At 62.4% G+C, this 115,343-nt stretch carries 102 protein-coding genes (1 of these 102 running past the window's edge); 50 read left to right on the plus strand and 52 right to left on the minus strand.

The annotated features are described in order from the left end of the window. Positions 1-250 precede the first annotated feature (250 nt). Genes Q5Q88_RS03660 through Q5Q88_RS03670 form a run of 3 tightly spaced genes read right to left on the minus strand, consistent with a single transcriptional unit; the run spans position 251 to position 3,850 of the window. Positions 251-1,105, minus strand: a complete 855-nt coding sequence (locus Q5Q88_RS03660; protein WP_294159781.1) for a methyltransferase domain-containing protein — start codon at positions 1,103-1,105, stop codon at positions 251-253. A 3-nt stretch (positions 1,106-1,108) separates the two neighbouring features. Further along, the gene (locus Q5Q88_RS03665) at positions 1,109-1,645 is read right to left on the minus strand and encodes a GNAT family N-acetyltransferase (protein WP_118653085.1); all 537 of its coding nucleotides are present in this window, start codon (positions 1,643-1,645) and stop codon (positions 1,109-1,111) included. 48 nt (positions 1,646-1,693) lie between these two features. Beyond that, positions 1,694-3,850: a methionine--tRNA ligase gene (locus Q5Q88_RS03670; protein ID WP_302741843.1), complete on the minus strand. Its 2,157-nt coding sequence runs from the start codon at positions 3,848-3,850 to the stop codon at positions 1,694-1,696. Positions 3,851-4,000: 150 nt separating this feature from the next. Here Q5Q88_RS03670 and Q5Q88_RS03675 point away from each other — a divergent pair, with 150 nt between their 5' ends. The 5 genes from Q5Q88_RS03675 (at position 4,001) to Q5Q88_RS03695 (ending at position 10,464) form a co-directional block, all read left to right on the plus strand. Continuing rightward, a complete protein-coding gene (locus tag Q5Q88_RS03675; RefSeq protein ID WP_302741845.1) occupies positions 4,001-4,825 on the plus strand; it encodes a DUF3267 domain-containing protein in 825 nt (274 codons plus the stop codon). Beyond that, positions 4,822-5,418, plus strand: a complete 597-nt coding sequence (locus tag Q5Q88_RS03680; RefSeq protein ID WP_294159789.1) for an epoxyqueuosine reductase QueH — start codon at positions 4,822-4,824, stop codon at positions 5,416-5,418. The genes Q5Q88_RS03675 and Q5Q88_RS03680 overlap by 4 nt, the downstream gene beginning before the upstream one ends. 89 nt (positions 5,419-5,507) lie before the next feature. Then, the gene (queA, locus tag Q5Q88_RS03685; RefSeq protein WP_302741846.1) at positions 5,508-6,734 is read left to right on the plus strand and encodes a tRNA preQ1(34) S-adenosylmethionine ribosyltransferase-isomerase QueA; all 1,227 of its coding nucleotides are present in this window, start codon (positions 5,508-5,510) and stop codon (positions 6,732-6,734) included. Between the two features lie 639 nt (positions 6,735-7,373). After that, entirely contained in the window at positions 7,374-8,636 is a 1,263-nt protein-coding gene (glyA, locus tag Q5Q88_RS03690; protein WP_302741847.1) for a serine hydroxymethyltransferase, read from the plus strand. A 382-nt stretch (positions 8,637-9,018) separates the two neighbouring features. Further along, entirely contained in the window at positions 9,019-10,464 is a 1,446-nt protein-coding gene (locus Q5Q88_RS03695; protein ID WP_118653095.1) for an MDR family MFS transporter, read from the plus strand. Positions 10,465-10,589: 125 nt separating this feature from the next. On the opposite strand, the gene Q5Q88_RS03700 is transcribed toward Q5Q88_RS03695, so the two are convergent. The 3 genes from Q5Q88_RS03700 to Q5Q88_RS03710 form a co-directional block, all read right to left on the minus strand. Next, positions 10,590-12,494 carry a heavy metal translocating P-type ATPase gene (locus Q5Q88_RS03700; RefSeq protein WP_118653097.1) on the minus strand — a complete coding sequence of 635 codons (1,905 nt, stop codon included), beginning with the start codon at positions 12,492-12,494 and terminating at the stop codon, positions 10,590-10,592. Between the two features lie 128 nt (positions 12,495-12,622). Continuing rightward, complete coding sequence (locus tag Q5Q88_RS03705; RefSeq protein ID WP_118653099.1) at positions 12,623-12,841, minus strand: cation transporter; 219 nt, start codon at positions 12,839-12,841, stop codon at positions 12,623-12,625. Positions 12,842-12,948: 107 nt separating this feature from the next. After that, positions 12,949-13,308 carry a metalloregulator ArsR/SmtB family transcription factor gene (locus Q5Q88_RS03710; protein WP_199588854.1) on the minus strand — a complete coding sequence of 120 codons (360 nt, stop codon included), beginning with the start codon at positions 13,306-13,308 and terminating at the stop codon, positions 12,949-12,951. 220 nt (positions 13,309-13,528) lie between these two features. Here Q5Q88_RS03710 and Q5Q88_RS03715 point away from each other — a divergent pair, with 220 nt between their 5' ends. Both Q5Q88_RS03715 and Q5Q88_RS03720 read left to right on the plus strand, forming a co-directional pair. Continuing rightward, entirely contained in the window at positions 13,529-14,257 is a 729-nt protein-coding gene (locus tag Q5Q88_RS03715) for a hypothetical protein (RefSeq protein ID WP_118653103.1), read from the plus strand. A gap of 15 nt (positions 14,258-14,272) precedes the next feature. After that, a complete protein-coding gene (locus Q5Q88_RS03720) occupies positions 14,273-14,515 on the plus strand; it encodes a helix-turn-helix transcriptional regulator (RefSeq protein WP_118653105.1) in 243 nt (80 codons plus the stop codon). A 20-nt stretch (positions 14,516-14,535) separates the two neighbouring features. On the opposite strand, the gene larD is transcribed toward Q5Q88_RS03720, so the two are convergent. After that, a complete protein-coding gene (gene larD, locus Q5Q88_RS03725) occupies positions 14,536-15,267 on the minus strand; it encodes a D/L-lactic acid transporter LarD (protein WP_302741848.1) in 732 nt (243 codons plus the stop codon). A 99-nt stretch (positions 15,268-15,366) separates the two neighbouring features. After that, on the minus strand, positions 15,367-16,641 hold the full coding sequence (gene larA / locus Q5Q88_RS03730) for a nickel-dependent lactate racemase (RefSeq protein ID WP_302741849.1): 1,275 nt from the start codon (positions 16,639-16,641) through the stop codon (positions 15,367-15,369). Between the two features lie 161 nt (positions 16,642-16,802). On the opposite strand from larA, the gene Q5Q88_RS03735 reads away from it, so the two are divergent. Next, the gene (locus Q5Q88_RS03735; RefSeq protein WP_233546068.1) at positions 16,803-17,471 is read left to right on the plus strand and encodes a Crp/Fnr family transcriptional regulator; all 669 of its coding nucleotides are present in this window, start codon (positions 16,803-16,805) and stop codon (positions 17,469-17,471) included. 90 nt (positions 17,472-17,561) lie between these two features. On the opposite strand, the gene Q5Q88_RS03740 is transcribed toward Q5Q88_RS03735, so the two are convergent. The 3 genes from Q5Q88_RS03740 to Q5Q88_RS03750 all read right to left on the minus strand — a co-directional run bounded on the left by Q5Q88_RS03740 (position 17,562) and on the right by Q5Q88_RS03750 (position 19,485). After that, positions 17,562-17,813 carry a hypothetical protein gene (locus tag Q5Q88_RS03740; protein WP_199588856.1) on the minus strand — a complete coding sequence of 84 codons (252 nt, stop codon included), beginning with the start codon at positions 17,811-17,813 and terminating at the stop codon, positions 17,562-17,564. Further along, positions 17,810-18,295, minus strand: a complete 486-nt coding sequence (locus tag Q5Q88_RS09260) for a DUF5011 domain-containing protein (RefSeq protein WP_368076130.1) — start codon at positions 18,293-18,295, stop codon at positions 17,810-17,812. The genes Q5Q88_RS03740 and Q5Q88_RS09260 overlap by 4 nt, the downstream gene beginning before the upstream one ends. A gap of 224 nt (positions 18,296-18,519) precedes the next feature. Next, positions 18,520-19,485, minus strand: coding sequence for a 3'-5' exonuclease (locus Q5Q88_RS03750; RefSeq protein WP_118653111.1), 966 nt, complete (start codon positions 19,483-19,485; stop codon positions 18,520-18,522). 351 nt (positions 19,486-19,836) lie between these two features. Between Q5Q88_RS03750 and ucpA the strand changes: the two genes are divergently transcribed. After that, positions 19,837-20,634 carry an SDR family oxidoreductase UcpA gene (gene ucpA, locus Q5Q88_RS03755; protein ID WP_302741850.1) on the plus strand — a complete coding sequence of 266 codons (798 nt, stop codon included), beginning with the start codon at positions 19,837-19,839 and terminating at the stop codon, positions 20,632-20,634. 241 nt (positions 20,635-20,875) lie between these two features. Beyond that, positions 20,876-21,976 (plus strand): putative manganese transporter, encoded by a 1,101-nt coding sequence (locus Q5Q88_RS03760; RefSeq protein WP_302741851.1) that lies wholly within the window; start codon positions 20,876-20,878, stop codon positions 21,974-21,976. A gap of 6 nt (positions 21,977-21,982) precedes the next feature. Here Q5Q88_RS03760 and Q5Q88_RS03765 read toward each other — a convergent pair whose 3' ends face one another. Continuing rightward, the gene (locus Q5Q88_RS03765) at positions 21,983-22,495 is read right to left on the minus strand and encodes a DUF188 domain-containing protein (protein WP_302741852.1); all 513 of its coding nucleotides are present in this window, start codon (positions 22,493-22,495) and stop codon (positions 21,983-21,985) included. A gap of 153 nt (positions 22,496-22,648) precedes the next feature. Here Q5Q88_RS03765 and Q5Q88_RS03770 point away from each other — a divergent pair, with 153 nt between their 5' ends. The 6 genes from Q5Q88_RS03770 to Q5Q88_RS03795 all read left to right on the plus strand — a co-directional run bounded on the left by Q5Q88_RS03770 (position 22,649) and on the right by Q5Q88_RS03795 (position 31,626). Beyond that, a complete protein-coding gene (locus Q5Q88_RS03770; protein ID WP_302741853.1) occupies positions 22,649-23,098 on the plus strand; it encodes a type II toxin-antitoxin system HicB family antitoxin in 450 nt (149 codons plus the stop codon). Positions 23,099-23,266: 168 nt separating this feature from the next. Next, positions 23,267-24,805: an N-6 DNA methylase gene (locus Q5Q88_RS03775; RefSeq protein ID WP_302741929.1), complete on the plus strand. Its 1,539-nt coding sequence runs from the start codon at positions 23,267-23,269 to the stop codon at positions 24,803-24,805. Next, the gene (locus Q5Q88_RS03780) at positions 24,805-25,995 is read left to right on the plus strand and encodes a restriction endonuclease subunit S (RefSeq protein ID WP_302741854.1); all 1,191 of its coding nucleotides are present in this window, start codon (positions 24,805-24,807) and stop codon (positions 25,993-25,995) included. Before Q5Q88_RS03775 ends, Q5Q88_RS03780 begins: the two co-directional genes overlap by 1 nt. Positions 25,996-26,051: 56 nt before the next feature. Then, positions 26,052-27,041, plus strand: a complete 990-nt coding sequence (xerA, locus tag Q5Q88_RS03785) for a site-specific tyrosine recombinase/integron integrase (RefSeq protein ID WP_302741855.1) — start codon at positions 26,052-26,054, stop codon at positions 27,039-27,041. Between the two features lie 25 nt (positions 27,042-27,066). Next, a complete protein-coding gene (locus Q5Q88_RS03790) occupies positions 27,067-28,224 on the plus strand; it encodes a restriction endonuclease subunit S (protein ID WP_302741856.1) in 1,158 nt (385 codons plus the stop codon). Between the two features lie 18 nt (positions 28,225-28,242). Next, positions 28,243-31,626 carry a DEAD/DEAH box helicase family protein gene (locus Q5Q88_RS03795; RefSeq protein ID WP_294122803.1) on the plus strand — a complete coding sequence of 1,128 codons (3,384 nt, stop codon included), beginning with the start codon at positions 28,243-28,245 and terminating at the stop codon, positions 31,624-31,626. Between the two features lie 112 nt (positions 31,627-31,738). Here the strand turns inward: Q5Q88_RS03795 and Q5Q88_RS03800 are convergent, their stop codons facing one another. The 4 genes from Q5Q88_RS03800 to Q5Q88_RS03815 form a co-directional block, all read right to left on the minus strand. After that, on the minus strand, positions 31,739-33,193 hold the full coding sequence (locus Q5Q88_RS03800) for a family 1 glycosylhydrolase (RefSeq protein ID WP_302741857.1): 1,455 nt from the start codon (positions 33,191-33,193) through the stop codon (positions 31,739-31,741). 126 nt (positions 33,194-33,319) lie between these two features. Next, positions 33,320-34,699 (minus strand): PTS transporter subunit EIIC, encoded by a 1,380-nt coding sequence (locus Q5Q88_RS03805; protein WP_302741858.1) that lies wholly within the window; start codon positions 34,697-34,699, stop codon positions 33,320-33,322. A 175-nt stretch (positions 34,700-34,874) separates the two neighbouring features. Next, a complete protein-coding gene (locus Q5Q88_RS03810) occupies positions 34,875-35,702 on the minus strand; it encodes a PRD domain-containing protein (RefSeq protein ID WP_294122810.1) in 828 nt (275 codons plus the stop codon). 456 nt (positions 35,703-36,158) lie between these two features. Continuing rightward, a complete protein-coding gene (locus tag Q5Q88_RS03815) occupies positions 36,159-36,428 on the minus strand; it encodes a hypothetical protein (RefSeq protein WP_294122812.1) in 270 nt (89 codons plus the stop codon). A gap of 258 nt (positions 36,429-36,686) precedes the next feature. On the opposite strand from Q5Q88_RS03815, the gene Q5Q88_RS03820 reads away from it, so the two are divergent. Further along, positions 36,687-37,433, plus strand: coding sequence for a DUF1287 domain-containing protein (locus Q5Q88_RS03820; protein WP_294122814.1), 747 nt, complete (start codon positions 36,687-36,689; stop codon positions 37,431-37,433). A 135-nt stretch (positions 37,434-37,568) separates the two neighbouring features. Here the strand turns inward: Q5Q88_RS03820 and Q5Q88_RS03825 are convergent, their stop codons facing one another. Further along, a complete protein-coding gene (locus Q5Q88_RS03825; protein WP_294122815.1) occupies positions 37,569-38,336 on the minus strand; it encodes a MerR family transcriptional regulator in 768 nt (255 codons plus the stop codon). A 165-nt stretch (positions 38,337-38,501) separates the two neighbouring features. Between Q5Q88_RS03825 and Q5Q88_RS03830 the strand changes: the two genes are divergently transcribed. Continuing rightward, positions 38,502-39,092, plus strand: a complete 591-nt coding sequence (locus Q5Q88_RS03830; protein ID WP_118653145.1) for a histidine phosphatase family protein — start codon at positions 38,502-38,504, stop codon at positions 39,090-39,092. 446 nt (positions 39,093-39,538) lie between these two features. On the opposite strand, the gene Q5Q88_RS03835 is transcribed toward Q5Q88_RS03830, so the two are convergent. From Q5Q88_RS03835 to serC, 3 genes are all read right to left on the minus strand, one after another. After that, entirely contained in the window at positions 39,539-40,780 is a 1,242-nt protein-coding gene (locus Q5Q88_RS03835) for a DUF1015 domain-containing protein (RefSeq protein WP_302741859.1), read from the minus strand. Between the two features lie 95 nt (positions 40,781-40,875). Continuing rightward, positions 40,876-42,039, minus strand: coding sequence for a phosphoglycerate dehydrogenase (locus Q5Q88_RS03840; protein WP_118653149.1), 1,164 nt, complete (start codon positions 42,037-42,039; stop codon positions 40,876-40,878). A gap of 178 nt (positions 42,040-42,217) precedes the next feature. Next, complete coding sequence (gene serC, locus Q5Q88_RS03845) at positions 42,218-43,327, minus strand: 3-phosphoserine/phosphohydroxythreonine transaminase (RefSeq protein WP_294122935.1); 1,110 nt, start codon at positions 43,325-43,327, stop codon at positions 42,218-42,220. 182 nt (positions 43,328-43,509) lie between these two features. Here serC and Q5Q88_RS03850 point away from each other — a divergent pair, with 182 nt between their 5' ends. Next, positions 43,510-44,379, plus strand: a complete 870-nt coding sequence (locus tag Q5Q88_RS03850) for a metallophosphoesterase (RefSeq protein WP_294159833.1) — start codon at positions 43,510-43,512, stop codon at positions 44,377-44,379. A 26-nt stretch (positions 44,380-44,405) separates the two neighbouring features. On the opposite strand, the gene Q5Q88_RS03855 is transcribed toward Q5Q88_RS03850, so the two are convergent. Beyond that, entirely contained in the window at positions 44,406-45,893 is a 1,488-nt protein-coding gene (locus tag Q5Q88_RS03855; RefSeq protein ID WP_199588866.1) for a lipopolysaccharide biosynthesis protein, read from the minus strand. Positions 45,894-46,152: 259 nt separating this feature from the next. On the opposite strand from Q5Q88_RS03855, the gene Q5Q88_RS03860 reads away from it, so the two are divergent. Beyond that, positions 46,153-47,724 (plus strand): L-lactate permease, encoded by a 1,572-nt coding sequence (locus tag Q5Q88_RS03860; protein ID WP_302741860.1) that lies wholly within the window; start codon positions 46,153-46,155, stop codon positions 47,722-47,724. A gap of 285 nt (positions 47,725-48,009) precedes the next feature. Here the strand turns inward: Q5Q88_RS03860 and pckA are convergent, their stop codons facing one another. The 5 genes from pckA to Q5Q88_RS03885 form a co-directional block, all read right to left on the minus strand. Then, positions 48,010-49,611: a phosphoenolpyruvate carboxykinase (ATP) gene (gene pckA / locus Q5Q88_RS03865; protein ID WP_302741861.1), complete on the minus strand. Its 1,602-nt coding sequence runs from the start codon at positions 49,609-49,611 to the stop codon at positions 48,010-48,012. A gap of 236 nt (positions 49,612-49,847) precedes the next feature. Then, complete coding sequence (locus tag Q5Q88_RS03870) at positions 49,848-50,327, minus strand: hypothetical protein (RefSeq protein WP_118653159.1); 480 nt, start codon at positions 50,325-50,327, stop codon at positions 49,848-49,850. Between the two features lie 139 nt (positions 50,328-50,466). Continuing rightward, positions 50,467-50,739 (minus strand): metal-sensing transcriptional repressor, encoded by a 273-nt coding sequence (locus Q5Q88_RS03875; protein WP_294159046.1) that lies wholly within the window; start codon positions 50,737-50,739, stop codon positions 50,467-50,469. Positions 50,740-50,746: 7 nt separating this feature from the next. After that, entirely contained in the window at positions 50,747-50,968 is a 222-nt protein-coding gene (locus Q5Q88_RS03880; protein WP_118653163.1) for a heavy-metal-associated domain-containing protein, read from the minus strand. 200 nt (positions 50,969-51,168) lie between these two features. Beyond that, positions 51,169-53,508 carry a cation-translocating P-type ATPase gene (locus Q5Q88_RS03885; RefSeq protein WP_302741863.1) on the minus strand — a complete coding sequence of 780 codons (2,340 nt, stop codon included), beginning with the start codon at positions 53,506-53,508 and terminating at the stop codon, positions 51,169-51,171. 540 nt (positions 53,509-54,048) lie between these two features. Here Q5Q88_RS03885 and Q5Q88_RS03890 point away from each other — a divergent pair. The 15 genes from Q5Q88_RS03890 to Q5Q88_RS03960 all read left to right on the plus strand — a co-directional run bounded on the left by Q5Q88_RS03890 (position 54,049) and on the right by Q5Q88_RS03960 (position 69,694). Continuing rightward, on the plus strand, positions 54,049-55,836 hold the full coding sequence (locus Q5Q88_RS03890) for a DEAD/DEAH box helicase (protein WP_118653167.1): 1,788 nt from the start codon (positions 54,049-54,051) through the stop codon (positions 55,834-55,836). A 268-nt stretch (positions 55,837-56,104) separates the two neighbouring features. Continuing rightward, positions 56,105-56,806, plus strand: a complete 702-nt coding sequence (locus Q5Q88_RS03895) for a hypothetical protein (protein WP_118653169.1) — start codon at positions 56,105-56,107, stop codon at positions 56,804-56,806. 226 nt (positions 56,807-57,032) lie between these two features. Continuing rightward, on the plus strand, positions 57,033-57,890 hold the full coding sequence (locus Q5Q88_RS03900; RefSeq protein ID WP_302741866.1) for a DegV family protein: 858 nt from the start codon (positions 57,033-57,035) through the stop codon (positions 57,888-57,890). A gap of 72 nt (positions 57,891-57,962) precedes the next feature. Next, entirely contained in the window at positions 57,963-59,654 is a 1,692-nt protein-coding gene (gene pgi, locus Q5Q88_RS03905) for a glucose-6-phosphate isomerase (RefSeq protein ID WP_294122920.1), read from the plus strand. A gap of 192 nt (positions 59,655-59,846) precedes the next feature. Beyond that, on the plus strand, positions 59,847-60,683 hold the full coding sequence (locus tag Q5Q88_RS03910) for a Cof-type HAD-IIB family hydrolase (protein WP_118653175.1): 837 nt from the start codon (positions 59,847-59,849) through the stop codon (positions 60,681-60,683). 75 nt (positions 60,684-60,758) lie between these two features. After that, positions 60,759-61,517 carry a GntR family transcriptional regulator gene (locus Q5Q88_RS03915; RefSeq protein WP_302741869.1) on the plus strand — a complete coding sequence of 253 codons (759 nt, stop codon included), beginning with the start codon at positions 60,759-60,761 and terminating at the stop codon, positions 61,515-61,517. Between the two features lie 364 nt (positions 61,518-61,881). After that, a complete protein-coding gene (locus Q5Q88_RS03920; protein ID WP_302741871.1) occupies positions 61,882-62,301 on the plus strand; it encodes a PTS sugar transporter subunit IIA in 420 nt (139 codons plus the stop codon). 102 nt (positions 62,302-62,403) lie between these two features. Beyond that, positions 62,404-62,871, plus strand: a complete 468-nt coding sequence (locus Q5Q88_RS03925; protein WP_294122914.1) for a PTS sugar transporter subunit IIB — start codon at positions 62,404-62,406, stop codon at positions 62,869-62,871. A 212-nt stretch (positions 62,872-63,083) separates the two neighbouring features. Next, positions 63,084-63,869 carry a PTS sugar transporter subunit IIC gene (locus Q5Q88_RS03930; protein WP_294159044.1) on the plus strand — a complete coding sequence of 262 codons (786 nt, stop codon included), beginning with the start codon at positions 63,084-63,086 and terminating at the stop codon, positions 63,867-63,869. Further along, positions 63,853-64,704, plus strand: a complete 852-nt coding sequence (locus tag Q5Q88_RS03935; protein WP_118653185.1) for a PTS system mannose/fructose/sorbose family transporter subunit IID — start codon at positions 63,853-63,855, stop codon at positions 64,702-64,704. Before Q5Q88_RS03930 ends, Q5Q88_RS03935 begins: the two co-directional genes overlap by 17 nt. A 167-nt stretch (positions 64,705-64,871) precedes the next feature. Continuing rightward, the gene (locus Q5Q88_RS03940; RefSeq protein WP_302741874.1) at positions 64,872-65,993 is read left to right on the plus strand and encodes an SIS domain-containing protein; all 1,122 of its coding nucleotides are present in this window, start codon (positions 64,872-64,874) and stop codon (positions 65,991-65,993) included. Positions 65,994-66,121: 128 nt separating this feature from the next. After that, positions 66,122-66,799 carry an HAD family phosphatase gene (locus tag Q5Q88_RS03945; protein WP_302741876.1) on the plus strand — a complete coding sequence of 226 codons (678 nt, stop codon included), beginning with the start codon at positions 66,122-66,124 and terminating at the stop codon, positions 66,797-66,799. 50 nt (positions 66,800-66,849) lie between these two features. Further along, positions 66,850-67,620 carry a GntR family transcriptional regulator gene (locus tag Q5Q88_RS03950; RefSeq protein WP_302741878.1) on the plus strand — a complete coding sequence of 257 codons (771 nt, stop codon included), beginning with the start codon at positions 66,850-66,852 and terminating at the stop codon, positions 67,618-67,620. Next, positions 67,605-68,417: a GntR family transcriptional regulator gene (locus Q5Q88_RS03955; RefSeq protein ID WP_302741879.1), complete on the plus strand. Its 813-nt coding sequence runs from the start codon at positions 67,605-67,607 to the stop codon at positions 68,415-68,417. The genes Q5Q88_RS03950 and Q5Q88_RS03955 overlap by 16 nt, the downstream gene beginning before the upstream one ends. A gap of 215 nt (positions 68,418-68,632) precedes the next feature. After that, a complete protein-coding gene (locus tag Q5Q88_RS03960; RefSeq protein WP_118653195.1) occupies positions 68,633-69,694 on the plus strand; it encodes an SIS domain-containing protein in 1,062 nt (353 codons plus the stop codon). Between the two features lie 705 nt (positions 69,695-70,399). Here Q5Q88_RS03960 and Q5Q88_RS03965 read toward each other — a convergent pair. Both Q5Q88_RS03965 and Q5Q88_RS03970 read right to left on the minus strand, forming a co-directional pair. Further along, a complete protein-coding gene (locus Q5Q88_RS03965; protein WP_302741881.1) occupies positions 70,400-71,233 on the minus strand; it encodes a TatD family hydrolase in 834 nt (277 codons plus the stop codon). Between the two features lie 47 nt (positions 71,234-71,280). Beyond that, the gene (locus tag Q5Q88_RS03970) at positions 71,281-72,099 is read right to left on the minus strand and encodes a tRNA threonylcarbamoyladenosine dehydratase (protein WP_294122899.1); all 819 of its coding nucleotides are present in this window, start codon (positions 72,097-72,099) and stop codon (positions 71,281-71,283) included. A 420-nt stretch (positions 72,100-72,519) separates the two neighbouring features. Between Q5Q88_RS03970 and Q5Q88_RS03975 the strand changes: the two genes are divergently transcribed. Then, complete coding sequence (locus Q5Q88_RS03975) at positions 72,520-73,824, plus strand: O-acetylhomoserine aminocarboxypropyltransferase/cysteine synthase family protein (RefSeq protein ID WP_294122894.1); 1,305 nt, start codon at positions 72,520-72,522, stop codon at positions 73,822-73,824. Positions 73,825-73,981: 157 nt separating this feature from the next. Continuing rightward, positions 73,982-75,661: an energy-dependent translational throttle protein EttA gene (ettA, locus tag Q5Q88_RS03980; RefSeq protein WP_118653203.1), complete on the plus strand. Its 1,680-nt coding sequence runs from the start codon at positions 73,982-73,984 to the stop codon at positions 75,659-75,661. Between the two features lie 232 nt (positions 75,662-75,893). Here ettA and Q5Q88_RS03985 read toward each other — a convergent pair whose 3' ends face one another. From Q5Q88_RS03985 to Q5Q88_RS04030, 10 genes are all read right to left on the minus strand, one after another. Then, entirely contained in the window at positions 75,894-77,174 is a 1,281-nt protein-coding gene (locus tag Q5Q88_RS03985) for a hypothetical protein (protein ID WP_302741884.1), read from the minus strand. 39 nt (positions 77,175-77,213) lie between these two features. Next, positions 77,214-78,155, minus strand: coding sequence for a hypothetical protein (locus tag Q5Q88_RS03990; RefSeq protein ID WP_118653207.1), 942 nt, complete (start codon positions 78,153-78,155; stop codon positions 77,214-77,216). A 125-nt stretch (positions 78,156-78,280) separates the two neighbouring features. Beyond that, entirely contained in the window at positions 78,281-79,399 is a 1,119-nt protein-coding gene (locus tag Q5Q88_RS03995) for a glycosyltransferase (protein ID WP_302741887.1), read from the minus strand. A gap of 9 nt (positions 79,400-79,408) precedes the next feature. After that, positions 79,409-80,545, minus strand: a complete 1,137-nt coding sequence (locus Q5Q88_RS04000; RefSeq protein WP_158574801.1) for a glycosyltransferase — start codon at positions 80,543-80,545, stop codon at positions 79,409-79,411. 165 nt (positions 80,546-80,710) lie between these two features. Further along, the gene (locus tag Q5Q88_RS04005) at positions 80,711-82,102 is read right to left on the minus strand and encodes an aminopeptidase (protein WP_302741889.1); all 1,392 of its coding nucleotides are present in this window, start codon (positions 82,100-82,102) and stop codon (positions 80,711-80,713) included. A gap of 228 nt (positions 82,103-82,330) precedes the next feature. Beyond that, positions 82,331-83,413 carry a hypothetical protein gene (locus Q5Q88_RS04010; RefSeq protein ID WP_118653215.1) on the minus strand — a complete coding sequence of 361 codons (1,083 nt, stop codon included), beginning with the start codon at positions 83,411-83,413 and terminating at the stop codon, positions 82,331-82,333. Between the two features lie 193 nt (positions 83,414-83,606). After that, on the minus strand, positions 83,607-84,014 hold the full coding sequence (locus tag Q5Q88_RS04015; RefSeq protein WP_118653217.1) for a GtrA family protein: 408 nt from the start codon (positions 84,012-84,014) through the stop codon (positions 83,607-83,609). Between the two features lie 225 nt (positions 84,015-84,239). Continuing rightward, positions 84,240-84,632, minus strand: a complete 393-nt coding sequence (locus Q5Q88_RS04020; RefSeq protein ID WP_118653219.1) for a GtrA family protein — start codon at positions 84,630-84,632, stop codon at positions 84,240-84,242. A 61-nt stretch (positions 84,633-84,693) separates the two neighbouring features. Next, complete coding sequence (locus Q5Q88_RS04025) at positions 84,694-85,149, minus strand: YhcH/YjgK/YiaL family protein (protein WP_302741892.1); 456 nt, start codon at positions 85,147-85,149, stop codon at positions 84,694-84,696. Between the two features lie 190 nt (positions 85,150-85,339). After that, positions 85,340-86,428 carry a hypothetical protein gene (locus tag Q5Q88_RS04030; protein ID WP_118653223.1) on the minus strand — a complete coding sequence of 363 codons (1,089 nt, stop codon included), beginning with the start codon at positions 86,426-86,428 and terminating at the stop codon, positions 85,340-85,342. Positions 86,429-86,634: 206 nt separating this feature from the next. On the opposite strand from Q5Q88_RS04030, the gene Q5Q88_RS04035 reads away from it, so the two are divergent. Next, a complete protein-coding gene (locus Q5Q88_RS04035) occupies positions 86,635-86,790 on the plus strand; it encodes a hypothetical protein (protein WP_158574802.1) in 156 nt (51 codons plus the stop codon). A 26-nt stretch (positions 86,791-86,816) separates the two neighbouring features. Here Q5Q88_RS04035 and Q5Q88_RS04040 read toward each other — a convergent pair whose 3' ends face one another. The 5 genes from Q5Q88_RS04040 to Q5Q88_RS04060 form a co-directional block, all read right to left on the minus strand. Beyond that, positions 86,817-87,776, minus strand: a complete 960-nt coding sequence (locus tag Q5Q88_RS04040) for an RsmB/NOP family class I SAM-dependent RNA methyltransferase (protein ID WP_118653225.1) — start codon at positions 87,774-87,776, stop codon at positions 86,817-86,819. Positions 87,777-87,855: 79 nt separating this feature from the next. Further along, positions 87,856-88,602, minus strand: coding sequence for an energy-coupling factor transporter transmembrane protein EcfT (locus tag Q5Q88_RS04045; protein WP_118653227.1), 747 nt, complete (start codon positions 88,600-88,602; stop codon positions 87,856-87,858). Beyond that, the gene (locus tag Q5Q88_RS04050; protein WP_302741896.1) at positions 88,595-90,358 is read right to left on the minus strand and encodes an ABC transporter ATP-binding protein; all 1,764 of its coding nucleotides are present in this window, start codon (positions 90,356-90,358) and stop codon (positions 88,595-88,597) included. The genes Q5Q88_RS04045 and Q5Q88_RS04050 overlap by 8 nt, the downstream gene beginning before the upstream one ends. 106 nt (positions 90,359-90,464) lie before the next feature. Beyond that, a complete protein-coding gene (locus Q5Q88_RS04055) occupies positions 90,465-91,040 on the minus strand; it encodes a hypothetical protein (RefSeq protein WP_118653231.1) in 576 nt (191 codons plus the stop codon). Positions 91,041-91,510: 470 nt separating this feature from the next. Next, positions 91,511-92,422, minus strand: coding sequence for a diacylglycerol kinase family protein (locus Q5Q88_RS04060; protein WP_302741898.1), 912 nt, complete (start codon positions 92,420-92,422; stop codon positions 91,511-91,513). A 93-nt stretch (positions 92,423-92,515) separates the two neighbouring features. Here Q5Q88_RS04060 and rnd point away from each other — a divergent pair, with 93 nt between their 5' ends. Then, positions 92,516-93,649, plus strand: a complete 1,134-nt coding sequence (gene rnd, locus Q5Q88_RS04065) for a ribonuclease D (protein ID WP_294123264.1) — start codon at positions 92,516-92,518, stop codon at positions 93,647-93,649. A 28-nt stretch (positions 93,650-93,677) separates the two neighbouring features. Further along, complete coding sequence (locus Q5Q88_RS04070) at positions 93,678-94,445, plus strand: Cof-type HAD-IIB family hydrolase (RefSeq protein ID WP_199588872.1); 768 nt, start codon at positions 93,678-93,680, stop codon at positions 94,443-94,445. 128 nt (positions 94,446-94,573) lie between these two features. On the opposite strand, the gene Q5Q88_RS04075 is transcribed toward Q5Q88_RS04070, so the two are convergent. The 4 genes from Q5Q88_RS04075 to rnhA form a co-directional block, all read right to left on the minus strand. Continuing rightward, positions 94,574-94,993, minus strand: a complete 420-nt coding sequence (locus Q5Q88_RS04075) for a transcriptional repressor (protein WP_118653239.1) — start codon at positions 94,991-94,993, stop codon at positions 94,574-94,576. Positions 94,994-95,097: 104 nt separating this feature from the next. Further along, positions 95,098-95,529, minus strand: coding sequence for an acylphosphatase (locus Q5Q88_RS04080; protein WP_302741902.1), 432 nt, complete (start codon positions 95,527-95,529; stop codon positions 95,098-95,100). A 10-nt stretch (positions 95,530-95,539) separates the two neighbouring features. After that, positions 95,540-96,625: a Gfo/Idh/MocA family protein gene (locus tag Q5Q88_RS04085; RefSeq protein ID WP_118653243.1), complete on the minus strand. Its 1,086-nt coding sequence runs from the start codon at positions 96,623-96,625 to the stop codon at positions 95,540-95,542. A 77-nt stretch (positions 96,626-96,702) separates the two neighbouring features. Continuing rightward, positions 96,703-97,191 carry a ribonuclease HI gene (gene rnhA / locus Q5Q88_RS04090; RefSeq protein WP_199588880.1) on the minus strand — a complete coding sequence of 163 codons (489 nt, stop codon included), beginning with the start codon at positions 97,189-97,191 and terminating at the stop codon, positions 96,703-96,705. 179 nt (positions 97,192-97,370) lie between these two features. On the opposite strand from rnhA, the gene Q5Q88_RS04095 reads away from it, so the two are divergent. From Q5Q88_RS04095 to Q5Q88_RS04105, 3 genes are all read left to right on the plus strand, one after another. Continuing rightward, positions 97,371-98,537: a Gfo/Idh/MocA family protein gene (locus Q5Q88_RS04095; RefSeq protein ID WP_118653247.1), complete on the plus strand. Its 1,167-nt coding sequence runs from the start codon at positions 97,371-97,373 to the stop codon at positions 98,535-98,537. After that, a complete protein-coding gene (locus Q5Q88_RS04100; protein WP_294123276.1) occupies positions 98,534-99,208 on the plus strand; it encodes a pentapeptide repeat-containing protein in 675 nt (224 codons plus the stop codon). Before Q5Q88_RS04095 ends, Q5Q88_RS04100 begins: the two co-directional genes overlap by 4 nt. A 306-nt stretch (positions 99,209-99,514) precedes the next feature. After that, on the plus strand, positions 99,515-100,390 hold the full coding sequence (locus tag Q5Q88_RS04105) for a deoxyribonuclease IV (protein WP_302741906.1): 876 nt from the start codon (positions 99,515-99,517) through the stop codon (positions 100,388-100,390). A gap of 274 nt (positions 100,391-100,664) precedes the next feature. Here Q5Q88_RS04105 and Q5Q88_RS04110 read toward each other — a convergent pair whose 3' ends face one another. Beyond that, positions 100,665-102,470, minus strand: a complete 1,806-nt coding sequence (locus Q5Q88_RS04110; RefSeq protein ID WP_294123283.1) for an ABC transporter ATP-binding protein — start codon at positions 102,468-102,470, stop codon at positions 100,665-100,667. Between the two features lie 327 nt (positions 102,471-102,797). On the opposite strand from Q5Q88_RS04110, the gene Q5Q88_RS04115 reads away from it, so the two are divergent. From Q5Q88_RS04115 to Q5Q88_RS04135, 5 genes are all read left to right on the plus strand, one after another. Continuing rightward, complete coding sequence (locus tag Q5Q88_RS04115) at positions 102,798-104,771, plus strand: Tat pathway signal sequence (RefSeq protein WP_302741908.1); 1,974 nt, start codon at positions 102,798-102,800, stop codon at positions 104,769-104,771. A gap of 190 nt (positions 104,772-104,961) precedes the next feature. Beyond that, the gene (locus Q5Q88_RS04120) at positions 104,962-105,792 is read left to right on the plus strand and encodes an ABC transporter substrate-binding protein (RefSeq protein ID WP_294159002.1); all 831 of its coding nucleotides are present in this window, start codon (positions 104,962-104,964) and stop codon (positions 105,790-105,792) included. A 126-nt stretch (positions 105,793-105,918) separates the two neighbouring features. Next, a complete protein-coding gene (locus Q5Q88_RS04125; protein WP_294159000.1) occupies positions 105,919-107,307 on the plus strand; it encodes an amino acid ABC transporter permease in 1,389 nt (462 codons plus the stop codon). 12 nt (positions 107,308-107,319) lie between these two features. After that, positions 107,320-108,105, plus strand: a complete 786-nt coding sequence (locus Q5Q88_RS04130; RefSeq protein WP_302741911.1) for an amino acid ABC transporter ATP-binding protein — start codon at positions 107,320-107,322, stop codon at positions 108,103-108,105. A gap of 109 nt (positions 108,106-108,214) precedes the next feature. Next, a complete protein-coding gene (locus tag Q5Q88_RS04135; protein WP_118653259.1) occupies positions 108,215-109,063 on the plus strand; it encodes a YaaA family protein in 849 nt (282 codons plus the stop codon). A gap of 20 nt (positions 109,064-109,083) precedes the next feature. Here the strand turns inward: Q5Q88_RS04135 and Q5Q88_RS04140 are convergent, their stop codons facing one another. From Q5Q88_RS04140 to Q5Q88_RS04155, 4 genes are all read right to left on the minus strand, one after another. After that, entirely contained in the window at positions 109,084-110,325 is a 1,242-nt protein-coding gene (locus Q5Q88_RS04140) for an iron-containing alcohol dehydrogenase (RefSeq protein WP_118653261.1), read from the minus strand. Positions 110,326-110,391: 66 nt separating this feature from the next. Beyond that, positions 110,392-111,030 (minus strand): lactate utilization protein, encoded by a 639-nt coding sequence (locus Q5Q88_RS04145; RefSeq protein WP_118653263.1) that lies wholly within the window; start codon positions 111,028-111,030, stop codon positions 110,392-110,394. A 117-nt stretch (positions 111,031-111,147) separates the two neighbouring features. Beyond that, positions 111,148-111,501 carry a YolD-like family protein gene (locus Q5Q88_RS04150; RefSeq protein WP_302741915.1) on the minus strand — a complete coding sequence of 118 codons (354 nt, stop codon included), beginning with the start codon at positions 111,499-111,501 and terminating at the stop codon, positions 111,148-111,150. After that, a complete protein-coding gene (locus tag Q5Q88_RS04155; protein WP_302741917.1) occupies positions 111,494-112,984 on the minus strand; it encodes a DNA repair protein in 1,491 nt (496 codons plus the stop codon). Before Q5Q88_RS04155 ends, Q5Q88_RS04150 begins: the two co-directional genes overlap by 8 nt. A 186-nt stretch (positions 112,985-113,170) precedes the next feature. Here Q5Q88_RS04155 and Q5Q88_RS04160 point away from each other — a divergent pair, with 186 nt between their 5' ends. Both Q5Q88_RS04160 and Q5Q88_RS04165 read left to right on the plus strand, forming a co-directional pair. Next, complete coding sequence (locus tag Q5Q88_RS04160) at positions 113,171-113,908, plus strand: phosphatase PAP2 family protein (RefSeq protein WP_118653269.1); 738 nt, start codon at positions 113,171-113,173, stop codon at positions 113,906-113,908. Positions 113,909-114,011: 103 nt separating this feature from the next. Next, a protein-coding gene (locus Q5Q88_RS04165; RefSeq protein ID WP_302741919.1) for an NAD(+) synthase crosses the window boundary here: on the plus strand, positions 114,012-115,343 show its 5' portion. The gene runs 834 nt beyond the window's last position; the window shows 1,332 of its 2,166 coding nt (coding positions 1-1,332); its start codon is at positions 114,012-114,014; its stop codon lies beyond the right edge, outside the window.

A 115,343-nucleotide genomic window follows, 5' to 3' on the forward strand; every position in this document is an offset into this window, starting at 1 on the left:
TGGGCCGCGAGATTTGGCGCAACGGCCACGCCAAGAAGTGATGCGCGGGACTGCCGCCCGGGGTGGCGGGCATACAGTTCCCTGCTCGGACAGTCCTGCTCGCGCGAAGGCCCCACTGGGGCCTTCGGCTCGTGCGGAACTCGCATGGGACTGTATGCCCGCCACCCCGGGCGGCAGCAACCGACTTGACGGAAGGGGCGTTTGGGCTGCTAAACGCCTTTTGTATCCCCTAAGGTTGCGTTGTTGGGGCCTACCTCGTCTCCTGCCCATGTGGACGGGCGCAGAGGACTTCGGCATCGACGGTGATGTTCGTCAGCTTGTCGAGCTCGAGTTCATCGGGGTCCATGCCGAAGGTTACGGGGCTCATGCGAACGAGGTCACGCGCGAGTTCGGGTGAAACGTAGCTCGTTTGCGTTACGCGTGCGCGGGTTGTCAGTTCCATATGGCGGGACAGGTGCTCGGCGACACCATGGTCCTGCATTGCGGAGTGAGCAAGTCTATCGCAGGCGAGATCGCGCAGCTCGTGCATATGGTCTGGTCCGGGTATGACTTTTACGAGCATTCCGTCGTGTTTGAGAATGCGCTGGAATTCGGTGTAATTTGCCGGCGTGAACACATTCAGGACAACATCGACGGAATGATTTCGGATCGGCATGTTCGCCAGGTCTGCCACAAGCCAGCGCTCGGCACCACCGCCACGAGCGGCGCAGCGGATGGCGTCCTTGACGATATCAATGCCGATGCATGTGCCGCAGAATCTCGATGAGATGGCTTTAAGATACGAGCCCTCCCCGCACCCCGCATCGATGATAATCGGGTCGTCAGGCAGGTCGAGATTCTCAAGCGTCTGAATAAGCGCTTCGTTCAGGATGCGATAGACCTCGGCCTCCATGACGCGTTGACGACTGGTGAAGAACGCCTCGTCGTACCCCTTGAGGGGTCCTTGCTGGGGGATAAGGTTGAGAAATCCCTTGGATGAGATCGCAAAGTCGTGGCCACGCGCACAGCGCAGCGAACACGTTATTGCGTGCAGGCGCTCATGGCAGAGGGGGCATTGCAGGAGCGATGCGATATCGAGGTGCTTTTGGATGCCGGGGCGTGCCATGGGCTATAGCAGTTTCTCGAACGCGATGCGCAGCGGGTCGGCTTCGCCCTCATAGGGGAGTGTGATGACGCCGCAGCGCGTATATCCGCATTTGGTTGCAAGCCCCTGCAACGGGAGGTTCCTCTCGTGCGTGTCGATGCGCAGGCTTTTCATGCCGTGCTCGCGCGCGATGCATTCACCCTCGGCAAACATGGAGGTCATGACGCCGCAGTGCGCTGCCTGCGCGCGTACCGCACAGCGGTGGATGACGCCGTAGGTGGGGGAGTTGGAGGAGGATTCGGTCAGCCATGCGCCATCGATGGCGTCGTAGGTCTTCTCGCCGTCAAACGAGAGTGCCATGACGCCCAACACTGTGCCGCCCTCATCGACAGCGACATATGAGGCACCGTGAGCCATATCGTCTTCGATATCGATGCGATCCGGATACTCGCCCTGCCATTGTGGGATATCGAGCGCGGCCAGGGCAGCCTTGCCGTCCTCGAGGGCGCGCTCGGCCGCCTCGACGTCTTGCGGGAGCGTTTGGCGTATGGTGAATGCCATGGGGGTCCTTTCGAGTGTGGACACGGGCGCGGCGCGCACCTCGACGGTTTAATACTGGCTCGGGTGCTTCTCGAAGAAGTCGAAGCGCGGCGGCAGCACCTTGATGGCGTGCGTACCCGCCTGTTCGCCCAGCTCGGCTACGAGCTCGTCGCAGGTCTCGAAGATGTGCTCCCAGCTAAAGAAGACCTCTGGTGCGATGGCAAAGTGCTCGCAGATCTTCTCGCAGCCCGAGGGCACGATGCCGTGCATGAGGACGGTGGCGGCGCGCAGCTCGTGGAAGGCGTCAACGAGTGCTTGCGTCATGAGTTTATCGTCCTCGGCGTTCTTCGCCGCCTTGCTCGCGTCGCTCCAGCGCTTGTTCGCGGCGCGGAGGAACTCGTCGCACACGCCGAGGGCGTGGTGCAGCTCGAAGGTGTGCATGGCCTGCTCGAAGGCGAGGATGGCCTGCTCGGTTTCGGCGGAGACCTTCGCGCTGGGCGCTCCGGCGGGGATGCAGCCGGTGCGGTAGGGGGATTCGTCGCCCTCCTTGACGGCGACGCCGTAGAAGGCGGACCGTGCCAATCGGTTGAAGACGCCCGTGAGCATCGCGCCTTCCTTGAGGACGGGGTCGATCACGCGCTTGTCGTTGCAGGCGAGGATCTCGGTGCCGTCTTTATCCTTGCCGCTCACGCGCGCGTCGAAGGCCTTGGGGCTAAAGCTGACGGGCTTTTCTCCTAGGCCAAGTGACAGCCAGTGGGCGCGGAGCTGCTCGGGCGTGTAGTGCTCGAGCATCTCGTGGGCCAGCGGGGGCGGGGTCTGGGAGCTCGAGCTCGCCTTCTTGCCCATGTAGAGGATGTGGTAGTTGGCCGCGACGCAGGACTGCTGCATGTTCCAGTCGAGCGCCTCCCACATGCCGGATTGTGCGATGCAGTAGAAGTAGATGTTGTCCTGGCCGATGAACTGGTACGCGCGCGCGTCCTCGCTCGCCCACCAATCGCGCCAGTCGAGGCTGGCATGCGTGTACTCGGGCTCCGCCATGATCATCGCGGGGGCATCACCAACGAGCTCGGCATCGGAGACGGCGCATTCGGCGAGGCCGGAGGGGTCCGCGCCCGCGGCCTCGAGTTTGGCGGCGTCGCGCGCGAGCACCGCGCGGGTGAAGCTGATGGGCGCCCATAGGCTCTCTGGCCAGACCCAGCAGGTGAGGTCGGTGCAGCCGCAATCGTTGGGGACGGGCACGCCCCACTCGACGTTTCCCGTGATGCGGAAGGGGACGAGCGCCTTGCCGGAGCGGAAGCGCACGCCGCCGGCGTTGAGCATCTCATGGGCCTCATCTCGCTCGCGCCAGCTGGGAAACGCGACGGTGAAGGAGCTCTTGTTGCCCTCGGGCTCGATGACGGTGTGGGCGGGCAGCCCTCCCTCGATGGCGTCGAATGCCTCGCGGAACTTGTTCTGGATGTAGAGCTGCGCCGGGTTGAGCCACTCCTCCATGGTCTTAGAGACCACCGAGCGCACCGTGGGGTCGTGCTCGAGCTGTTTGGTGTACGTCTTCAGGTACTCAAGGTGCTCGGGAAGATCGAAATAGAGGTTGTCGACGGGGACGAGTTCAGGCGTCTCGCCGGTGAGCGCGCTCTTGGGGGCGATGAGCTCCTCGGGCTCGAACTGGTGGCCGAGGTCGCACTCGTCCGCATAGGCCTTTTCGGACTTGCATCCCTGGATGGGGCAGCGGCCGAGCACTTGGCGGCCGTTGAGGAACTGGCCCGCCTTCCTGTCGTAGAACTGCTTGGTCGAGCGCTTCTCCAGCGCGCCTTTCTCATGTAGGCGACGGATGATCTCGCTGGTCACGCGCTCGTGGATGTGCACGGCGGGCTCCAGCGCGCTGCCGGCGTACAGGTCGCAAGACACGCCAAAGCTGGCAAGGTCGGCTTCCTGGCTGTCATGGTTCTCGCGCACGTAGTCTGAGATGTGCTTCTTGTAGTCGTCGGCCTCTTGGCGTTTGCGGAAGCCCTCCATGATGGGGGAGCCGTAGCAGTCGGTGCCCGAGACGAAGATCACGTTCTCGCGACCCAGGCGGTCGCGAAGGAACCGGGCGTAGAAGTCGGCGGGCACGAACACGCCGCCCACGTGGCCGAAGTGCAGGCCCTTGTTGCCGTAGGGCATGCCGGCAGTGACGACGGCGCGCTTGGGCCAGGCGGGACGATCGGCGCGGGTGAGCTGTGTAGTCATGGCTATCCTTCTTTCGGCTGTGTTCTCAGTCGTTGGCGTGCGTCTGCGTTCGGGCGAGGCGAGGACGTAGACGTGGAGTCAAGTAGTCGCCACCCGGTGTAACCTCACATTATCGCACAGGTGTCCGCACGAGGCGTTACACTTAGGAACATGAGAAGAATTGGAGACATACACGTATTTGAGGACGATGCGTTTCTTCGCTTCATGCGCAGGGCGTCGGGCTTTACGGTGCTGGCGGGTATCGCCGCTGCTGTGGTCTGGGGCCTCGGCATGAGCGCCCTGCACCGCGTCCTGGGTGCTCCCGTGGTGCCTTTCGAGCTCGGTGCCATGTTCGGTGCCTGGGGCAATGGCGTCTTGGGGGTGGAAGGCGGGCAGAAGTTCCAGTTGTGGTGGTGGATCCTGCTCGTATTGGTTCCCCTTGCCTCCCTTGGTCTGCACGAGCTTGTGCACGCGTTCTTTTTCAGCCAATTTGCTCCACCCGGTTCTCGGGTGACCTTTGGGTCCAACTGGGAGATTGGCATGATTTACGCGAGTGCCGAAGGGATTATGTATACGCGAGACCAATACCTGGTGATCGCGCTTGCCCCGAGCATCGTCGTTTCTCTGCTGCTTATGGTCTTGGGCATGGGGCTCAGATGGCCCTTGTGGACCGTCATTGTGGTGACGGTACATTTGACAGGCTGCTCAGGCGACTGGGGCTATGTGCGTGCAATCAGGAACGATCCCGCCATCGCGTATTGCGAGGATACCTCGTACGGCGTCGCGTTCTATGGGATCGATCACGTTATTTCGCGCCCTACCTTGCACACGCGCGCGGAGGGCAGCGCCGGAGCAAGAGGAGTGGCCAGGGCAGACGAAGCTGCCGGGGTGGCCGGAGCTGCCGGAGCGGATGGGGTAGAGGCTGGCCGTTGTCCCGCTTCGCTTTCGGGAGATGACAGGGGCTTTACCGTTGTCGAGGGAGGACGCCGTTCATGACCGCCCTGCTATTGCATGCCTGCTGCGCCCCGTGCTCACTCGAGCCGGTTCGTTTGCTTGTGGAAGAGGGCTTTGAGCCCACCATCTGCTGGACGAACCCGAACATCCAGCCGCTGACCGAGCATGAGAAGCGGCTTGAGGAGCTGCGCCGCTGGGCTGCTGAGAACGGGTTGCCGCTTATCGAGGCCGGTGACGACCGCGCTCGCTGGGATGCATCGGTCGCGCGCCTGGGCGCCGATCGCGAGCGGCGCTGTCGCGCGTGCTACGCCCTGCGTCTCGCGGAGGCATGTCGGGTGGCCGAGCGCGAGGGCTTCTCGCATATCGCCACCACGCTCGCGGTGTCGCCGTACCAGCTATTCGACACCTGTAATGACGTGTTGGAGAAACTGTCGGCGGCACACGGCCTCACGCCGGTGATCCGCGATTTCCGCCCCTGGTACCCCCAGGCCACGCGGCGCTCCCGCGAATTGGGTATGTATCGGCAGAACTACTGCGGTTGCAGGTTCTCGGCAGCCGAGGCCGCCCTCGACCGCGCGCGCATGCGCGATGAACGAAAAGCGCAGAAGGCGAGGCGCGTCGCATCCCAGGGATAAGGCCCACTGAGCTGCGCTATCATGGACGGCTGTTCGACAACCCGACTGCTCGGCCTTGGCCACGCGGCTCTCATGCGAAAGGCGACTCCATGCGCACCGATGATTTCGATTACAACCTTCCCGACGAGCTGATCGCCCAGGCACCCGCCGAGCCGCGCGACTCCTGCCGTCTGCTGGTGCTCAACCGCGAGCTCGAGGGCGGCGCGCCCCGCGCGGGCGATGCCGTGGCGCTCGAGCACGGCGGCTCCGTGGAACATCGTCACTTCTACGACATCCTCGATTACCTGGAACCCGGGGACCTACTGGTGGCCAATCAGACGCGCGTCATGCCGGCGCGCCTGATCGGCAAGAAGCCCACGGGCGGTGTGGCCGAGACGCTGCTGCTTCGTCGCCGCGAGGACATCGACCCGCTCGGTCATGTGTGGGAGTGCCTGGTGAACCCCGGCAAGCGCCTCAAGCCCGGCAACGTGGTCGAGTATCGCGAGGGCGGCCTCCTCGCGCCGGAGGGCGCGCCCGTCGTGCTCACCGCCGAGATCATCGATTTCGTTGACGATTCCAAGGGCGGGCGCCTAGTGCGCTTTGAGCCCGCAGGCGAGAACGGGGACGGCTCGCCGCGCACGCTCGACGAGGCCATCCACGCGGCGGGACATGTCCCGCTGCCGCCCTATATCACGAGCTACGAGGGCGACCCCGAGAAGTACCAGACCGTGTACGCCATGAGCGAGGAGCACTCCGCCGCCGCGCCCACCGCGGGCCTGCACTTCACGCCCGAGCTCATCCAGCGCATCAAGGACAAGGGCTGCGGCTGGGCTGCGGTCGAGCTCGAGGTGGGCATCGACACCTTCCGCCTAGTCGAGGAGGACGACCCCACCGAGCACGTCATGCATACCGAGCGCTACCACGTGCCCGCCGAGGTCGTGGAGGCGGTGCACGCCGCCAAGGCCGCCGGTCACCGCGTGATCGCCGTGGGGACCACCGCCGTGCGCTCGCTCGAGAGCGCATGGGACGCCGAGGCGCCCGCGAGCCGTCCCGCGTGCACGGCGCGCGGCTTCGAGGGCCGCGCGGACGGCGCCGATGTGTGCGGCAAGGGCGACATCACGGTGCGTGAGGACGCCACCACCAATCTCTACCTCATGCCGGGGTCGACGTTCCATGTGGTCGATGCGCTCATCACGAATTTCCACGTGCCGCGCTCCACGCTCATGATGCTCGTCTCGGCCCTCGCCACGCGCGATCAGGTCATAGATGCCTACGAGGAGGCCGTGCGGGAGGAGTACCGCTTCTTCAGCTTCGGCGATGCGATGCTCATCGAGTAATCTGCTTGAGGCACAGTTCTGTATGCCGTCTACGGATAAAAAGCTACCGTTTGCGGTTGAGTGGCCTCATTCATGAAAGACCAATGGTCGTCGGGGCATAAGCAGGTTGTACTAAAAGAGTCGCAACGTTACCGCGACCGAGACGGGAGGTGTGTCCGATGGGTTTTGAAGATATAGCAGCTTTCGGGCCCGCCGCTTGCGATACCGAGATCGGTTAGATGTGAAAAGCGAGTGTTCGCGCCGTTCTTTAGTTCCACCGGTTGGTTGGTAAGACGATCGAAGAGGGAACGCACCGGCAGGCTCGATGAATTGGATAGCCCCATCCCAGCGGTAAGAGATAGCGGGTGAGTCCACCGTAGGATTTGTAGAGGCGGCGGCATCGCGAGGAGCGGTGCCGCCGCCTTTTGTCATATGCGGATGCAACCGGGACGGGCTCTGCTCCGTGTTGGGAGCTCTTGTCCAAGGCGGTCATTTGGCATCGGCCTCCCACGGACCCGTGGCGCGGCGGTCGCCTGATTGCCAGTTTGTTGCGGCTTCGCCGCCTGCCGTTGCGGAGGTATCCATCCGGGGGCTTTTGGGTACGGTAGGTCATGTGCATAAACAGTGCCATTGAAGTGTCATTTAAAGATTGGAGCCCCCATGACCGAGTTCCGCATGACGCACCTCGCAGATTCCGACCCGGCCATCGCCCAGGCGATAACCGACGAGCTCTCCCGCCAGCGGGGGACCATCGAGCTCATCGCATCGGAGAACTTCACGAGCCCCGCAGTGCTCGAGGCGGTGGGCAGCGTGCTCACCAACAAATATGCCGAGGGCTATCCCGCGCATCGCTACTACGGTGGGTGCGAGCAGGTCGACGTGGTCGAGGACCTCGCCCGCGAACGCGCCTGCGCCCTGTTCGGCTGCAGGTTCGCCAACGTGCAGCCCCACTGCGGCGCCAACGCGAACCTCGCCGCGTACGCCGCCCTCGTCGAACCGGGCGACACGATCCTGGGCATGAGCCTCGACCAGGGCGGGCATCTTACGCACGGCAGCCCGGTCAACTTCTCGGGCAAGCTGTACAACTTCGTGCCGTACGGCCTGGACCTTAAGACGGAGACCATCGATTACGAGGAGCTGGAGCGCTTGGCCGAGCGCGAGCGCCCCGCGCTCATCGTCGCGGGCGCCTCGGCGTATCCGCGCGTGATCGATTTCGAGCGCATGGCCGCGATCGCCCATGGCGTGGGCGCGCGCCTCATGGTGGACATGGCCCATATCGCCGGCCTGGTGGCGACCGGCGCCCATCCCTCGCCGTTCCCGCATGCGGACGTCGTGACCTCCACGAGTCATAAGACCCTGCGCGGTCCGCGCGGCGGGTTCATCCTCACCAACGACGAGAAGCTCGCCCGCGCCATCGACAAGGCGGTGTTCCCCGGCACGCAGGGAGGCCCACTCATGCATGTCATCGCGGGAAAGGCCGTGGCGTTTGGCGAGGCGCTGCGCCCCGAGTTCTCAGCCTACATCGATCATGTGGTGGAGAATGCCGCCGCGCTGGGCGAGGGCATGGTCGAGGGCGGCCTGCGCCTCGTGTCCGGAGGAACCGACAATCATCTGTGCCTGGTTGACCTCACGCCTGCGGGCATCTCGGGCAAGGAGGCCGAGACGCTGCTCGATGCGGTCGGCCTCACGGTGAACAAGAACTCGATCCCGGGGGAGACGCGCTCGCCGTTCGTGACGAGCGGAATTCGCGTGGGCTCCGCCGCCGCAACCACCCGCGGCTTCACGGCCGAGGAGTTTCGCGAGATCGGCGGCCTGGTCGCGCGCGTGGTGTTCTCCCCGCAGGATGCGCGCGAGCGCATGTGCGTGCGTAAGCGCGTTGAGACCCTGCTGGAGGTGCACCCGCTGTATCCGGGAATGGCGTAGCGCGAGTATGACGATTCTCGTCTGTCAAGGAAAAATCTGTTGACGTTGTCATTTTGCCGGCTGTATGGTTGATTGCATGTTCAATCACTGCCGACATATCTTCTGGCTCGTCGTTCGCCGCGACCTCCACGCGTTCAGTGGGGAGCGGACGTTGGCGGGTGCCAGCCGCACTATGAGGTCGTGCTCGCTGATCTGATGGGCGCGCCGGTGATTCCGGCTGGCGGGGGCACAGCGCCCCGTCGCAGGGAGGGCGCATCGCCCTCCCGATCTCTATAGCTTCACTGCAATCGAATACCGGCATCGACCCCGTTTCCAGCATGTATGGCACGGGTGCGATGCCATGTGTCCCGCATGCACATGCGGGGGAGAGGAGTGCGCGCATATGTCACATGCCGCATCCAAGCCGCGCGTCGATAAAGACGCGGTTGTCATCGTCGGGGTCATCACGCTCGGCGCGTTCGTCTCGCTGTTCAACCAGACCGTCATGGCGCCCGCGCTGCCGGCGCTCATGCGCGAGTTCGGGGTGACCGCCGGTGCCGCCCAGTGGGTCACGACCATCTACATGCTCGTCTCGGGCATCATGGTGCCGATCTCGGGCTACTTCATGGACAAGTACCCCACCCGCAAGCTCTTCTTCCTCTCGATGGGGCTGTTCGTGGCGGGTACGGTGATGTGCGCCCTGTGCCCCAGCTACCTGCTGCTCATCGCCGGCCGCGTCCTGCAGGCCGCCGGCGCCGGCATCCTCATGCCGCTCGTGGGCACCGTGCCCCTGCTCGTGTTCCCCGTCGAGCTGCGCGGCACCGCCATGGGTGTCGCCGGCATCGTGATGGCGGCCGGCCCGGCCGTGGGCCCGGTGCTGGGAGGCCTGGTCATCGACGCCTGGGGCTGGAGGCCCATGTTCCTCATCATCGCCGCCCTCGCCGGCGCGATCCTGCTGCTCGGCATCCCGCTCATGAGGAACGTCGGCGCCCTCAAGAACCCGCGCCTCGACATCGCCTCCGTCGTGATGTCCACGATCGCCTTCGGCGGCCTACTCCTCGGCTTCTCCAGCGCCTCCGATGCCGGCTGGATGAGCCCCATGGTGATCGTTCCCGCCGTCATCGGCCTGATCGCCCTCGTCCTGTTCATTCGCAGGCAGCTGTCCCTCGAGGTGCCCATGCTCGAGTTGCGCTGCCTCAAGACGCGCAACTTCCTCGTCGCCGCGCTCATGGTCACGCTCATCAATGCCGCGGTCGCCGGCACCAACGTGATCTTGCCGCTGCTTGTCCAAAACGGCATGGGCGCCTCCGCGACCACGACGGGCATGGTCATGCTTCCCGCCTCGATCGCGGGCATCATCCTGTCGCCCATCTCGGGCATGCTGTTCGACCGCATGGGGCCGCGCCTGGTCACGGTGGGCGGTATGGCGGTCATCGTCGGCTCTCTGCTCGGGTTCGGCGTGATGGGCACCGGCCTGACGGTCGTCATGGCCGCCACCTTGTGCGCCCTGCAGGCGTGTGGCCAGGGCCTCGCCAACATGCCGGTGAACACCTGGGGCGTCAACGCGCTGCCCGATGAGCTCATCGCGCACGGCAACGCCATCGCCAACACGGGGCGCCAGGTCTTCGGCGCGATCTCGACCGCGCTGCTGGTCACCGTGATGTCGTCCGTTCAGGCCAATGCCCTGGCCGGTGGCGCGAGCACAGCGGCGGCGACGGTCGCCGGCGCGGGCGCGGCGTACTTCGGCTGCGCGGCGATCGCCCTCGTGGGCCTGGTCATAGCCGTGCTCTTCGTGCGCGAGAATAAGCGCGGGACCGCTGCCCCGGCGCGCGTGAACAAGGTCAAGTAGGGCTGAATCGGCCAGGCTTGTCGCAAAGAATAAGGGCCCGTTCCTGCGAACGGGCCCTTTCTCATGCCGATCGGCGCTTTGGTTTGCGCGCTTCGATGGTGGGTCGGCGGCCATCGGGGACCGCGCTAATCCCGTTTGACGCTCATCGCGCGCATGGCGTTGAGGATGGCGATCACCGCGACGCCCACGTCGCCGAAGACCGCGAGCCACATGTTCGCGATGCCGACGGCAGCCAACGCGAGGATGAGCACCTTGACGCCGATGGCGAACACGATGTTCTGATGCACGATGCGCATGGTCTTGCGCGCCACGCGGATGGCGCGGGCGATGTTGCTCGGCTTGTCGTCCATGAGGACGATGTCCGCGGCCTCGATGGCGGCGTCCGAGCCCATGGCGCCCATGGCGATGCCCACGTCGGCACGGGTGAGCACCGGGGCGTCGTTGATGCCGTCGCCCACGAAGGCGAGGTTGCCGCGAGCGGTTTCGAGGATGCGCTCGACCTGCTCGACCTTGTCGCCGGGGAGCAGCTGGGCGTGATACTCGTCAAGGCCGAGCTGCTTCGCCACGGCGTGCGCCACCTCGTCGCGGTCGCCGGTGAGCATGATGCAGCGCTCGACGCCCGCAGCGTGCAGGTCGGAGATGGCCTGCTCGGCGTCATCCTTCACGACGTCGGCGATGACGATGTGCCCGGCGTACGAGCCGTCGATGGCGACATGCAGGATGGTGCCGGTGATCTTGCAGTCGTTCCAGCTCACATCATGGGCGGCCATGAGCTTGTCGTTGCCCACGAGCACCTCGCGACCATCGATGGTGGCCGCGACGCCGTGGCCCGATTCCTCGGCCGCCTGCTCGACGCGCCCCTGTTCGATGACGCCGTCATAGGCTTCCTTGATGGAAACGGCGATGGGGTGGTCGGAGAACGCCTCTGCGTGCGCCGCCATGGACAGCATGTAGTCGGGGTCGACCCCGCCCTCGGCGTGGATCGCGACCACGTTGAAGGTGCCGTTGGTGAGGGTGCCGGTCTTGTCGAACACGACGGTGTCGACCTCGGACAGCGCCTCGAGGTAGTTGGAGCCCTTGACGAGGATGCCGAGTTTGGATGCCCCGCCGATGCCGCCGAAGAACGACAGCGGCACCGAGATCACGAGTGCGCACGGGCAGCTCACCACGAGGAAGGTGAGACCGCGCAGGATCCAATCGGGCCATGCGCCCATGCCCAGCAGCGGCGGGATCACGGCGATGCCGAGCGCCGCGAAGGTGACGATGGGCGTGTAGACGCGTGCGAAGCGCGTGATGAAGTTCTCGGTGTGCGCCTTCTTCTCGCTCGCGTTCTCCACGAGCTCGAGGATGCGGCTCACGGTCGAAGCGCCGAAGAGCTTGGTGGTGCGGACGCGCAGGACACCCGTCATGTTGATGCAGCCGGAGATGACCTCATCCCCCTCATCTGCCCGGCGCGGCACCGATTCGCCGGTGAGGGCGGCGGTGTCGAGTTGCGAGGCGCCGTCGACGACGATGCCGTCGATGGGCACGCGCTCGCCGGGCTTGATGACGATGATGTCGCCAATCTGAACCTCGTCGGGATCGACCTGCACGAGGGCGCCGTCGCGCTCGATGTTGGCGTAGTCGGGGGCGATGTCCATCATGGCGGCGATGGACTTGCGGCTCTTGCCCACGGCATAACTCTGGAACAGCTCGCCGACCTGGTAGAAGAGCATGACGGCCGCACCCTCCGCCATATGCGGCTCGGTGTCGGGGAAGAAGATCATGGCGAACGCGCCGATGGTCGCGACGGCCATGAGGAAGCTCTCGTCGAAGGCCTCGCCGCGGCGGATGTTGCGCCACGCCTTGAGAAGTACGTCGTGCCCGGCGATGAGGTAGGGGATGAGGTAGAGCGCGAAGCTCGCATACAGCGCGCCGGGCTCCCCGAAGATGCCCGCTAGCACGCCGAACTCGTCGAGCGCCATGACGGTGAAGAAGATGGCGAGCGCGAGGAGGATGCGCTTGAGCCACTTCTTTTGCTTCTTGTTCATGAATGGTCCAATCGATAGGGAGCGCCGGTCGTCGGCGGTCCACGGGTAGCTATGCGGGCTTGGCGGGGCGGTCGGCGACCGCGCGGTTCGCACGGTGCCGGCGGTGGGCGTCGCGCAGCGTGCGCGTCTTAGCGCAGGATCTCGCAGTCGGGCTCGACCTCCGCGGTGAGCTTGACCACGGACTCGAGGACGGCGTCGAAGTCCTCGTCGGCGGCCTCGAGCGTGAGCTTCTGGGTGAGGAAGTTGATCTTGGCGTCCTGCACGCCGTCGAGCTTCTTGATGGCCTCCTCGAGCTTGCCGGCGCACACGGCGCAGTCGATCTCGTCGAGCTTGAATACCTTACGCATGATGGGTTCCTTTCCGTTGGTTTGGAAAACTATCGAGAGCGCCCGGATGGGCGTTTACTCGCGGCTCCTCAATTGAGGGACTGCCCCCCCCCAATTGAGATGAGGGGCTACTCGCAGATGTGGGTGAGGCCCTGATCGAGGATGGTCAGGACGTGGTCGTCGGCGAGCGAGTAGTGGATGTTGCGGCCGTCGCGACGGAATTTGACCAGATGCGCCTGCTTGAGGATGCGCAGCTGATGTGAGACGGCCGATTGCGAGGCGCCGAGGCTCTCGGCGATCTCGTTGACGCTCTTCTCATCGTTCATGAGGGCGTAGAGGATCTTGATGCGCGTGGTGTCGCTGAAGACCTTGAAGAGGTCGGCGAGGTCGTAGAGCAGCTCTTCCTCGGGAAGGGACTCCGCGGCGTCGTCCAGAGCGCGCTCCGGGGTGCCGGCGTTCGGGCCGTGCTGGTTCTCGTGTGTATCCATGGCTCCTCCTTTCATATGAACACATGCTCATACATCAACTACAAATGATTATATGAACGTATGCTCATATGTCAAGGAAAAGTCTTGGAGCGGATGGCAGGTTTGCCGTTTGCCGGCAATTCGCTTCCCTTCGCCCTGTCACTTGCAAATAATTAATGACAAACATTAATAGTGGGGAATAACGTGGGCAGAACGCAAGGGTGTTCGAGATGGTTGGGAGATGGTGACGATGAAGGTTCCCGTCATGTTCGCGCAAGAAGTGCCGATCCATCGCGATGAGGCAGTTGGCGCGCTATCGACGTTCGCCCATCGGGCCGCATATGTGTGCGCGGGAGCGGCGGCGCTGTGCCTGGTGGCCGCCGTGCTCCTTGCCGTCTCCGCGCTGAACCGCTTTCCCGCCGCTGTGCCCGAGGTGTTGAGCTGGGTGTCCGTCGGGGAGGGGGCATCGTTCAACGGAGAGGTCGACCATCCCGTGTACGGGTATCTCGCCAAGGACCCGTATCGGGATGTCGCGGACGACGGCTCTGTGTCGACGGAATCGGATGACCGCTATCTTCTTTTTGACTGGGATAAATCGGTGCCCGCCGCCCAAGAGGCGGCTGACGTCCTTACGACGCTGATGGGGGCGTTCCTGCTGCTTCAGGGTGTGCGCTTCTTCCGTGATATCGAGCGCGAGGGAACCCCGTTCACCGCCGCGGCGGCGTGCCGCCTGAAGTCCGCAGGCCTTATCGCCGTTTTCGCCGTCGTGCTCTCCAATGGTGTGGGGTGGCTCATCTCGTCTTTGGCGCAGACGTTTTACCTGACCCCCGTAGGGATGTGGAAGATGGGTGTATGGGAGATCGGCGCGGAGGCGGGATGGATGCTCGCACTGGGCATGCTGCTCATCGCCGTGGGCATCGCTTTCGATTACGGTGCCGTCTTGCAGCGTCAAGACGACGAGCTCCTGTAAACGGATGGTGTGCGCATGATCGTGCTGCGATTGGACCGCATGCTCGCGGAACGCAAGGTGAGTGGAAAGGAGCTTGCCGAGCGCATCGGATTGTCACCGGTTAACTTGTCGCGAATCAAGACGGGCAAGGTCAGCGCGGTGCGCTTCTCGACGCTCGAAGCCATGTGCCGCGCCCTTGATTGCCAGCCCGGCGATCTGCTGGAGTACATCCCCGATGACGAGGTTGAGGACCATTTGGGGCTACGCGGGCATGATTGACGGGCGCGGCGGCGCTTCTTCTAGAACGAGATGCCCAGCACGGAGGTGACGAACAGCGCGGCGGCGATGGCGCCGGCGAACGGCGCGATGCCGGGCACCACCAGGCCGTAGAGCCAGTTGTTATCGACCTTGCCGCGAATGGGGAGCAACTGGTAGGCGATGCGGGGGCCGAGGTCGCGCGCCTGGTTCATGGCGAAGCCCGTCACGCCTCCGAGCCCCATGCCCACGGCCCAAACAAGCAGGCCCACGCCGATGCCCAGGCCGAGCAGGTCGTCGCCCGCATGGGCCGCGATGCACAGGATGCCGGTGAGGAACACGAAGGTGTCGAACGCCTCGATGCAGAAATTACGCACCAGGTTGTAGGACTCGGGCGTGGGGTTGGTCGAGAAGATGTTGCGGATGGCGACGCCATCGACCTCGCCTTCGGAGGCGCGGAAGTTATCTGCGTAGATAAGCCATGCGATGCATGCGCCTGCAACGCCGCCCAGCATCTCGGCGATGGCGAAAGGCACCACGCTGTTCCAGGGGATGAGGCCAACGATCGCCTGGCAAAGGGCCATGGCGGGGTTCATGCACACGCCGCCAAAGATGAACAGGCACACGCTGATGCCAAACGACCAAGTGGTGATCGCGAACATGTGGCCGGAGTCGCGGTACTTACTGCCCTTGAGCGTGATGTCGCAATGGACGCCGACGCCGAAGACGATCATGAGGGCGGTTGAGGCGAACTCGGCGAGGATGGGGGTGATCATGTGGTTCCTTTCGATGGTCGTTTCGTCTGAGGCGATCGTTGCCGCCGTGTGTCGTGCTGGTCTGTCGGCGGCGGCGATCTTATTTGGCGGGCCGAGACGTCAGCGCTGAACGACGACGCCGAGCCCATCGGGGATGACGGCGAAGCGTGCGTTCGGCCCCTTGAGCTCGCGGGCCAGCTGCACGGCCTCGTCGACGGTGCTTGCGGGCGTCATGTGCATGGCTCGAATCATGTCGTGGTCGCATAGGTCGCTCACGAGGATGACCGGATGATGGGCGAGGATGCGCGCGAAGATTTGGGCGGTCCACTGGTCGGGCAGCGTCTGGTCCTTGGGACGGTCGATGCAGGAGCGTTCGAACGCAGCGGGGTCGTTTTCCGCGATGTTCTTGAAGAAGCCCTCTCCGCCGTGGCCGTCGGCGCATCCCGCGACCGCGATGATGACGCCGCCTTCGTCGAGTGTCGCCTCGGCGGCGGTCATACCCTTGACGGCCTGGTAGATGTTCTGGTCGAGCGGGTAGCCGCCGTTGGTGGTGATGGCAACGTCGCAGTCCACGGCGCGCACGCCGGCGAGCCCGCGTACAAAGTCGCAGCCCGCCTCGTGCGCCGCATGGATGTCACCCGCGAACGCCCCGATGACACGGTGCTCTCCGTCCAGAACGACGTTCAGGATGAAAGCGAGGCCCGCCATTTCGGCGGCGGCCATCATGTCGTCGTGCACGCGGTTGCCCTCGATGATGCCCGCTCGCGACCGCGGGTCGTGCACGAACTGCCCGTTGTGGTTGTACATGATGGTCTTGTAGGACGCCACGCCCGGCAGCACCGACTTGCGAGACCCCGAGAAGCCGGCGAAGAAATGTGGCTCGATGAAGCCCTCGGCGAGTAGCAGGTCGGCTTCGGCTGCGATACGGTTGATGATGCACTCGCCGCCGGAGGGCAGGGTCCCGATTGCGACCATCGCCTCGTCGTCGGTGGCGACGTGCATCACGATCTCCTCTTCGGCGACGATGCGTTCGCCATACTTGTCCACGAGCTCCTCATGTGTGGATGCCCGGTGCATGCCGGTCGCCACGAGGATGCGCACGTGCGCCTCGGGTGCCGCCGCGTGGATGCGACGCAGCAGGATGGGCATCGTCACGCGTGAGGGAACCGGGCGCGTGTGATCGGAGCTGATGATCACGATGTCGCGTTTGCCCTGGCAGAGCTGCTCGAGTGTGGGCGAGTCGTAAGGGGTGTCGAGCGCCCGCTCGACGAGCTCCTCCTGCCCAGCGTCGGGCGTGAAGTCTCCCTGTTTGCCCGCGAGCACGCCGACGACGCTTTCATCCGGCAGGCTCAGATGCATCCGTCCTCGGTCATATGGCAAATCTATATCAAACATGTGTGCCCCTCTCTTGGTTGATTGCCGGTACGGACGAGGGGTAACTATGGTGGTGATGGCATCGGGGCGGTCTGACCTATGTTGTTACCATTTGGTACAGCTTCGGCTTCACAGTCCGATAGAGTTGCGATTTCCGGAGGTCAGGTATGGGAGGGGTGCGCGTGATCGAGAGATCTGACTATCTCGTCGACTTTTTGCGCGAGCGGGGATTTCACGAGATGCGCAAAGCTCGCCATGAGTATCTCTCGTACTACGGCTTCGATCAGGAGTACGTGTTCGTTCTTGTGGAGGGCGTGGTCAAGGCGAGTGTCACGCTGCGCGAGGGTACCCGGTTCAACATCTCCTACATCAAGGGTCCGAGCCCCGTTTCGCTTCTCCGCGACGAGGTGAGCAGCCATGCGAAATCCCCCTACAGCGTGCGCGTGGAATCTCCCGAGGCGACCTACATGGCGGTTCCCCGCGTGAGGTTCTGGGAGTTCGTGAATGAGGATTCTCGCCTGCTGGGCTATGTGAAGGACTATTACCGCGCGAGCCTGGAGGAGAGCCTCTATCGCATGCGTTATCTGACGATGAATGGGAAGGTCGGCGCCGTGGGAGGGTTCTTGTACGACCTGAACGAGCGCTTCGGCGTGCCCTGCGACGAGGGGAGCGTGATCGCCCTCGATGTCACAAACGAGGACATCGCGCAGTTCTGCGGGGCCTCGTCGCGCACGAGCGTGAACCGCATCCTGCGCGGTTTCAGGGAGCAGGGCGTCATTTCGACGAGCGGGCACGATGGCCGCATCGTCATCCACGACGCGTCCATGCTGGAGCGTTATGTGATGGACTGACCCAGGTCGGGTGTACATGGGTTCGCCGGGCGCCTGCGAGTCGGCCCGCGCGAGGGCGAATTCATTTCTGCTGGCTGTCGCCAGCGCGTTCTATCCGTTCGCCAGGGCGATAAACGAATCGAGCGAATACTCTCCGGAGATGCGCACGCGCGGCAGCGCGGTGATGTCGTCGCCCACGTGAGCCCACGAGTTTTGCATGGTGAAGGCGCAGAGGATGCCGGCGTCTCGCACGGCCGCGCGGCCGTCGTCGGTGACGTCGCCGAAGGGATAGGCGAAGGCCTGGGTCCCGCCCGCGATTTCCTGGGCGTGCTTGAGATCCGCCGCGATGTCAGCGCGGCTCATGGCGCTGATGATGCCGCCGTGCCCCACGTTGCCGCCGGGCTTGTGCATCCCAAAGGAGTGGGACTCGAAGGCGATGTAGGGGCTGCGATGAAGTCGCCGTTGAGGTCCGCCGGCGGGTTTGCGGGGTCATAGACGTAGTGGTACATGAGGATAGGCGCGCCGCCCTGCATGGTTTCCATCGACTCGACAACATGTACGGTGCGCACTGCCTTTGCGGTATGACCAGACGAGTCCGACACGCGATAGCTCACTTTGTACGTGCCGGGTTTGGAGGTGTCGACCTTGCCCGAGTTTTTAATCTTGGCGTTGAGCAGGCCGTCGGCGGGCTCGGCGGCATGGGCATCCGCCTCGAGGTATTCTTCTCCCTTGAGCACATAGGTTTCTTTGGATCCGTTGAGGCCGATGACAATCTCGCCGCCGCCAGCCGTGCTGTCTTCTATGATGGGCGTCATGGCGTCGAGTGTAACGCGAAAACGCTCCAAGAATAGGAGCGTTTTCTGAGAGTCGTCTTATGAAATTGTCATGCATCCGTTGGTGGCGGAGCTTTTTCGTACTGACTTTGAGAAACCCGGAGTTTGGAAGGTCTTGAGAGCAGCAAAACCGCAGGTTGCGGCAAGGCGCAAAGAGCGCGTACTCGGCAAATCGGGAAAACAGTACGAAAAAGCTCGACCCTTCAGCGGGGTCACCGCCCCGACGCAGTACGACCCTACTTGAGGAACATGTTCTTGAGGTTAAATTCCGCCTGCACAGTGCGCAGCATGAGGTCGGTGTCGTCGAGGCCCAGGTGCAGCTCGTTCTCGTCCGCGGCGAGCGTCCCGCGGCGACGCGCCCAGTTCTGAAGGCTCGCCGGGGCGCTCTCGCGGGGCAGGGTGCGGACCTCGCCGTCGATGGAGCGGCAGATGTGGCGCGAGTCGATGACGATGATCTTGCCCGCGCGCCGGGCCTCGGCGTACCCGGGGAGGTGCAGCATGAACCAGCTATCCTCGAAGGCCGCGTTATGGGCCATGATGGGATAGCGCTTCATGAGGCGGAGCAGCTCCTTCTGCAGCTTCGTATCGGAGCGGAACGGGGTCTTGCCCTCGAGGTCGCTCCACTGGATGTGGTGGATGTCGGCCAGCGGCACGCCGGTCTCGCGGTACATCTCGGGGATGCCGCAGTAGAAGGCCTGCGGGTCGTGCGGGACCGCGTCGCTCTTCAGGTCCATGAGCTCCCAGCCCACGTTGATGATGTAGCCGCGCTCCGGCGCGCGGCCGGTGGTTTCGATGTCGATGCCCAGCACGGTGCCCTTGATGGGCTTGCGGACGTAGGCGACGGAGTAGGCGTCGCGGTCGCCGCGGACCTCGCGGGCGACGCCGGCGGCGGTGCGGCCCTGCATCTTGGCGATGCCGGCGCACAGGTCTGCGTCAGTGAGGTTGCGGGCGAGCAGGGGGCTGGAGAGGTTGCGCAGGCGCGTCTCGCCGATCTGGTCGCACAGCTCGCGGTTCTGGTCGGCGAGGGTGAGGATGACGTCGAAGCCGAATCCGGGCTCGTCGTTCGCGCGCCACTCGTCGAGCAGCGCCTTCATGGCCTCCTCGCCGCGCTGGCGCTCGGACTCCATGGCATCGTAGTCGCCGTAGATGAACATGGGGATGAAGGGCTGCATCGAGTACTCGAGGGCTTGCTGGACGTTCATATGGTTCGTGCTCCTATCGTGGTGCGCCGCGCTCCGTGCGCGAGGCCGTGACGCCTGCGGCGGGCCCGCGGGGAATGCGCGGCGGTCGAAGTTTCCGCTCAAGAGTATAGAGGGTCATCGAAGGGTCGAAGTGTTTAGGGTGTGAAACTTTTAAGCCGGCGGATTGCCGGTGCCAAGCCGGCGGATTGCCGGTGCCGCGCGTGCCCGGTTGCCCGCGGCGCCTTGTCGCTCGCCCGCCGATCTCACGGGGCCGCGTGGTCGGGTCTTCGGAGGGGCTCAGCGGCGTCCGTGCGCCGGCGGTACAATCGAGGGGTAGGCACCCACAAGCTGTCGAAGAAAAGGAGGCTGCAGATGGTTAAGTTGGATGGTAAGGTCGCTCTCATCACCGGCGCCGCCGCCGGCCTGGGCGAGGGAATCGCCATGGCCTATGCCAAGTACGGCGCAAAGCTCATCATGGTCGACCTGTCCCCCTCGGTGGAGGAGACCGCCGCGAAGCTCCGCGAGGAGTACGGCTCCGAGATCATTACCGTGGTGGCAAACGTGGCCGACCGAGCCCAGATGGACGAGGCCGCCGCGAAGGGCATCGAGACCTTCGGCGAGATCAACGTCGCCTGCTGCAACGCGGGCGTGTGCCGCCTCGCCCCGTTCGAGGAGATGGACGACGCCACGCGCGACTTCCACATCGACGTGAACATCAAGGGCGTGTGGAACACCTGCAAGGCCGTGGTGCCCTACATGCTCAAGCAGGGCGGAGGCAACATCGTGATCGCGTCCTCCGTCACGGGCGACATCGTGGCGGACGCCGGCGAGGCCGCCTACGCTATGACCAAGGCCGCGCTCGTGGGTCTCACCAAGTGCCTGGCGGTGGAGTACGCCGATCGCAATATCCGCGTGAACTGCTCCCAGCTGGGCTACGCCCGCACCCCGATGGTCGAGAAGATGGCGCTCGAGTCCAACCCCGACGACCCCGAGTCCGCCATCGCCGACATCGCCGTGGGCGTGCCTATGAAGCGCCTGGCCAACCCCATCGAGGTGGGCGAGCTCTTCGCGTTCCTCGGCAGCGATGAATCCAGCTACCTCACCGGCTCGCAGATCGTCATCGACGGCGGCAGCACCCTGCCCGAGACGATGTCCATCGGCACCAACTAGTGCCTAGCGGCTGAGCGGCGAACCACCGAGTGCAACTGTCGCCCGACTGCGCGGCGCTGCGGTCGGGCAGATTTTTTATGGTTGTGAAATGCTGTCTGTCGTCATGAGTTATCCAAGGGAAACTATTAGTATACTGGTTCACTCGCGTATCGCGTGTTTGCCAGGTGGCGCACGGGGTATGTAAACAGCTACCCTCGGGGCGTCGGGTCCCGTTGGATGTTCCCGTTGAGGAGAGTCGTTCGTGGATCTGCTGCTGCATTTCTTTGAGCATGCGCTCGAGGACACCCTCGCGCTCGTGCCGTTCCTGTTTGTGACCTACATCGCGCTCGAAGCGCTCGAACATGCCGCGGGTGCCCGCGCGAACGCGGTTGTGCGCCGAGCGGGCGCTGCCGGACCGGTTGTCGGCGCACTGCTGGGCGTGGTCCCGCAGTGTGGCTTCTCGGCCATGGCGGCTACACTCTACGCTGGACGCGTGGTGACGCTCGGTACGCTCGTGGCGGTGTTTCTCTCCACGTCCGACGAGATGCTGCCCATGTTGGTTGCCGAGCAGGTCGAGGCGGGTTTGCTGTTTCGCGTGCTGGGGCTGAAGGTTCTGGTCGCGCTCATCACGGGCGTGGTGGCGGACCTCGCCATCCGCGCGCTGCGCAGGAATGCTCGCGTGCACGCGTTCTTGCGTCGCACGGTGCTCTCCGTTCGCCGCGATGGCATGGAGGCCGATGTGGTGGATCAGATGGCCGAGGGCGGGGAGACCGCCGAGCACATCTGCTGTCTGTGCGAACAGGACCATTGTGGCTGCGGGCATCGTCACGTGCATGCGCATGGGGGCGAGCACGGCCACGAGCACGGTCATGACCACGGTCACGAGCACGCCGACGGACATGTTTCGGGTTGTGACCATGATCACGGCCACGGTCATGACCATGGTCATGCCGGTGGACGCTTCGGAATCGTCGGGTCAATCGTGATGAGCGCCGTCTCGCACACCGTGCAGGTGAGCCTCTTCATCTTCCTGGTAACGTTCGCGCTGGTGCTCGTCCTGGAAACGATGGGTGAGGACGCTTTGGCCGCGTTCCTTTCGGGCAATCGGCTGCTCGCGGTATTCGCCTCCGCGCTGGTGGGCCTGGTGCCCAACTGCTCGGCGAGCGTGGTGATCACGCAGCTCTACCTGGAGGGCGTGCTGGGCTTCGCGCCCCTCATGGCCGGCCTGCTCGCGTCCGCCGGCGTCGGGTACCTCGTGCTGTTCCGCACCAATCGCCATCCGCGCGAGAATACCGTGATCGTGGCCGGGCTGTTCTTGGTCGCATGCGTTTGGGGCCTGGTGTTCGCAGCGCTGGGGCTGTAGCGCGATTTAGTTGTCGAGCGCCTCGCGCAGGAGTTGGGCGAGGTTGCGCTGGAAGCGCTCACGGTCGTCGTCGGTGAAGGCGGCCGGCCCCTGTGTGCGTCCGCCCGCGCGGCGGACCTTCTTCTCTTCGTGACGGATGAACAGCTGCATGTCGATGGTCGCCTTGTTGTAGACATGGCCACGCACCCCGATGGCCGCGGCTCCGCGGCCGAGCACCATGCTCGCGAGGCCGATGTCTTGGGTGACCACCACGTCGCCGGGCTGAAGGCGCTCGATGATGGCAAAGTCCGCGCTGTCGGCGCCGCAGGAGACGTCAAGCGTCTCCGCCCAAAAGCCAGGGTGCGTGGCGTCGCGCCCGCGGGCGTGCTCGGCGTCGCGCGGGTCGTCACGGCGGATGCGGCGGGCGAGGTTTTGCGTGGAGTTGCCGGCGATCAGCACGGGGATGCGTGCAGAGCGCGCACAGGCGAGCGCCTCACGGGTGACCGGGCACGCGTCAGCGTCGATGATGAGGGTGGGCATGGGGTCCTTTCTTACGTGGAGATGTCTATAGACAGTCTACCGTTGGGATCGATGATGCCCTGCCGTTAAGGGATAGTTCAATTGGGATATATGGGGCATAGTCAAGGAAGCAGGCTAGATATAGCTCTGTGTTCATAAGGGGGGTTGATCTTTGTGGGTCAGTCTATGTATCAGGTTGTACTCACACCCGATGAGGAAGGCGGTTTCGATGCTGTGGTTCCGGACCTGCCGGGCTGCTTCAGCTTCGGAGATACGCGGGAAGAGGCCATAGCCATGGCTGCCGATTCGGCGAAAACGTATGTGGCATCGCTTATGCCTCATGGAGATCCGATACCGGCTTCCAGCACCTATGAGGTTGATGGAGCAGCATTTATGGTCTTTTTTGAGGTTGATGCGGACTACATCGTTGAAGGAGAGACGGTATCTGCTGCCGAGGCCTCACGTCTTCTCGGAGTGAGCCCCGGACGAGTGACGCACATGCTCGACTCTGGCATTCTCAAGGGTTATAGGCGTGGGCGTAGGACCTACGTGACGATTGATTCGATTAACGACCGCATTGCGTCCAATCCGGGTTCCGACAGGCCTCGCGCTGCATTGGGATAGGGGATGGCACGCTCCGCAGACCAATGAAGCAATGGCGATGCGTGCAACAGTGAGCTGGCTATAGTGATTTGCAGAAATGGGCTGATGGGGTTGTCGACCTCCTCATCAGCCCACTCTTTATTTGATGTGGGGTAGAGGGTAACCTTAATCATGTGAGATTAGCCCTTGATGGGAAGGACCGGCAAGGTGATTACCGGAGCAGCCAAAAATAAGGTTGATGCTATCTGGCAGAAGATGTGGGAGGGTGGCATCACCAACCCGCTCGACGTTATCAGTAATCTGACGTACCTCATGTTCATGCGCTCTCTTGATGAGAAAGAACTCGAGATGGAGCGCTTGGAGAACATGCTTGGAGTGGAGCAGCCTCATATTTTCCCCGAGGCCTTCGTGAACGATCGCAGTGAAAAAATCGAGGGCAGGGAGATTCGCTGGAGCTCTTTCAAGGACAAGCGTGCCGAGGATATGTACCACATCGTCGATCGCTTCGCTTTTCCGTTCATCAAAACGCTGGGTGGGAAGACTGCGTTTTCCAAGACTATGGAGAATGCTACGTTTGGATTCCCGGCGGGTAAGCCCGCGCTTTTGGAAAAGGCGGTTACCGGCGTTGAAGAACTGTTGGCTGACTTCGACGAGCATATTGGCGACCTGGGCGACTTGTACGAATACATGCTTTCCAAGCTCAGCACTGCTGGTACGAACGGACAGTTTCGCACGCCAAAGCATATTCGCGATTTGATGGTGCAGCTTATCGATCCCAAGGCGGGGGAGCTTATATGCGATCCGGCATGCGGAACGGCCGGCTTCTTGATTTCTGCCGCCGAGCATATTCGCAAGCGTTATGGGAATGATATGGCTGCTGAGCAGTGGGATACGTTTGCTGGAACAAATGGGGCTGCGCCGCAGTTTAACGGTTTTGAAATCGACCAGACGATGCTGCGCATCAGCGCTATGAACCTTATGCTCCATGGCGTCGATGCGCCCGATGTGCGTTACCTTGATAGTATTTCCCAGAAGAACACGATTGGTTCAAAGTACGATGTCATTTTGGCCAATCCACCGTTTACGGGCTCTGTTGACGTTGAGGATATCGATAAGGGGCTACGCGCTATCGTCGAGACCAAGCAGACCGAGCTTTTGTTCGTTGCTCTGTTCTTGCGCATGCTTAAGCTCGGTGGTCGCTGCGCGTGCATTGTTCCCAATGGAGTTTTGTTCCGTTCGAACTCAAAGGCGTATCGTCAGCTGCGTCAGCAACTCGTGGAGGACCATAAACTCGAGGCAATCATCTATCTGCCGAGTGGCGTGTTCAAGCCGTATTCAGGCGTGAGTACGGCAATTCTGATATTCACCAAGACAAACGCCGGTGGCACGGATAACGTGTGGCTCTACAACATGGAGTCGGACGGCTACACGCTTGATGATAAGCGTGATCTGGATGAGAAGAACAACGATATCCCCGATATTCTTGCACGCTGGGCGAACCTTGGTTCCGAGTCTGAGCGCGAGCGTACTGAGAAGAGCTTCCTTGTTCCCAAGCAGGAAATAATCGATAACGAGTACGACTTCAGCTTTAACAAGTACACCAAAACCGAGTACGAGCGTATTGAGTACCCACCTACAAGCGAGATTCTCGCCGAGCTGGATGAGTTGAATGCTCAGTTTGCTGCCGGACTGGCTGAGCTTCACAAGATGCTTGAAGGTGATCTCTGATGCCCGCGAACAAACCCCCGTTTGACGGGGAGCGGGTGAAGCTCGGAGAGCTTATATCAAAGGCTCCGATTGAGCGCTGCGGCGATGGGAAATATCCCGTCTACTCGATGACCATGCGTGACGGAATCGTTGAGCAGGCTGGACGTTTTAAGAAAACAATTGCGTCGAAGGATACTAGTTCATATAAGGTGGTGAAGAAGAATCAGCTCGTTGTTGGATTCCCGATTGATGAGGGTGTGATTTACGTTCAGCATCATGATGTTCCGGGGATTATGAGTCCCGCGTATAACGTTTGGAATATCAATCTCGGTCGGGTCGATCCGTCATACCTTGAATTTGCGCTGCATAGTCCAAGAAGCATGGCTTACTACGCAGACAAGATGCGAGGAACCACGGCGAGAAGGAGGACATTGACCGCCGATGGACTTCGCGAGATGGAAATTCTCCTGCCCTCTGTCGATGAGCAGGTTAGGGTTGTGAACACGCTTGACGAAGTCAGATCGCTAATCAAGGAGGCAAACGGCCAGATTGCCATGCTCGACACCCTCGTCAAATCCCGGTTTGTCGAGATGTTCGGGAGTTTAAGTTCCGGTTACAAGTATGAAACTCGGAAACTGGGGACCCTTTTGTCCGTTAATCCTCAGAATGGACTATATAAGCCTCAGAAGTTTTACATTGGCGAGGGCGGTGTCCCTATCGTGCGCGTGGATGCCTTCCAAGCAGGCTATATTGAGAGCTATGATAATCTTAGACGCCTGGAATGCTCCGAATCTGAAATTGAGATTTACAGCCTGCGCGAAAACGACATTGTGATAAACAGGGTGAATGGGAGTATCGAGCGAGTTGGCAAGATTGCCTGGATATATGGACTGGTTGAACCTACTGTATTTGAATCGAACATGATGCGCTTCCATGTAGACGAAAGCAGGCTCGATCTTGCCTATATCACTGCGTTCTTGAACTCTAGCGATATCAGAGAACAAATCAAATCTCGTGCTCGGATAGCAAATCAGTGCAGTATCAATCAAGGGAACGTTGCGGATCTTGACATTCCTCTGCCCCCACTCGCCCTCCAGCAAGAATTCGCCGCCTTTGTCGCCGAGGTCGACAAATCGAGGTTTGTCGTTCAACAGAAGATCGAAAAGCTGCAGATGCTCTATAACAGTCTTGCTCAGGAGTATTTTGGCTAAGCAGTTCGTTGCTGCATCCTTACCGCATGTGTTCACGTGCGGTAAGGAGTGTCCTCATGAATGAGAAGGTGCTTGTCATCAAGGAGATCGAGCGACTTATGGCGCCGATTCTTAGCAACGATCAGCTGGGAAAACTACATTCCGTGCTCGATCATTGCCTGCTCGACGCGGGCGACTTTCCTCTGAGGAACACCCAATTTTCCACTAACGGTGAGACGATAGATGCGTTTTTGTCTGCAAAGTCTGTCGAGGGCTGTTCCACTAGAACCATTCGGTATTACTCGCAGGCGCTTGAACGTTTCTCCAGCGCCATTGACAAATCCTTTATCGAAGTTACGACCGATGATGTGCGTGGGTATTTGACGGCGTGTCAGCAGGGCGGTCGGGTGAGTAATGTTACGGTGGACAATATCCGGCGGATAATATCGAGCTTCTTTTCATGGCTTGAGATCGAGGACATTGTTTACAAGAGCCCCGTCAGACGAATCAAGAAAATTCGATCGCTCAAAGCGGTCAAGCCCATTATTACCGATGAGTCGATGGAAGTCTTAAGGGACGGATGCAAAACAGCTAGAGACCTTGCAATCGTCGACCTTTTGACATCAACGGGAATGCGCGTTGGCGAGCTCGTGAAGCTCAACAGGCGGGATATCGACCTGACAAATCGAGAGTGCGTGGTTAAGGGCAAGGGCAATAAAGAGCGGAAAGTTTATTTCGATGCACGAGCAAAGATTCATCTAAGCGCTTACCTCGAGCAGCGAATTGACGAAAATGAGGCGCTATTCGTTTCGCTCAACTATCCCTATAAACGACTTGAAATCAGCGGTGTCGAGACGCGGTTGCGCGAACTTGGGAGGTCGGCGATTGGAGAGCGCGTGCATCCGCACAAGTTCCGGCGGACCCTTGCGACGAAAGCGATTGATAAGGGGATGCCGATCGAGCAGGTGCAGGTGCTGTTGGGACACAGTAAGATTGAGACAACGCTCTGCTACGCCATGGTCGATCAGCAAAATGTGAAGCGATCACATCACAAGTACATCGGCTGACGAACCCCCGTTTGACGGGGAGTGGGTGAAGCTTAAGGGGCGCGTCGAATACGTGCGAGGAGTGACATATAAGGCTGCCGTCGATCTTCATGAGGAACTGGACCGTGGTAGTTACATCCTGCTTCGAGCAAACAATATCCAGGACGGCAGGCTGTCGTTCGATGATGTTCAATACGTTGATAAATCGAAGGTCAAGCCAAAGCAGCTCTTGCGAAAGGGCGATATTTTAATCTGCGCTTCGAGTGGCAGTAAGAGCCTGGTTGGAAAAGCCGCTCTTGTAGAAAATGATATGCCTATTACATTTGGTGCTTTTTGTTGCGTGCTTCGTCCAAAAACCGGTGAGCCGGAATACCTCGGCCATTATTTCCAGAGCTGGCAGTACCGAAAAGCAATTGAAAGGGTTTGCTCTGGTTCGAATATCAATAATTTGAAGGCTGCAAGTTTCGAATCTCTTATTGTTCCGTTGTATTCGAAAAGCGACATGCTATCGGTTGTCGGTGTGCTCGATGCTTTGGTTGCCCAGAAGAGGGGGACGGAGTCTCAGCTAGAATTGCTCGACACCCTCGTCAAATCCCGGTTTGTCGAGATGTTCGGGGATCCTGCCGAAAACACAATGAGCTGGGATTCAGCCAGCCTTACGTCACTCGGTAGATGCAAGAATGGAATGAACTTCAAATCCAAAGAAAGCGGAATCGAGTTGCCCTGCTTGGGTGTTGGAGATTTCAAAGACCGCACATTTATCAACGGCGTTTCTGAGATGGGGCGCGTCAATCTAGATACCATGCCCTCGGAGGGATATTTTCTCAAAGATAGGGACATTGTTTTCGTTCGTTCGAACGGAAACAAGAGGCTTGTGGGTCGATGCTTGGCGGTTTTTCCAAATGGTGAGAAAGCTGTCTACAGTGGATTTTGCATTCGTTTGCGGATCGAATCTGATCGGGTGAGGATTCCCTACCTGGTATGGGCGCTAAGGCATCCGTCAATGCGTCAGCAAATGTTTGGCAGGGGTGCCAACGTCCAGAATCTCAATCAAAAGCTGATGTCGAATGTAGAGGTGCCGATACCTCCGCTGCCGGAACAGGATTGTTTCTTAGATTTCGTCGCCGAGGTCGACAAATCGAGGTTTAACTTGCTAAAGGCATATGGGTCTATAATTGCGTTGTTTCGCGTGTTATTCCCCTGAACAGCGAGTGAGAACGCCATGAACTTCGGATTCCTAAAGCGTGCCGACGGGTATTACGACCTCTTTGCCGATGCTTGCATCGAGGCCGAGAAGATCTACGCGACTTCTCCCGCGCTCTGTGCGGTTGGTTGTCGCAAGGCACTCGAGCTGTCTGTTAAATGGGTCTATGCAATCGATAATTCCATTAGCATGCCGTACCGCGACAATCTCTCGTCGCTTTTGCATGAGCAGTCGTTTAGGGAGTGTGTTGATGAGCGTGTTTGGCGCAGGCTCATCGGCATAAACAAACTCGGAAATCTCTCTGTTCACACGGAGCGCCGTGTCGCCGCCGAGGATGCAGTCCTGTCGCTGAGGTCCCTCTTTGATTTCGTCGACTGGATCGATTATTGCTACGGCCCGGAATATGAGAATCGTCGCTTCGATGAGGCGAAGATTCCAAAGAAGGGCGTTCAGCTCACCCTTCAGCAGGTTAAAGCCATCAAGGCGCGCGAAGAGTTGATTTCTCAAAAGGAGGAAGAGATCAAGCGTCTTGAGGCTCAGCTAAAGGCGATGAGTGCCCAAGCCGCCGTCGATAAAGCTTCTCACATCGAGATGCGATCTTTCAATCCGGAGGAAATCAGCGAGTATAAGACGCGCAAGCATTACATCGATTGGGATCTTGCCCTCGCCGGCTGGAAGATTGACGAGAACGCGCTCGAAGAGCGTGAGGTTACAGGGATGCCTCGAGAGAAGGATTCCGATTCCGGTACGGGTTATATCGATTATCTGCTCTTGGGAAAGGACAATCGCCCCCTTGCCATTGTCGAGGCAAAGAGGACTATGTACTCCCCGCAGAAGGGCATCCAGCAGGCGCGCCTGTATGCTCGATGCTTGGAAAACGAGTATGGCTACAGGCCCCCAATCTTCCTTACGAATGGATTCGAGACTTTTTTCTTGGACGACGATTCCGCTCCGATGCGAAAGGTGAGCGGTTTCTTCTCTCAAGATGAGCTTCAGAGGATAATCAATCGTCGGAATGGCACCGTCAAGCCGAGTACATTGCGGGTGAATGAGGCCATTGCCGGCGGTGGCAAACGCTACTACCAGGTAGAGGCCATCGAGCGCGTGTGTGCCAATATCGAATCAGGCCATCGAAAGAGTCTGCTTGTCATGGCAACCGGAACGGGGAAGACCCGTGTCTCGGCTGCCTTGACGGACGTCCTCATGCGTTCCGGGCTCGTTAAGAACGTCTTGTTCCTTGCGGACCGCGTGGCACTTGTTCGTCAGGCCAAAAGCGGCTACCAGGATTATCTGCCAAATGAGACGCTGTGCAATCTTGTGTCTAACAAGGATGACCGCAACGCTCGCATCGTATTCTCTACGTACCCGACCATTCTCAATGCGATTGACAGGGAGCACAATGAGGCCGGCAACCTCATGTTTACCCCTGCGCACTTCGACCTCATCATCGTTGATGAGGCACATCGCTCCATTTTCAAAAAGTACCGAGCGATCTTCGACTACTTTGATTCACTTGTTGTTGGCCTTACTGCTACGCCGGCGAACGAGGTCGATCGCAACACGTACGACTTTTTTGAGGTCGAGCGCGGAGTGCCCACCTACGTGTATGAGTACAACACCGCCACAGAGGTCGATCATGTTCTCGTGCCGTATTTCGGCATCGAGACCCATACGAGCTTCATGGACGACGGCATAACGTACGACGATTTGTCCGAGGAGGATCGCGAGACGCTTGAGGAAGACTTCGGGGAGACGGGGCAAGATGTGCCCGAAAAGATCGAGTCGTGCGAGATCAACCAATGGGTGTTTAACGAGTCTACGGTGGATGGTGTGTTGGAAACCCTCATGGAGAAGGGCATCAAGGTAAACGGCGGTCAAACGCTCGGAAAGACCGTTATCTTTGCGCAGAGCCAAAAACACGCTCGGTTCATCGTTGAGCGTTTTGGAAAACTATATCCAAATCTCCCAGGGGATTATATAAAGACGGTGCTACATTCGGATGATTATTCGCACACTGTAATCGATGATTTCGAGGTCAAACCGTTGCCAGTTATCGCCGTGTCGGTCGATATGATGGACACTGGCGTTGACGTACCCGAAATCGTCAACCTCGTCTTTTTCAAGAAAGTGCGCTCGAAGATAAAGTTTTGGCAGATGATTGGCCGCGGAACTCGTCTGTGTGAGGGCCTTGAAGTCGTTGATCCTCTGGACGGCCCACATGTGGACAAAGAGCGCTTCTTCATTTTTGATTGGTGCAAGAACTTCGAGTTTTTCCGAGAGCGGCTGAATGTTTCAGAGGGTAAGATCGCCTTGTCTTTGACGGAGCAGGTTTTTCAGCGTCAAGCTGAACTGGCCATGCTGATGCAGGAGAGCGCATTTGCCGCCGATGACTATCAGAGCCTGCGCCAAGAGCTCGTGGATACCATGCGAAGCCAAGTTGTGGCGTTGAATGACGAGCTTTTTTCTGTTCGTAGGCATCGCCGCGAGGTGGAGAAGTATCGCCGCGTCGAGTCATTTCAGTTGCTAACCCCAACATCATTTGCCGAGCTCAAGTCACCGATCTCAATGCTTGTGGTAAATGACGAGGCAGATGTTGACGCCTTGAGATTCGATGCGCTTATGTACGGCTACATGATTGCCGCCTGCCAGGGCGGGAAAACCGCTGGCTATAAGTCTCGGCTGATTTCGATTGCTGCTTGCTTGCAAAAGGCGGCAACCATTCCCCAGGTCAAGGACAAGTTGCCCTTGATTGACGAGGTCTTTGATGGGCAGATTCTCGACGATGCGAATCTTCTGGATATGGAGGGTATCCGCAAGGAGCTGCGTGGTCTCATTCGTTTTATCGTGGTTGGCAAGGGCAGACGTGACGTCATTACGCATCTTGATGATCCGGTTACGCAGGTCGTTTATGGCGTTGAGGCGGATATCGGCGAGGACTTTGAGGACTATAGGCTGAAGGTCGAGCGTTATCTCAAGGACTATGCCGATACATTGGTGATTCATAAGCTGCGCAACAACCAGCCCATGACGGAATTTGAGTTCGAGCAGCTCGAGCGGATCTTCACGCATGATCTTGGTAACGCCGAGGATTACGCCAAGGCTTACGGCGATACGCCGTTTGGGTTATTGGTTCGCAGACTGGTTCATCTCGATCATGATGCTGCCATGGCTGCTTTTGCGAACTTCCTGAACGACCAGAGCCTCAATGAGCAGCAGATTTCCTTCGTGAAGCGTGTGGTGGATTACGTGGTAGAGAACGGCTATATGGAGCCGGTTGCCTTGACGCAGCCCCCGTTTGATCGGCCGCAATCCTTTATTCGCATGTTCAATTCGCAGCAACAGCTTGATTTGATGGCGGTCATCAAGGGGATTAAGCGGAATGCGGAACAGCCCGCCGCGTAAGGCATTTTGTTCGATGCCGATTTAGACGGTCATGGGAATGGGTGGGGTCCGGGCATTCCGGACCCCACCCATTCGTGTTGCATTTTCGGGTGCAGTGAGGACGTCGATGGGTTTAATCCAGGTCTTCGCCGTTGGATGCGATGACCTTCTTGTACCAATAGAAGCTGTCCTTGCGGTAACGGTCATAGGTTCCGTTGCCGTAGTCATCTGCATCGACGTACACGAATCCATAGCGCTTGACCATCTCGGCGAGCGAGGCGGACGGAAGGTCGATGCAGCCCCATGTGGTGTAGCCCATGAGATCGACGCCGTCTGCAACCGCCTCGCGCATGGCGCGGATGTGCTCTCGGAGATAGTCGATGCGGTAGGCGTCGTGGACCGTTCCATCCGACTCCAGGGTGTCTGCCGCTCCCAGACCGTTCTCAACGATGAAGATCGGCATCTGGTACCGGTCGTAAATGCGGTTGAGCGTGATGCGCAGTCCCTCGGGATCGATGCCCCAGCCCCAGTCGTTCGTCTTGATATACGGGTTGCGCAGGTTCTTGATCAGGCCTCCGGGGTTCTCCCGTTTATCCTCATCTCCGCTTACCACATAGGTCATGTAATAGCTGAAGGCAAGGAAATCGACCGTGCTTGACCTCAGGATATCCTCGTAACCGTCGACGAAGTCGATATCGATGCCCGCCTCGTTGAAATAGCGCAGCACGCGCTTGGAGTAGGCACCGCGCGCCATGACGTCGTAGGGATTCAGGTTGAGCTGGTCTTCGAGCACCGTGGCAGCAACATCAGTCGGCTTGCAAGTGTACGGGTAGCACTCGAGTCGGGCGATCATGCAGCCGATTTTGCACTGCGGGGCGACGTCGTGCGCGTAGGCGATGGTTTTGGCCGAGGCGAGGAACTGATGGTGCATGATCTGGTGGGCTAAAGAGAGGCGGTCTTTCTTAGAGCGGTACACCAGCGAGCCGCCGCCCATGTACGGAGAGCACAGGGCCATGTTAATCTCGTTGAAGGTGATCCAATACGTGACCTCGTCTTTATATTCATCGATCAGCGTTCGCGAGAACTTGACGAACAGGTCGATGAGCTCTGGCGACTCCCAGCCGTTGTATTCGTCGGTGAGCGCAATGGGCACCTCGTAGTGGATCATGGTCACCAGGGGCTCAATGCCGTACTTATGGCATTCGGCAAACACATCGTGGTAGAACTGGATGCCCTCAGGGCTGGGGCGCTCCTCCTTGCCCGTGGGGAACAGGCGCGTCCACGAGATGGACATACGGAATGTCTTGAAGCCCATTTCGGCCAAGAGCGCGATGTCCTCTTTGTAATGGCTGACGAACTCGCTGCCGCGCCGATACGGGAAGTTCATCGCGCCATCGTCTTTGCGGGCGTTCTCAAAGCGTCCCTGGGTGATCTCCATGGTCATGCGGCCGTCGGGACGCTCGTCTTTGGGGACGAAGTCGATGAAGTCCAGATGGGACAGGCCGCGGCCATGGAGGTTGTAGCCGCCCTCAAATTGAGCGGAGCTGGTGGCGCCGCCCCAGAGGAATGTGCTGGGAAATACGTTCATATGTGCTCTCCTTTTGATAAAACCGGTTTGCGGGTGCAGCCGTGCGGTGCGTTTTGGCCGAACAGCTGCGGGGTGGCGCGCTGCAGCAGGGCGGCGCGCCGCGACTGTGCGGAAACGGGCGGTGCGCTACAGCTGAGTCGAAGCGGTGTCGCTAGATCCGTCGGTGTCCTTGGTCATGACGAACGAGTACGCAAAGGCGGTTACAAAGGCGATGAGCAGGGAGATCCCCATGAACATCAGGTTACTCGTGCCGTCGATGTAGCCCGGGATGCTGAACAGACCGGGCTGTGCAAAGACAAAGCATTTCACGCCGAACAGCATGTAGGCGGCACCTCCGGCGGCACCGCCGAGGATGGCACCGATGAGCGGCTGCTTGTACTTGACATCGATGCCGTACAGGGCGGGTTCGGTGATGCCGAGCAGGCCGATGGCGCCGTTGGAGAACGCGGCGGAGCGCATCTTGCCCTTGAGTTTGAAGGATGCGCCGATGGTTGCGCCGGCGACGGCGATGTTGTTCACAAAGAAGCCTGGCATAAGCACGTCGAATCCAGTGGTGGCGAGATTCTGGAGAATGACGGGGAAGGTGGCGGAGTGCATGCCTGCCATGATGATGAAGGGCAGCAGGCCGCCGAACAGCGCGCCGGCGATCGGGCCCATGGTGGCAAACCCGGCGTTGATGCCCTGGCTCAGCAGGATGCCCGCGTAGTTACCGAGCGGAGCTACCACGGCGAGCAAGACGGGCATGAAGATTGCAAAGGAGATCGTTCCCGAGAGGACGATCTTGAGATTTGCGGGGATACAACGATCGACGGCCTTGTACAGGTACGAGAACGCGATGACACATAGGATGGTGGGCAGAACCGAAGAGGCGTAGCTATATGCCGGAACCTGGAAGAACAGGAATTGGATGGAGGCTCCAGCGGTCTGGTTCAGGAATGTGGGATACAGCAGGCAACCGGCGATCATGAGTCCGAAGACCTGATTGAGCCCAAAGCGCTTGGCCGTCGTCATGCCCACGAGGAACGGGAGGAAGTAGAACGGGGCGTCGCCGACGGCGTTCAGCACGGTGGCGACTCCGCTGTCACCAGCGATGAGCCCAAAGGTCGTGAGGATGAGGACGAGGCTCTTGATCATGCCGCCCGTGCAGAACGCGGGAAGAACGGGGAGGAAAATCGAGGATAGCGTCTCAAGGATCATCGAGGAGATGGGGGCCTTCTCGCCCGTAGGCTGCTCGTCGTCATCATCGATGACGTCTTTTTCCTTAAAACCTGTGATGCTGCAGAACTCACGGTAGACGTCGGGCACGTGGGTGCCAATGACGAGCTGGATTTGATTGCCCATCTCTTTGACTTGCAGGACGCCCTCGATAGCCTCGAGCTGCTCGCGGTCGATGATGCTTTTGTCTTTCACGATGAGACGCAGGCGCGTGATGCAGCAAAAGACGTCTTGGATATTATCGGTCGAGATGATCTGCAAAATATCATTGCAGAGTTGTTCGTATTTCATGTCGAACTCCTTGCAGTTCAGTGACCTAATTGGTCGTGCTGGTGATGCTGCAAAGGTTATGCCTGGGACGGTCGACTGCGCGAACACCCAGTAACAGTCCTTCGACATGCGCCGTGTTGGCGCGTGGTTCCTTGATCGGGTTCGTGGTGCGGCGCGATGCGGATTGCATGGGTCGCTACGAGCAGATCCTGCTGATGTGGATGATGATGTACAGCGTCTCATCATCGGAGAGCTTGCGCCCCCATGAGCTGAATATGTGGCGGGCGATCGCGTCTGCACATGATGCGCCCTGGGGGAATTGCTCGCGCATGCTCGTGAGCATGCTGGCATCCAAGCCCGCGGCTTCCAAGTTGTCGCCGATGCGCAGCCGCTTGAATAGATACAGCATGTGCGTTGCGTAGCGAGAAAAGGCGAATGACGTGCGGTCGACGGCGATTCCGAAAGAGCCCTCGATGATCTCTGTCACATCTTCGAGCATGCGGTCGTCTGCGGTGGTTTCGGATGCGCGTATCTCCTCGGTTGACATCTGCGCGTTCACGAGATTGAGGGCGATGCCGGCTGCTTCTTCGCGGGGAAGCCCAACGCCGAACTCCTTTTCGATGCGACGGACGGCGAAAGAGCCAAGTCTGTATTCGTCTGGATAGCTCTGTTGGACGTCATACGCCATGGGCATTCGAATGTACATCTGCTTTCGAGCTCGTTCCACCGCATAGGCGATGTGGTCGGCGAGAATGAACGTGAGGTTCGGGGACAGTTCATAGGGAAGCTGGTTCCGTACGACGTCGACTATTTTTGCCGCGAACTCGAGAACTTCTTCTGGTAGGTCGCCAGCTGCGGAAAGATAGCGACTTCCGACATCGTAGAAGGTTCGAGATATCTCCGACAGCTTGAGATCACGAGGCAACTCGCCAAAGCCCAAGCCTCGACCCATGGCGATGAGCTCATTACCGTCGTCATCTATGCAGGTGACGACATTATTGTTGATCTTCTTGATCGCTCGCATTATTACACCTCCTTTCTGTCTGCCCGTGATGACGGGCGCGAATCAGTGAGCTGGAACCACGCTCATAAAGAAAAACTCTTCGACGCAACCGTAAGAAGACCCTTGGCCTCCACGGTTATGCCTCGAAGAGTAACAGCCCGTGCATCTTTGAATTGTCAGCTGCCTGGTTATGCTCCTCACGGATTACAGCCCAAGAACAACCGTATTGTAAGGGATTGAAAATGGAAGATTTCAAGTGAATTCATTTTAATCAGTGAGTGGAAGTTATCTATCGATGGGCGGCGTTGGCGATTTGACGGAGATGCTCCGTGGGCAGCAAGATGGTCAAGTTGCCGCTGCGTGTGACGTTTCTCTATGGTTGTAGCTGCACCAGCTTTTCCATCGCCCGCCGATGCCTCTCCGCCCGCTCTGCGATGGACCGCGCGATAGCTTCCTGGCTCTGCATATACGACACCTTCATCGGCGACGTGGCGCCGGATTCTCCTTAAGGGCGAGCCAAGAGACGGCGATGAAGAGCCCCGCAACGAGGAGAATCGCGAATTTGATCAAATTGAGGGCGCCGTGCCCCAATGCGATGAGGAGTCTCTTGCGAAGGATCCGCCGTTCCGCTGCGGGGTGCTTTCGATATTCGATGTACACCCAGGCGAAGAATAGCGATATGTCGACCCCGAATGCGATGAGCCCGAAGGTCATCTGCTCCACCAACACCTGTACGCTCTCGTCCATAAGCGACCCTCTAGCGATGCCCTGAGCGGCGTGCACGCCAGATGCGATTCGCCGTGAACGTGACAATGAAAGATATCAGGAAGATTCTCATCATGTACCTCCCGCGCAAAATGGTCCCTTGGGATAATGGTACTGGTTCGCCCGGACGCAATTCGATGCTGGCTGCTAAGGGCGGGCGACTCTTGGTTGTCCGCAGCTCGTGGGTTTGCTCGCTACGCGAGCCTGTCGTCGGTCGTGGAGATGGGACGGAGGGTAGAAATGGGTAAGAGACGTGGCGGAACCCGCAAGGCCTGTGTCCTGGTTGCCGTGATGGCCTGCGTGCTTGCCGTGGTGGGATTGGGCCTCATCGCTACGGGGCGCCTGTGCATCACGTCGGCCCGACGTCCCGCGGATCGGTATGGGCAAGATTGCTGTTCAGACGGGGGAGGCGCCGCGGGCATCGCTCTTAGCGGCGCCGTGGACTCTCCCGACGTCGATTTCGATGGCATTCCGGACGACGAGGATATTCTCGCCGCCGCCCTCTCGTACATCGGGACGCGACCGCATTACAAGAGCGCCTATTACGCTTCCGGATATCCCGATGACGAGTTCGGCGTCTGCACCGACGTCGTCGCCATTGCATGTCGGGATGCCGGCTATGACCTGCAACGGCTGGTGGCTGCCGACATCGTCCACCGTCCGGACGCCTACGGCATCGCCGCCCCGGATCCGGCGATCGATTTTCGCCGCACCCCGAACCTCGAGGTGTTCTTGGGTGCCCATGCCCTGAGTCTTACCAATGATGTGCGGGAGATCGACCAGTGGTGCGGTGGCGATATCGTACTGTACGAAGGGCATGTCGGTATCGTGTCCGATCGCCGCAACGTGCAGGGGATCCCGTATCTCATCCACCATGCGAGCCCGTTCCAGCTGTGCTATGAGGAGGACGGGCTGGAGCGCTATGGACGCATCATCGGGCATTACCGCATGAAGCCCGCATGCCTCGACCTGCTCGAGCGGGCGTGACGGAACGTGTTCAGCTTGAGCGCGCGTTCCGTCCGGGCCACAGCGGCGCATCGATGTTCTGTCGGCGGGGCGCCCCGCACAGGGGGAACTTCGCCGTAACGCGTCGAGCTGCCGCACACCGGGCCGCCCCCGCTCCTACCTCGCGTGCGCGGTGATCGCACCGTGCAGCCAGGTGGCGCACCCGGCGACGTTCCCGTCGTAGTATGCGGTGAAGCGCTCGTCGGCGACGTACATCTCGGCCAGGCCGCGATGCGCTTCGGGCGTGTAGAAGTTCCAGGTGAATCCGAGCCACTCGCGGTGCATGGAGCAGATGCGCTCGCCTTCTTGGCCCGTCGGGTCGGCGCCCGCGGTCACGGCGGCCTCGAGCGCCTCGTTGATGGCCCGTCCCAACTCCTGGAAGCGCTCGAATTCCCCCTCGCTCAGATTGAGCATCTTGCGGTTCGCCTCGTCTGCCGCGGCGTCTCCCCAGCGCTCGCGAACCTCCTTGCCGTACTCGTGCTCGTTGTCCTCGATGAGGCCCCGCTTCATGCCCTCGAATTTGGCCTTGTCGCTCATGGGCGTTCCTTTCTCGATGTGTGCGATGGTGGTTTCGACGGTGCGGATGAGCGCCTCGAGGCGCGCATGCTCCGTCTTGAGCGTTTCGAGATGATGGGCGAGCGCGCGGCGGCGCTCATCTTCGGTGGCGCTCAGGGCGCGTGGGATCTCGGCCGTGCCTACGCCCATGTGGCGCAAGAGCAGGATCTCCTGCAGGCGGTCGATGTCCGCCGGCGTGTAGCGGCGGTACCCGTTGGGGCCCCTCGTGGGCTTCAGCAGCCCCTCTTCCTCGTAGAAACGCAAGGTGCGGGTCGATACTCCCGCGATCTTGGAGACCTCTCCGATGCCGTATGTTTCCCGTAAGTCCATGTCGGCCTCCTCGACGTCGATCGTCCGTAGAATAAACCTTTCCGCAACGTTAAGGTCAAGGACGGGCTTGGTCGGCATTTCGCCGTCGATTGATACAATCGGAACACATAGATGTAAACAAATGCGACGCCCGCCCGCGCGACGGGGCGCCAAAGGGGGGTATTGATGCACGGCGACCTGTATCTTGTCCGACACGGCAAGACCATGTTCAACGAGAAGCGAGTGATCCAAGGTTGGTGCGATGCGCCTCTCACGCTCGAGGGCGAGGAGCAGGCGGAGCGCATCGGCAGGTATTTCGAGCGCGAGGGAATCACGTTTGACCATGCGTACACTTCCACGCTGACCCGCACGCAGCAGACTATCGAGCGCATCGTGGATATGAGCTATGAGCGCGTCGAGGACCTGCGTGAATGGGGGTTCGGCGCGTTCGAGGGGGAGCGCGTGAGCCTTATGCCGCCGTTCCCGTGGGGCGATTTCTATGTCCCCTTCGGTGGTGAGGCGCAGGTGGACGTGCGCCGTCGTGTGAGCGATGCGCTTGCGCAAATCATGGCGCGTCCCGGCCATGAGCGCGTGTTGGCGGTGAGCCACGGGTCGGCATGTCGCGAGTTCCTGACCCGATGGGTGCCCGACGGCGGGTTCGATCATGGGAAGGTGCCCGGCAACTGCAGCATCATGCATTTTGCGTTCAGCGAGGGGATGTTCGAGCTGATTGAGGTCATCGAGCAGGATCGGTTGAGGGTGCTGCTCGGGGAGTAGGCGCTTCGCGTCTCGGATGCGTCTTTTCGGCAGCACCGGTTGCGCGCTTTGCGCATGGGCTTTCAAGTGGCGCGCGGCAAGACCGCCCGGCTTCCATGGAACCGGGCGGTCTTGCATAAAATGGCATGAATCGCAGTGGTGAATGAATAAGATCTAAGGCCGAGGGCTTGGCGCCCCATACGATTCCGGTCAAGTGGTCAAAATATCCTGTTTGTGCGCTGAACCTCAAGAAGCCTCAAGACAAAACCCCAGGATTGCGCGATCTCCGGGTCGTGCTCGCGCACGCAAGTGCCGGTCTGGTTCATTAGATGAGAGCAAAGCCCCAGGATTCACATGTGCGGCCGAGTATGCATCGCTGGAAACGAGGTCATGTTGGCGCACAACTAGGGTATTTTGACCATCATCGTGAAAATGCACGGAACCAAGGGCCGGAAAGCGGCTTTGAGCTACTTCGCGATGCGGTGGATGAACAGGCCGCTGCGCAGTTTGGGTTCGAACCAGGTCGATTTGGGCGGCATGACCTCGCCGGCGTCCGCGATGGTGAGCAGCTGGTCGATGCCGGTGGCGCACAGCGTGAACGCTATGCCGTTCTTGCCCGCCCGGGCCTCAAGCTCATCGGTTCCGCGAATGCCGCCCACGAATGAGATGCGGGGGTCGGTACGAGGATCGTCGATGCCCAAAATGGGCGCGAGGATGTGGTCCTGCAGGATGGAGACGTCGAGGGAGGCGACGGCGCTCACGGCGTCGCGCATGTCCCCGTGCAGCTCATACCAGGTGCCGTCGGTGAACATGCCGAACACCCCGCGCTCGCTCGGCTCGACCGGCCCCGTTGCCTCGATGATTCCAAAGCCCGTGCCGCTCAGAGCCTCGAGCAACTCGTGTGTATCGAGACCGTTGCGGTCGGCGACCACGCGATTGTACGGCAGGATGGTGAGCTGGCTCGCCGGGAACAGGACGGAGAGGAAGTAATTGAAGGGTTCTTTACCGGTGTACATGCCCTCCGCCTTGGCCTGCTCGCGCATGCGCTGGGCAACTTTCACCGCGCTTGCGGCGCGATGGTGGCCGTCGGCGATGTAGGCGCATGGAATCTGGCCGAGCATGGCGTGGAGCGCATCCACGGCGTCGCGACGCGCGACCTCCCACACGGTCTGGCGCACCCCGGCCTCGTCGGTGAAATCGTACAGGGGCGTTGAGGTTTTGGCGGCGCCCACGATCATGTCCAGCACGGGCTGGTCGCGGTAGGTGAGGAAGATGGGCCCAGTTTGGCAGCCGAGGGCCTCGATGTGCTCGATACGATCGCGCTCCTTGTCTTCGCGCGTGAGCTCGTGGCGCTTGATGACGCCCTGCTCGTAATCGTCGACGGCGCAAACGCATGCGATGCCGGTTTGGACGCGGCCCTCCCAGGCGAGTTGGTAGATGTAGTACGCGAGGTTCTTGTCCTCGACGAACGTCCCGTCCTCGATGCGCTCGCGCAGCAGCTCCGCCCCGCGCGCGTAGACCTCGGGGGCGTACATGTCGTGTTCAGGGTCGAATTGCGTTTCGGGGCGGTCGATGTTCAGGAACGACAGGGGGTGTCCCGCCACATACGCCGCCGCCTCGGCGCGGTCGAACACGTCATACGGCAGCGCGGCGACCTCCGCCGCATGCTCGGGAACGGGGCGGATGCAGGGAAATGGGAGGGCCTTCATGGGGCCTCCTTTCAGATGACGAGGCGTGACTGCCCACTATTGTACGCGCCCGGCGGGCTCGACGGCGGCCGCTCTAAGCGGGGGCGCCGTCGAGCCTACTTGATCACGCGGACGCGGTACATGCCGGAGATGTCCTTGAGGGCATCGATGGTTACGCTGTCGAGGTGCTCATCGGTGTCGAACATCGTGTAGGCGTTCTCGCCGGCACTCTCGTTGACCATGCGCTGCACGTTGGCGTTGTCCTTCGCGAGAATGGCGGTGATTTGGCCGATCATGTTCGGGACGTTGGCGTGCAGGCATGCGATGCGGCTCGCCGCGCGGGCCTTTCCCATGGAGCAGGACGGGTAGTTCACCGAATGCGCGATGTTGCCGTTTTCCAGGTAGTCCTTGAGCTCCGAAATCGCCATGTCGGCGCAATTTGCCTCCGCCTCGGCGGTGCCGGCGCCGGAGTGCGTGGTAATGAAGGTGCGGGGCATCTTCACCGTTTTGGGCGTGGCGAAGTCGCAGGCGAACCAGGCGAGCTTCCCGGATTCGAGCGCCGCGGCGACTGCGTCCTCGTCGATAATGGTCTCGCGGGCGAAGTTGATGAGCACGGCGCCTGGGGCGAGCAGGGCGAGTTGCTCGGTGGAGATCATGCCAATGGTGTCTGCCTTGGACGGCACGTGCAAGGTGAGATAGTCGCAGCCGCGACAGAGGTCCTCGAGCGTGCCCACGCGCTGGACTTCGCGGTTTAAGGCCCACGCGTGCTCGACGGAGATGAACGGGTCGTAGCCGTAGACGTCCATGCCGAGCTCGACGCAGGCATTGGCGACCTTGGACCCCACGTTGCCGAGGCCCACGACGCCGATGCGCTTGCCGCGTACCTCGCGCCCGACAAACGCCTTTTTCGCCTTTTCGGCATCGACCATGATGTTGGGATCCTCGGCGTTGTCACGCACCCACTGCATGGCCTGCACGATGCCGCGACTCGACATGATCATCATGGCAATGACGATTTCCTTGACGGCGTTTGAGTTGGCACCAGGGGAGTTGAACACCACTACGCCGCGGCGCGCGTACTCCTCGACGGGGATGTTGTTCACGCCCGCGCCGCAGCGACCGATGGCACGGATACCCTCGGGCAGCTCGTAGCCATGCAGGTCGGTGGAACGCATGAGGATCGCGTCGGCGTCCTTGGCGTCCTCGACGAATTCGTATCCCGCGCCGAAGTCGACGCTGCCGTCCTTGGTGATGTCGTCGATGGTTTTGATGTATCTCATGAATGCCTCACATTCCCGCTGACCGGTCCTTGCGAGGCCCGGTGCTCGGACAGTCTTGCTGGTGCGCATGACGCGTTTCGCGGCCTTCGGCTCGTGCGGAACTCGCGGCGGACCTCACGGGAGCCGGCCTGACGTTCCACACGCGATGCGGTGGCGCAATGGGAGAGGGGCGGTGCCCCTAGATAGATCGCGACGGCAATTTCCTCTCGAATTCCTTCATGCACGTCACGAGGGCCCCCACGGAGTCCATGGTCACCGCGTTGTAGATGCTGGCGCGCATGCCGCCCACCAGGCGGTGTCCCTTCACGCCCTCGATGCCCCGTTCGCGCGCGAAGGAGATGAAGGCGGCGTCGAGGTCTACGTCGTTGGTGCGGAAGGTGACGTTGCAGATGGAGCGGCTGTCGCGTTGGGCCGTGCCGTGGAAGAGCTCGCTTTCATCGAGCGTGTGGTAGAGGAGCTCTGCCTTGGCGCGGTTGCGCTGTGCCATGGCGACGAGCCCGTCGGTCTCCTCGATCCAGCGGAAGACCTTGCCGCATAGGTAGATGCCGAAGGTGTTGGGCGTGTTATACATGGAGCCTTTACTCGCCTGCAGCTTGTAACCCATGTAGGTGGGGCAGATGTCGGTGCGCGCGGGGCCGCCCTCGATGAGGTCCTCGCGAACGATCACCACGGTCACGCCGGAGGGGCCGGCGTTCTTTTGGGCACCGGCGTAGATGAGGCCGTAGCGCTCGATGTCGAGCGGCATGGACAGGAAGCAGCTCGAGACGTCAGCCACGAGGGGCGTCGACCCGCAGTCGGGCAGCTCGTGGAACTGCGTGCCGAAGATCGTGTTGTTCTGGCAGATGTGGACGTAGTCGAGGTCGCCCGCGGCGGCGCGTTCCTTTACGGGTGTGAGGTCGGGGATGCGGTCGAAGTTCGTGTCCTCGCTGCTGGCGAGAACCTCTGCCTGGCCGTACTTGCATCCTTCCTTCCAGGCGAGTTTGGAGAAGTTACCGCTCACGACGTAGCCCGCATGGCCACGGCGCATGAGGTTCAGCGGTACGCCCGCGAACTGCAGGGTCGCGCCGCCCTGCAGGAACAGCACACGGTAGTTCGAGGGGATGACGAGCAGTCGGCGCAGGGTCGCCTCGGCTTCGTCGATGACGGCCTGATAGACGGGGGAGCGGTGGCTCATCTCGAGCACAGACATGCCGCTGCCCGCGAAGTCGAGCAGCTCGGATTGAGCTTCGCGCAGCACGCGCTCGGGGAGCGCGGCGGGACCGGCGGAGAAGTTGTGCACGCGTGCCATGGCTGTCCTTTGGGGAGTCGTTTGGATAATGCGATGTACTTTATCACTCTAAAGCATGCGGCGCATGGGGGCGCTTTCCATATTCAATTGTTTACACGGCCGCGACACGGGAGTTTGAGATGTGCGCCTGAGGGGAATACAATAACCCTAACGTTCAAGTTGACCTTGAAGGGAAGACTGCATTGGCGACGTATGTGACATCGGACGCGCACGGACATGCGCGGGCACTCGACCGCGCTTTGGAATTGGCGCAGCCTGGATCGAATGATGCCGTCTTCGTCCTGGGGGACATGGTCGATCGTGGCCCCGATCCCCTGGGCGTGGTGCGCATCGTGCGCTCTCTGCCCAATACGCACGTGCTTATGGGCAACCACGAAGCGATGCTTCTTGAGACGATTCTCACGGGTGACGAGTCGGACATGATGGCGTGGCACATGAATGGCGGTTTCGTCACATCTGAGCAGCTCGACGCGCTTGCGCGCGACGCGTACGTCGATGTCATGGATTGGTTCGCGGCATTGCCGACGTTCGCGGTCGTGGAGGTTGACGATGCACGGCGCTCCGTGGCTCCCGGTGCCCGTCGCTCGCACGTGTTGTGTCACGCGGGCATCGACGCTTCACGGTTGAGGGAGTCGCTTGCCGCGATGGGCGTGGCGGCCGATACGCAGGGAGGCTATGGCGGAGCCACGCCACGCAACCTACTCGATGCTATGGTTCAACAACGGGTTGACGACCTTCTGTGGATACGCCGTGAGTTCTGGTCGGAACCCACGGGACTGGTCGGTTGCGACGGACGGGGCCCCGTGGTCATTGCCGGACACACGCCCTCGGTGCTTTTGGGTCGATACGCGACGCTCATGTGCGGTGATGGCGTGGATGAAGCCCTGCGCGGCGTGATGGTGGAGGTTGGGCCCTCGCGCGACACGGGTGGTGTGGCCGATCGCATCTGCATCGACTGTTCTGCCGCCACCGGGTATCCGAGCGGCCGCGTGGGCATTATGCGCCTCGAGGACCGCCGCGTGTGGCTCGCGGACATCGAAGAAGGGGAGTAACCCCTGCCGCATCGCAGCGCCGTGCATCAAGAGCGGAACGGCGAACGGTTGCGCTGCGAGAGGTTTTGCCTGATGCGGTAGTACTTGATGCCGAGGAGCGTCAATAGGAGTGTCATCGACGCGAGGTAGCCTATGACCGCGCCGTCGAGGCCTATGATCCAGATGAGCGCCGTGGGTACGACAAGGGCGAACGCGAAGGTGATGAGATAGGGTTTGGTCGCCGAGCTCTGATGACGCAGGACGGTGATGATGGCGTAGAGAAAGTCGATCGACGCGCTCACGCCTCCCGCGATGATCATGAGGTTCGCCGCCACACGGTATCGCTCGAAATCGATGCCGTACATGAAACTCATGACCGATATGCCTATCCAGCCCATGAACACGAGGGTCCCCAGGGTGAGCAGGGTGATGACGCCCAACATGGCGAGCACGATGAGGTCAAAGCGCTTGCGACGGCGTGGGTTGGACCAGATGTTCGCCAGCCTGAGCAGCTGGGGTTTATACATAAACCCGGAGGCGAGCAGAATGCCCTGCGCGGGAAAGAAGAGCGCGTTGAAGTAGAGCTGGTTATCGTAAGAGAGCATGCCCTCCATGGCGAACTTGGGCAGGCTCTCGATGAGGTTGAAAAGGAAAACCGCGGAGAACAGCGGGAAGCAGTGGCGGAAGAGGGAACCCACCTCTCCCATATTCCACGGGCGCGACCCTTCCGTTTCGAGCAGCGCGAGGGGAATGGAGACGAGGATGAGCGAGGCGACGGCGGCGATGGCCATTCCTGCCGCCGCGACGGCGCAGCTCCTGGTGAGGAACAGCAGGATGCAGAATGCCGCCATGGAGGCAAGGGAGCGCAGTGCCTGGCTGATGCCGGCGAGATAGAGTTTGTCCGCCTGCTGGAGACGACCCTCGTATACGTCGGCGAGGCCGTCGACGATCTTGTAGACGTAGACGCCCATGGACAACATGAGCATGCCGGGGCCGTAATCGCGAATGGTGCAGTACAGGAGTCCCATCACGAGTGCGATGATCGAGGTGATCCAGCGATTGAGCTGATAAGAGGCGAAGGAGTTCTTCTCGTCGATGTCAGATACTTGGAACGTCCGCACGCCGTAGTTCGACAGGAACATGAGCAGGGTGCCGGCGGCGAACGCCATGGAGAAGCGTCCTGCCTGTTCGGTGCCGGCGAGTTGGGTGGCGACGACGGTGAGCACGGGAAAGACCATGCCCCATACGCCGATGCCGATGGTGTTCCACACGTAGTCGCGCCGTGTTTCGCCGCTTTCGTACTCTGCCTCCTGTGCGGAGAGCCCACCGTCGTAAATCGATTCGATAAGCCGCGTCCACCAGGCATTCGCCAGGCGTGCGAGTGGACCAGGTTCGCGCGGGGAGGGTTGTTCCGCGGCTTCCGTGCGCGAGCTGCTGGGTCGTCCGCCTGCGATATACGCGCGGTTGCCATCTCCGTGACGCGTGTGGAGATCGCGGATTTTGACACGGAGGTTGTCGAGCGGATGTGAAGGCACGGGCATTCCAATCGGTTGGGTTGCTCGGAAGTATAGCCCCTTTGTTTTCCGAAGGGCGGCGTGGACGATTTGGAAGCGGCCCGATACGGACGGAGTCGACCGGAGCGTACGGCGGTGCGTCCCGACGGGGCGTCGGTTGGGGTGAGCGGGTGAGTGGTACTATGGTCCGGCGCGCGGCGGTGCGGTTGTTCAGCACGAGGCGTATGGCTCGTCGCGCATTGGACTCATTGTCGGATATCGGATGTCGTTAGGAGCCGTTTTGTCAATTGCCGACCTTGCCATCCCCTTCATATTGGCCCTTTTGCCCATCGTCTGGTTGATCGTCGCGCTCGTGGCGCTTCGCCTTCCCGCGTGGAAGGCGGCGTCGGGATCGTTCGTCATTTCCTGTGTGCTCGCGCTTGCATGGTGGGGCATGCCCATCCCCGAGGTCGCCACGGCGAGTCTCGAGGGCTTTCTCATGGCGCTGTGGCCTATCGTGCTCGTGATCATCGCGGCGGTCTTTACCTATAACCTGTGCGTCCGCACGGGGGCCATGGACGTGATCGGGTCGATGATCACCTCGCTCTCGACCGATCGCCGCGTTCTCGCATTGCTGGTCGCTTGGTGCTTTGGTGGCTTCATGGAGGGCATGAGCGGATTCGGGACCGCCGTGGCGATTCCGGCGGGCATGCTCGCGGCACTCGGTTTCCCAGCGTTGCAGGCAGTTCTCATCTGCCTGGTCGCCAATGGCGTTCCCACCTGCTTCGGTTCCGTGGGCGTTCCCACCGTGTCGCTCGCGGGCCTCACGGGGCTCGACCCGGTTTGCCTTGCCTTTACCGAGATGGTTCAGCTTGCGCCATTTTTCGTCATCGTTCCGTTCATCGTCGTGTTCCTCGCCGCCGAGACCGGTGAGGAGTGCGCGCCGGGTGCCGGCGTGGGTACGCGTCTCGGCGGCGTTTGGCATATCGCCCTGGCGTCGGGTGTCGCCTACGCGCTGCCGTCCTTGGCGGTCGCGGCGTTCGTGGGGCCTGAGCTCACGGTTGTGGTCGGCTCCCTGTGCTCGCTTATCGTCACGGCGTTGTTGGCGCGCCGTCCGGGCGCGGCACGCGACGAGTATCGCATGGAGATCGCATCGACCGAGAAGGCGACCTTGGCAGGTGCCCTGCGTGCATGGTCGTGCTTTATCTTGATCTTCGTGCTGCTGCTCGCGACCTCGAAGCTCGTGCCGTCCCTGAACGCGTGGCTCGCCCAGTTCTCGAGCTCGGTCACGATCTTCTCTGGTTCCGATCCCTCGACCGTCACGTTCACGTGGATCAACACACCCGGCGTTTGGATCTTCATCGCCGCGTTCATTGGCGGCCTCATCCAAGGTGCGGCTCCGCGCGTGATGGGCGAAGTGCTTGCCGCCACCGTCAAGCAGATGATGCCCACGGTCATCACCATGCTCGCCGTACTCGGCTGCGCGAAGGTCATGGGATACGCCGGCATGATTTCGGCCGTGTCGTCGTTTTGCATCGCGGTCACCGGCTCGTTGTTCCCGTTGATGGCGCCGGTCATCGGCGCGGTAGGCGCGTTCGTCACGGGGTCTGGCACGAGCTCGGGGCTGTTGTTCGGCTCGGTGCAACAGCAGGCTGCGGAGGCACTCGGCATGGACTCCTACTGGATGGTGGCGCTCAACTCGCTCGGCGTGGGCGCGGGCAAGATGATCTCGCCGCAGACGCTCGCCATTGGCCTGGCTGCCGTCAAGACCGTGGGTGTGGAGGGAAAGCTCCTTGCCCGCGTGATGCCCATCGCCATCGTGTTCATGGTGTTGATGGCCGCCCTCGGCCTGGGTGGGGCGCTGCTGCTCTAAGTGCGGCTGATCCCGTCGCCGCGAGGCCCTGCGGGTTTTCCCTTCGCGCGTGGTTCCGCTTCGCTCCACAAAAACGCGCTGCGGGGAAACCCTCCGGCGCCTCGCGGCTGCGTTGCCGTAGCTCAGGCTCCGGGGCATTCTCCCGTAGACCGTTTTGTGGAGCGCAGCGGAACCACGGTCGAAGGGAGTATGCCCCGGAGCCTGAGCGGTGAGGTCGCCGGCGAAGAAGGAGCCCCGTGCAGGTGGGTGCACGGGGCTCCTTTTCGCTTGCTATGACGTGGGACCTTAGGCGCGCGGGCCTGCGTTCTTCACGTTCTCGGGCAGGTGGGCGTACTTCTTCTCGAAGTTCTCCTGGAACATGCCGGCGAGCTTCTTGGCGGTCGCGTCGTACTCCTCCTTGCTCGCCCAGCACTTCCACGGGACCATGACGTCGTCCGGCACGCCGGGGCAGGTGGTGGGGATGTCCAGGTTGAAGACCTCGTCGTGGATGAACTCGGCATCCTCGAGCGAGCCGTCGAGCGCGGCGTTGACGTTGATGCGGTTGTAGATGAGCGGGATGCGGTGACCCACGCCGTAGGAGCCCTCGACCCAGCCGGTGTTGACCAGGTAGACGCGGGTCTTGCCTTCGGCGATGCGCTCGCCGAGCATGTCGGCGTAGACCATCGGGTCAAGCGGCATGAAGGGCTCGCCGAACAGGGCGGAGAAGGTGGGCACGGGCTCCTTGATGCCGAGCTCGGTGCCGGCGACCTTGGAGGTGAAGCCGCTCACGAAGTGGTACATGGCCGCATCGGCGGACAGGCGGGCGATGGGGGGCAGCACGCCGAAGGCGTCGCAGGTGAGGAAGATCACCGCGGTGGGCTCGCCGCCCACGCCCTCGAGGCAGCTGTTGGGAATGTGCTCGACGGGGTAGCCCACGCGGGTGTTCTGCGTGAGGGAGACGTCGTCGTAGTCGGGGTCGCGGTGCTCGTCGAGGATGACGTTCTCGCACAGGGCGCCGAACTTGACGGCGCGGAAGATCTCGGGCTCGCGCTCCTCGGTGAGGCCGTCGCACTTGGCGTAGCAGCCGCCCTCGATGTTGAAGATGCCCTCGCCCATGGCCCAGCCGTGCTCGTCGTCACCGATGAGCAGGCGCTTGGGGTCGGCGGACAGGGTGGTCTTGCCGGTGCCGGACAGGCCGAAGAAGACGGCGGTGTCGTGCGTGGCGGGGTCCATGGAGGCCGAGCAGTGCATGGGCAGCACGTGGTCCTCGACGGGCAGGAGGTAGTTCATGACGGAGAAGACGGACTTCTTGATTTCGCCGGAGTACTCGGTGCCGGCGACGACCACGGTGCGCTCGGAGAAGTTGACGAGCACGGCGGCCTCGGAGTTCAGGCCCTCGATGGCAGGATCGCACTTGTAGCCGGGGGCGGCGAGGATGGTGAAGTCGGGCTCGCCGTAGGCGGCGCGCTCCTCATCGGTGGGGCGGACGAGCAGTTGGGTGATGAACAGGGCCTGGCTGGCGCGCTCGCAGGCGACCATGAACTTGCGGGCGTGGCCGCGGTCGGCGCCGGCGAGGCCGCGCACCACGTAGAGGTCGCGCTCGGAGAGGTAGGCGGCGACGCCGTCGCGTACCTTCTCGTAGCTTTTCTGGGAGATGGGAACGTTGACGTTGCCCCAGGCAATGGTGTCGTGGACGTCGGGGGTGTCTACCACGAAACGGTCCTTGGGGCTGCGACCGGTGTACTTGCCGGTTTCGACCACAAGGGATCCGTTGGAGGCGAGCTTGCCCTCGTGATGGGCGAGGGCCTGCTCGACGAGTTCGGCGGGGACCATGTCCACATGGACAGAGCCCTCGGCAGCGTTGACGCCGTAGCGGTCCAGCACCTGGGTGACGGAATCAATAGACATGTCGATCCTCCTAAAGGACGAGCGGGGCAGCGGTCATTCGATGTGCCGTCTCGATGCCGCGCGCTCAAGCGCGTGCGCCACCTGTCGTTTGCGAGAATCTGCGCACCGAAAAACGTTTTACCGTTCCAACGCTCCTATTGATACCCCATGCGCCGTGCGGACATGTGATGGAGTCGGCAAGGGTTGCGCGTCATTCGGCGAGCGGTAGTTTATTCAGTAAGCCGGCCATGGGCGCCTTAGGACTTGGTTTCCATCTTGGAGTGGCAGCGCGGGCAAGTGACGCGGATCTTGCCCTTACCCTTGGGGACGGAGAGGATCTGACCGCAGGTGGGACATTTGAGGAAGTGCGAGGTCTTGCGCTCTTTCCACATCTTTTGGGCGGTGCGCTTGGCACGGTTGAAGTCGGTTCCGGCGGGTTTTGCGGCATTGCGTGCGGATGTCCTGGCACCCGCACGACTTGCCCCGACGCTCTTCACGTAATCGCCGAGGACGGGCACACGCGAGGCGAGGGAGAGAAAACCGTCGTTTTCCTTGCGGCGGGCCGCCTCGTTCTTTGAGAACGCGCGGGCGAGCGCGACGAGGATGCTCGCGAGCGCCAGCCACGTGAGCGGGTCGAACTTGGCGATGGTGCCGATGAGGGCGAGCAGTAGCCCCAGCGCGCCCAGGACCCCGGTGAGCTCGTCGACGCCGTAGCGGTCTTTCATGAAGTCGTTCATCTGTGCCTTCCGTTCCTACGTGTGCGCCTGGTTGCGGGCTGCCTTGGCGGTGCTGCGCTCCTCGGTGCGGCGGTGTGTCGTCGGCGTGTCCATTGCCGTTACCGTACCCGATAATAGCCCGCTCGTGCCGCTCAATATCCTATTTCGCGAGCTTTTCGATAATCCTCTCGACTTCGGCGAGTTTCTCGGCCTGCTCCGCCTCGCTTCCGCATGTCGCCGCGCGGCGCACGCAACCTTCGATATGGGCCTTGAGGACGTCGGCATTGATGCGCCCGATGAGCGACTGGGTCGCCATGAGTTGCGTGGAGATGTCAACGCAGTAGCGGTCGTCCTCGACCATCTTGATGATGCCGTCGATTTGCCCCCGCGCTGTTTTGAGGAGTCTCAGCGTGCGCTCGTGGTCGGCCATCATGGCGCGCTTACACCTCCTCTACGGTCAGGGCGTGGAATTTCTCACCGGCAGCCTCGACGGCGGCGGTAAGCTGATCGGGCGAGACGGCATCGGAGCATTCGACGGTGACGGTCTGCGTCTCGTGATCGGCCTCGGCGTCCGTCACGCCCGCAACGTTGAGCAGGGCGGTCTCGACGGAGGCATCGCAATGGCCGCACATGAGGCCTTCGGTCTTGATGATGTAGTTCATGTTCGTTCCTTTCCTTGTTGGAAGCCGCGAATCGGGCGATTTTGTAACGAAAAACGGAATGCATCGAGTATAGGGCGGTTTCGCCACCATGTGACCAGCGGTTATTCCGATGAACAGACCTCTCTACTCGGAGCGTCTCGATATTCGTTACATAATCGTCCGATTTGCGGCAAGTTGACGGTCTGGAATCCGCTTGCGCGTCAAGTTCGGGGCTTGAAGCCGCGCAGGCGCAGGGCATTCCCCACCACGCACAAGCTCGACAGGCTCATCGCCGCTGCGCCGAACATCGGTGAGAGCTGCCAGCCGAGCATGGGATAGAACACACCCGCAGCCAGCGGGATGCCCAGGGAATTGTAGAACAGCGCCCAGAACAGGTCCTGCTTGATGTTGCGGATGACGGCGCGGGAGAGCTCGATGGCGCGAGCGACGTCGAGGAGGTCACTTCTCATGAGCACGACGTCCGCCCCCTCCTTGGCGACGTCGGTGCCAGCTCCGATGGCGAGGCCCACATCGGCGCGGGCGAGGGCAGGGGAGTCGTTGATGCCGTCGCCCACCATGGCGACCGTCTGGCCGGCAGCCTGCAGCTCGCGTACCACACGCTCCTTGTCGGCGGGTAGGACGTCGGCGATGACGTTGGCAACGCCCACGCGCTCGGCGATGGCGCGCGCGGTGAGTTCGTTGTCGCCGGTGAGCATGATGGACTGGATTCCCAAACGCCTCAATGCCGCGATGGCGTCCGTGCTGGTTGGTTTGACCTCGTCGGCGACGGCGATGATGCCCATGATCTCACCGTTCTTGGCGAAGAAAAGGGGCGTCTTTCCCTGAAGGGCGAATCGTTCGAGTTCGTCGTGGTCGATGTCGATGCCCTCATCTGCCATAAGCGTGGCGTTGCCCGCAGCAATGCGGTTGGTCCCCTCGAATGCAGTCACGCCACGGCCGGGGATGGCTTGGAATGCTTTTACCGAACGCGCGACGATGCCGCGCTCCTCCGCGCACGCCATGATCGCCTCGGCGAGCGGATGCTCACTGCTGCGCTCGAGGGCGGCGGCGAGTTTGAGGAGCCCCTTCTCGGTTATGGCGGCGGTGCCGTCCGCACGTTGTGCGGGAAGGATGTCGGTTACGACGGGCTTGCCCCGCGTGATGGTGCCGGTCTTGTCGAGCACCACCGTTTTCACGCCACGCAGCGTCTCGAGGGCCTCGGCGCTTTTGAACAAGATGCCCATCTCGGCACCCTTGCCGGTGCCCACCATGATGGCGACGGGCGTGGCGAGTCCCAACGCACAGGGGCAGCTGATTACCACTACGGCGACTGCCGCGGTGAGTGCCTCATTGACGTTTCCGCCGGTGGTGACGAGCCATATCGCGAAGGTGGCTGCGGAGATGATGAGCACTGTCGGCACGAAGACGGCGGCGACCTTGTCTGCCAGGCGCGCGATGGGGGGCTTCGTGGCGTTGGCTTCCTCGACGAGGCGGATGATGCGGGCGAGGTTCGTATCGGCTCCGACGCGCGTTGCGCGGAAGGCGAAGGATCCCGTGCGATTGACTGTGGCGGCGCTCACGGTGTCGCCGGGTGTCTTTTCCGCCGGGATGGACTCGCCCGTGAGGGCGCTCTCGTCTATGGAGGACGAGCCCTCGAGAACCACGCCGTCCACGGGGACGGTTTCACCCGGACGCACTAAGATCACCTGGCCGGGCTTGATGTCGTCCGCGTTCACCACCGTCTCGACACCTTGCTCGTCCACGATGGTTGCGGTCTTAGGTGCGAGGTCGATGAGCGCCTCGATGGCCCCACCCGTCTTTGACTTGCTGCGGGCCTCGAGGTACTTGCCAATGGTTACCAGCGAGAGGATGGTTCCCGCGCTTTCCAGGTAGAGATTGTCCATGCCGATGGTGTGGGCACTCATGGGGTCGCCCGCCGCGAGTTCCGCCGCGATGCGGTAGATTCCGTAGATGGACCAGCCTACGCTGGCGGTGGCGCCGATGGCGATGAGTGCGTCCATGGTGGGAGCACCATGAACGAGCGACTTGAAACCGTTGATGAAGTAGGCATCGTTGACGTAGAGGATGGGTGCGAGTAGCAGCAGTTCGGTGAGCGCGAGGTTCATGACGTTCTCATGCGCGCCGAAAAATGCCGGCAGCGGCCAGCCGAGCATGTGCCCCATGCCCAGGTAGAACAGGGGGATGAGGAACACGATCGAGGTGATGAGGCGCCCGCGCATGGCACGCGCGGCGGCCTCAAGCTTCTTGGTGGGGGAGACGAGGGGTGCTGAGACGGCGTTCGCGTTGACACCGGGCATGGTTGCCCCTGCCGCGCCGGCGCCAGCTCCGCCTACGGGCGCCGCCGAGTAGCCCGCACGGTCGACGGCGTCGCAGATGTCGTCGTCGCTGAGGAGCGTTTCGTCGAAGGTGACCTGCATGCTGCCCGAGAGCAAGTTGACGGCGACGTCGGTCACGCCGTGCAACTTGCAGACGGCCTTCTCGACGTGTGCCTGGCATGCCGCGCACGTCATGCCGCCGACGTCGAATTTCTCCTGAGCCATGTGTAGCTCCTTTCGTAGCAATGTCACGGTTGAGTATACCCCACCCCCCGGGGGTATTTGATTAGAATGTCGATTTGCTTCCAAGGCGAACCCCGGGCGAGCCCGGGGCCGATCGCGACCGACCCTTGTGTCTGCGGGAACTTGGAGTGGGGTGCTCCGCGAAAGTGAACTCTCGCGGAGCATTTTGCTCGAAAGGGCGGGGAAATCGACGCGAGAGTTAACTTTCGCGATGCCTGTGCGCGGGGGGGGGATGGGTAGCGTAACGTGGGGTTGTGTAATTTAGGGACAGTCCCCTTTTTGCACATCGGGTGCCCGTATACTTGCCTGCGGTGGAATCTGCTCCATGCGTTACGCATGCGCCCGCAATAGCCTGAGAGGCTGCAGGGATATGCCGGTTGCGAACGTGCTCCACCGCGCGGACCGGCCCGCGCAATTGCTTGTTATATGAACCTCCTTGCGCGGACGGTTTGACGAGCGCGCCCCGTTGCCGGGCGCCGCTGTGTTGAGGCCCACCGCGCGGAAACGGAAATTCACACCCCCATGCCGCTGTTTATTAAGAAGAACACGAAAAAGGACGACGCCATCGAGACCGTCGAGGTACGCGAAACCAATCTCGCCTCCTCGTCCGATCAAGACGCCGGCCCCGAGACCACGTTCGCCGACCTTGGCCTGTCCGAGCAGGTCCTCTCCGCCGTTGCCGATATGGGCTATACCGCCCCGACGCCCGTGCAGGCTGCCTCGATCCCGCACGCACTCGATGGCGAGGACGTGCTTGCCGCTGCCCAGACGGGCACCGGCAAGACCGCGGCGTTTTTGCTGCCCACCATGAACAATCTGCCCCATGTGCCCCGTTCCCGCGCGCGTGGTAAGGTCGCTCCCCAGGGTCCGCTCATGCTCGTGGTCACGCCCACGCGTGAACTTGCCCAGCAGATCGAGGACGTGTGCCGCTCCATTGCGCACCACACCGGGCATACCAGCGTGACCGTTGTGGGCGGAGTGAGCTACAACCCGCAGCGTGACAAGCTCAAGCGCGGGTGCGACATCCTCATCGCCACGCCGGGCCGTCTACAGGACCTCATCGATCAGGGCGCGTGCATGCTCGACCAGGTGCAGGTACTCGTGCTCGACGAGGCGGACCGCATGCTCGACATGGGCTTTCTGCCCGCCGTTCGCCGCATCGTGGGCTACACGCGCGATGATCGCCAGACCCTGTTGTTCTCCGCAACGCTTGACGATGCGGCAGTTGGCTCGATCACCGACCTTGTGCACGATCCCGCCCGCGTCGAGATCGCCCCGGTGACCTCGACGGCGGAAACGGTTGAGCAGTACGTGCTCCCGGTTTCCCTCGAAGCGAAGAACGCCTTGCTCGCCCGTGTACTCAAGCGCGAGGGGGCGAGCCGCGTCATCGTGTTCTGCCGCACCAAGCACCGCGCCGATGCTTGCAGCCGCCGTCTTGCGCGTGCGGGCATCACCTGCGCTGCCATTCACGGCGACCGCAGTCAGGCCCAGCGCGAGCGGGCCCTCAAGGCGTTCCGCGCCGGGGAGTGCGACGTGCTCGTGGCCACCGACGTCCTCGCCCGTGGCATCGACATCTCAGATGTGCGCTACGTGGTGAACTTCGACGTCCCCACCGACCCGGTGGATTACATCCATCGCATCGGCCGCACGGGCCGCGCGGGTGAGGAGGGCTGGTCCCTGACATTCGTGACCCCCGATGATGTCGCCGAGTTCTACGACATCGAGGCAGTCATGGGCAAGACCGCCGCGCTCTTCGATGCGGACGGCTTCGAACTCGGAGCGTCCGCGCCCGAGGTCGACCCCAACCGCGTGCCCGCCAAGGCACCCGCGGGCAAGAAGGAGAAGAAACGCCGCCGCAAAGCGAAGGCCAAGGCGGGCGCCGGTTCGCGAGCCGAGTCCCGAGGCGGTTCCCGCTCTGGCTCGAATGGGGAGGCCCATGGCAAGGTGTCTTCCGATACCCGCGCGGGTGCATCTCGACGTGCTGAGGACGAGGCCAAGGCCAAGCCCTCCCGGAGGAAGCGCAGCGGTAAGACCCGGGTGCGTGCGGACGAGGGCGACGCTTCCGTCGAGCTGTTGACCGCTTCCGAGGCGCGTACCGCCTCCCGCCCCTCGCGCACTGGCGCGAATCGTCGTTCCACCTCATCAGGCGGGCGCGAGGCGTGGCGCAATTACGATGAGCCCAGCGAGCGTCGTGGTCGCGGCGGCCGAGGCGCCCGCAAGGCATCCAATCCCCACGGCGGCCGCGTCGACCGCGGGGGCTCGGCTTCGCGCACCGGTCGCCGCCCGGGGGACCGCGGTGGTCGCCGATAACCCTATTGCGCGATTTCACACGTCCTTCACGGGCGTGATACGCAAGTTCTGTGGAGGGGCGCGCCGGCTTCGTTATCGAGCTGGTGCGCCCCTCGCGCTGCAACAGGGCGTTGTCGGACTCTGGTCGGATTCGTGTCGGGACATGGTCTGGGAGCGTGCCCAATCTGTACAGGCGGCATGCCTCCGATTTGCCGCTGCACGCCGGTGACGCCCTCTCGCGCCATAGCCTAGGGGTGTACGGGCATCGCCGAGCCGTAAGGGGGGCACCATGTATCAACTATCCGCCGTCGACCGGGACATCCTTGATTTTGCCGAGTACTGGGGCGCGCGCAAGGCGCGCTGGATCGACGCCGCCTCGTCGGAGTTCGAGGAATACGTGCATCCCTTTGCGATGCGCATGAGGAGCCCCTTGCCCCGATACCTCGCCATGACGAACATCTACTTCACCGAATGGGCCTTGTTCGAGCGCCCCCTCATTGACGGGCGCACGCCGCTGCAGCTCTATATCGAGCAGTCCGCCCGCACCCTTCCCGAGGATTCGCTCGATCGTATGAGACAGGTCGAGCGCACCCAGTTCTTCTCGCGTTTCTCGATTGTCGAAAAGGATGTGGCGGCGTCTCGCGTACGGCTGGTGGATGTTTGGACGGGAAGTGCCTACGAGGTCCTCGATCCGGTGATCTGCTCGACCGAGCGTTGGCGCGAGGGCACCATCGCCGAGCGCATCGCGTGCGTGGACGGCATCTGGTGCCCTGTGGGGCAGGCGCGCCTGTACGACTGCGCCCCTGTCGGCCAGTCGATCCAAGATGACTTGGGGGAGCCTCGGGACGTTGGTGCGCAGGGCGAGGAAGCGGGCAGTTACTATCTGCACCTCCTGCGTGACGTGATTGGCGTTGATGGTCGCTTTTCCAATACGCTTAAGTTGGTGGAGGTAGATCCCGAGGCCGATCTCGAACCGGCTTCCGCCGTCTAGCACTCTGCCGCTAGGATGCCGCTCGCATACGTCTCGGCGATGGCCGGGGCGGTGGGTGAATCACTGTCTGTGGGGCCGGGAGGTATCGCGGTCGCGTTCTTCGCGCGGGAGTAGCGGGGGTCTATCCACAAGGGGCTGTTTCGAACATGTGATGACCTGATGATGGCTCGATTTAGCAGTACACTACTGCGGGTTATGTCCATTATCTAATCTGAAGGGGTCCATTATGTCCGTTCGCATCATCACCGACTCCGGTTCCGATTGCCTTCAGGGCGATCATCCCCAGCTCGACGTCCTGCCTCTTTCCGTGGGGTTCGGTACCACCACGTACCAGGCCGATGTCGAGCTCTCGCGCGAGCGTTTCTACGAACTCCTCGTCGAGGGCGATGAGTTTCCCACTACCGGCCAAGTCAACCCTTACGCGTTCTCCCAGGCCATTGAGCGTGCCCAGGCCGCAGGGGAGGACGTCGTGATCCTTGCCCTGTCCGCCAAGCTCTCCGGTACACACCAGTCCGCCTGCACCGCCGCCGCCGAGGCGAGCGACGTCACCGAGGTCTACGTGGTCGATACCAAGAGCGTCACCGTGGGCGAGCACATCCTCGTCGACTACGCTCTGCGCTTGTTGGACGAGGGCAAGTCGGCTGCCGAGATCGCCGGCGCCGTCGAGGCCGTCGTCGATCGCGTGGTCGTGGTCGGCCTGCTCGACACCCTCGAGTACCTCAAGCGCGGTGGCCGCATCTCGGCGGCGGCGGGCACGGTGGGCGAGCTGCTCTCCATCAAGCCGGTTATCACCATCGACAACGGAGAGGTGGCGGTGCTCGGTAAGGCGCGCGGGTCCAAGAACGGGCGCAACCTGCTGCGCCAACAGGTCAAGGCCGCCGGTGGCATCGATTTCTCCATGCCCGTGATGCTCGGCTATTCGGGCCTTTCCGACAAGCTTCTGCGCAAGTACCTCGACGACTGTCGCTCGGTGTGGGAGGACAGGATCGCCGAGGAGGACATCCCTGTCCTTATGGTGGGTGCCACCATTGGCACGCATGTCGGGCCGGGTGCCATTGCCTTGGCCTTCTTTAAGAGCGCATAGCTCAAGTCCCCGCCGATGCTCGGGGTGCTAAGATAGGACTATCCGTGCATACGACCACCGAGGAGGAAGCACATGACCGTTTCGGCTCCTATCGACGCCACGCAGACCCCCGCTTGGAAGGCGCTTCAAGCTCACTACGACGAGCTCCAGGCCAAGGGCATCAGCCTGAAGGACTGGTTCGCCGCGGACCCCGAGCGCGTTGGTAAGCTTACGTTCAAGGCCGGTGACCTGCACTTTGACCTGTCCAAGAACTTGATCACCGATGAGACGGTCAAGCTCCTCGCCGATCTTGGACGCGCGTGCGGGGTGGAAGAGCGTCGCGACGCCATGTTCTCCGGCGTGCACATCAACACCACCGAGGACCGCGCCGTGCTCCACACCGCCCTGCGTCGTCCCGCCGAGCAGAAGGGCGAGCTCATCGTCGACGGCCAAGACGTCGTGGCCGACGTGCACGAGGTGCTGGACCGCATGTACGCCTTCGCCGAGCGCGTCCGCTCCGGCGAGTGGACCGGTGTCTCCGGCAAGAAGATCGAGCATCTGGTCTCCATCGGCATCGGCGGTTCGGACCTTGGCCCCGTCATGGCCTATGAGGCCCTGCGCCCCTACGCCGACGCTGGGATCGACTGCCGCTACATCTCCAACATCGACCCCAACGACATGTCCGAGAAAGTGAAGGGCCTCGATCCCGAGACCACGCTCGTCATCATCGTCTCCAAGACGTTCACCACGCTCGAGACCCTCACCAACGCCCGTGAGGTCAAGGCCTGGATGCTCGAGCAGCTCCGCGCGGCCGGTGCCATCGACGGCACGCCCGAGCAGGACGCCGAGGCCATCGCGAAGCACTTCGTGGCCGTCTCCACCGCCCTCGACCTCGTCGCCGACTTCGGCATCGACCCCGAGAACGCCTTCGGCTTCTGGAACTGGGTCGGTGGCCGCTACTCCGTCGACTCCGCCGTGGGCCTGTCCCTCATCGTCGTCCTCGGTCCCGAGCGCTTCCAGCAGTTCCTCACCGGCTTCCGCGCCATCGACGAGTACTTTGAGAACACGCCGCTCGAGGAGAACGTCGTCGCGCTCATGGGTCTCATGAACGTGTGGTACGTCAACTTCTTCGGCGCCGACACGCATGCCGTGCTGCCCTACACCCAGTACCTGCATCGTTTCCCGGCATACCTGCAGCAGCTCACCATGGAGTCCAACGGCAAGCAGGTCCGTTGGGACGGCAGCGCAGTCACCTGCCACACCGGTGAGGTCTTCTGGGGCGAGCCCGGCACCAACGGCCAGCACGCGTTCTATCAGCTGATCCATCAGGGCAACGTGATGGTCCCCGCCGACTTCATCGCATTCGCCAACACGCATAACCCGGCCCAGGACAACGGCCAGGACGTCCATGAGCTGTTCTTGGGCAACTTCCTCGCCCAGACCAAGGCGCTCGCCTTCGGCAAGACCGCCGACGAGGTCCGTGCCGAGGGCACGCCCGAGGAGATCGTCCCCGCTCGCGTGTTCACCGGTAACCGTCCGACGACCTCGATCTTCGGCGACACCCTCACTCCGTTCGCACTCGGCGAGCTCATCGCGCTGTACGAGCACATCACCTTTGTCGAGGGCACTGTGTGGGGCATCGACTCCTACGACCAGTGGGGCGTCGAGCTGGGCAAGCAGCTGGCCAAGCAGATCACGCCCGCCTTCCACGACGACGAGGCGCTGGCGGCTCAGGACGCCTCCACGAAGGCCCTCATCGAGTTCTACCGCGCCACGCGCAAGTAACGGAGTCTTTGCCGATTCAAGAATTCGGTGTCGCCTCGCATAGGTTGATATGGCTACACCTATAGAGGGCGAGTCCATCCGGGCTCGCCCTCTTTGCGTTTCGAGGAGTGTTCCTCGTGGAGTCAACATCCCCTGTCTCTCACACAGGGGTATCATGTTCGCTTGGAAAACCTCCACTCGAAAGGATCTTGAATGTCCATTAAGGCAATTGCGCTCGACATCGACGGCACGCTCACCAACGATGCGAAGGTTGTCACCCCCCGTACCAAGGAGGCGCTGCTCGCCGCTCAACGTTCGGGTATCCGGCTCATCCTTTCTTCTGGGCGTCCGGTGCAGGGCCTCCGCGCCATTGCCGCCGAGCTCGAGCTTCAAGACAATGGCGGCCTGCTCGTCGCCTTCAACGGTGCGCGCGTGATCGACGCCCAGACCGACGAGGTGCTCTTCGATCAGCCCATGGAGGAACGCGCTCTGCGCGCGCTCGTTGGGCACATGCGCGACTTCGACGTCATCCCCTGGATCACCGAAGGTAAATACCTGTACGTGGAGCGCGGTTGCAGGCACACCATCACGTATCGGGACGCTCCCTTTGACATCGTCGACTACGAGCGCAGGATGTGTGACCTCGAACTCGTCGAGGTCGACGACCTGCTCGAAGTGTGCTCTCGCCCCCAGGACAAGCTCCTGTGCGCTTCCGAGCCGGAGTACCTGCAGGCGCATTGGCGCGCGATGCACGAGCCCTTCACTGACACACTTTCCGGTATGTTCACGGCCGACTTCTACTTCGAGTTCATGGCCCCTGGCATCAACAAGGGCAATGCGTTGGCCGGCTCGCTGCCCAAGATCGGCATCGACGCGTCCGAGGTGATCGCGTTCGGAGACGCCCAGAACGACATCTCCATGCTCGAATGGGCGGGCATCGGCGTGGCGATGGGCAATGCGACCGATGCCGCCAAGGCTGCGGCCGATGAAGTCACCGCCTCCAACAACGAGGACGGCATCGCGCTCGCGCTCGACAAGTTTTTGGGCTAAGGACGTCTCGCCGGGGCGATTGTGGTACCGTCTCATATGATGGCTTAAGACGTATCAATACAGGAGGAGATCGATATGGCGAAGATGCTTGACGATGGTTCTTCGACGCCTCTCTATGCTCAGCTGCGCGAGCTCTTCAAAGGCCAGATTGTGGATGGCGCTTTCGTTCCCGGAGAGAGGATTCCCTCCGAGGACAAGCTCAACGGCCTGTATGGCGTGAGCCGCATTACCATTCGCCGCGCCCTGCAAGAACTCGTTAACGAGGGATATCTCGTCAAGTGTCCGGGCAAGGGCACCTATGTGAGCGAGCGTCTCCCGGGTACATCCGTCTCGTCCAAGGTCCGCGCCAAGTTCACCCAGAACAATGACGTCCAAAGCTTCACCGAGGCGTGCGAGAGCAACAACCAACGCGCCGGCGCGCATTTGATATCGATCGAGCAGGTAGAGGGCCTCGACGATGCCCGGGCCTTCTTTGGCTTTGGCAACGAGGGACGCCTGCTGAGGGTTGTGCGCATCCGGACGGCGGATCGCACACCCATCATGGTTGAGGAGAATTACTTCCCCGCCGAAGCTTATGCGTTCCTGCGTAGTGCGGATTTTGAAGACACTTCGCTTTACGACATCATTTTGTCCAACGGTCATGGCGAGCCGATGCTCACCGAGCCGTGCGATCTTGATCTTGAGAAGGCGTCCGCCGAGCTTGCGCCGTATCTCGATGTTCCCGTCGGCGAGCCGCTCTTCTGCCTTGAGGGCCGCTATTACGATACCGACGGGTCGCCCATGTACCTTGGCAGACAGCACATTGTGGGCACACGGTATACCTTCCGCATTTAATGTGCGCTAAGAGTGCTCCTGATTGGGGCCGGCGGGGCACCGCGTCCGTACAGTCGAATTTCGATCGGCCCCCGGTCTCTATGAGAAGTAACGTCCCGATGGTGTCTCCATGGGGGCGTTACGTGTATGTGAACACCTTTGATTCCAACGGGCAATTTCCGCGTTGCCGGTGAAAATGGTCTTTCCTAACGGAAGAAGGTAATGCTGTACTAACCTGTCATATACAACTTAGAACTAAGAAAAACCACTCACCGCGAAAAACAGGCCGTTTACAGAACGCTTCCTATAACAGGATATGACAGGTTATGCCCTGCCTATAATAGGTCTTGCATCGACGAGATAAGTTGGATGAGGGGAATGCATAATGGCTCAAATCATCATCGCAACGCACGGCGGGCTCTCCCGCGGCATGCTCGATTCACTCCACATGGTCGCCGGCGGTGCAGCCGACGGCATCGAGACCTACAGCCTCGAGTTCGGCCAGCATCCCAATGACTACTACGAGCAGCTCCGCGAGCGCATCTCTGCATCCGACGAGCAGTTCATCATCATGTGCGACATTAAGGGTGGTAGCGTCCACAACGCCCTGTTCCGCCTCACCGAGTTCCCCAACGTCGTGATCTTCTCCGGCCTCACCATGGGCATGGCGCTCGAGATCGCCCTTACCGCCCGCGACGGCCTCGATGCCGCCGCCGCCGAGCGTGTGCTCGAGGCTGCGCGCGAGGGCGTCACCGTCTGCATGGGCGGGGAGGTCGTCGACGAGGACGAGGACGAGGACTTCTAGCGAGGACCTCCGGGATCGCGGGATGCCCGCACGGCGCCGGCGCCCGCACGCTTCCATACACCGGCAACGCCGCGTGAGCGGCTGAGATGAAAGGAAAACGACATGATCAAGATGCTCCGCGTCGATCACCGTCTGCTCCATGGCCAGGTGGCCGTTTCCTGGAAGAGCGCCCTGGATGTCGATTGCATCCTCGTCGCCAACGACTCCGTGCCCGGCGACGCCCTGCGCAAGAGCGCCATCAAGCTCGCCAAGCCCGCCGACACCAAGCTCGTCATCAAGACCATCGAGGACTCCATTACCGCCATCAACAGCGGCAAGACCGACAAGTACAAGCTCTTCATCGTCGTCGAGTCCATCGCCGATGCCGCTCGCCTCTGCCGTGAGTGCGGCATCAAGCACCTCAACCTGGGCGGCACGAAGGCTACCGCCGAGACCCGCGCGATCTCCAAGGCCATGAACGTCACGCCGGCGGAGGAGGAGACGCTGCGTGCGCTCGTCTCCGAGGGCGTTGACGTCGAGATCCAGATGGTTCCCGACGACTCGGCCGTCAAGGTGGAGCGCGCCCTGTAGGGTATCCCCCACGGTGCCGCCCGGGCTCAGCGAGCCAACACGCCCGGGCGGTCCGCAAACGCGGCGCATGACCGCGAGACGTCCCCGAAAACCAGACATGAGGGGCCCATCGGAGCATGGGCGGGGGATGTCTGCGCCTCAGGCACCGGGCTTGCTTATGCACAAAGGGGTGGCGAGGGGCCGCCTCTTGAGATATGCAGAAAGGAGCACAGATGATCGTCCAAGCCATCCTGCTGGGCCTCGTCGCCATGCTCGGCAACGCTGAGTACCTGCTCGGTACCAGTTGCCTGTCCCGTCCGCTGGTGATGGGAGCACTCACCGGCATCATCATGGGTGACATCCCCACGGGTGTCACGCTCGGTGCCACCCTGGAGCTCGCCTTCATGGGCTCGTTCTCCATCGGCGCGAGCATCCCGCCCGAGATGATCTCCGGTACCGTCCTCGGCACTGCGTTCACCATCTCGACCGGCTCCGGCCTCGAGACCGCGCTCACCATCGGCATCCCCGTGGCCTCCCTCGTCCTCATCGTGAAGAACGTCGGCATGGTCTTCATCCTCCCGCCGTTCGTCCACAAGGCCGACGACTACGCCGCCAAGGGTGATATGGCCGGCGTCGCCCGCATGCACTTCCTGGGCGGCTTCTTCGGCGTCAACCTCATCATCGGCCTGTGCGTCGCCATCGGCTTCTACGCCGGCGGCCCCGCGGTCCAGGCGCTGCTCGACACGATCCCCGAGTGGGTCTCCAACGGCCTGCAGATCACCATGGGCCTGCTGCCCGCCATCGGTTTCGCGCTGCTGCTCAAGATGATCATGAACAAGACGGTCGTCTGCTTCTTCATCGCCGGCTTCGCGCTGTCCACCTACCTTGGCATCCCGACCACCGGCATCGCCATCTTCGGCGCGGTCGTGGCCGTCGTGCTCGCCCAGATCCAGCAGAAGCTGAACGCCCGTCCCGCTCTCGCCACCGAAGGAGGTATGGACGATGACGACGACTTCTAACGACGCCGCGGTCCAGACCGCAGACGAGCGCAAGCTCACCAAAAAGGACCTCAACAGGGTCGCCATCCGCTCGCTCGGCATGGAGTGGGACTGGAACTACGAGCGGCAGATGAACATGGCGTTCTGCTACTCGATGCTCCCGATCATCAAGAAGCTGTATCCCAACAAGGATGATCAGACCGAGGCCATGCAGCGTCACCTCGAGTTCTTCAACACGACGCCGCACATGTCCACGCTCATCCTGGGCATCACCGCCGCCATGGAGGAGCAAAACGCCAACGACCCCGAGTTCGAGACCGAGTCCATCAACAACGTCAAGGTCTCCCTCATGGGCCCCTTGGCGGGCATCGGCGACTCCTTCATCTGGGGTACGCTGCGCATCATCGCCACCGGCGTCGGCGTGAGCCTCGCCGCCCAGGGCAACATCCTGGGACCCATCCTGTTCCTGCTGCTCTTCAACATCCCCGCTCAGGGCCTGCGCTTCTACCTCATGCACGCCGGCTACAAGCTGGGAAGCGGCTTCCTCGCCAAGGTGCAGGAGAGCGGCCTCATGGAGGTCCTCACCTACGGCGCCTCCGTCCTGGGCCTCATGGTCATCGGAGGCATGACCGCCGAGAACGTTGGTATCAACGTGCCGCTCGTGATCGGCTCCGGCGAGACCGCGACCACGCTGGGCGACATCTGCAACACGATCATGCCCGGCCTGCTCCCGCTCGCCTTCACGCTGCTGATGTACTGGCTTGTGAGCAAGAAGAACGTCAAGACCACCACCCTGCTCGTGGCGCTCGTGGTCGTCGGCCTCGTCGGCTCGTTCTTCGGCATCTTGGGCGTGTAGGCCGCGACCGGCCGAGGTATCGCCTGAACGGGGTGCCACGTTGTGACGGAAAGGCGGCTCGCACGGACGGGGAGCCGCGCCCCATCAACATTTGGAGCGGGGCGTCGCACCGTGGGCGTTGCGCCTGCGTGCGGCGCCCCGCTTCCCTAATTTCAAGGAGGGGACATATGGACACGTTGGAAGAGCGCGTATGGACGATGGGGGATTACGTCGACGAGTCCCCGCGCGTGGCGCACGAGAACCTCGACCGCGTCGATGAGCTCACGGATCCGCTCGTCGTCTGCTGCGGCGGCCGCGTCCCTGCAAGGATCCGCCTGGTGGCATCTGGCTCGTCGTTCAACGCCTGCCAGTGCGCACTGCCGTTCATGGCGTCGTGCCTTCCTGGCGTCCAGATCGATGTCGTGACGCCGCACCGGTTCACCTATTACGAGCCCGAGGTCCGCGAGGGCGAGCTCGTGGCGGTCGTGACCCAAAGCGGCCTGTCGACCAACGCGCTGGAGGCACTCGACGTCATCCGTGCCCAGGGGGCCCGCGCCGTGTGTCTGACCGGCAACGTGGGGGCTGACGCCCGCGACCATGCCGACGTCATGGTCGATTGGGGGGCGGGCACCGAGCTCGTGGGCTACGTGACGAAGGGCGTGACGACGCTCGCGCTGTTTCTCATGATGTTCGCCGCCCGCCTGGGCGGGCGCCCCGAGCGTATGGCCGACCTCGCGGCGGCGGTGGAGGTCCTGGACGCGGTGCGCGCCTCGACCTACGAGTTCTACCGCGCCCACGAGAAGGCGCTGACATCGATGCGTCTGAGCTACAGCATCGCCGCCGACGGAGCCCGCGGCGTCGCCCTCGAGGGGGCGCTCAAAATCGGCGAGACGGTGCACGTCCCGAGCCCCGCCTACGAGGTGGAGGAGTTCATCCATGGGCCCAACCTGCAGATCACGCCCGCGTATACCATGTTCTTCTTCGATGCGCCGGATGCCGCTCGTGAGCGCTGCCGCTTGATCTACCGCGCGGCCCGCGAGGTGAGCGACGCCGCGTTCCTGGTGACGAGTGCACAGGCAGCCGAGCCCGCCTCGACTGCGGAGCTCGCCGGCGACCCGAACGTCCTTGTGGCCCCCGAACTTCCCGCTGCCGACCTCGCCTCCTTCGCCTACCTGCCGTTCGTGCAGCTGGTGAGCCATCTGACGAGCAGCGCGCTCGGCAGCTCGAAGCAGCATCCCCTGCTCAAGCGGTTCAAGGCGATCGCCGCGGCGAAAACCGAGAACTTCGTGAACTACGACGGCGATGACTGATTTTCGGCGGAGAGCCGAAATAACCCCTACAATCATGCAGAGCGGCACGCGCGCATCCACCTGCGCCCCGGGCGGGGAGGATGCTTGGGCGCGTGCCGATTTCACTAACCGGACAGGAGACCCCGCTCATGACCCAGCCCGCCTTTCCCTTCAAGGCCGTCATCTTCGACATGGACGGCGTGATCGTCGATACCGAGAAGTTCTATTTCGACACGCTCGCCGGGATGTTCGACGCCGCCGGCATCGATGTGCCCCGCGAGTCGTTGTGCTCCGCGGTGGGCGCGTCCTTCAAGGACTTCAAGCGCAACCTGGTAGCGTGGTACGCGCTGGGCGGCGAGCAGATCACGGAGGACGAGGGGCTCGAGCGCTATAACGCCTGGGAATCCGCGCATTATCCGGATTTCGCGTCCCTGCTCAACCCCGGGGTGGTCGAGACCGTCGACGAGCTCAAGCGCCGCGGCGTCCGCGTCGCGCTCGCCTCATCCTCGCCCATGGGCAACATCCGCGAGGTCCTCGCCGCATGTGGCCTCGCCGATGCGTTCGAGCTGGTCACGAGTGGCGAACAGTTCCACCAAAGCAAGCCCAATCCCGAGATCTACCTGCACACGCTCGAGAGCCTTGGCCTCATTGCGGACGAGTGCTGTTGCGTGGAGGATTCCGTCCCCGGCATCACCGCGGGCAAGGCGGCCGGCCTCACCGTGGTCGCCAAGCGCGAGGACCGCTTCGGCTTCTCCCAGGAGGCGGCCGACTATACTATCGATTCGATTCCCGACCTGTTCGAGGTCGTTATGCCGCTCGGTCGATAGAGGCTGCGGTTGCCCCGCGCGCGTGGTCGTGTTTGAGAGGAAGTGACGGCGTGGCAGATGAGCCTATGGGCATCCCGCCCAAAGACCGAGCCCAGGAGGGCATCCGGTGGTATATCCACAACGCCGGCCTGACCGGAGGGGACAAGTTGCCCTCTGAGCGTGTGCTTTCCGAGCGCCTCGGTGTCTCGCGCACGGCGCTTCGTGCGGCAATCACCCAACTCATCTCGATGCACGTGCTCGAGAGCAGGCAGGGGTCGGGCACGTACGTGTTGCCGCCTAAGCCCATCAACATCTTCCAGGAAACCCGGAACTTTTCCGATGCCGTCCGCCGCGTGGGTCGTGAGCCCGGCGCCCGCCTTCTCGACGCCCGCGTTGTGGATGCCGATGAGGTGCTTGCGGCCAAGTTCGATCTTGCCGTCGGTTCGCGCGTGTTCGAGGTCCGCCGCGTCCGCTTCGCCGACGACGTTCCCGTCGCCGTGGAGACCTCTTATATCAACTACGCGCTGTGCCCCGGTATCGAGGGGCACGACTTCTCGCGCGAGAGCCTCTACGACGTGCTGGCCCATGAGCACGGGATCCGCGTCGGGCACGGTACGGAGCGCGTCTCCATCGCCCGCGCGACTTCCCAGGAGGCGGAGAGCCTGCTGATCGACGAAGGTGAGCCGGTCTTTTTCGTGCAGGCGCTCGAGCGAACTGCCGCCGGCGTGCCCATGGAGTATCTGAAGGCCGTCTACGTACCGAGCAGGTATCGGTTTGCGAGCAACGGCTGCAAGAACGGCGTGGTTCCCGAGGGGGTGTCGAGCACATGGCTCACGTGGTAGGTCACAACGCGGTGGTGCGAGACGAAGCCGGCGTACGAGACTTCCGCCGCCATGACCTGGAGGTGACCGCCCTCGGGGCTCCATGTGTTTCGCGTCATGCCGGCGAACCCCGATACGTGCAGATTCGCCATGCCATCGAGCACCGCATCGCCGAGGGCGTTTATGCGCCGGGGTCGGCCATCCCCTCGGAGCACGAGCTCGCCGCTGCGTTCTCGACCACGCGCCTGACCGTGCGCAATGCCATCGACGGTCTCGTTGAGCGGGGGCTCATCCGCCGCGTGCAGGGTAAGGGGGCATTCGTTGCCCAGGGCGGCGCGGACTCCGGCTCGCGGGTGAGCGGATTTAGGTCCGCTGCGGGGGCGGCCCGCGAGGTCGCCTCGGTGCGTCAGCTCTCCAAATCGCTGCGTGCCGCCGGGCCGCTATACGCCCATCTCTTCGATATCGATGAGGGCGATGAACTCTACTCCATCCGCCGTCTCAACAGCACTGACGGAACGCCCGTGTCGCTCGAGCAGACGCTCGTCCCCGTCAAGCTGTTTCCGGGCATTGAAGATGTCGATGTATCGGTGTTCAGCCTTTATGAGACGTATGAAATGTGCGGTAGACCCGTTGCCCTTGCACAGGAGAAGCTCGACGTGGTCGCTTTGTCCGCGCGCGATGCGGGCTTGCTTCAGGTTGAGCCGGGAAGCCTCGCCCTTTCCCTCGAGTGCGTCAGTTTCGATGTCGATGGCAGGCCCATCGAGCACGCCTATTCATTGACGCCTGCAAACCAGGGTGGATACACCTATCAGTACTAATAGACATCGAATGACGGCGGACAGGTGCTCACGCAACCTGTTCGTCGTTGTCTGATTCAGGGGAAATAACCGCTTACGGAGAAGATGTGACCGTTCGCGGGAAACCTTCTGGCATCACCAAAATGGTATGAAAAAGCGTTAAGATGTACTCAACAAGTGGTATTAAAAACTCTCAACTTGGATATGAGAGGCCACGGCGGCGAAGGGAGCCAGCAATGAAGGAGACCGAGAAGATCGAGATCATGCACTTCGACCAGGAGGGCTACCTCGAGGACGGCAGGAACGTCTACGAGGCCGGCAAGAAGATGACCGCCCTGGCCGACCGCGTGCACGAGGAGGGCTACGACGCCGTGTTCCTCATGGGCGTCGGCGGCACCTGGGACGAGTTCATGCAGCTCGAGTACCTCATGAACAAGTTCGGCGACAAGGACCTCGAGGTCTACCTCATCCACGCCGCCGAGTGGAACGTCATGGGCCACAAGCGCATGACCGAGCGTTCCATCGTGCTGACCGCCTCCGAGTCCGGTACTACCCCCGAGGTCCTCGAGGCCATCGGCAAGATGAAGGAGATGGGCGTTCGCGTCTACGCCATGACCAACCCCGAGGGCAAGATCGGCCAGGCCGTGGGTGCCGAGAACTGCGTCATGATGGCCTCCGACCACGGTGCCGGCGGCTGCGAGAAGGGTTACTACCTCGCCGACTGCTTCGGCCTGCGCCTCCTCAACCGTCGCGGCTGCTTCCCCAAGTTCGACCTGTTCATCGAGCAGACCAAGGACATCTGGAAGGACATGCTCGACATCCGCAAGCGCTTCGAGCCCCGCGCCGAGGAGCTCGCCCGCAAGTACGCCCTGGCCGACTACACCATGTTCATCGGCTCCGGCGCGCTGTGGGGCGAGACCATCCTCTACTCCATGTGCCTGCTCGAGGAGATGCAGTGGAAGCGCATCCGCCACATCACCTCGCATGACTTCTTCCATGGTACCCTCGAGCTCCTCGAGCCCGGCGTACCCGTGTTCCTGTTCATGGGCGAGGACGAGTGCCGCGCCCTCGACGAGCGCGTCCGCGCCTTCCTCACCAGCGGCGTGACCGGTGACGAGGATTACGTCATCATCGACACCGCCGAGTACGCGATTCCCGGCCTGGACGACGACTTCCGCGTCATCGTGTCCCCCTGGATCCTCTCCGTGCTCACCACCGACCGCCTTGCCCGCAACTACGAGCTGGTTACCAAGCATAACCTCAAGTACCGTCGTTACTATCACCAGTTCGACTACTAAGAGATCAGTTGCCAAGGACCTGGTTGCTCATGCCTTAGCTGCCGCGGGTTCATCTGCTGCGAGTCCGGCTCTCAGCAGATTGGGAAATGCGGCTGTCATATGGTCAATTCTGGGGTGCCCGCCATGCTGCGGGTGCCCCATTTTCGCTATCTGCTCGGTGTGCTTGTTGAATGAGAGCGTGCGCGGAAATGCGTCGCATGCGGAGGGTTGGAGGGCTGGTAGCCTCTCGTCGTTTCGATATGTATAAAACAAGCAATTATCGCGATATTATCGCATAGAAAAAGAGTGCTCCGCGGCTGGCCATCGTGTGGGTTTCCGCAATTGGTCAAAATACCTAAATAATGCGCCCGCACCGTGCGGACGGATTATCAAAAGTGCAGGTCATAAAAATCAGATCGCTGGCATAGCGGGTGGCGACGGCGGTATTGTTCGGTTCGCTCGGAAAAACCGCAGGAATTGCGAACGAGGGTCGTTATGCATGGCTAGAGATTCATTCTGATTTGCGCACTATTTGGGTATTTTGACCACAATCGCAAAATCACACGGCTCAGCTCCTGCTCGATATCGAACTTGTCGAATGCTCCCTCGCTTCGCGCGTCGAAGTATGGCAAGCACCGAGAGCCAGATCCCGTTGACGTCATTTGGATCGCTTACGCGAGTATGCGCGGGCAAACGAGTGCCGTGCGTCAAATCTTGGTGGCGTTATTATCCGAGAATCGCCGCGCTCGTTTGTGCCATGTACGCGGCGAGTTCGCCCTGCTCGATGCCTCGAATGCGCGCGAGGGCGTTAAGCGTACGGTTCAGCGAGGACTCGAGCTCCTCGGCGGAGTAGGGGGATCCAGGCTGCGCCGGGGCGTCCGTCTCCAGGTGCAGCCGACCGAGGGGCATCTGCCGGGCGTATTCCCGTCCGCGCTTGGTGGCGAGCATGCGTTCGTTGACGGAGATGTGGCAACCGAGCTTGCGGAGGCGCATGAAGTCCTCAGAGGTTCCCGAGAACCAATGGAAGATGCAGGTGGCAAGGCGGGGAAAGCTGTGACGTTCAAGGACGTCGAGGGCTTCGGAGGCCGCTCGTACGGCATGAATGGACACGACGCGCCCTGCAAGCGGGCTTTCGCCGCATGCATCTAGGATGCGTTCGAAGGCGGCGAGCTGGGCTGCGCGCGTGCCTATATGGGAAGGGGAGAAGTCAAGGCCGATCTCTCCGATGAATGTATCGCCCGCGACAAGAGTTGCGGCCTGCTCGACCATCAAGGGGTCTTCGTCGATCCACCAGGGGTGCAGACCTGCGCCAACGCGGATATTGTGGCGCGGCGCGAACTGTTCTCGGGCGGCGAGCGTATCTGCGGGCGTTACGGTCGTGCAGAACGCGGCGATGCCCATGCTTTCGAGCTCGGATGCTACCTCGGCGCCGTTTGCCATGCGGTCCAAGTGGCAGTGCATGTCCACGAGGTTCCAAGGGCGATGTTCACGGCCGTTCGAGCTTGCGTGAAAGGTAGTTTTATCGAAAAAACGCTCCGAATCGGGCTCAGTTTTCGACATTTCTACCCTTTTCGAGCACGGTGTACACTCAGTCGGTACGCGCGCACTCATGCGCGTCCGCCCCGTTTGCCAGCAAGTCGGCCCTTTTGCGCAGCGTCATGCATGGCGAGTGCGGCGGAGACGTCGTCGCCCGTGCCAAGACCCGAAATATGTCGTAGGACCTCGCCGGCGATCATTTGACCCATGATGGGTGGCATGAAGCTCGCGGTGCCCAAGTCGGTGCGCTCCGAGCGCGCGGCGCCGGGCGCGGCGGCGATGCGCACCGGCTCTTCGCAGGAATAGAGCACGCGCAGGTGGCGGATGCCGCGCTTGCGGCACTCCTTGCGCATGATGCGCGCCAGCGAGCAGTTGACCGTCTTGTGCACGTCGGCGATGCGCAGGCATTCGGGGTGAATCTTCTTGGCGCCCCCCATGGAGCTGATGAGTTCAAAGCCTCGCGTTTGCGCGAGAGCGGCGAGGGCGAGCTTGGTGGACACCGTGTCGATGGCATCGACCACGTAGTCAATATGCCCATCTGCCTCTGTAAGGCAGATGTCGTAGAGGTCTTCGAGGTTCTCCGCAAGGACGAAAGCGTCATGGGCAAAGACGCGGCAGGACGGGCTGATATCTGCGATCATGGCGGCCATGACGTCGACCTTGCGCTGACCAACCGTACTCTCGAAGGCAATGGCTTGACGGTTGATGTTGGAGGGCGCGACCACATCCTTGTCGACGATGAGGAGGGTACCCACACCTCCGCGCGCGAGCGCCTCAACGCAGCTCGACCCAACGCCACCGCAGCCGAACACGAGGACGCAGGCGCCTTCAAGGCGAGCGAGGCGTTCATCGCCGAGTATAATACGCAGGCGGTCCTTCATGGTTTCCATCGGGGCTCCTTGGGAGATTGCAGGCATGCGTGGTGACCTCATATTGTAGCGTGACGCGCACGGCTTGGTGCAATGTCGAAGCGAGGAGATGGCGGGTCGTATATGAGGCGCTCGCACGCAGCGAGGCGCCGGAGCGCGTGCGGGCTGCGGCTCCAAGGCCGCCGTTGCTCTTTGATGCGGCGACGCACGCAACCTGCCGTTCGAGGCCCATGCGCTTGAACGACCACAGCTTGAAACCATGGTGAAGCGAAACGGAAATGCGACCGAAACGAACGCTTGGTCAGGTTGACGGCCGTCCTGCACCTCACTAGGATGCATTCAGCAACCCATCCATTAGATAGGAAAAAACGGGAAGCAATGTCGCACCTGTGAGTGGGATTGCGAGGAGTAGTTTTTCGCCGAGAACCCAAGGAGCACGTTATGAGTCGTTTTACTAAGAACCCCGACCACGAGTTTGGCTTCGACACCCTGCAATTGCATGTCGGACAGGAGAGTCCCGACCCCGCGACCGACGCCCGCGCCGTCCCAATTTATCAAACGACGAGTTACGTGTTCCGCAATTCCCAGCATGCCGCCGATCGCTTTGGGCTGGCCGACGCCGGCAACATCTACGGGCGCCTGACCAACTCCACCCAGGGTGTACTGGAGGATCGCATCGCCGCACTCGAAGGTGGAGTGGCGGCGCTTGCGGTTGCGTCGGGCGCGGCAGCGATCACCCTCACCGTCCAGGCGCTTGCTCGCGCCGGGGCTCACGTGGTTGCCCAGAAGACCATCTACGGCGGCACATACAACCTGTTGGCCCACACCCTCGCCGATTTTGGGGTCGAGACCACGTTCGTGAATATCCACGATCTGGCCGAGGTCGAGGCGGCGATCCGTCCTGAGACTACGCTCGTCTATCTCGAGACCCTTGGCAACCCCAACTCTGATATCCCCGACATCGATGCCGTCTCCGCGCTTGCCCATGCCCATGGGTTGCCCGTGGTGGTGGACAACACGTTCGGCACGCCTTATCTCATCCGTCCGCTCGAGCACGGCGCCGATATCGTGGTGCATTCGGCGACTAAGTTCCTGGGCGGTCACGGGACGAGCCTGGGTGGCATCATCGTCGACGGCGGGTCTTTCGACTGGACCGTGGGCGGTAAGTTCCCGCAGATTGCCGCCGCCAACCCGAGCTATCACGGGGTTGCGTTCGCCGATGCGGCGGGCCCTGCTGCCTTTGCCACGTACGTACGCGCCGTCCTCTTGCGCGATGAGGGCCCCTGCATCTCACCCTTCAACGCGTGGATTCTGCTGCAGGGTGTCGAGACACTTTCGTTGCGCCTCGACCGTCACGTTGAGAACACGAAGCGCGTGGTTGAATACCTCGCCTCCAGCCCGTACGTGGCCAAGGTGAATCACCCGAGCCTGCCCGATCACTCTGACCACGAGCTCTACAAGCGCTATTTCCCGCGCGGGGGCGCATCGATCTTCACCTTCGAGATCAAGGGCGGCCAAGACGCCGCGTGGAAGTTCATTGACCATCTGCAGGTGTTCAGTCTGCTGGCCAATGTCGCCGACGTGAAGAGCCTGGTCATTCACCCTGCCACCACCACGCACTCTCAGCTCACCGAGGCGGAGCTCGCCGACCAGGGCATCACGCCCGCGACCATTCGCCTTTCCATCGGTACGGAGGACATCGAAGACATCATCTGGGACTTGGATCAAGCCTTTACTGCACTGTAGGCGTGTGCTAACACCTCAATTAACTGCCTGTCCCTAAATCGAGGTAATGTGTCGGGGTGGATTGGTTGCGCAATTCGTCGAGAATTCCTGCAGTTCTCGGTTTCATGCGACAATGGGGAACGTTAGACCACGTAAACCCTTGGAAACGGAGCCGTCCATGGCAGAGTTCATCTACCAGATGTATCAGGCGCGCAAGGCGCATGGCGACAAGGTCATCCTCGACGATGTGACCCTGTCCTTCTATCCGGGCGCCAAGATCGGCGTCGTGGGTCCCAACGGCATGGGCAAGTCCACGTTGCTCAAGATCATGGCGGGCATCGAGGAGGTTTCCAACGGCGACGCCAAGCTCACGCCCGGTTACACCGTGGGCATCCTCCAGCAGGAGCCCCCGCTGGACGAGGACAAGACCGTGATCGAGAACGTCCGCCTCGCCTTCGCCGACATGGTCGCCAAGGTCGAGCGCTTCAACCAGATCTCGGTCGAGATGTGCGACCCGGATTGCGATATGGACGCCCTGATGGCCGAGATGGGCCGCCTGCAGGACGAGATCGACGCCGCGGACGGCTGGGACATCGACTCCAAGCTCGGCCAGGCCATGGACGCGCTGCAGCTGCCCGATTCCGACATGCCGGTGAACATCCTCTCCGGTGGCGAGCGTCGCCGCGTGGCCCTGTGCAAGCTCCTGCTCGAGGCACCCGACCTGCTGCTGCTCGACGAGCCCACCAACCACCTCGACGCCGAGTCCATCCTGTGGCTCGAGCACTTCCTCAAGAACTACCCCGGCGCCGTGCTCGCCGTCACGCATGACCGCTACTTCCTCGACCACGTGGCCGAGTGGATCTGCGAGGTCGACCGCGGGCACCTCTACCCCTACAAGGGCAACTACTCCACCTACCTGGAGACCAAGGCAGCTCGCGCCGCGGCGCAGGGCCAGCGCGAGGAGCGCCTCGCCAAGCGCATCGCGGCAGAGCTCGACTGGGTCCGCTCGTCCCCGAAGGCCCGTCAGGCAAAGAACAAGGCGCGTCTGGCTCGCTACGAGGAGATGGAGGCCGAAGCCCGCGCCAGCCAGAAGGTCGACTACACCGACATTCGCATCCCCGTGGGCCCGCGCCTGGGCTCCAAGGTCCTGGTGGCCGAGCACCTGCATAAGGAATTCGACGGCCGCGTCCTCATCGACGATCTTTCCTTCACCCTGCCGCGCAACGGCATCGTGGGCGTGATCGGCCCCAACGGCGTCGGCAAGACCACGCTGTTCAAGACCATCGTGGGCCTGGAGCCGCTCACGAGCGGCAGCCTCGAGATCGGCGAGACCGTCAAGATCTCCTACGTCGACCAGATGCGCGGTGGCATCGACCCCGATAAGACCCTGTGGGAGGTCGTGTCCGACGGTCTGGACATCATGCAGGTGGCCGAGAACGAGGTCCCGAGCCGCGCCTATGTGGCGAGCTTCGGCTTCAAGGGCCAAGATCAGCAGAAGCGCGCCGGTGTGCTTTCCGGCGGCGAGCGCAACCGCCTGAACCTCGCGCTCACCCTCAAGCAGGGCGGCAACCTGCTGCTTCTCGACGAGCCCACCAACGACCTCGACGTGGAGACCCTCTCCGCGCTCGAGTCGGCGCTGCTGGAGTTCCCCGGCTGCTCCGTGGTCATTTCCCACGACCGTATGTTCCTCGACCGCGTGGCCACCCACATCCTCGCGTGGGAGGGCACCGACGAGAACCCGGGCAACTGGTATTGGTTCGAGGGCAACTTCGAGCAGTATCAGGAGAACCGCGTCGCCCGCCTGGGCGAGGACGCCGCCAAGCCGCACCGCGTCCACCGCAAGCTCACGCGCGACTAAACTGACTTGCATCGCCGCGTGCCAAAAGGGGGCGTACCCCTTTTGGCGCACCCTTTGGCACGCGGCGATCTTTTGACAAAGCGGGCAGAATGTCGAAATTGACGCGTTTCAATCGCGTTTTTTTCGACATTCTGCCCGCAGTGCGTTGGGAGCGGGGTCGTGTCGCCGTACCGTCTCCTGGCACCCCCCGATTTTTCGGAGGGGGTGCATGCGCGTCTCTGCGTTGCTTGGCCTACTTGACGACGAATAGCTCCCACTGCAAGCCAGGGCCCGAGCGTTTTTTGAGCGTGACCTCGATGGGTTCGATGCTGTTCGCATGTTGAACGCGCAAGGGGAAGACGACTCGGGCTCGCGTGCCCGTTATGAGTTCGAGCGTGCGGGCGCGGGCATAGTCCTCTGCGAGAAGTGTGAAGACATCGGTGCCGTAGGGGAGCAACTCGCAAAGGTCCGCGATGCGTTCGCTGGGAAAATACACCTCGCTGGAGAGGTTGGTGGGGTAGCTTGCGAGGACCTCAGGCGAGGGCGCGGGATTTCTCGTCTCCGGAGTCGCCTCAAGCACTATCTCGGGCTCTGCTGGGGCGGCGACGCTTGATTGTGCGGAAGAGGAGGACGGCAGCTGCGTCGGAGCTTCGACGACATCGGGCAACGCCTCGAATTGCGCAGGGTCCTCGGCAGGTGCGGGAACGGTGCTTTCGGGCGTCTCAGTGCGCACCGGGGAAGGTGCGGGCGCGATGGGGTGTGACTGGATGGTCGTCTCGCGGTCAATCCCGTTGTAGGGGTCGTAGACCACGGTGAGCGATATCGCGGGCCTTGGGCCATCGGGGGACGTATCGTCGACACCCGGCGCTGCCGCCTCCCGGGCTGCTGGCTGTTCAGGCTCTGTGTCCGCATCGGGTGCGCTGGACGGCTCGTCGGCGCCGGATGGCGCACCGGAGTCGGATGGCGCGCTCGAGCCGCTTGACGTGTCATGGAAAGACGGCGCGGTGCGTCCGGGAGCGGCAACGCTCTCCGGTGCTGAAGCGGGTTCAGGCTGAAGACCGGATGGCAGCTCGCCATCCGCCTGCGCCGATTCGCACTCGAGCTCCGGCTCCTGTGCGGGCACGGGCTTCGGTTCGGGCTCCGGGCGCTTTGCGCGTTTGGGGCGCACCGGCTTGAGCGTCTTGTCGGCCTTCTTGCGTTTCCACGGTTTGCCGGAAGATTCTCCCGCAGTCTTTTTGCCATCCGTCGCCTCAAATGCGGCGAGCGCCTCGTCCCATGTGGGCTGGGCAATGATGGTCGCGTAGATTCTGCCACCCTTGAAAATGGTCAACTTGACGAACACCTCAAGCGCTTCGAGTAAGTCGCGCGTCGAATCAAATCCCAAGTCATCAGCGGTCATCTGATCGGATGCGAGGGCCTCCTCCACGGCGGGGAGAAACGTCTGCCTCCCACACCCGAGTTCTTGGGACAGAAGGCGATACAGGTATATAAGGTTGTTCGCAGTTAGGTTTGCGGAGGATTTCGCTCGTGCCATGGTGGCCTCTTTCAATCGATTGCGCTCACCATGGTAGCATCATGCGCCGGCGTTCACCTCGGTGCCGTTATCGGTTGACTGCGTCCCTGCTCCATTTGAGCTATCAGATGAGGACCCGTCTGTGTTGCCGTCACTGGAGTCCGAGCTCGTTGAGCCACCGGAGTTTGTATTGGAGTTCGACGAATCGCCAGTGCCTGTGCTTCCCGTGCCCGACGTGGAGCCCGATCCCGATGTGGCATCGGTGCTGGACGTGGCGCTGCCATTTGTCGTGTCGTTGCCGTCTTGCGTTGCTTGCGGGGCTGACGTCGAAGGCGTCGTCGGGGCAACTTCATCCGCGGGATTTGTCGGCGGCTGATCGGTGGACGTTGAGGCACCGAACACGGATGGCGTCTTCGTGCCCAGGCCCTCTCCCGCGGTGGCGAGCATGACGGCGCCTGCGCTGATCACGACGGCCAGAACGGCAATGAGAATTGATGCAAAGGTCACCTTTCGCTTGGACGCGCTTCGCTCTGCGGCTGCCCTTGCCTGCAGCTTGGTAGGCGCGATGCGGATATGCGGGGTGCGGGTGTCTTCGTGCGCCGCTTCGGGGCTCATGTTCGTCGTTGACGAGGCGGCGCTGGTCCCGTAGGCGTCGAGCGTATCGAGGACGCGCTCTTGCGCTTGGTAGGCTCGCATCGCTTGTTTTGCCTTGAGCTTTCGCGCACTCGTGTCGAGTGCGTTGCGATAGAGCTGGGAGCACACGACGGTCACCACGGAACTCACGGCTGCGCCGATGACGGACCCCGCGATGCCGATTTTTGATGAGAGGAGCATGGAGGTCACGGCGGCCGCCGCCGCGGCGATGATTTGCGCGACAGAGATGCCGTCGAGGAGCCCCTTGCGCAGCGCGATGGGCTGCGTCGCCCCGATGTGCGTGTCGGGTGAGCCCAGGTACGCGCTATACGGACTGCGGGTGGTCTGTTCTGTATCGTTTGAAGTCATAGGGTACACCTCTCGTGATCGCTCACGAGATTCTCGTACCCACGCGCGCGCAATACCACCCCGTCACGCAAAGCAACGCAAAGTCCTAACAGACGAGGAAACCCTGTGAAGGTTGCCGAGTGAGGCTAGCGGTTGGCCTTGAGCTTGGCGAACAGCGTGGGAGCTGTTCCGCGAACCCATTCGATGAACATGCCGGAAACCAGGCAGAGCGTCGCGCTGTTCATGCGATAGGGGATGAGCATGAGGCGCATCTTCGCGCTGCGGGGCCGAGCCGCCTTGAGCGAGGGGCGCACCGCCGGCGAGCTCAGCATCTCCTTGACCTTCGCGCGCTTTTGGGAGAACGACTTGGGGTTCTTGGGGGAACATTCGTTGGCCACGCAGCCGACGAGGCGCTCGATGTACCGGCGGCTCACCATCTCGTTGGCGCTGGCGTCGTCTTCCATGTTCCAGTGGCGGTACAGCTCGCGCATCCAGTCGTTTTCCGTCTCGCGCTTCTCGAACACGCCGTCGCGATACCGGGCGGTTTCCGAGTCGGCGCGCCGGCGGAAGAAGCGGTACAGGGGCTCGCTCGTCATACTGACACTCTGGACGTCCCTGATGTAATCGAGCACAAAGGGGAAATCGTCCCAAAAAACATCGCGATACCGGATGCCGAGCTCATTGAGGCGGCTGGCGAGGAACATCTTATTCCAGGGCGGATAGAACATGTTGTTGTCGAACAGCGCGGGCGAAGCGTGATGGAAGTCCTCTGCCGTCGCATATGTCGCATCCGGAACCTGCTTGACCTCAACGTAGGTATCGTCTCCGGAATCATCGCCATTGCCGTATCCCGTGGTGGTGACGATCTCGAAGCCACAGACCGCGAGCTCGCAGTGATCCCGCTCCATGATGGAGGCAAGGTGCTCGAGCATGGTGGGGGCGCACTCGTCGTCGGCGTCCACGAAAACGAGGTAGCGTCCGCGCGCCCGGTCGATCGCGAGGTTGCGCGCCGTAGGGGCCCCGCCGTTTGGGACATGGAGGGCGGTGAGGCGCGGGTCCTGCAGGGCCATGCGATCGAGAATCGCCCCCGTTTCGTCGTGCGATCCGTCGTCAACGACGATGACCTCAATGTCTGTGAGGGTCTGGTCCAGGACGGAGCGAACGGCCGCCTCGACGTACGCCTCGACGTTGTAGGCGGGAATGATGACAGATACCAGGGGAGTCGCCTCGTTCGTGGCGATGGCGGGGGATGAATCGGCGGTCACGGATGCTCCTTAGGAGATGTGCTGGGTCTTGGCTGGATGACGATGGAGGCCGGCGCGCTCGCAGGCGAAGAACATGCCGTTCTCCCGCCAGGAATACAAGAGTTCGCGGATCATGGCCATGCGATACGTCATCGCTTTGCCAATGTCTCCGTTTTGATGTGTGGCATCGAGATAGCGTTGCTTTGCCGCTGGCGACACATCGTCGAGTGAGAGCGCGATGTCGAGGGGTATGGCGCCGAGCACGCACTCGAGGAGCTTGGTAACCTCGGGATCGCGCGCCTCGGGAGTATTCCACAGATGCGACGCGTAGCGAAAACCGATGCTCGCAAGTGAGGTGAGGACACCTTCGTCCGTCGCCCAGCGGCTCTGAGCGACCTCCTCCGCCATTTGCAGCCAGCGTGTGAGCGAGAGGGTGGGCGCCTTGGTGACGCTGCTCGACCCCGGCCGATCCTCGCGATAGCAATACCACGCATCGTCGGTGAACGCTATGCGGTCCGCCTGGCACATGGCTCGCATTACGAAGGGGTTGTCCACCCATCCCGCGCCCGGCGCCTCGATGAATCGCGTGCCCGTCGACGTGAGGAAGTCACGACGGTAGATCGCCGACCACACCGAAGGGTGCCAGCGGACAAGCAGGGGAGATTCTCCCAGGTTGGTGCAGCCCCGCCTCCAGGTGCGCACGCCGCGGTGACGCAGCAGGGAGCCCCATATGCGCTGCTGCGGGGTATCGGGCATCCAGACGCGCTTATAGGTTGATTTGACGATGTCGGGCATATCGCTCGCCTCGGCAATGGCGTAGAGCTCGCCGAAGAGGTCTCCGGCAAGGTAGTCGTCGGGCTCGACGATGCCGACGTACATGCCATCGGACTCATCGAAGCCCCTGTTGACTGCAGCGCCGTACCCGCCATTGGGCTTGGTCACGATGGAGACATCGGGCAGGTGCGGATCGCTTTCGGCGCGTTGCGCGAAGGCCTCGGCAATGGCGAGGCTCCCATCGGTGGAGCCATCGTTGACGATGACGACTTGCAGCTGCTTTCCGAGCGAAGAGCGTATGGAATCGAGGCACTGTGCGAGGTAGTGCTCCACGTTGTACACCGGCACCGCAACCGATACCAAGTGGCCTGTAGTGCCTTGTGCGCTGCTCACGAGGGTGTGCCGTCCTTTAACGCGTAGGGGCATGAACGCCTTATATCCTACCGCAAGGAGGCCGACTTCCCAAAGCGCGCGGTCGGCCTGCGCATGGACGCGGACGAAAAAGCCGCGGGTCGGAGAAAGCCCGGCCCGCGGCGAAGAGGGTGGAGGTTATGGGGTCTACGCGCGCGTGATGAACGCCTTGTAGCCCTTGTAGGCCTCGAAGATGTCGGCCTTGTTGGTGGCCTCCCACAGGGCGTGCATGGACAGGACGGCAACGCCGGAGTCGATGACGTCCATACCGTACTCGGCGAGGATGTAGGCGATCGTGCCGCCGCCGCCGGCACCGATGCGCCCGAGCTCGCAGGTCTGGTAGTCGACGCCCGCCTCGTCCATGATGTCGCGGATGAGGGCGAAGTACTCGGCGTCCGCATCGTTGGAGCCACCCTTGCCGCGGCTTCCGGTGTACTTGTTGAAGCACAGGCCGTGGCCCATGATGGCGGCGTTCTTCTTCTCGAAGCGGTCGGCGTAGAGGTGGTCGAAGCCCGCGGAGACGTCGGAGCTGAGCATGCGGGAGTTCGCGAGCGCGCGGCGCAGGGCCAACGGTCCGTCCTCGCCGGCGAGCGCCATGATCTCGGCGATGGCGTTCTCGAAGAAGCGGCTGGTCATACCGGAAGCGCCCACGCTCCCGATCTCCTCCTTGTCAACGAGCAGGGTGACGCTCGTGGTTTCGACCTGGGGCACGTCGAGCTGGGCAGCAAGGGACGTGTAGGCGCACACGCGGTCGTCCTGGCCGTGGCCGAGGATCATCGAACGGTCGAAGCCCATCTCGCGGGCGGGACCGGCGGGAACGACCTCGATCTCGGCGGAGAGGAAGTCCTCCTCGTCGATGTCGTACTTCTCCTTGATGATGTCGAGGAACATCTGCTTGACGGGCTCCTTGGCCTCCTCGTCGCCCTCGATCACCACGGGGCGGCCGCCCACGATGACATCGAGGTTCTCGTGGTCGACCGCCTTGCCCGCGGGCTTCTCCATCTGCTCGCTCGCGAGGTGGATGAGCAGGTCGGAGATGCAGAACACGGGGTCGTCGGCATCTTCGCCCACGGCGATCTCGACGGTCATGCCGTCCTTCTTGCAGATGACGCCATGCAGGGCGAGCGGGGTCGCCACCCAGTGATAGGCCTTGACGCCGCCATAGTAGTGCGTGTCGAGGTAGGCCATGTCGCCGGCCTCGTACAGGGGGTTCTGCTTGAGGTCGAGGCGCGGGGAGTCGATGTGGGCACCGAGGATGTTCAAGCCCTGCTCCATGGGACGGGTGCCCAAGTTGACGAGCATGAGCGTTTTGTTGTGACTGACGGCGTAGACCTTGTCCCCCGCCTTGAGCTCGCGGCCCTCGGCGACGCAGGCGGCGAGGTCGACGTAACCTGCAGCCTCGGCGAGCTGGATGGAGGCGGTCACGCACTCGCGCTCGGTCTTGTTCTCGCTGATGAAGGCGCGGTACTTGCCGCAGAGGTCCTCGAGCTCGGCGAGGGCCACATCATCATATTTCTTCCAAGCGTTCGGTCGCTCCATGAAGAGTTCCTTTCGATCGTCCAGATATATCCTCAGTTATGGTAGCACGGAGGGAACGGGCAAGCGGCGTTGCGCGCGTTCAGCGGTGCGCATTTGAATCAGCGGTTGCCATGTGCGTGATAAAAACAAAAACACGGGCGGAACCGATTGGGTTCCGCCCGTGGGCTTACACGCTCTGCAGCGATGCATTGAAAGATGTGGGAACGTTGAAGTTCGTCGAGTCGCTCGCTAGATGCGGTTCATCTCGGAAAGCGTGTTGTTGTACCAGTTGAACCAATTGGGCGGGCAGTACTTCTTGGCACCCGCGACGCTGATCGTGTAGCCGTACCCACGGGCGAGGCCGGCGACATGCGCATCAATGGCCTCCTCCCAGCTGCCCCAGCTGGAGCTGCCCCAACCCCAAGCGTTGTAGGGAAGGAAGCAGTGACGCCCCTTGGAGCTTTCCGTGTTGGAGATGGCAGGGGAGAAGCGCGGGTCGACGCCATACTTCCACGCGGCGTTGGCAAACGTCGTTCCCTGGCCTTCGAGCGGCGATCCGGCAAGATACGCGTCGATGCGGGGGGCCCACTCTGCAATGAAGGACGCCTGATCGGTGTCCCAGCTCACGGCACCGTTGTCGGGGGTCGTGACATTTCCGGGAGTCGTGTTGGAACCGGCTTCGTTTTGAGCGGCCTCTGCGGCGGCCTGCTGGAGCGCGGCGAGCTCGGCGGCAGCCTCGGCGTCCGCCTTCGCCTGTGCAGCCTCGCGCAGGCTCTGCGCCTCGGAGAGGGCCTCCTCGGCGGACTGCTTCTCGGTCTCAGCTTGGGCCTTGGCGGTGCTCAGCTTGGTCTTCTCTGCCTCAAGCTCTGCCTGCATGTCGTTGAGCTCCTGCAGGGCCTCGATGTTGGCGTCCTTGACCTGATCCAGGTACTTCATGCCGGAGATGAATTCATCAAGGCTCTGCGTGTTGAGGACAAAACTCATCAGCGGATTGGAGCCCTTGCTGTGCTTGTACATCTCGCGCATGGCGCGACTCGCCTTCGCTTGGGCGTCGGGGAGTTTTTCCTCGAGCTCGGCGATACGCGCCTCGTTGTCGGTGATCTTCGCCTGCAGCTCTTCGAGGTTCTTGTTGGCCTCGTCGAAAGCTGCTGCGGTCTCTTCGACTTTCTTTTGGGTCTCGGTGAGCGTGGCTGCGGTTTCGGTGGTGATTGCTCTTGCCGGGACGGGGAGGAGCACGCTTGCGGCGAGCGCAGCCGTGATGCCGGCGCCGGTGATGAGGCGGCGGGTGCGGCTGGTGCGCCACGTGGCGTGCAGGCTAGGAGTTGCGTCCATGTGCTTCCTCGTCTTGTCTGCTTACCATTTGACAAAAAGCATAGTAGCACTAGGTTCGAGTTCAACTTGAACGTTAGAGAATGTTTAAGGTTCAAGTTGAAGGTTGAGGCTTCAGCTACCTGCGGCAATGATGAAATATGGAGCAACTTTGGAGTTTCAAGTTCACCTTTAAGGTGAGGGTTCACGCCAGGTTTTAGCCGCGTCCGCCGTCGAGGAACTTGCGGCGGCTGAAGTAGTTGTACCAGGTGACGAAGAAGGTCGAGATGAGCTTCATCGCCATGGTTCCCATGTTGAGCAGGCCGACGCCGATGAACATGTACAGGTCATTGAGGCCCAGGCCGATGGCTGAGAGGATCGCGAAGATCGTGAACTCACGCTTTCGGCTCATGTCCTCCTTGTGGGAGAACACGAATTTCATGGACAAGATGTAGTTCACCACGATCGAGATGGCGAACGAGAGGGTCGTCGCCAGGAGGTAGCCCATTTCCAAGATGTTGAGGAAGTAGCCGAGGAACAGGTACTCCACCGCTAGAGAGGCGAACCCCACGACGGCGAACTTCATGAATTGGCGGGTCTGCGGATGTGCGAAGGCTGCGCGCAAAACATCACTTCCTGAGAGCGACGGTTAAAGCACCATGAGTACGGTGAGCGCGGGAAACTATACGTCTTCGGTAAGCGGATTGTAAGGCTTTGCACAATAAGCATACGAATGCGCCCACCGATTGCATGGGTCGGTGGGCGATGTGGTTTGGTCGGTGGATGGCGTTATGGGGCGATTGGCCTTTCGGTACGGCTCAGGCAAACGGGACGGAGGGGGGACGTGATTTTAAGCTTGGGTACCGTCAAGGAAGATTTTGCGCGTGATGAAGTTGTACATCATGACAAGGGCTGTTGCGGCGATCTTTGCGAGGTTCGCCTCGAGCGCCAGGCCCTTGTTGAGAGCGACCACGATGCCGTCGTTGAGCAGCAGGCCCACGACGGACAAGACGACGAAGATGACGAACTCGCGGCGCCTGCTCATGCCCTCGCGATGCTCGAACACGAACTTCATGCTCGCGAGATAGTTGAAGATGAGCGAGATGACGAAGCCCGCGGTGTTGGCGATGAGGATGTCGAGTTGCAGGCCGTAATGCAGCAGGTTCATCACGCCGAAGTCGATCACGGTTGCGATAACGCCGACGACGCCGAATTTGGCGAGTTGCGTAAGAAGGGTTTTCATGCGGCTCCTGGCTTGGGGATGATGGGGTCCGCTCGGAGAGATGCGCCGGTGGGGTCGACGGTTACGCGCGGACCTTCACGACGATCTTGCGGACATGTGTGGGCTCGATGAGGGTGCAACCGGGTTTATGGGCGTCTTCGGGAGCAAAGATGGCCAGCTCTCCCGCGTGCAGCGCGATTGACGTGACGGGTTCCGGTGTTTTGAGCAGGCAGTAATCGTCCACCGCGTCATATGCCTGAACGGTCGCGAGACCGTCTGCGGTCGCGTACTGGAGCATCTCCTCGCCGCTTGCCACGTACTGGACATCATAGTAGTCGTGATGCGCCTCGAGCTCTTTCTCGGCTGCGGGGACCGTGTCGTATTCGAGCACGTTGGCGTACACCTCATCGCCGTCAATCTCGTTGCGGCCCAGGGGGAGGTCGCAGAGGTCGGGACGCGCGAGGAAGGCATATGCCTTGCGGAAACGTTCGGAAAGGTAATCGTTGTCGGTGATGGATGAGAGAGGCGTGACGAGCATGGTGGATCCTTTCGCAAGTTGACGATGGGACAATGGTGCATCGGGTAGGCTGCGGCACGGGGTAGACAAAGGGACCACTCCCGACGCGTGAGTCGAGCGACTTGGTTCACGGCCGCGGAGCGGTTCTACTGGGGGTCCGGGTACCTCCGGGTGTCCCTGGCGATTCCCTCTGGGCGGCTGTGGGGGGGTATTACCGGCGCTTACCCTTAAAGAACAGCGGCAGCGGTCTCGGGCGCTTGCGTCCGCTCGTGGTTGCCTTGGCGATGAGCTCGTCGGGGATGGGGACGTCGGCTCGCGCGCTCTCGAGCGGGTTGACGTCGGCGGCAGCGACGGGGTCCATAACGGGGACTTCGGGCTTGACTTCCGCCTCGCGGTACCGGCGCATCATATCGGCCTGCAGCTGTTGTGCCGAGGGTGGCGTCCAGATGACGGCGTTGGCACCCGCCTGCACCGTCTCGCGAACCGACAGGGACGAGCGTCCGCCGGAGGCGATGAGGGGCAGGTTCGGGTACGCCTCGCGCAGCTCGCGCAAGACGGCGGGCGTGTCTTTGCCGGCGGCGACGTTCAGGATCTTCGCGCCCGCCTTGACCTTGGCGTGCGCGATGGCGTCACAGCGCACGACGGTGGCTATGACGGGGATGTCGATGATGGCGCAGATCTGCTCGATCATCTCGGGCGGTGCGGGGGAGTTGACCACCACGCCGGCCGCGCCCTGCATCTCGGAGACCGCGGCCAGCTGCACGGCGCGCTTGCCGGTGGTGGTGCCGCCGCCCACGCCCACGAACACGGGTGCCTCGGAGGCGGTGAGCAGCGCCTGCGTGATGGCCGGCTGCGCGGTGAAGGGGTACACCGCGAAGATGGCGTCGGCATTGGAGTTGCGGATGACCGCGACGTCCGTGGTATAGAGCAGTGATTTGATGCGACGCCCGAACAAGGTGAAGCCGCCGCACTCCTCGAGCTCGTCGGGCACGCGCAGCGGGGCCTTGCGCAGACGGCCCTCGATGGGGGAGGGCTCCATGGGCAGGAGGCCACCCGGTGTCACGGCAAGTTCGGGCTCGGAGAACTCGTCTGCCAACTCGACCTCGGAGAAGTCGATAGTCGCCTCGATGGTCTCGGGAACCTCGGCACTGACCGCGATGGGTCCATCGACGGCGTCCCCCGGCTCCAGATCCTCAGCGCGCTCTTCGCGTTCGATCGCGGGCACCGTGGGCATGACGGCATCGGGCCGGGGGTCCGGTGCGATACGGGGGGCGTCGGCGCCCGGTTTTGTTTCAGTCATGAGAGCTCCCTCAGGAGAGAAGGATATACGATGCACAATTGTACCCGCACGCGAGGGGCCAAAACGCCTCGACGTGCATACATCGCGTCTCCATTCCTTTGCGGATTCGGTTGTCTTGCGGGTGTTTCTCGCCAATCTGCTATGCTGAACCGAATGCGGTATCGTCAGCGTGACCGACGGCAAAATGGAAAGGAACGGTGCCCGACATGACTGTTCTCGATATCTTGGTGCCCGTTCTCATGGTCATCGGCGCCATCGCCGTCGTGGCGCTCGTCTACTTGGTTTTCACCATGCTCAAAGACCGTGGTGAACGCCGTCGCGACGACCAGCTCATGGACGAATTGCGCTCTAAGCGCTCCTGAGCGACACGGACGACTACGCCTCGCGGTTACCTGCGAGGCTTTTTTCGTATGACGGCGACGTAAAAGCCCTCGAACAGCCGGCTCGGCGCGATGGTCAGCGTTCCGGGCAGTGCGTTCGAGTGCGGAAGCACGGGCAAGGCGCAAGGCCCGTGCGTCGCCTGGTCGAGCACGATGGGGCGCGGCCCGTCCTGGGCATCCGAGGAGGGCTTCTCGAATAAGATGGGCACGACTTCGCAATCCCGATGACGTTTGAGGGCGCCGCGCACCTGTTCGTCGTTTTCCTCCGCGAGAATCGAGCATGTGGAGTAGACGAGCGTACCGTCGGGCTTGAGGATGGTGAGCGCACGGTCGAGGAGCGCCCGCTGGGATTTGACGACTTTGGCGAGCAGCTGGCGCGTCATGCGCTTCTCGGCGCGTTCATCGCCTGCCCGAAGCGTGCCCGTGCCCGTGCACGGGGCGTCGAGCAGGATTTGGTCGAAACTGAAGAACTCATCGAGGCGCCGCGCGTCCGTTCGCATGACGTTCACGTTCGCGGCTCCGAGTTTTTCGAGGTTGTGCACGAGCTTGTCGGCGCGTGGGCTGCTCATCTCACAGGCGGTGAGGTGCGCGGCGTTGCCCGTGAGTGCGGCGATCTGTGCGGTTTTACCGCCCGGCGCGGCGCACATGTCAAGGACGTCGGTGCCGGGACGAGGCCCCATCAGCAGCGGCGGCAGCATGGATGAGAGGCTCTGCAGGTACACATGCCCGTCTCGATAGATGTCGAGGTCCCAAATGTCGCGCTCGCGCACATCGTCCAAAACGAGCGCGTCGGCATACCAGGGCACTCGTCTGTATGTGAAGCCACTCGCCTCAAGCACGGTACAGACCTCGCCGATCGAGGACTTGAGCGTATTGGCGCGCAGTGTGACGGGGCGTTCGCGGGCCTCGTCGAAGCCCGTCAGAACGCGGGCGCGGGTCTGCTCATCGAGGAGGTCAATCAGTTCCATAGGGGTCTCCTGCCATACGGCGCGCATCGCGCGCGAACGGGGTGGTGGCAGACACCATCATACGTTGAGATGGACGGCTTTAGAAGATGAACCCGAGGGCGATAATCGCGGCGCAAAAGACAAAGGCCATGGCGTCGGCGGCTCGCAACGGGTACCGCTTGTAGGAGCTTTCGCGCGTGCGGAGGTAGAATCCGCGCTGCTCCGCCGCAAGGGCGGTCGCGTCGGTCTTGCCCACGGAGGTTACGAGCAGAGGAATGCAGACGGGAAGCATGAGCGACATTTTCTTGAAGGGGTTCCTGGTGTCGAATTCCACGCCGCGTGCCGTCTGCGCTTCCATGATGGCGTTCATCTCCTGCGTGAAGATGGGGACGAACCTAAGCGCGGTCGTGAAGGTGAACGCGTACTTGTAGGGGACGTGCAGCACCTCGACGCATGCGTTGGCGAGATCGGTGAGCTTGGTCACGGTGAGGACGAGCACGAGCGGCAGCGCGACGCCAACGAGGCGCAGGCATGCCCGCCCTCCGGTCGCGAGTCCCTCGGTCGTTGCGAAGAGTAGCACCTGATCGCCTCCGCGCACGAAGGCGAGTTGCAAGATGAGCATGAGCAGCGCGATGGGCGTAAGCACCTTGAGCAGGGACACCAGGCGGGTGATGACGCCGGCGTATGCGCCGAGGGCGAGGGTCAGCATGAGGAGGCCCACGAGCATCGCCCAGCTTTGGGAGAGGAACGTCGCGAGGATGATGGACGCGGCGAGGGCAAGTTTACTTACCGGGTTCATGCGATGCAGCAGGCTCGCGCCAGGGACGTAATCAATGACGTTAAGCACGGTGCTTCAACTCCTTTACGCGCGCGACGAGATCGGAGACCTCGGTGATGCCCGCGAACGATGGGTCGACGATGTCCGCGAGGCGTTCGGAGAGGTCGATTACCTGTGGCGGCGTGATGCTCGCCTGTTCGAGCAGGTCCGATTGGGTGAACAGGCGGTGTGTGGGCCCGCAGTCGAGGATGCGTCCCTGCGCCATGATGGCGATGCGCGTCGCGAAGTCGCTCACGACCTCCATGTCGTGGCAGATCATGATGACCGCTGCGCCCATATGGGCGCGCTTCCGAACCGTTTCCATGACCGTCATGCACTCGCGGTAATCGAGGCCGCTCGTGGGCTCATCGAGGATGATGAGTTCGGGATCGAGCACAACGACGCCGGCGAGGGCGACCATTTGTCGCTGCCCGCGCGATAGGGAGAAGGGCGCGGATTGGGCGGGGAGGCCGAACCGCTCGATCACGGCGTCCGCGCGCTCGCGCGCCGTGGTGGTGTCGACGCCGTGCAGCTCAAGGCCGAAGGAGACTTCTTCGAGCACGGTGTTGCGGCATAGCTGCCGATCGGGATTTTGGAAGAGCGTCGCCACATGGGTGGCAAGCGTGCTCACGGGGGTCGAACGTGTGTCGAGTCCGGCGATTCGGACGCTACCCGAGACGGGCTTGAGCAGGCCGTTCAGCAGCTTGGTGAGCGTCGTCTTGCCGGCCCCGTTTTGCCCCACGACCCCCAAGATCTCACCGGGGCGCACCGTGAGGTCGATGTCGTCGACGGAGGCGCAGCCCGCTCCATAGGAAAAGCTGACGCCCTCGAGCTCGACGATGGGGGCCGTTCCGCGTGATGCGGACGCACCCGCCTTCCGAGCGTCGCGAGGCGCGTACGATCGAGTGCGCATGTCGCTGGTGGGCGCGGTGCGTCCGTCCAGCGCCTGCATGACGAGTGCCTGCGCCTCGTCGACGGTAAGTGCGGGGCGCTCGACTTCGACGAGGCCGAGCGATGCGAGGCTGTTGGAGATACGGGCGGTTCGCGGGCTGTCGACGCCGATCGCGCGCAACTCGTCCGAGTGGCCGAACACGTCGTGCGGTGTGCCGTCGAGGGCGACGGAACCGTTGTCGAGCACGATGATGCGATCGCAGTACTCCGCAAGCAGCGCGACCATCTGCTCGATGACGACCACGGTGACACCGGTGAGGCGCTGGGCCTCCCGCAGCACGTCGAAAACCGCTCGGGAGCTGATGGGGTCGAGGGCGGCGGTGGGCTCATCGAGGACGAGGACGCGCGGGGCGAGCGCCAGAATCGCGGCGATGGCGACCTTCTGTTTTTGCCCACCAGAAAGTGAGGCAATCTCTCGTTCACGCAGTTCGGCGATGCCAACCGCGCTCAGTGCGTCCGTGAGGCGCTGTTCGATCTGGTCGCGGGGCACGTCGAAGTTCTCGAGACCGAACAGGATCTCGTCCTCAACGACCGAGGCGACCATCTGGGCGTCGATGTCTTGGAGCACGGAGCCCACAATCGTCGCGATGTCGGTGAGGGACGCCTCGCAGGTATCGAGCCCGGCGACGCGAGTTTCCCCGTACAAGCGCCCCGTATAGTGATGGGGGATTGCTCCGGACAGCACGCTCGCGAGCGTCGACTTGCCGGCGCCGGAGGGTCCGATGACGCCCACGAACCCGCCTTCTTCGATGGTAAGGTTCAGGTCTTTGAGCGCGAGTGATTCTGTTTGCCCGTAGGCGAACGACACCTCGCGTAACTCGATGATCGCGGCCATGAGATCCCTTCTGCGCGTGGGGAGGTGGGTGGATGGTCGATGCGGTGCGAAAACGACCGAAGGCCCGCCGCGAGGACGAGCCTTCGACATCATATCGCGAGTAGGACTAGTCGTTCAGGCCGAGTGCCTTCCTCACGGGGAGGCAGAGGGCTCCGACAAGGATGGCGTTGAACACCGCGGTGAGGGCGATGACGGGCATCATGACGGCGGCGAGCTCGGTGGCGAAGCCCATCATGGCCATCTTGATGACCATGAAGATGAAGCCGGAAAGGAAGGTGGTGACGAACGTGCCGACGGTGGGGATGATCGCCTTGGCACCGGTACTCATACCGGCGTTCACAATGAGGGCCATGACGACGGCGGCGACGCCCTCGGCGACGAAGTCAATGCCGGGGGAGGTGGTGGTGACCTGGATCACCGCGGCGGAGATGAGGCCGATGACGAGCGCCTGCAGGAGGTTCGGACGGACGATGAGGATTGTGAGGCAGAAGGCGGAGATGATGAATTCGGGGGCGATGGCGCCACCGGACACCGCGGATATGGCCTTGCCGACGGTGAAGTTGAGGATGAAGCCGGCGGCAAGCAAGACGGCGAGGAGCACAAGGCTCTTGATGTCGAGGCCGCCGCGGTCGACGGCGTTGACGGTGCGGGCGGAACCGGTGGGCTGAGTGTTCTGGGACATGATGCTCTCCTTGCTGAGTTAGATGGCGGTAATCGTCAATGGCGTGGATGTTCGAGTACTGAGGGTGCATGACACGAAGGGGCACGAAAAAGGCCCCCGGTCAAACCGGAGGCCTCGTATACCTTCTATGGCATAAGCGTGTGAGGACTCACCGTTGACCGGCCGAAGACGCGTCATGCCACCACCAGTTGTTGAGGGAGAGGGCGATGTTCTTCTTCATGGTGATGGCTCCTTTCGATTCCTTGAGGTGCTTAGTATGGTTGGCACTATAGCACAGTGGAGTGCCAGCGCAACATGGAGCGCGGAACTGTTTCGTGTCCGTTACGGGCCGTTCGCCGGGGACCGCCGCGGGCCGATGACATCCGGCGCTCGGGCAGTCCTGCTCGCACGAAGGGCCCACTGGGCCCTTCGGCTTGTGCGGAACTCGCGGCGGACGTCATCGGCCCGCGGCGGTCCCCGGCGAACTCTTGCTACAACTTAGCGAAGTCGTCCACGATGAGATCGAGGCATTGGGGTAGCACGCGCGCGCCGAACACGCCCGTGTTGTTGTGGATGAGCTCGCCGTCGAACTCCATGCCGAGCGAGGGGGTGCAGGTGATGCGTGCCTCCTTTGCCTGGAAAAGCGTGAATTGCGGACGGCCGAGTCCCTTGCCGGCGGGGTCGAGCACGCCGGCGATCAGCGTGGGCAGCAGCTCGACGGTCTTGGCGGGCTGAATGACGGCGATGTCTATGAGGCCATCGTCCATGCGGCAGTCGGGGAATAGGTTGATCTCGTTTTGGATGAGGGCGGTGTTGCCGACCATGCAGCCGATGCCGTCGAGCTCATCGACCTCACCGTCGTGCTCGATGGTGAAGTGGGCGACGGTGGGAGCGGGCGTGGCGAGGGCAGAGAGGAAGTAGGCGATCTCGCCCATCTCGGACTTGGTGGCGTCTGCCTTGTGCATGATATCGGCGTCGAATCCCGTGCCCGCGATGATGATGAAGCCGTGTCGCTGTACGCCGCCCTCGGCGTCCTCCCAGAACAGTTCGCCCATGTCCACGCGTTTGGTTCTGCCCGCACGGCAGGCCTGTGCGAGCGCCGCGGGCTCGGGTGCGTTGCCGATGTTGTTGAAGTAGAGGTTTGCGGTGCCCGAGGGGAAGATCAAGATGGGCACGTGCGTGTCGCGTAGATGGTCAAGCACGTTGGAGACGGTGCCATCGCCGCCCGATACGACCACGCGGCCGAACGAGCGGACATCCGCGGAAGCGTCTGCGGGCTCCATGCCGTCGCCGATGAAGCGCATCGTGACCTCGTCGCCGCCCTGCGCAAGCGCTCGTGCGAAGTCGAAGATCTCGTCCGATCGCGGGCCGGACGCGGGGTTGTGGATGATGAGGCAACGCATGGGAGTTCCCTGTTCTCACGAGTGCGGGTATAGTTAGAGAATGACGTAATCCTACCCGTGTCGCGTACGGGTAATCTCCAACTTGGGACGCAGATGTACATCTCCACATATGAGGAATTGGCCGCGTTTTGCGGACGCGCCCGCGGGTTCGCCGCGGTGGCGATCGATACCGAGTTCCTGCGTGAGCGCACGTACCACGCCAAGCTCTGCCTGGTGCAGGTCGCCACGCCCGAGGAATGCGCGGTCATCGACCCGCTCGCCATCGAGGACTTGGCCCCCCTCGCCGATCTCATGGTCGACGTCGATACGCTCAAGGTCTTCCATGCTTGCTCGCAAGACATGGAAGTGCTCAACCACGCGCTCGGCGTATGCCCGACGCCGATCTTCGACACACAGGTCGCCGCCGGGTTCCTCGGCGAGCGCGCGCAATGCTCGTACCACAATCTCGTGCATTCGTTTTGCGATGTCTCGCTTCCCAAAACCGAGTCGCTCACCGATTGGTCGCGCCGCCCGCTCACGCCCCAACAGGTCGAATACGCCATCGACGACGTGCGCTACCTCATCGACGCGTATCGCGTGATCGAGTCCAAGCTTCATTCGCTGGGCCGCACCGCATGGGTTCGCGATGAAATCCGGCCCCTGGCGGATCCCGCGCATTACCGCAGCGACCCGCGTTCAGCCTTCAAGCGCGTCAAGCGCGTTAACTCCTGCACGCGCCGTCAACTGGCGGTTGCCCGCGAGCTCGCCGCGTGGCGCGAGCAGCGCGCCGAGACGCGGGACATTCCCCGCAAGTGGATTATGTCCGATGAGGTCCTTCTCGCCCTGTGCAAGCGCGCTCCCAAGACCGTCGAGGACTTCCGCGCCGTTCGCGGTACCGAGCAGCTCAGTGTACGCGATGTCGAGGTCGCCCTCGACGCGATTGGCCGGGGACGGCGCTGTCCTGTGGAGAACCTCCCGTCCATCGGTCGCACGCACCGCACGCCCGCGCCCGAGCTCGAGAGCGTCATCGACCTCATGTACGCGCTCATCCGCTTGGTTTCGGACCGCTCGGGCGTCGCGACCTCGCTCATCATCTCGCGTGACGGCCTGCTCGACTATATCGACCATCCGCAGCGCAGCCCCTTGCGCGAGGGGTGGCGCTTCGAGCTCGTGGGCACGCTCATCGATGACTTGCTGCGGGGCGATATCGGGCTCACCGTCAAGGACGGGGCGCTCGAGATTCTGTAAGACTCATGTGAAGGTGAGGGGAGCGGGCGTGATCAAGGCCGCGTTTTTCGATATCGATGGAACGCTCGTAGGGTTCAAGACGCATAGGGTCGCCGAGAGCACCTGGCGGGCGATTGAACGCATGCGCGAGCGGGGCATAAAGGTCATCATTGCGAGCGGACGTTCCATGTCCGAGATGCAAGATGAGCTCAAGGGCAGGTTCGATGCGTATGTGACCATGAACGGCCAGCTGTGCTTTGATGCCGAGGGAACGTATCGCGACGCGCACATCGATGATGGGGACGTGCGCGTGCTCGTCGAGCAGGCGCGCGAGGGCTTGTACGACCTGTATGTGATGCAGGGCGTCCGTTCATTCGTCAACCATCGCGGGCCGCTCGTTGAGGAGCTTGGGCGTCAGGTTGGCCTCGAGTACGAACTGGGGTCCCTTGACATGGCGTTCGAGTTGCCGGTGTATCAGTTCAACGTGTTCGGCGGTCCCGAGGTCGAGGATGTGTTCCTCTCGAAGACCGAGCACGTGGTGGCGACGCGTTGGAACAAGCTGTTCTGCGACGTCATCCCCGCCGAAGGCGGCAAGGACTACGGCGTGCGCGCCACGCTGGAACGTTACGATATTGCGCCGGAGGAGGCAGTGGCGTTCGGCGACGGCGAGAACGACCTGTCGATGTTCGACGTGGTGGGAACGAGCGTCGCGATGGGCAACGCCTGGGATATCGTGAAGGAGCGCGCGAGCCACATCACGACGGACGTCGATGACGATGGCATTTGGAACGCCTGCGCCGAGCTGAGGCTCGTCTAGGTCGATTGTGGGTGTAGATGCGCGGGTCGGAATATTGAACGTACTTCGATGTCTCGAGTCGCGCTCAGCTCGGCAAAAGGCCAGTTGATGGAAAAGAGCGGCAACTCAAGTCAGTTCAATTTTTCGCTTTACTCGGATACCGGGGCGGCGCAGTGCGGGCACAGGCCCTCGAACACCATGATGTGCGAGTCGATGGCGAACCCCGTTGCCTGCGACGCGGCCGCATCGAGGGAGGCGTCGTAGGCAAGAGGCGCGTCCGCGACGACACCGCAGGATCGACAGACGACATGACCGTGGCTGTCGCAGCGGCGGTCAAAGCGCATGGCGCCCGGAGCCTTCACGGTGGCGATGACGCCTGTCTCGGCAAGGAGATTGAGGTTGCGATAGACGGTGCCCCGACTCACGCGCTCGTCGATGGTGCGAACATCGAGAAAGATGTCTTCGGCGGTGGGGTGATCGCACCGTGCGCGCACGGCGTCGAGAACCAATTGGCGCTGGCGCGTGTTGCGTCGCAGCGTCGGTCGTTGTGAGCGTGGCTGTGAGTCCATGGGGCCTCCCTTCCGTTACTAAACTCATAACATTTCAACAGAAGGAAGGTTGCAAGACAAGTGCTCGTGCCGGACGCTTTAAAATGATGGTGAAGTTGTGATACTTAATAGCGCACGTCAAAGGCATTGTCGTGGGGAATGGTAGGCAGCTCATTGGCGTCTTCGAGCCATATTCGATTGCCAAAACGCGCATAGTAGGCATGGATGCGCTCGAGATGGGCGACCAGGGCGCGCGGAGCTCCCTGGATTTCCATTTGCACGGTGCCGTCGGGCAGGTTCTTGACCCATCCCACTAGATGCCGCTCTTGCGCGAGGCTCTGGTTGGTCCAGCGAAACCCCACGCCCTGCACGTCGCCGCTGAACAGCAGCGCAAAGCGAAGTACGGTGGTGCATGCTTCGGCACGCCGCCCGAGTTCCTCGCGAAGGCCATCCTCGCATGGGCTCAAGCGTCCGGCGCTTTTCACGTCGGTGTCCGAAAGGCCCGTCGCCCGGGAAAACTCCCGTGCATGTCCCATCATCTTTTCAAAGAGCCCCATTGCCGCCTCCTTACTCGTCTGCGGGGAACGCCACACCCATCGTGCGCCGTGCCTCATCCATAAGCGCGAGGGATGCGAGCGTCACCTCATGGAAATGCGCGAGCATCCCAAAGGGACCACAGGGAGCCTCGGCCAAGGGAGTTCCCGCCTGCGTGGCACCGACTGCCTCGATGAAGTCGGCGAGTTCGTAGATCATGGTGTTGTCCGCATGCGGCAGCTCGATCTCGCGCGTGGAGGTCTGCGCACTCGAGTATCCGACGGTGTCTGCCGCGGCCTTTATCACGCGCATCTCCAGATATGCGCGTTCGGGCGCGGAGATACCCTCGATGACAAGGGTGCCGAGCTCGCCCTCAATTTGGCTGGGTGAGCAGTCGTTGGTGATCTTCGAGTGATGCAGCGTGGCGATCATGTTCGGATAGCTCGCCACGATGACGCCCGCACCGTCGATGGGGCCGCCGGTGCGGGCGCGGGTTTGCTCGTCAAGTAGGGATGCGGCGGCGCAGGCGGAGATTGGAGCGCCGAACAGCTCGATAAGCGGCTCGACGGTGTAGATGCCGATGTCCATGAGCGAACCGGACGCCATTGAGCAATCGAAGATATTTGTGCGTCGACCGGCAAGCACCTCGTCGTAGCGCGAGGAGTATTTGCCAAAGCGCAGGGTTGCGCGGCGGATGGTGCCGAGCTCGTCCAGGGCGTTCTTGAGGGCATGGAAGGCGGGATCGTGCAGGGGCCGCATGGCCTCAAGCGCCACGACTCCCGCGCGTCCGGCCGCCTCGAGGACCTCGCGGACTTGGCGTTCGTTGGCGCAGAAGGGCTTCTCGACCAGGACATGCTTGCCGCCCGCGATGCAGGCGAGTGCCTGGTGGTGGTGCAGCGCGTTGGGGCTGCCAATGTAGACCGCATCGACCTCGTCGCTTGCGGCCAACTCATCGAGTGAGGTAAAGGGGCAGGTTCCGCGGTGCTTTGCTGTGAAGGCGGCGGCGCGCTCGGCATCGCGTGAGAGCGTGCCCACGAACTCGACGCCATCGACCTGAGCGAGTGCCATAAGCAAGTTCTCGGTAATGGAGCTGGTCCCGATGGTGGCAAGGCGGATCATGACAGGTCCTTTCCGCGGCGGTTTTCGATGCGTTTATTGTAGACAAACTACAAGGGCTTCTCGCTCGTCGGTCGGGCTTACTCCGATTCGCCCTCGACGAAACCCGTGTCGACTGCGCGATTCGCGCCGTCGGCGGCCTTCGTGGCGAGCTCGTCGCAGCGCTCGTTGAACTCGTGGCCTGCATGTCCCTTTACCCAATGGAACGACACGCTGTGGGGTTCCTTGGCGGCGAGCAGGCGCTTCCAAAGGTCGACGTTCTTGACTGGCTTTTTCTGTGAGGTCTTCCATCCGCGGCGGATCCATCCCTCGACCCAATGCTGGTTGAAGGCGTTGCAGACATACTGCGAATCGGAGTGGACCTCGACTTCGCAGGGGCGATTGAGGGCCTCCAGCGCGCTGATGACGCCCAACAGCTCCATGCGGTTGTTGGTGGTGCGGTCGTAGCCGCGGGAGAGCTCGAGCGTGTGCAGTTTGCCTGAGGGTGCGGTGTAGCGCAGCACGGCGCCATAGCCGCCCGGTCCCGGATTGCCGCGCGACGAGCCGTCGGTGTAGACGATGACCTTCACATGGTTCCTTTCGATTTGTGAGCCTTCATTATAGGGGCGAGGCGGGACGGTTGCGACGATTCGTTTGGCGCCTGCGGGTCATGCGGATCCCTGCCGATTCCCGTGCTCGCGTTGACGCAGTGCGCGACCGGGCGGGAGGGTATGATTGCGGGGAATGATTCGCGTGAACGGAGGCGGACGTGGGACAGATTCGTTGGGGCATCATGGGCGCGGGCGGCATTGCCGGCAGGTTCGCGCGAGCGCTCGCGCATGTCGAGGGCGCGCGGCTGGTTGCGATCTCGGGGCGTCGCGCCGAGCGGCTCGACGCTTTTGCCGGGGAGTTTCACGTTGATGCGGCAAAGCGCTATGCGAGTGCCGAGGATAACGGGGCGTCCGCGCACCTTCGCCTCGTGGAGGATCCGGACGTGGATGCGGTCTACCTCGCGCTGCCCCACGGCATGCATGAGGAGTGGACGGTTCGGCTCCTGCGCGCCGGCAAGGCCGTGCTGTGCGAGAAGCCGGCCGTGCTCAGCGAGCGAGAGGCGGCGCACGTTGCGGAGGTGGCCCACGAGACGGGATCGCTGTTCATGGAGGCGATGAAGCCCCGTTTCATGCCCGCGCGCGAGCAGGTCGATGCGCTGCTCGCTCGTGGAGACCTCGGCGCCATCGCATCCATCGACATCGTCCATCGCGTGAACTACGGCGATCAGACTGGCCGCTATCTGCTCGATCCGGTGCAGGGTGGCACGTTATACGACTTGGGCTGCTATGGCGTGGGCTGGGCGGAGGACCTCCTTGCAGGAGAGGTCGAGGTCGACTCCTGCCGCACGCGGTGGATGCCCGCGGCGGAGGGAGGGTGCATCGACATCGCCGATGATGCGCGCCTGCGTATCGGCGGGGTGCCCGTGCACTTCGATTTCGCGGGCGATGCGGACGAGTTCGAGGTGGTCTGCCGGATTTGCTGCGAGCGCGGCGAGATCGAGGTCCCGGTGCTGCACCGCCCGGTGTCGTACGTCGTGAGGAAGTTCGTTGACGTTGACGGGGAGCGTATGGGCATCCGTGATGCGGACGCGGGTGAATCCGCCGCATGCGGCAATGTGTCGCCTGAGCTCGTCGAGGCTCCCGCTGTGGTGGACGACTTTTATGGCGAGATCGCCCATTTTTGTGGCTTGATGCGTGCGGGGGCACATGAGAGCTCGGTCATGCCGCTTGCGTCGACGGTGCGAATCGCGCGGACTATCGACGCGATCCGTGCGTCTTGGCCACCGGTCGGGCAGCGTGTTGTCGACGGCGCGCCCGAGCGGGACGTTGTCGACGGTGCGTTTGAGCAGGCTTCGGAGCGCTCCGTCGAGGGGAGCGGGCGATGAGCGCCCGCGCGGAGCAGGCCCCATCGGGATACGCCGCCGTGGGCACCATGTCCGAGCGCATGGGAAGCGATGAGCTCATCGCGGTGTTCTCTGAGGGTGACGGTTACGCCTCCCGTGCGCTCGTCGAGGATGTGGAGCTCGCCTACGAGTGCGCCGACGACGCGACGTTCGAGCACATGGTGTTTCGCGATTGCCTTTTCGAACAGGTCGATTTTCGCGACTGCACGTTTCGCGACGTCCGCTTCGAGGGCTGCCGCCTCATTGGCTGCACCATGGACAAGGCATGGCTCAACCGCGTTGACCTACGAGATTGCTCCGCGCTGGGGTTGAGCCTCCTCCAGGCGCGGCTCGCGCAGGTGAGCGTGCGCGCCTCGGACCTCTCCTACGCCAATCTCTCCGAGGCGTCCATCGACCATTTGACGGTGCACGACTGCAAGCTTCGTGAGGCGGCGATGCAGCGCGCGAAGCTCAAGCACGTGCGCTTGGATAAGACCGACCTCACGAGGCTCGACGTGTTTGGAACGCCGCTTTGCGGCATCGATGTGTCGACGTGCGCGTTTAGCGCCCCTGTGCTCTCGAGCGACTATCGCGAGCTGCGCGGGGCGCAAGTGAGTGCGGAGCAGGCGATGGACATCGCGTTACTCCTCGGCGTGCGGATCGCCGAGGAGTAGTCGGGCCGCTGCGTCGAGTGGCATGCGGACTGCTTGCCGTGCCGACCTGCGGACCACTGCGCTGAGGGGCTGGTTGCCTGCCGTTCCGACGTTCGGGCCGCTGCACTGAGGGGCTGGCTGCCTGCTGTGCCGACGCGCGGGCCGCTGCGCTAAGGGCTGGTTGCCTGCCGTGCCGACGCACTGGCTGCTGCGCCGTGGGGCAGGCCACCCGCCGTGCCGATGCGCCGCTGCGTCGATTGCGGAGATGCGACACGGCCCACCCCAATCAGGGATAATAGGGGACCCCTCGATATCGAAAGGACACCAATGCTAACCATAGGTTGCCATCTTTCAACCACTAAGGGCTATACCGCCATGGGCGAGGCCGCCCGTTCCATCGGCGCGAACACGTTCGCGTTCTTCACGCGCAACCCGCGTGGCGGCAGCGTGAAGGCGCTCGACCTCGATGACGTCGCGGGACTGCGGCGCATCTTGGAGAAGGATGGTTTCGGCCGCCTGGTGGCGCATGCACCTTACACGTACAACCCGTGCTCTGCCAAGGAGCGTGCGCGCGAGTTCGCGCTCGAGGCCATGGCCGAGGATCTGCAGCGCATGGAGGCACTCCCGGGCCAGCTCTACAACTTCCATCCTGGGGCGCACGTGGGGCAGGGGGTCGACGCGGGCATTGAGCTCATCGTCGACGCGCTGTGTCAGGTGATGTTCGGGGGGCAGCGCACGTGCGTGCTGCTCGAGACCATGGCGGGCAAGGGCACCGAGGTGGGGCGCACCTTCGAGGAGCTCGCGCGCATCATCGAGGGCGTGGGGGCCCGTCGCCCCGAGCTTGCGGGCGCCGGCATGATCGGCGTTTGCCTGGACACCTGCCACATCTCCGATGGCGGGTACGATATCGTGCACGACCTCGATGGCGTGCTGGAGGAGTTCGACCGCGTGGTGGGCGCCGAGCGCCTGCAGGCAGTGCATATCAACGACTCCAAAAATCCGTGCGGTGCGCACAAGGACCGGCACGAGGTCATCGGTGCGGGGTACCTGGGCAATCCCGAGCTCGGTGGCGGGGAGCACGTGCTACGCGCCATCGTGACCCACCCTGTCCTGCGTGACCTGCCGTTCATCCTGGAGACCCCGCACGACGATCTGGCGGGCTATGCCGGCGAGATCGCCTACCTGCGCGGGCTGGCGGGGTAACGCCAGGCGCCCCTGCGCTGAGAAGTTGAGGTTTTTCGTATCGTTTTTAAAAAGGATGAAGTAGTGTGGGAACTTGGTCTAACAAAACTGCAGGTCGCAGTCAGTCTTCGATCGCGTATATTTGACTAATCCCAAAATGAGTACGAAAAAGCTCTCGCATCCTCGAGCGGGGGCTCGTCGCAGCTTGGTGAGTTGCATTCCGGCAGGATATGCCTCCTCGTAACCTCGCACGTCCGTCCTCGGCCCGGCTTGCCCCGCCACAACTTCGCCCGGTTTATTCCCCGTCCAAAAACGCGCCGGTCTGGCGGTTCCACAGGGCCGCGTACTCGCCGCCGGCCGCCGCGAGCTCGGCGTGCGTGCCGTCCTCGACGATCTCGCCGTCTGCCAAGACCACGATGCGGTCGAGTGCCGCCACGGTGGAGAGGCGGTGCGCCACCACGATTGAGGTGCGGCCGCGCATGAGGTTCTCGAGCGCCTCCTGCACGAGTGCCTCACTTTCGGAGTCCAGGGCACTCGTGGCCTCGTCAAGCACCAAGATGGGGGCATCGGTGAGGATGGCGCGCGCGATGGCGATGCGCTGACGCTGCCCACCCGAGAGCTTGACGCCGCGCTCGCCCACGAGGGTGTCGAGGCCGGCGGGCAGGCGGTCGATGAACTCGCGGGCGTTGGCCAGCTCGGCGGCGCGCAGGATCTCCTCCTCGCTTGCCTCGGGTCGCCCGTAGGCGATGTTCTCGCGGATAGAGCGATGGAACAGCAGCGCTTCCTGCGGGACGTAGGCGATCTGCCGGCGCAGGCTCTGCTGCGTGCATGCCGAGATGTCCTGGCCGTCCACGTACACGTGGCCGTCCTGCACATCGGACAGGCGGAGCAGCAGCTTGGTGAGGGTCGTCTTGCCCGAGCCGGAGCGCCCCACCAGTCCCACGCGTTGACCGGCGGGAATATGGAGGTTCAGGTCGGTGAAGACTCGGTCGCCCTCGGCGGCGTCCGCATAGGCGAACCCCAGGTGCTCGAAGTCGATGGCGCCCTCGCGCACCGCGAGTTCCGGGGCGCCGGGCGCGTCCTCCACCAGGCGCGGCTCGTCCAGGATGCGCGCCATCTCGCTCGCATCGCCGATGGCGCGGTTCATGCGCTGCATCATCGAGTTGATGTAGTTGAAGCGCATGGACAGCTGGTAGGTGTAGGAGAACATCATGACGAGCATGCCGCTCGAGATGCCGAACCACGCGTTGCCGCCCGCCACGAAGATCGAGACGATGAGCATGATGACGGTGATGATGCCGCTCGTGGTGAAGCCGCGCTGCATGGTCGCGCGCATGGAGCGGCTCTCTGCCTGCATGGCGGCGAGGTCGGCCTCGTCGAAGAGCTCGCGCTCGAAGTCCTCGCGCCCGCAGGTCTTGACGGCCAGGATGTTGGTCACGGCGTCGGAGAGCACACCCGAAAGGCGGTTTTGCGCTTTGGCGGTGGCGGCGGAAAGCGGCAGGATGCGCTGGTACATACGGGTGGTCACGATCACGTACACCACGAGCATGACGGCGAGCGCCGCGGCGTAGGCGGGCACGGCCGGGGCGAGCGCGATGAAGGTGCAGACGGTGCTGGCGATGGTGGGGATGAGCGAGTAGACCACCACGTCGACCATCTGGGTATAGCCGCTCATGAACTTGCTCGTCTGGCTCACGAGCGCGCCGCCGAATCGGCTGGTGTGGAAGGTCATGGACTGGTTGGAGAGCGTGTCGAAGCACAGGCGTGCCAGATGGTAATTGCCGTTGATCTGCAGCTTGTAGACGGCGTAGTCCTGCAGCTTGGAACAGACCTGGCCTACGAAGTTCACCAGCAGCAGCGCCAGGATATAGGGCCCGAAGACCTCCCAAACCTGGTCGGGCGCGACGGGTGAGGCCTGCACGCGGTCCACGATGAGGCCCATCACCCAGGTGTTCACGAAGATGAGGAGCGCCACGTAGGCGACGGAGGTGAACACGGCGAGCGCCGCGGCGCCCGGCTTCATGCGGGTGACCTCCCAAAAGCGCCGCAGTGTGCGTTTGACTGCGGGCTTTTCGAGCTTGGTGACGTTGCGTTGGGACATGGGGGACTCCTTGCGTGTGCGGACTGCCATACGGCGCGCGGGGTCCCGCATGCGCGGTTCCCGGCGTGATGTGTCTGCAAAAGGTTATCCCTTGAAGTCGGGTTCAGGTCAAGTTCTCCGCCGCCGGCCCTTGCCTGATTGCTGTTCCGCCCGCGAGGGGAGGCATTTTTTCATGGAAACATGGGTAGGTGGATGGAGCCCCGCCCCGGTTGGCGTGCCGCCCTTCGCGCAGCGGGCATCGCTCGCGGAGGCTTGGGTCGCGTTGGGGCCTCGGTGAACTGGGTATCATCCGTACCGTTGTCTGTATGCGGAAGGATTGATTTCCCGATGAACCACGATGAGATTCTGGACATGCTGAGGCGTGCCGGCGTGGAGGTGCCGAGCGGCGAGGACCCCATCGATGTTGAGGTCGAGGTGGAGGACGCCTCGCCCGACGGCGCGGACGCCTCGGGCAGGGGCGGGAAGAAGGGTGCCGGTCGTGGGCATGTCGAGCCCAAGTCCGCCCGCGAGCGCAATAAGGCCGCCCGCAAGAAAAGGGCCAAGGGGTCGCACATCGATATCCCCGTGCCGCCGTTCATGGAACGCCTTGCCACGTGGAGTCGCACGGCGCTCATCGTCATGCTCGTCGTCCTTGGCATTGCGGCGCTGATCGCATATTGGTGGTTCCATCCCGCACTCAATATCCACAGTCCTCGTGTGTGGAACTGGATCATTCTCATTTCGATCGTCTGCTTCGTGGGGCTCAAAGTGTTCGGTTTGCGCTCTGAGCACCGCTCCTCGTTGTTCAACCGTCTCGCCCTGATTCCAGTTGCGGTGGTCGCGGCGTTCTTCATCGGCCTGATTATGGGCGAGCCGTTCATCCCGGGTAACGCCGAGCGCTTCGCCTCGGTCCTCAAGACCACCGAGGGTAATTTCGCCGAGGATATCGAGGAAGTCGACTATGCGGATGTTCCCGTTATCGACCGCGCGTCCGCTCAGCTGCTCGGCTCGCGCGCTATGGGATCGATCCCTGAGTTCGTGAGCCAGTTCGAGATCAGTCCCGCGTACAGTCAGATCAATTACCAGGGGCGTCCGGTACGCGTGAGTCCGCTCACCTATGCCGACCTCTTCAAGTGGTTGAGCCACCGTGGCGACGGCATCCCGGCGTATGTCTTGGTCGATATGGTCACGCAGGAAGCCGAGGTCGTTCGTCTGGAGGAACCCATTCGTTACTCCGAGAGCGAGCCGCTCGCGCGCAATATCGACCGCTACGTGCAACTCAAGTATCCAACGTACATGTTCGACCAGAAGTCCTTTGAGCTTGATGAGGATGGCACACCTTGGTGGGTGTTTCCCGTTCAGAGGCGTACCATCGGCCTGTTCGAAGGCACGACGATACAACGGGTGGTGCTGGTGAACGCCTGCACGGGCGAGACCGAGGACCATGCCATCGAGGATTGCCCCACGTGGGTGGACCGCGCTTACCCGAGCGATCTCATCATCGAGCAGTACAATTGGAGCGGTGCCTACAGAGGTGGATGGCTCAATTCCTGGCTCGGGCAGCAGGGCGTGGTGCGCACTACGCAGGGCAGCGATGGCGAGCTTGGGTACAACTACTTGGCGCAGGGTGATGACATCTACCTGTACACGGGTGTGAGCTCGGTGACCGCCGATAGCTCCAACGTGGGCTTCATCCTCGTCAATCAGCGCACGGGTGAGTCGCATTACTACCCCGTCGCCGGTGCCACCGAGGACTCCGCCCAGGCGAGCGCCGAGGGGCAGGTCCAGAACCTCAAATATGAGGCGACCTATCCGTTGCTGCTGAATGTGGCGGGGCAGCCCACGTACTTCATGGCGCTCAAGGACAATGCGGGCTTGGTGAAGATGTACGCCATGATCAACGTCGAGCATTACCAGAGCGTGGCGACGGGATCCACGGTTGCAACCACGCAGGAGAGCTACCTGCAGATGCTCGCCTCTTCCGGTGCGCTTTCCGAGGATGAGGCGGCGGCGTCTGGCGCGGAGGTCGAGGTCACTGGCAGAGTCGCGTCCATGGCCCAAGCAGTCATCGATGGTAATTCGCACTTCTATCTCACCCTTGAGGGCGATGATTCCATCTACGACGTTGCTCTTCCCGGCCTGGTCGATATCGTGCGCTACCACGTGGGAGATGAGGTTGCATTGAGCTACGTCAAGGACTCCGAGGGTGAGGGGGATGCCTGCTCGGTGCGTCGTGTGACGGCCCTGGGCGGAAAACGCGCCGAGGTCGAGGCGCTCGCAGACGACGATGCCGCCCCCGTGGAGGAACCGCCCGCCGAGTAGCCATTTGGTGCACTTGGGGTACGTCCCCAATTGCATCATGCATAAACTGAGCTTATTGTCTCATCGGATTACATAGAACGGTAACAATTGAGAAATATTCTGCATTTAATGGTTTCTCTCATACGGTAAAGCGTATACTCCTTCCCCAAGCATCTGCTTGTATGCACAAAAGAGGGAAAGGGATGCAATCATGTTGAAGAAGAAGCTTGGCGCGTTGACCGTCGCGATTGCGATGACTGGCGCCTTGGCGCTCACCGGTTGTGGCGGATCTGGCGCCCCGGCAGCGGGTTCCGCCGCCGCCGACGCCGCGACCGATGAGGGCTACACCCTTGTTTCCGACGGCAAGCTGACCATCGGCACGTCCGCCGAGTACGAGCCGTTCGAGTACATGGAAGACGGCGAGTATAAGGGCTTCGACCTCGAGCTCGCCCAGGCCATCGCCGACGACCTCGGCCTCGACCTCCAGATCGAGAACGTCGACTTCGACACCATCGTGCCCGGTGTCGCCTCCGGCGCGAAGTACGACATCGGCATTGCCGCCATCACCGCCACGCCCGAGCGTGAGGACGAGGTCGACTTCACCGATTCCTACTACATGGACGATCAGGCCATCGTGACCATGGCGGACAACGCCGACATCACTGGCGACAACTACGCTGAGGCGCTGGACGCCGAGGGTATCAAGATCGCCGTCCAGTCTGGCTCCACCGCCGAGGCCTTTGCCAAGGAGAACTTCCCCAACGCGACCCTCGTCCCGTTCAAGAACGCCACCGACTGCTTCGCCGCCGTCCAGTCCGATCAGGCCGACGCGCTGGTGACCAACCGCTCCGTTGCCGCTCAGCTGGTCGCAACCTCCTTCAGCAACGAGCAGGTCATCAAGCAGGTCTCCACGGGCGAGGAGTATGCTATCGCCGTCAACAAGGACAACACCGCGCTCAAGGATGCCATCAACGAGTCCATTGCCAAGCTCACCGAGGATGGAACCGTCGACGCCCTCATGGAGAAGTACAACATCAAGTAGCGCACCCGCGCCGCATCAACGCGAGCCCTTCCCGTATGTGCGGGGAGGGCTGTCTGGTATCTGGAGCGCCCTTAGATCGGAAGCGCCATGAGCGCACCGTGACGTGGGCGGAGGAAGGGGAGAACCATGGAGAACACCGGACGGCATTGCGCGTCGACGGGGAATGCGGGGCTGGCCCGCGTCATTCGCTGGGCCATGCACGCGATGTTGCCGTGCTGCGCCGTGCTCGTCGCGTTGGCGGCCGTATGCGCCGTGCCGCGACCCGCTCATGCCTTGGAGGTCCAGAAGCTCACCTGCCGCCCCAACGGGGATTCCGGCAGTGACGTGCTCGGCGGTACGGAAACGCGTATCACCTGGGAGGTGCAGGCAGACACCGATGAGGCCGTTGCCGGTCTTTCGCTCACCGTGCCCGATGGCACGACGTTCACCACCGATGACCTGCGCGTGACGATGCTCTCGGGCGAGGACCTCATGGATCGCGAGTTCATCGAGCCTGATATCGAGACGAATGGGGAGACGCTCGTCCTGACGTTTCCCGAGGCGGCACCCGCGGGTCGGTTCTTCCGTGTCGAGCTGTACGACGTGGTGTTCCCTGCCGCTGGCGGCGAGATGCTCTGCGAGGGCACGTACACGCTCGCCGACGGCACCGAGCACGATGTGGAGGGAATCCCCGCGGTCGAGGTCAAGGGCGTGACCCCGTTCGACCAGTTCAAGGCCTTTCTCGAGGACCAGGCATGGGTCGAGGCGTGGAATTCGAACACGTTTTTGCGCCTGTTCTTCAATCCGGTGCTCATTGTGAGCAGCCTGCCCATCATCTTCTCCGGCTTTCTGATGTCCGTCGCCATCGTGCTGGTGGCGTTCCCGCTCGCCATTCCCTTTGGCTTCATGTTCGCGCTCATGCGTATCTCCAAGTCGCGCATCCTGCGCGCCATCGCGGGCGTCTACGTGAACATCATCCGTGGCACGCCGGCGTTCCTGCAGATTTACATTGCGTTCTTCGGCTTGCCGCTTGCAGGTGTCAATATCGACAACTACACGCTCGGCGTCATCGTCATGGCCATGAATTCCGCCGCTTACCTGTGTGAGATCTTTCGCGCCGGTATCCAGTCCATCCCCAAGGGACAGTCCGAGGCGGCCCGTTCGCTGGGCATGAGTGCCACCCAGACCATGGTGTCGATCATCATCCCGCAGACGTTCCGGAACGTGATCCCCACACTCACCAGCGAATTCATTTTGCTGTACAAAGACACGTCGCTACTTGCGGCCGTGGGCGTCATGGAGATCGTGATGTACGCCAAGACGATCGTGGCCACAACGGGCTCCATCACGCCTTATGTGGTTGCCGCTCTGTTCTATTTGGTGGTTACGCTGCCGCTTGCTCGTCTCGTGAGCATGCTTGAGGCGCGCCTCACCGGAGCCACCGCCGGCACGAATGCCGGACCACAGGGCAAGAAGCCCGCCAAGAGCGCGGGAACGATGGTCCCCACGCCCGCCGATCACATCGCGAACCTGTAGGGAGTGCTTGAGATGAGTGACAACGCAAAGACCGTGGACGTATCCGGTGCGTCTAACGCCTCTGCGGAGGGGCCTGTGGTCCGGATCCGCGGCCTGCATAAGGCATATGGCGACAACGTCGTGCTGCGTGGAATCGACCTGGACGTGCACCGCGGTGAGGTCGTGGTGGTGCTGGGGCCGTCGGGTTCCGGTAAGTCGACGATGCTGCGCTGTGTGAACCTGCTTGAGACGCCCACGCAGGGCTCCATCGTGGTCGAGGGCGTGGATATCACCAAAAAGGGCGTGGATATCAACAAGGTGCGGTCGACGCTCGGCATGGTATTCCAGCAGTTCAACCTGTTCCCGCATCTTTCCGCCAAGAAGAACGTCATGATGGCCCAGCAGAAGGTTCTCAAGCGCAGTAAGGAGGAAGCGGAGCGCATCGCAGTCGAGGAGCTGACCAAAGTCGGGCTCAGCGACCGCGTGGACTTCATGCCTGCCCAGCTTTCCGGTGGTCAGCAGCAGCGCGTTGCCATCGCTCGAGCACTGGCGATGAACCCGCACGTCATGCTATTCGATGAGGCCACGAGTGCTCTCGACCCCGAGCTCGTACGTGATGTCCTGGGTGTCATGCGCGATTTGGCGCGCGAAGGCATGACCATGATCGTGGTGACCCACGAGATGCAGTTCGCCCGTGACGTTGCCGATCGCGTCATCTTCATGGACGGCGGCGTCATCGTGGAGCAGGGCACGCCTGAGGAGGTTTTCGACCATCCCACATCAGAGCGGACCAAGGACTTCCTGGGCCACATCGCCTAGCCGCTGCGCAATTGGAGACGAGTGCCAATTGACCCAAAACGCTCACGGGTGCGGATTTTGGGTATGAGGACCTGATATGTAGCCGCACTGTCTCCTTGGAAGGTCCCCCATGATCCAGGTCATCATCTCCCCCGCGAAACAGATGCGCGTTGACTCCGACGCATTCGCCCCGCGGGGGATTCCTCCGTTCCCGCAGAAGACCGCGCGAATCGTCCGTGCGTTGCGCACGATCGAGGATGAGCGGGGGAGTGCAGGCCTCAAGGAGCTCTGGCGGGTCAACGACAAACTACTCGTCGAGAACATCGAGCGCCTCGCGGAGTTCAGATGCGTGATGGATGGAGGCGAGCTGCGGGATGCCGCCGTGGCACGTCTGGTTTGCCCTGCGATCACATCGTACGTGGGCATCCAGTATCGCAGCATGGCACCCGACGTGCTCGATGCGAAAGCCCTCGAGTGGCTGCAGGCTCACCTGTGGGTGCTCTCCGCGCTCTACGGATGCGTGAGACCCTTCGACGCGGTCCAGCCGTATCGACTGGAGATGGCGGCGAAGCTGTCGATCGACGGAGCGAAGGACCTCTACGGTTATTGGGGCGCTGACATCGCCGCGAGTGTCTGCGGCGCGACCGCGCCCGAGGGGACATGCGACCCCGATATGGCGGGCGCAGACGTCACGGTGGTGAATCTCGCGAGCGTGGAGTACGCGAAAGCGGTGCTGCCCCATCTTCCCGAGGGCGCGTCGCACGTCACGATTGTCTTTGGCGAGGACGTGCGTGCGGGCAAGCCGGTTCAGCGTGCGACGGCGAGCAAAATCGCCCGTGGCAGCATGGTCCGCTGGATGGCCGAGAACTCCGTGGAGGACGCGAGCGCCCTCCAACGGTTTGACGTGGGCTATACGTTTGCCCCGGAACTCTCTCGTGAAGCGGAGCTCAGCCGCACGCTCGTGTTCATGAAACGATGACCCCCTGCCTCAATTGGAGATCACAAGGCGCTCTTGTAGATGGCGCGTGCATCGTCGAGAGTGAGCGACTGGAACGTTCCGAACCTCTCGCCGCGGTTGATGCGCAGTCCGCGGATCAGTCGATCGATGTCGGTCTCCTCGATGCCGAGTTCGCCCAAGGTGGATGGCATACCCATGGAGACGAAGAACTCTTGGAGCTCGTCGATGGTCGCCTCAACGGCGTCGTGTACGGCGCGTTCGGGCGTGATTTCCTCGTCGATGTCCGATAGGTCGTCGACCTCGGGATCGACGGGCTCGATGCCGAAGACTTCGGCGCCGAACGTGAGGAACCGCTCGGGGTGGTTCTGCCACACGTAGCGCATCCAGGCCGGGAAGACGACCGCGAGACCCGCTCCGTGTGTGATACCCGGATCGACGGCGGACAGCTCGTGCTCGAGTCCGTGACAGCTCCAGTCGCCGTCGCGCTTGCCGGGGATGCCAAGGCCGCAGCCGGCGAGGCCGTTGTGGGCGAGTGTGCCGATCCACATGAGCTCCGCGCGGGCATCGTAGTTCTCGGGATCTTCCATCACGATGCACGCGGCATCGATCGCGGCGCGGATGAGACCGCAGGCGATGTTGTCCGTCACGCCGACCGCGGGCTCGCCCGAGAAGAAGCGCTCCATGATATGGGCGATCATGTCGGTGACGCCCGCCGCCGTCTGGTATGGAGGCAAGGTGAAGGTGAGCTCCGGGTCGAGGAAGGCGATGGCGGGGCGGATGAGCTCACTGGTGCATCCGCTCTTGAGGCCCTCGGCATCATTGCTGATGACGCAGGAGTTGGACGCCTCGGAGCCGGAAGCGGGGATGGTTACCACCGCTGCGAGCGGCAGGCAGTGCTCGACCGTCGCCTTTTTGGCCCAGAAGTCCCACGGGTCGCCGTCGTAGCAGGCACCGACGGCGATGGCCTTGGCGCAGTCCATGGCCGATCCGCCGCCCACGGGCAGCACGATATCGACGTCCTCGTGCTTGGCCAATTCAGATCCCTTGCGTACAAGCCCAATCTCCGGATTGGGGCGCACCCCACCCAGCTCGACATGCGCGACACCCGCCGCGTCGAGTGATGCCCTTACGCGGTCGAGTGTTCCCGTGCGCACCACGGAGCCCTGTCCGTAGACGATGAGCGCGCGCCGGTGACCCGCCGCCGCGAGCTCGGTGCCCACGTGGTCGGTGACGCCACGGCCGAATACGAACTTGGTGGGAGAGCAGAAGGTGAAGTTGTTCATGGGGTCCTTTCGAGGTTGGTGCATTTCGCCAGGGACCGGGTGGGTCGCGTGGCGGGGCGGGATGCGCTAGTAGCCGAGGTCTTCTCCCACGAGGATGACGTGGATGCGGCCTTCGTGGCGCGAGTGGCGCGTGATGACCTCCTGGCAGCACATGCATCCTTCCGCATGGCAGTTGGCGCAGACGCCGGTGAGCTCACAGGGGGTATTTGTGTGCAGACGTGCGGCGTTGAGGGGGCATGCGACGGTGTGGACGCGTTTGATGCCGCTCTCCACGTCGGCGACGACCTTGTTCATGCCCGCGATGACGCAGACATGCTTGGGGCCGTGCAGCAGCAGAGCGAGGCGGTTGGCGTTGCCATCGATGTTGACGAGCTCGCCATTGAGCGTGATGGCGTTCGTGCTCATGAAGAACCAGTCCGCGCTCACCTGCCGACGCCACATCTCATCCTGCTCCTCCGGCGTATGGGCCGCCATACGGTCGATCATGGGGTGGCCGTCGGCTGTGAGGGCGTCTTTCACACCGCTTTGGGAGAACGTGACGCTGCCTCCCCAGGTGACACTCTCGCCGTTAGCGACGAGAGCGCGGACGAGCTCGACGGCGTCGGACGCGGTCTCGCAGTAGTGGCCGATCATGTTGCGCAGGGCGAGCTTCTTGATGATGCTTTCCGCCGTGGTGCGGTACGCTGCGCTTCTCACGTTGTCCATGGTTCCTCCTCTGTCGACGCGGGGTGGTTTCTCACAGGCGGTTCCCCTCCGCGGTTGCCTACACATGCACCCATTGTGGCACGCTCGATGCGGTTGATGCTCCCTCGCCGCCATGTGTTACCGCTTGATGGCGAGGATGTCGTCGAATCCTATGACGGTTTTCACGACCTGCAGCCTTCGATAGGCGAAATCGATATGGGCTATCACGCCCGAGACCGTGTGGTAGGCATCCCAGTCGTAATAGGTCACGCGTACTAGGTCGCCCTTCTTCACCTGTATGATGGTACGGGAGAGCTCCAGGGCCTCTTCGTCGGTGAGCTCATGTCGCGGCTCGGTGATGCGTTCCTGCTGCCGCGCGAGCTCATAGTATCCGGTGAGCGCCGCAAAGGGCATGAACTGCGAAGCGCGGCTGGCGCGCGGTCGGCCGTTCGCCGTCAAGCCTGCCGCGTCTGGGCGCATGTCGTCATGCATGATGTCCTCCAACTTGGTCGTTGCGCTCCCGCCCCGTAGCCTCCGGGCGCAAGCTCCTGCCCTTCACCAGGGCGTTCTTTCCATAGCGACCTTTGACGTCGATGATCGTCTTTTGCAGGTCGCGCTCGCGTGCCTCGGCCTCGACATCGGTGAATAGGTCGATGGTCGCGAGTTCCTCGGGCAGCAAGTCGCCAAAACCGATATTGACGCGTTTGATGGGCCGTCGAGGGTCGACGGATTCGGCGTAGAGGGATTCGAAATGGGCCATGAGCTTCTTGCGCGAGTTGGTGCGCTCACCGAGCTTTCGCTGCTTGCCTGCGTGCGCGTAGCCGCCCTTGCCACCCACGCGCCGCGTGCCATGTTCGCCGGTGATAAGGGTCCCGCGCGGCTCGTTCTCGGTTATGAGATCGCGAGTCCCCGCTGCCGCCATCCCCGTCGTTGCCGCGCTGTGCTGCGGCCGCGAGGTCCTTCGCGGGATGTCCTCGGCCGTGCTGCTGCGCCGGTTACCGCAGCCGTCGCGGTACGATGCGCTGCCGCTCGCGTCCAGTCGTCGGACTTCGCGCGCCTCGCTGCCGTAGCCCACGTACAGTGATATGGAGCTCGCCACGACGCCCCGGTCCACCAAATCGAGCACGGACGCGTCGACCATCTCGCGAAGGATGGTGAGCCCTTCGCTATAACTATAGTTTCGTGCCAGCACCTGGCCGTTCACCATCGAGGTCGCCTGCGGGCGGTACGCCTGTATCTCGGCGATAGTGCACGGCTCCACGCCGTGCGCATGGTCGATGAGATACTCCGCGTTCACGCCGAATTCGCGGTACAAGATCCGCTCGTCGAGCGCAGCGATGCCCATGAGGTCGTGCACGCGGTACTTGGAGAGGCGCTCCGCTATGCCCGGGCCTATGCCCCAAATGTCCGTGATGGGGCGGTGCCTCCAGACCTCCGCCCGGAATCGCTCCTCGTCGAGGATGCCGATGCCATCTGGGTCGTGCTTGGCGGTGATGTCGAGGGCGACCTTGGCGAGGAAGAGGTTGGGTCCGATGCCGGCGGTGGCGGTGATGCCCGTACGGGCAAGCACCGCGCTGCGCAGCTCATCGGCGAACTCGCGCGCGGTGAGCCCGTAGAGTGAAAGGTAGGGGGTGGCGTCGATGAAGCATTCGTCGATGGAATACACATGGATATCGAGTGGGCTCACGTACTCGAGGTAGATGCCGTATATGCGTGCCGAGATCTCCATGTAGTGACGCATGCGGGGCTTGGCGGCCACGTAGTCAACGTGCTGAGGGATCTCGAAGAGTCGACAGCGATTGCGGATGCCGAGTTTCTTCATCGCGGGGCTGATGGCCAGGCAAATGGTCGAACGCCCTCGTGTGGTGTCGGCCACCACGAGATTCTGCGTGAACGGGTCGAGCCCGCGGGCGGCGCATTCGACGGAGGCGTAGAACGTCTTGAGGTCGATGCAGATATAGGTGCGCTCTCCCATGTGTCTCCCTTCGAACGTGTGTTCCAGAACCTTTGTTCGATAATAGAGATTCGTCCGGACATTCGTCAAATGCCCGTGGGAGCTGTGGGTTTGGCGAAAGGCCGCTGATTGTCGCCCTGCGCGGGTACAATGCCGCCATGGAAACGGCACAACATGTTCGGCGGGCGTGGCCCCCCTGGAGGCAGGATGGTTGAGGAAAAGCGGACGCGTCTCATCGACGAGCCCTCGCACGATGATGGCCCTTTGCACGAGGGGACCATGGGTGCCCGCCTGTGCTCGCTCGTGATGTCGAATCGTCGCACGGCGATCATGGTGCTCTGCCTGCTGGTGTTTCTCGTCTTGCTCAACCGCGTGTTGGCAGGGGAGATCATGGCCCTCGACCGAGCGGCTATCGCGCTCATGGTCGACCATGTGCGCGCCGCATGGTTGACGCCCATCATGGAGGTCGTTTCGTTCCTGGTCACCCCGGTCCCACTCATCGCCTGCATCTTCGTGATTTCCCTGGGCGCCCGGGCGCGCGGTCATAAGGGCGTGGGGGTGTTCTGCGCGGTCAATCTGGCGTGCTCGACCGTCCTGAACCAAGCGCTCAAGTTCGCCATACAGCGCCCGCGCCCCGACATCTCCCTCAGGCTGGTCGATATCGGTGGATTCAGCTTCCCCTCGGGGCATTCGATGGCGGCCATGGCGTTTTTCGGCCTCCTCATGTGGCTCACCTGGCGCTTTGTCGATGATCGTCGTCTGCGCGCCGCGCTGTGCGTCGTCCTTGCCCTCATGGTCGTTGCCGTGGGGTTTTCCCGCGTCTACCTGGGAGTGCACTACGCTTCGGACGTGATAGGCGGTTTTTGCGCTTCTATGGCCTGGCTGGTCGTGTACACCAGGGTCGCGGGCCCGCTATTTGCGCCGCGGCGCCCCAACCGCGTCTAGCGGCCGACGGCGCACGCCGGCGCGCGGGTTTGGCACGGGCGATCGGCGAGGACAGCGGGTACAATGAAACGCATATGAACCGAGGACAGTTCAGGAGGCTCGCATGGACGAGTTGAAGCTTGCAGGCGCCGAGATGGCCACCACGGACGCCGGCGACGGGTTCCTTCGCATCGCGGCGGCGACACCCGAGGTGCGCGTGGGCGACGTGAGGGCCAACGCCGAGGCGATCCTCTCGTGCGTGTGGCGCGCGGCCGATGAGGGCGTGCGCGTCCTCGTATTGCCCGAGCTGTGCCTCACGGGGTATACCTGCGCTGACCTCTTCCATGATCGCGCTTTACTGCGCGCATGCGAGAACGCCCTCGCTTGGCTGCTCGAGCGGACGTGCGAGCTGCCCGTGTTCTACACGGTGGGCATGCCGTATGCGAGTGGGGAGAGCATCTACAACTGCGCCGCCTGCTGCTGCGCGGGCCAGCTGCTCGGCATGACCGCCAAGACCCACCTGCCCAACTACCGAGAGTTCTACGAGGGTCGCTGGTTCACACCGGCACCTTCGGGACCGTATTTCATGATGCGTCCCATCGCCCATCGGATGGTTCCCCTCGGCGCGGGGCTCGTGTATCGCTGCGTGGACGAGGGGTGTTCGGACGTGGCGATCGGGGTCGAGATCTGCGAGGACCTCTGGGTTCCCAATCCGCCTTCCACGTCGATGGCGCTCGATGGCGGGGCGACCGTGATCTTGAACCTCAGTGCGAGTGACGAGGTGATCGGCAAATCCGCGTACCGTCACGACCTCGTGCGCGGCCAGTCCGCCCGTCTGTACAGCGCCTACGCCTACGCCAACGCGGGGGAGGGCGAGTCCACCACCGACCTCGTCTTCGCGGGTGAGAACCTCATCGCCGAGAACGGATCCCTGCTCGCCCGCACTGAGCTGTTCACGCGCGACATGGCCGTGGCCGATGTAGACCTCGACATGCTGGTCGCCGAGCGCCGCCGTTCGAACACGTGGGCGCGCCCGGCGGGTGAGGAAGCCCCTTGTCGCGAGGTGAGCTTCTCCTTTGGCGGCATGGGCGGCATGCTCGACCCGGCGACCAAGATGGGGCAGGCCGTCTTGTCCTGCACCTTCGCCGTCGGCGACGATGGAACCCGCCCGACCCCGGAGCAGGCCGCCGAGATGGACGGCTTGTCACCGGTGCGCGCCTACCCCATCACGCGTTCTGCGCTCGAGACCTCGCGCATCGCGCCGCGCACTCCGTTCGTGCCCGCGGGCGAGGCCGAGCGAGCCGAGCGCTGCGAGACGATCTTCAACCTGCAGGCGGCCGGCCTCAAGACGCGCCTGGCGCACACGTTCACCAAGCATGCGGTGATCGGCCTGTCCGGTGGTCTCGACTCGACGCTCGCCCTGCTGGTCACGGTGCGCGCCTTCGACGCGCTGGGG

The sequence above is a fragment of the uncultured Collinsella sp. genome (assembly GCF_959026545.1).
Classification (GTDB): Bacteria; Actinomycetota; Coriobacteriia; order Coriobacteriales; family Coriobacteriaceae; genus Collinsella.

Coding starts and splice junctions, on each gene's coding strand:
- Q5Q88_RS03780 (WP_302741854.1), top strand. CDS start 24,805: ATGCCCGCGAACAAACCCCCGTTTGACGGGGAGCGGGTGAAGCTCGGA.
- Q5Q88_RS04085 (WP_118653243.1), bottom strand. CDS start 96,625: ATGATCCGCCTTGCCACCATCGGGACCAGCTCCATTACCGAGAACTTG.
- Q5Q88_RS04080 (WP_302741902.1), bottom strand. CDS start 95,529: ATGGGGCTCTTTGAAAAGATGATGGGACATGCACGGGAGTTTTCCCGG.
- Q5Q88_RS03810 (WP_294122810.1), bottom strand. CDS start 35,702: ATGCGAGCGATCAAGAAGATCAACAATAATGTCGTCACCTGCATAGAT.
- Q5Q88_RS04025 (WP_302741892.1), bottom strand. CDS start 85,149: ATGCTCGTCACGCCTCTCTCATCCATCACCGACAACGATTACCTTTCC.
- Q5Q88_RS03695 (WP_118653095.1), top strand. CDS start 9,019: ATGTCACATGCCGCATCCAAGCCGCGCGTCGATAAAGACGCGGTTGTC.
- larD (WP_302741848.1), bottom strand. CDS start 15,267: ATGATCACCCCCATCCTCGCCGAGTTCGCCTCAACCGCCCTCATGATC.
- Q5Q88_RS04120 (WP_294159002.1), top strand. CDS start 104,962: ATGTTGAAGAAGAAGCTTGGCGCGTTGACCGTCGCGATTGCGATGACT.
- Q5Q88_RS04160 (WP_118653269.1), top strand. CDS start 113,171: ATGGTTGAGGAAAAGCGGACGCGTCTCATCGACGAGCCCTCGCACGAT.
- Q5Q88_RS03945 (WP_302741876.1), top strand. CDS start 66,122: ATGACCCAGCCCGCCTTTCCCTTCAAGGCCGTCATCTTCGACATGGAC.
- Q5Q88_RS04125 (WP_294159000.1), top strand. CDS start 105,919: ATGGAGAACACCGGACGGCATTGCGCGTCGACGGGGAATGCGGGGCTG.
- Q5Q88_RS04105 (WP_302741906.1), top strand. CDS start 99,515: ATGCTAACCATAGGTTGCCATCTTTCAACCACTAAGGGCTATACCGCC.
- Q5Q88_RS03765 (WP_302741852.1), bottom strand. CDS start 22,495: ATGCCCACCCTCATCATCGACGCTGACGCGTGCCCGGTCACCCGTGAG.
- Q5Q88_RS03975 (WP_294122894.1), top strand. CDS start 72,520: ATGAGTCGTTTTACTAAGAACCCCGACCACGAGTTTGGCTTCGACACC.
- Q5Q88_RS03750 (WP_118653111.1), bottom strand. CDS start 19,485: ATGAACGTCCAGCAAGCCCTCGAGTACTCGATGCAGCCCTTCATCCCC.
- Q5Q88_RS03795 (WP_294122803.1), top strand. CDS start 28,243: ATGAACTTCGGATTCCTAAAGCGTGCCGACGGGTATTACGACCTCTTT.
- Q5Q88_RS03715 (WP_118653103.1), top strand. CDS start 13,529: ATGGTGACGATGAAGGTTCCCGTCATGTTCGCGCAAGAAGTGCCGATC.
- Q5Q88_RS03680 (WP_294159789.1), top strand. CDS start 4,822: ATGACCGCCCTGCTATTGCATGCCTGCTGCGCCCCGTGCTCACTCGAG.
- Q5Q88_RS03775 (WP_302741929.1), top strand. CDS start 23,267: ATGGGAAGGACCGGCAAGGTGATTACCGGAGCAGCCAAAAATAAGGTT.
- Q5Q88_RS03990 (WP_118653207.1), bottom strand. CDS start 78,155: ATGACTTCAAACGATACAGAACAGACCACCCGCAGTCCGTATAGCGCG.
- Q5Q88_RS03740 (WP_199588856.1), bottom strand. CDS start 17,813: ATGAGCCGCGCTGACATCGCGGCGGATCTCAAGCACGCCCAGGAAATC.
- Q5Q88_RS04150 (WP_302741915.1), bottom strand. CDS start 111,501: ATGCATGACGACATGCGCCCAGACGCGGCAGGCTTGACGGCGAACGGC.
- Q5Q88_RS03970 (WP_294122899.1), bottom strand. CDS start 72,099: ATGGAAACCATGAAGGACCGCCTGCGTATTATACTCGGCGATGAACGC.
- Q5Q88_RS03910 (WP_118653175.1), top strand. CDS start 59,847: ATGTCCATTAAGGCAATTGCGCTCGACATCGACGGCACGCTCACCAAC.
- pckA (WP_302741861.1), bottom strand. CDS start 49,611: ATGTCTATTGATTCCGTCACCCAGGTGCTGGACCGCTACGGCGTCAAC.
- glyA (WP_302741847.1), top strand. CDS start 7,374: ATGACCGAGTTCCGCATGACGCACCTCGCAGATTCCGACCCGGCCATC.
- Q5Q88_RS03885 (WP_302741863.1), bottom strand. CDS start 53,508: ATGGCTCAGGAGAAATTCGACGTCGGCGGCATGACGTGCGCGGCATGC.
- Q5Q88_RS04035 (WP_158574802.1), top strand. CDS start 86,635: ATGACTGTTCTCGATATCTTGGTGCCCGTTCTCATGGTCATCGGCGCC.
- Q5Q88_RS03660 (WP_294159781.1), bottom strand. CDS start 1,105: ATGGCACGCCCCGGCATCCAAAAGCACCTCGATATCGCATCGCTCCTG.
- Q5Q88_RS04115 (WP_302741908.1), top strand. CDS start 102,798: ATGAACCACGATGAGATTCTGGACATGCTGAGGCGTGCCGGCGTGGAG.
- Q5Q88_RS04140 (WP_118653261.1), bottom strand. CDS start 110,325: ATGAACAACTTCACCTTCTGCTCTCCCACCAAGTTCGTATTCGGCCGT.
- Q5Q88_RS03825 (WP_294122815.1), bottom strand. CDS start 38,336: ATGGACTTACGGGAAACATACGGCATCGGAGAGGTCTCCAAGATCGCG.
- Q5Q88_RS03870 (WP_118653159.1), bottom strand. CDS start 50,327: ATGAACGACTTCATGAAAGACCGCTACGGCGTCGACGAGCTCACCGGG.
- Q5Q88_RS03985 (WP_302741884.1), bottom strand. CDS start 77,174: ATGGCACGAGCGAAATCCTCCGCAAACCTAACTGCGAACAACCTTATA.
- Q5Q88_RS03955 (WP_302741879.1), top strand. CDS start 67,605: ATGGCTCACGTGGTAGGTCACAACGCGGTGGTGCGAGACGAAGCCGGC.
- Q5Q88_RS03960 (WP_118653195.1), top strand. CDS start 68,633: ATGAAGGAGACCGAGAAGATCGAGATCATGCACTTCGACCAGGAGGGC.
- larA (WP_302741849.1), bottom strand. CDS start 16,641: ATGTTTGATATAGATTTGCCATATGACCGAGGACGGATGCATCTGAGC.
- Q5Q88_RS04010 (WP_118653215.1), bottom strand. CDS start 83,413: ATGGACGCAACTCCTAGCCTGCACGCCACGTGGCGCACCAGCCGCACC.
- rnd (WP_294123264.1), top strand. CDS start 92,516: ATGTACATCTCCACATATGAGGAATTGGCCGCGTTTTGCGGACGCGCC.
- Q5Q88_RS03675 (WP_302741845.1), top strand. CDS start 4,001: ATGAGAAGAATTGGAGACATACACGTATTTGAGGACGATGCGTTTCTT.
- pgi (WP_294122920.1), top strand. CDS start 57,963: ATGACCGTTTCGGCTCCTATCGACGCCACGCAGACCCCCGCTTGGAAG.
- Q5Q88_RS03805 (WP_302741858.1), bottom strand. CDS start 34,699: ATGAAATACGAACAACTCTGCAATGATATTTTGCAGATCATCTCGACC.
- Q5Q88_RS03940 (WP_302741874.1), top strand. CDS start 64,872: ATGGACACGTTGGAAGAGCGCGTATGGACGATGGGGGATTACGTCGAC.
- Q5Q88_RS04075 (WP_118653239.1), bottom strand. CDS start 94,993: ATGGACTCACAGCCACGCTCACAACGACCGACGCTGCGACGCAACACG.
- Q5Q88_RS03930 (WP_294159044.1), top strand. CDS start 63,084: ATGATCGTCCAAGCCATCCTGCTGGGCCTCGTCGCCATGCTCGGCAAC.
- Q5Q88_RS03920 (WP_302741871.1), top strand. CDS start 61,882: ATGGCTCAAATCATCATCGCAACGCACGGCGGGCTCTCCCGCGGCATG.
- Q5Q88_RS04100 (WP_294123276.1), top strand. CDS start 98,534: ATGAGCGCCCGCGCGGAGCAGGCCCCATCGGGATACGCCGCCGTGGGC.
- Q5Q88_RS03965 (WP_302741881.1), bottom strand. CDS start 71,233: ATGTCGAAAACTGAGCCCGATTCGGAGCGTTTTTTCGATAAAACTACC.
- Q5Q88_RS04135 (WP_118653259.1), top strand. CDS start 108,215: ATGATCCAGGTCATCATCTCCCCCGCGAAACAGATGCGCGTTGACTCC.
- Q5Q88_RS03830 (WP_118653145.1), top strand. CDS start 38,502: ATGCACGGCGACCTGTATCTTGTCCGACACGGCAAGACCATGTTCAAC.
- Q5Q88_RS04050 (WP_302741896.1), bottom strand. CDS start 90,358: ATGGCCGCGATCATCGAGTTACGCGAGGTGTCGTTCGCCTACGGGCAA.
- Q5Q88_RS03880 (WP_118653163.1), bottom strand. CDS start 50,968: ATGAACTACATCATCAAGACCGAAGGCCTCATGTGCGGCCATTGCGAT.
- Q5Q88_RS03700 (WP_118653097.1), bottom strand. CDS start 12,494: ATGAACAAGAAGCAAAAGAAGTGGCTCAAGCGCATCCTCCTCGCGCTC.
- Q5Q88_RS03835 (WP_302741859.1), bottom strand. CDS start 40,780: ATGAAGGCCCTCCCATTTCCCTGCATCCGCCCCGTTCCCGAGCATGCG.
- Q5Q88_RS03875 (WP_294159046.1), bottom strand. CDS start 50,739: ATGATGGCCGACCACGAGCGCACGCTGAGACTCCTCAAAACAGCGCGG.
- Q5Q88_RS04155 (WP_302741917.1), bottom strand. CDS start 112,984: ATGGGAGAGCGCACCTATATCTGCATCGACCTCAAGACGTTCTACGCC.
- Q5Q88_RS04145 (WP_118653263.1), bottom strand. CDS start 111,030: ATGGACAACGTGAGAAGCGCAGCGTACCGCACCACGGCGGAAAGCATC.
- Q5Q88_RS03925 (WP_294122914.1), top strand. CDS start 62,404: ATGATCAAGATGCTCCGCGTCGATCACCGTCTGCTCCATGGCCAGGTG.
- Q5Q88_RS03670 (WP_302741843.1), bottom strand. CDS start 3,850: ATGACTACACAGCTCACCCGCGCCGATCGTCCCGCCTGGCCCAAGCGC.
- Q5Q88_RS03895 (WP_118653169.1), top strand. CDS start 56,105: ATGTATCAACTATCCGCCGTCGACCGGGACATCCTTGATTTTGCCGAG.
- Q5Q88_RS03705 (WP_118653099.1), bottom strand. CDS start 12,841: ATGCGTAAGGTATTCAAGCTCGACGAGATCGACTGCGCCGTGTGCGCC.
- xerA (WP_302741855.1), top strand. CDS start 26,052: ATGAATGAGAAGGTGCTTGTCATCAAGGAGATCGAGCGACTTATGGCG.
- Q5Q88_RS03820 (WP_294122814.1), top strand. CDS start 36,687: ATGGGTAAGAGACGTGGCGGAACCCGCAAGGCCTGTGTCCTGGTTGCC.
- Q5Q88_RS04110 (WP_294123283.1), bottom strand. CDS start 102,470: ATGTCCCAACGCAACGTCACCAAGCTCGAAAAGCCCGCAGTCAAACGC.
- Q5Q88_RS04060 (WP_302741898.1), bottom strand. CDS start 92,422: ATGCGTTGCCTCATCATCCACAACCCCGCGTCCGGCCCGCGATCGGAC.
- Q5Q88_RS03710 (WP_199588854.1), bottom strand. CDS start 13,308: ATGGATACACACGAGAACCAGCACGGCCCGAACGCCGGCACCCCGGAG.
- Q5Q88_RS03665 (WP_118653085.1), bottom strand. CDS start 1,645: ATGGCATTCACCATACGCCAAACGCTCCCGCAAGACGTCGAGGCGGCC.
- queA (WP_302741846.1), top strand. CDS start 5,508: ATGCGCACCGATGATTTCGATTACAACCTTCCCGACGAGCTGATCGCC.
- Q5Q88_RS04055 (WP_118653231.1), bottom strand. CDS start 91,040: ATGTCCCAGAACACTCAGCCCACCGGTTCCGCCCGCACCGTCAACGCC.
- Q5Q88_RS03915 (WP_302741869.1), top strand. CDS start 60,759: ATGGCGAAGATGCTTGACGATGGTTCTTCGACGCCTCTCTATGCTCAG.
- serC (WP_294122935.1), bottom strand. CDS start 43,327: ATGGCACGCGTGCACAACTTCTCCGCCGGTCCCGCCGCGCTCCCCGAG.
- Q5Q88_RS03900 (WP_302741866.1), top strand. CDS start 57,033: ATGTCCGTTCGCATCATCACCGACTCCGGTTCCGATTGCCTTCAGGGC.
- Q5Q88_RS03815 (WP_294122812.1), bottom strand. CDS start 36,428: ATGGACGAGAGCGTACAGGTGTTGGTGGAGCAGATGACCTTCGGGCTC.
- Q5Q88_RS03720 (WP_118653105.1), top strand. CDS start 14,273: ATGATCGTGCTGCGATTGGACCGCATGCTCGCGGAACGCAAGGTGAGT.
- Q5Q88_RS04020 (WP_118653219.1), bottom strand. CDS start 84,632: ATGAAAACCCTTCTTACGCAACTCGCCAAATTCGGCGTCGTCGGCGTT.
- Q5Q88_RS03890 (WP_118653167.1), top strand. CDS start 54,049: ATGCCGCTGTTTATTAAGAAGAACACGAAAAAGGACGACGCCATCGAG.
- ettA (WP_118653203.1), top strand. CDS start 73,982: ATGGCAGAGTTCATCTACCAGATGTATCAGGCGCGCAAGGCGCATGGC.
- Q5Q88_RS03935 (WP_118653185.1), top strand. CDS start 63,853: ATGACGACGACTTCTAACGACGCCGCGGTCCAGACCGCAGACGAGCGC.
- Q5Q88_RS03800 (WP_302741857.1), bottom strand. CDS start 33,193: ATGAACGTATTTCCCAGCACATTCCTCTGGGGCGGCGCCACCAGCTCC.
- Q5Q88_RS04130 (WP_302741911.1), top strand. CDS start 107,320: ATGAGTGACAACGCAAAGACCGTGGACGTATCCGGTGCGTCTAACGCC.
- Q5Q88_RS04040 (WP_118653225.1), bottom strand. CDS start 87,776: ATGGAACTGATTGACCTCCTCGATGAGCAGACCCGCGCCCGCGTTCTG.
- Q5Q88_RS04005 (WP_302741889.1), bottom strand. CDS start 82,102: ATGGAGCGACCGAACGCTTGGAAGAAATATGATGATGTGGCCCTCGCC.
- Q5Q88_RS03840 (WP_118653149.1), bottom strand. CDS start 42,039: ATGAGATACATCAAAACCATCGACGACATCACCAAGGACGGCAGCGTC.
- ucpA (WP_302741850.1), top strand. CDS start 19,837: ATGGTTAAGTTGGATGGTAAGGTCGCTCTCATCACCGGCGCCGCCGCC.
- Q5Q88_RS04030 (WP_118653223.1), bottom strand. CDS start 86,428: ATGACTGAAACAAAACCGGGCGCCGACGCCCCCCGTATCGCACCGGAC.